98 protein-coding genes and 1 pseudogene (2 of these 99 running past the window's edge) are annotated in these 115,006 nt (G+C 70.7%); 44 read left to right on the top strand and 55 right to left on the bottom strand.

Annotated elements, in window-relative coordinates:
• Positions 1–1,916, top strand: partial view of an FtsX-like permease family protein gene (locus tag ABGB01_RS23760; RefSeq protein ID WP_347775740.1) — the 3' portion only. Its footprint begins 196 nt before the window's first position; the window shows 1,916 of its 2,112 coding nt (coding positions 197–2,112); its start codon lies beyond the left edge, outside the window; it ends in the stop codon at positions 1,914–1,916.
• 215 nt (positions 1,917–2,131) lie between these two features.
• Positions 2,132–4,309, top strand: a complete 2,178-nt coding sequence (locus ABGB01_RS23755; RefSeq protein ID WP_347775739.1) for a hypothetical protein — start codon at positions 2,132–2,134, stop codon at positions 4,307–4,309.
• Positions 4,310–4,717: 408 nt separating this feature from the next.
• Here ABGB01_RS23755 and ABGB01_RS23750 read toward each other — a convergent pair whose 3' ends face one another.
• The gene (locus tag ABGB01_RS23750) at positions 4,718–4,999 is read right to left on the bottom strand and encodes a hypothetical protein (protein WP_347775738.1); all 282 of its coding nucleotides are present in this window, start codon (positions 4,997–4,999) and stop codon (positions 4,718–4,720) included.
• A 61-nt stretch (positions 5,000–5,060) separates the two neighbouring features.
• Positions 5,061–6,233: an SGNH/GDSL hydrolase family protein gene (locus tag ABGB01_RS23745; RefSeq protein WP_347775737.1), complete on the bottom strand. Its 1,173-nt coding sequence runs from the start codon at positions 6,231–6,233 to the stop codon at positions 5,061–5,063.
• Between the two features lie 302 nt (positions 6,234–6,535).
• Here ABGB01_RS23745 and ABGB01_RS23740 point away from each other — a divergent pair, with 302 nt between their 5' ends.
• The 6 genes from ABGB01_RS23740 to ABGB01_RS23715 all read left to right on the top strand — a co-directional run bounded on the left by ABGB01_RS23740 (position 6,536) and on the right by ABGB01_RS23715 (position 14,488).
• On the top strand, positions 6,536–7,321 hold the full coding sequence (locus ABGB01_RS23740) for a GntR family transcriptional regulator (RefSeq protein WP_347775736.1): 786 nt from the start codon (positions 6,536–6,538) through the stop codon (positions 7,319–7,321).
• 131 nt (positions 7,322–7,452) lie between these two features.
• Positions 7,453–8,490 (top strand): ABC transporter substrate-binding protein, encoded by a 1,038-nt coding sequence (locus ABGB01_RS23735; protein WP_347775735.1) that lies wholly within the window; start codon positions 7,453–7,455, stop codon positions 8,488–8,490.
• Between the two features lie 86 nt (positions 8,491–8,576).
• Positions 8,577–10,217: an iron ABC transporter permease gene (locus ABGB01_RS23730; RefSeq protein WP_347775734.1), complete on the top strand. Its 1,641-nt coding sequence runs from the start codon at positions 8,577–8,579 to the stop codon at positions 10,215–10,217.
• Between the two features lie 20 nt (positions 10,218–10,237).
• Positions 10,238–11,377, top strand: coding sequence for an ABC transporter ATP-binding protein (locus ABGB01_RS23725; RefSeq protein WP_347775733.1), 1,140 nt, complete (start codon positions 10,238–10,240; stop codon positions 11,375–11,377).
• Between the two features lie 4 nt (positions 11,378–11,381).
• Entirely contained in the window at positions 11,382–12,188 is an 807-nt protein-coding gene (locus ABGB01_RS23720) for a phosphatase (protein ID WP_347775732.1), read from the top strand.
• 29 nt (positions 12,189–12,217) lie between these two features.
• Positions 12,218–14,488, top strand: coding sequence for a phosphodiester glycosidase family protein (locus ABGB01_RS23715; RefSeq protein ID WP_347775777.1), 2,271 nt, complete (start codon positions 12,218–12,220; stop codon positions 14,486–14,488).
• 188 nt (positions 14,489–14,676) lie between these two features.
• Here the strand turns inward: ABGB01_RS23715 and ABGB01_RS23710 are convergent, their stop codons facing one another.
• The 6 genes from ABGB01_RS23710 to ABGB01_RS23685 all read right to left on the bottom strand — a co-directional run bounded on the left by ABGB01_RS23710 (position 14,677) and on the right by ABGB01_RS23685 (position 19,901).
• The gene (locus tag ABGB01_RS23710; protein WP_347775731.1) at positions 14,677–15,372 is read right to left on the bottom strand and encodes an NAD(P)H-binding protein; all 696 of its coding nucleotides are present in this window, start codon (positions 15,370–15,372) and stop codon (positions 14,677–14,679) included.
• 146 nt (positions 15,373–15,518) lie between these two features.
• Complete coding sequence (locus ABGB01_RS23705; protein ID WP_347775776.1) at positions 15,519–16,442, bottom strand: RNA polymerase sigma-70 factor; 924 nt, start codon at positions 16,440–16,442, stop codon at positions 15,519–15,521.
• 276 nt (positions 16,443–16,718) lie between these two features.
• Complete coding sequence (locus ABGB01_RS23700) at positions 16,719–17,486, bottom strand: SDR family NAD(P)-dependent oxidoreductase (protein WP_347775730.1); 768 nt, start codon at positions 17,484–17,486, stop codon at positions 16,719–16,721.
• A 296-nt stretch (positions 17,487–17,782) separates the two neighbouring features.
• Positions 17,783–18,445 (bottom strand): hypothetical protein, encoded by a 663-nt coding sequence (locus ABGB01_RS23695; RefSeq protein ID WP_347775729.1) that lies wholly within the window; start codon positions 18,443–18,445, stop codon positions 17,783–17,785.
• 347 nt (positions 18,446–18,792) lie between these two features.
• Positions 18,793–19,632, bottom strand: a complete 840-nt coding sequence (locus ABGB01_RS23690) for an alpha/beta fold hydrolase (protein ID WP_347775728.1) — start codon at positions 19,630–19,632, stop codon at positions 18,793–18,795.
• Between the two features lie 26 nt (positions 19,633–19,658).
• Complete coding sequence (locus ABGB01_RS23685; protein ID WP_347775727.1) at positions 19,659–19,901, bottom strand: hypothetical protein; 243 nt, start codon at positions 19,899–19,901, stop codon at positions 19,659–19,661.
• A gap of 186 nt (positions 19,902–20,087) precedes the next feature.
• On the opposite strand from ABGB01_RS23685, the gene ABGB01_RS23680 reads away from it, so the two are divergent.
• Both ABGB01_RS23680 and ABGB01_RS23675 read left to right on the top strand, forming a co-directional pair.
• The gene (locus ABGB01_RS23680; protein WP_347775726.1) at positions 20,088–22,193 is read left to right on the top strand and encodes a molybdopterin-dependent oxidoreductase; all 2,106 of its coding nucleotides are present in this window, start codon (positions 20,088–20,090) and stop codon (positions 22,191–22,193) included.
• Entirely contained in the window at positions 22,190–22,792 is a 603-nt protein-coding gene (locus ABGB01_RS23675) for a TetR family transcriptional regulator (protein ID WP_347775725.1), read from the top strand. Before ABGB01_RS23680 ends, ABGB01_RS23675 begins: the two co-directional genes overlap by 4 nt.
• On the opposite strand, the gene ABGB01_RS23670 is transcribed toward ABGB01_RS23675, so the two are convergent.
• Positions 22,770–23,861 carry a kelch repeat-containing protein gene (locus ABGB01_RS23670; RefSeq protein WP_347775724.1) on the bottom strand — a complete coding sequence of 364 codons (1,092 nt, stop codon included), beginning with the start codon at positions 23,859–23,861 and terminating at the stop codon, positions 22,770–22,772. The two genes, ABGB01_RS23675 and ABGB01_RS23670, sit on opposite strands and share 23 nt — an antisense overlap.
• 559 nt (positions 23,862–24,420) lie before the next feature.
• On the opposite strand from ABGB01_RS23670, the gene ABGB01_RS23665 reads away from it, so the two are divergent.
• Positions 24,421–25,224, top strand: coding sequence for a helix-turn-helix transcriptional regulator (locus ABGB01_RS23665; RefSeq protein ID WP_347775723.1), 804 nt, complete (start codon positions 24,421–24,423; stop codon positions 25,222–25,224).
• A gap of 152 nt (positions 25,225–25,376) precedes the next feature.
• Here ABGB01_RS23665 and ABGB01_RS23660 read toward each other — a convergent pair whose 3' ends face one another.
• The 5 genes from ABGB01_RS23660 to ABGB01_RS23640 all read right to left on the bottom strand — a co-directional run bounded on the left by ABGB01_RS23660 (position 25,377) and on the right by ABGB01_RS23640 (position 30,508).
• The gene (locus ABGB01_RS23660) at positions 25,377–25,721 is read right to left on the bottom strand and encodes an HAD hydrolase-like protein (RefSeq protein ID WP_347775722.1); all 345 of its coding nucleotides are present in this window, start codon (positions 25,719–25,721) and stop codon (positions 25,377–25,379) included.
• 87 nt (positions 25,722–25,808) lie between these two features.
• Positions 25,809–26,159: a peptidase inhibitor family I36 protein gene (locus ABGB01_RS23655; RefSeq protein ID WP_347775775.1), complete on the bottom strand. Its 351-nt coding sequence runs from the start codon at positions 26,157–26,159 to the stop codon at positions 25,809–25,811.
• Between the two features lie 108 nt (positions 26,160–26,267).
• Positions 26,268–27,341, bottom strand: coding sequence for a helix-turn-helix domain-containing protein (locus tag ABGB01_RS23650; protein WP_347775721.1), 1,074 nt, complete (start codon positions 27,339–27,341; stop codon positions 26,268–26,270).
• Between the two features lie 541 nt (positions 27,342–27,882).
• Positions 27,883–29,211, bottom strand: coding sequence for a ricin-type beta-trefoil lectin domain protein (locus ABGB01_RS23645; protein WP_347775720.1), 1,329 nt, complete (start codon positions 29,209–29,211; stop codon positions 27,883–27,885).
• 556 nt (positions 29,212–29,767) lie between these two features.
• On the bottom strand, positions 29,768–30,508 hold the full coding sequence (locus tag ABGB01_RS23640; protein WP_347775719.1) for a FadR/GntR family transcriptional regulator: 741 nt from the start codon (positions 30,506–30,508) through the stop codon (positions 29,768–29,770).
• 379 nt (positions 30,509–30,887) lie between these two features.
• Between ABGB01_RS23640 and ABGB01_RS23635 the strand changes: the two genes are divergently transcribed.
• The 3 genes from ABGB01_RS23635 to ABGB01_RS23625 all read left to right on the top strand — a co-directional run bounded on the left by ABGB01_RS23635 (position 30,888) and on the right by ABGB01_RS23625 (position 37,936).
• Complete coding sequence (locus ABGB01_RS23635; protein WP_347775718.1) at positions 30,888–33,245, top strand: ricin-type beta-trefoil lectin domain protein; 2,358 nt, start codon at positions 30,888–30,890, stop codon at positions 33,243–33,245.
• 123 nt (positions 33,246–33,368) lie between these two features.
• Positions 33,369–36,188: a carbohydrate-binding protein gene (locus ABGB01_RS23630; protein ID WP_347775717.1), complete on the top strand. Its 2,820-nt coding sequence runs from the start codon at positions 33,369–33,371 to the stop codon at positions 36,186–36,188.
• A gap of 11 nt (positions 36,189–36,199) precedes the next feature.
• A complete protein-coding gene (locus ABGB01_RS23625) occupies positions 36,200–37,936 on the top strand; it encodes a ThuA domain-containing protein (RefSeq protein WP_347775716.1) in 1,737 nt (578 codons plus the stop codon).
• Positions 37,937–38,044: 108 nt separating this feature from the next.
• On the opposite strand, the gene ABGB01_RS23620 is transcribed toward ABGB01_RS23625, so the two are convergent.
• Positions 38,045–39,376, bottom strand: coding sequence for a nucleotide pyrophosphatase/phosphodiesterase family protein (locus ABGB01_RS23620; protein ID WP_347775715.1), 1,332 nt, complete (start codon positions 39,374–39,376; stop codon positions 38,045–38,047).
• 174 nt (positions 39,377–39,550) lie between these two features.
• Between ABGB01_RS23620 and ABGB01_RS23615 the strand changes: the two genes are divergently transcribed.
• Positions 39,551–40,741 carry a transposase gene (locus tag ABGB01_RS23615; RefSeq protein WP_347775714.1) on the top strand — a complete coding sequence of 397 codons (1,191 nt, stop codon included), beginning with the start codon at positions 39,551–39,553 and terminating at the stop codon, positions 40,739–40,741.
• Positions 40,742–40,773: 32 nt separating this feature from the next.
• Here ABGB01_RS23615 and eboE read toward each other — a convergent pair whose 3' ends face one another.
• Genes eboE through ABGB01_RS23585 form a run of 6 tightly spaced genes read right to left on the bottom strand, consistent with a single transcriptional unit; the run spans position 40,774 to position 46,027 of the window.
• Positions 40,774–41,889 carry a metabolite traffic protein EboE gene (eboE, locus tag ABGB01_RS23610; RefSeq protein WP_347775713.1) on the bottom strand — a complete coding sequence of 372 codons (1,116 nt, stop codon included), beginning with the start codon at positions 41,887–41,889 and terminating at the stop codon, positions 40,774–40,776.
• Between the two features lie 2 nt (positions 41,890–41,891).
• A complete protein-coding gene (locus ABGB01_RS23605; RefSeq protein ID WP_347775712.1) occupies positions 41,892–42,737 on the bottom strand; it encodes a TatD family hydrolase in 846 nt (281 codons plus the stop codon).
• Positions 42,738–43,244: an EboA domain-containing protein gene (locus ABGB01_RS23600; protein ID WP_347775711.1), complete on the bottom strand. Its 507-nt coding sequence runs from the start codon at positions 43,242–43,244 to the stop codon at positions 42,738–42,740.
• Positions 43,189–44,055, bottom strand: a complete 867-nt coding sequence (locus ABGB01_RS23595) for a sugar phosphate isomerase/epimerase family protein (RefSeq protein WP_347775710.1) — start codon at positions 44,053–44,055, stop codon at positions 43,189–43,191. Before ABGB01_RS23595 ends, ABGB01_RS23600 begins: the two co-directional genes overlap by 56 nt.
• Positions 44,052–44,897: an SCO3242 family prenyltransferase gene (locus ABGB01_RS23590; RefSeq protein WP_347775709.1), complete on the bottom strand. Its 846-nt coding sequence runs from the start codon at positions 44,895–44,897 to the stop codon at positions 44,052–44,054. Before ABGB01_RS23590 ends, ABGB01_RS23595 begins: the two co-directional genes overlap by 4 nt.
• A complete protein-coding gene (locus ABGB01_RS23585) occupies positions 44,894–46,027 on the bottom strand; it encodes an inositol-3-phosphate synthase (protein WP_347775708.1) in 1,134 nt (377 codons plus the stop codon). The genes ABGB01_RS23590 and ABGB01_RS23585 overlap by 4 nt, the downstream gene beginning before the upstream one ends.
• Positions 46,028–46,418: 391 nt before the next feature.
• Here ABGB01_RS23585 and ABGB01_RS23580 point away from each other — a divergent pair, with 391 nt between their 5' ends.
• The 6 genes from ABGB01_RS23580 (at position 46,419) to ABGB01_RS23555 (ending at position 55,599) form a co-directional block, all read left to right on the top strand.
• Entirely contained in the window at positions 46,419–47,858 is a 1,440-nt protein-coding gene (locus ABGB01_RS23580) for a sugar ABC transporter ATP-binding protein (protein WP_347775707.1), read from the top strand.
• A complete protein-coding gene (locus tag ABGB01_RS23575) occupies positions 47,859–48,860 on the top strand; it encodes an ABC transporter permease (protein WP_347775706.1) in 1,002 nt (333 codons plus the stop codon).
• On the top strand, positions 48,857–49,807 hold the full coding sequence (locus tag ABGB01_RS23570; RefSeq protein ID WP_347775705.1) for an ABC transporter permease: 951 nt from the start codon (positions 48,857–48,859) through the stop codon (positions 49,805–49,807). The genes ABGB01_RS23575 and ABGB01_RS23570 overlap by 4 nt, the downstream gene beginning before the upstream one ends.
• Positions 49,794–50,990, top strand: coding sequence for an ABC transporter substrate-binding protein (locus tag ABGB01_RS23565; protein ID WP_347775704.1), 1,197 nt, complete (start codon positions 49,794–49,796; stop codon positions 50,988–50,990). The genes ABGB01_RS23570 and ABGB01_RS23565 overlap by 14 nt, the downstream gene beginning before the upstream one ends.
• A 39-nt stretch (positions 50,991–51,029) precedes the next feature.
• Positions 51,030–51,863 carry a sugar phosphate isomerase/epimerase family protein gene (locus tag ABGB01_RS23560; RefSeq protein ID WP_347775703.1) on the top strand — a complete coding sequence of 278 codons (834 nt, stop codon included), beginning with the start codon at positions 51,030–51,032 and terminating at the stop codon, positions 51,861–51,863.
• A gap of 253 nt (positions 51,864–52,116) precedes the next feature.
• Positions 52,117–55,599, top strand: coding sequence for a lectin (locus ABGB01_RS23555; RefSeq protein WP_347775702.1), 3,483 nt, complete (start codon positions 52,117–52,119; stop codon positions 55,597–55,599).
• Positions 55,600–55,667: 68 nt separating this feature from the next.
• Here ABGB01_RS23555 and ABGB01_RS23550 read toward each other — a convergent pair whose 3' ends face one another.
• The 3 genes from ABGB01_RS23550 to ABGB01_RS23540 all read right to left on the bottom strand — a co-directional run bounded on the left by ABGB01_RS23550 (position 55,668) and on the right by ABGB01_RS23540 (position 57,744).
• A complete protein-coding gene (locus ABGB01_RS23550) occupies positions 55,668–56,168 on the bottom strand; it encodes a nitroreductase family deazaflavin-dependent oxidoreductase (RefSeq protein ID WP_347775701.1) in 501 nt (166 codons plus the stop codon).
• A gap of 79 nt (positions 56,169–56,247) precedes the next feature.
• Positions 56,248–57,075: an NmrA family NAD(P)-binding protein gene (locus tag ABGB01_RS23545; RefSeq protein ID WP_347775700.1), complete on the bottom strand. Its 828-nt coding sequence runs from the start codon at positions 57,073–57,075 to the stop codon at positions 56,248–56,250.
• A gap of 15 nt (positions 57,076–57,090) precedes the next feature.
• The gene (locus tag ABGB01_RS23540; protein ID WP_347775699.1) at positions 57,091–57,744 is read right to left on the bottom strand and encodes a hypothetical protein; all 654 of its coding nucleotides are present in this window, start codon (positions 57,742–57,744) and stop codon (positions 57,091–57,093) included.
• 66 nt (positions 57,745–57,810) lie between these two features.
• Here ABGB01_RS23540 and ABGB01_RS23535 point away from each other — a divergent pair, with 66 nt between their 5' ends.
• The 4 genes and pseudogenes from ABGB01_RS23535 to ABGB01_RS23520 all read left to right on the top strand — a co-directional run.
• Positions 57,811–58,533, top strand: a complete 723-nt coding sequence (locus ABGB01_RS23535) for a helix-turn-helix domain-containing protein (protein WP_347775698.1) — start codon at positions 57,811–57,813, stop codon at positions 58,531–58,533.
• A gap of 96 nt (positions 58,534–58,629) precedes the next feature.
• Positions 58,630–58,938: a hypothetical protein gene (locus tag ABGB01_RS23530; protein ID WP_347775697.1), complete on the top strand. Its 309-nt coding sequence runs from the start codon at positions 58,630–58,632 to the stop codon at positions 58,936–58,938.
• Entirely contained in the window at positions 58,836–59,192 is a 357-nt protein-coding gene (locus ABGB01_RS23525) for a transposase (RefSeq protein WP_347775696.1), read from the top strand. Before ABGB01_RS23530 ends, ABGB01_RS23525 begins: the two co-directional genes overlap by 103 nt.
• Positions 59,177–59,254 (top strand): annotated as a pseudogene (locus tag ABGB01_RS23520) (hypothetical protein); the annotation flags it as partial. The gene ABGB01_RS23525 and the pseudogene ABGB01_RS23520, both read left to right, overlap by 16 nt.
• 40 nt (positions 59,255–59,294) lie before the next feature.
• Here the strand turns inward: ABGB01_RS23520 and ABGB01_RS23515 are convergent.
• Both ABGB01_RS23515 and ABGB01_RS23510 read right to left on the bottom strand, forming a co-directional pair.
• On the bottom strand, positions 59,295–59,945 hold the full coding sequence (locus ABGB01_RS23515; protein WP_347775695.1) for a hypothetical protein: 651 nt from the start codon (positions 59,943–59,945) through the stop codon (positions 59,295–59,297).
• Positions 59,946–60,082: 137 nt separating this feature from the next.
• Positions 60,083–61,288, bottom strand: a complete 1,206-nt coding sequence (locus ABGB01_RS23510) for a M20/M25/M40 family metallo-hydrolase (protein WP_347775694.1) — start codon at positions 61,286–61,288, stop codon at positions 60,083–60,085.
• A gap of 246 nt (positions 61,289–61,534) precedes the next feature.
• On the opposite strand from ABGB01_RS23510, the gene ABGB01_RS23505 reads away from it, so the two are divergent.
• Genes ABGB01_RS23505 through ABGB01_RS23485 form a run of 5 tightly spaced genes read left to right on the top strand, consistent with a single transcriptional unit; the run spans position 61,535 to position 67,226 of the window.
• Entirely contained in the window at positions 61,535–62,281 is a 747-nt protein-coding gene (locus ABGB01_RS23505) for a GNAT family N-acetyltransferase (protein WP_347775693.1), read from the top strand.
• A complete protein-coding gene (locus ABGB01_RS23500; protein WP_347775692.1) occupies positions 62,278–62,946 on the top strand; it encodes an SIS domain-containing protein in 669 nt (222 codons plus the stop codon). The genes ABGB01_RS23505 and ABGB01_RS23500 overlap by 4 nt, the downstream gene beginning before the upstream one ends.
• 3 nt (positions 62,947–62,949) lie before the next feature.
• A complete protein-coding gene (gene menC / locus ABGB01_RS23495) occupies positions 62,950–64,116 on the top strand; it encodes an o-succinylbenzoate synthase (RefSeq protein ID WP_347775691.1) in 1,167 nt (388 codons plus the stop codon).
• Between the two features lie 22 nt (positions 64,117–64,138).
• Entirely contained in the window at positions 64,139–65,581 is a 1,443-nt protein-coding gene (locus tag ABGB01_RS23490; protein WP_347775690.1) for a Na+/H+ antiporter NhaC family protein, read from the top strand.
• A gap of 40 nt (positions 65,582–65,621) precedes the next feature.
• A complete protein-coding gene (locus tag ABGB01_RS23485; protein WP_347775689.1) occupies positions 65,622–67,226 on the top strand; it encodes an amidohydrolase family protein in 1,605 nt (534 codons plus the stop codon).
• Positions 67,227–67,308: 82 nt separating this feature from the next.
• Here the strand turns inward: ABGB01_RS23485 and ABGB01_RS23480 are convergent, their stop codons facing one another.
• From ABGB01_RS23480 to ABGB01_RS23450, 7 genes are all read right to left on the bottom strand, one after another.
• Positions 67,309–67,956 (bottom strand): hypothetical protein, encoded by a 648-nt coding sequence (locus ABGB01_RS23480; RefSeq protein ID WP_347775688.1) that lies wholly within the window; start codon positions 67,954–67,956, stop codon positions 67,309–67,311.
• 361 nt (positions 67,957–68,317) lie between these two features.
• Positions 68,318–71,050, bottom strand: a complete 2,733-nt coding sequence (locus ABGB01_RS23475; protein ID WP_347775687.1) for a PQQ-binding-like beta-propeller repeat protein — start codon at positions 71,048–71,050, stop codon at positions 68,318–68,320.
• Positions 71,008–71,859, bottom strand: coding sequence for a hypothetical protein (locus tag ABGB01_RS23470; protein WP_347775686.1), 852 nt, complete (start codon positions 71,857–71,859; stop codon positions 71,008–71,010). Before ABGB01_RS23470 ends, ABGB01_RS23475 begins: the two co-directional genes overlap by 43 nt.
• A 224-nt stretch (positions 71,860–72,083) precedes the next feature.
• Positions 72,084–72,779 (bottom strand): hypothetical protein, encoded by a 696-nt coding sequence (locus ABGB01_RS23465; RefSeq protein ID WP_347775685.1) that lies wholly within the window; start codon positions 72,777–72,779, stop codon positions 72,084–72,086.
• The gene (locus tag ABGB01_RS23460; protein ID WP_347775684.1) at positions 72,776–73,312 is read right to left on the bottom strand and encodes a hypothetical protein; all 537 of its coding nucleotides are present in this window, start codon (positions 73,310–73,312) and stop codon (positions 72,776–72,778) included. The genes ABGB01_RS23465 and ABGB01_RS23460 overlap by 4 nt, the downstream gene beginning before the upstream one ends.
• A gap of 1 nt (position 73,313) precedes the next feature.
• Positions 73,314–74,630, bottom strand: a complete 1,317-nt coding sequence (locus tag ABGB01_RS23455) for a hypothetical protein (protein WP_347775683.1) — start codon at positions 74,628–74,630, stop codon at positions 73,314–73,316.
• Between the two features lie 237 nt (positions 74,631–74,867).
• Positions 74,868–75,896, bottom strand: coding sequence for a helix-turn-helix domain-containing protein (locus tag ABGB01_RS23450; protein WP_347775682.1), 1,029 nt, complete (start codon positions 75,894–75,896; stop codon positions 74,868–74,870).
• A gap of 353 nt (positions 75,897–76,249) precedes the next feature.
• On the opposite strand from ABGB01_RS23450, the gene ABGB01_RS23445 reads away from it, so the two are divergent.
• Positions 76,250–77,266 carry an MBL fold metallo-hydrolase gene (locus ABGB01_RS23445; RefSeq protein ID WP_347775681.1) on the top strand — a complete coding sequence of 339 codons (1,017 nt, stop codon included), beginning with the start codon at positions 76,250–76,252 and terminating at the stop codon, positions 77,264–77,266.
• Between the two features lie 20 nt (positions 77,267–77,286).
• Here ABGB01_RS23445 and ABGB01_RS23440 read toward each other — a convergent pair whose 3' ends face one another.
• From ABGB01_RS23440 to ABGB01_RS23425, 4 genes are all read right to left on the bottom strand, one after another.
• A complete protein-coding gene (locus ABGB01_RS23440; protein ID WP_347775680.1) occupies positions 77,287–78,516 on the bottom strand; it encodes a serine hydrolase domain-containing protein in 1,230 nt (409 codons plus the stop codon).
• Positions 78,517–78,765: 249 nt separating this feature from the next.
• Positions 78,766–79,377 carry a DedA family protein gene (locus ABGB01_RS23435; RefSeq protein WP_347775679.1) on the bottom strand — a complete coding sequence of 204 codons (612 nt, stop codon included), beginning with the start codon at positions 79,375–79,377 and terminating at the stop codon, positions 78,766–78,768.
• 171 nt (positions 79,378–79,548) lie between these two features.
• The gene (locus ABGB01_RS23430; RefSeq protein ID WP_347775678.1) at positions 79,549–80,274 is read right to left on the bottom strand and encodes a sulfite exporter TauE/SafE family protein; all 726 of its coding nucleotides are present in this window, start codon (positions 80,272–80,274) and stop codon (positions 79,549–79,551) included.
• Between the two features lie 92 nt (positions 80,275–80,366).
• Complete coding sequence (locus ABGB01_RS23425) at positions 80,367–81,119, bottom strand: aldolase/citrate lyase family protein (RefSeq protein WP_347775677.1); 753 nt, start codon at positions 81,117–81,119, stop codon at positions 80,367–80,369.
• Positions 81,120–81,177: 58 nt separating this feature from the next.
• On the opposite strand from ABGB01_RS23425, the gene ABGB01_RS23420 reads away from it, so the two are divergent.
• Positions 81,178–81,858, top strand: coding sequence for a GntR family transcriptional regulator (locus ABGB01_RS23420; RefSeq protein WP_347775676.1), 681 nt, complete (start codon positions 81,178–81,180; stop codon positions 81,856–81,858).
• 29 nt (positions 81,859–81,887) lie between these two features.
• Here ABGB01_RS23420 and ABGB01_RS23415 read toward each other — a convergent pair whose 3' ends face one another.
• The 7 genes from ABGB01_RS23415 to ABGB01_RS23385 all read right to left on the bottom strand — a co-directional run bounded on the left by ABGB01_RS23415 (position 81,888) and on the right by ABGB01_RS23385 (position 88,992).
• Positions 81,888–83,552, bottom strand: coding sequence for an ABC transporter ATP-binding protein (locus ABGB01_RS23415; protein ID WP_347775675.1), 1,665 nt, complete (start codon positions 83,550–83,552; stop codon positions 81,888–81,890).
• Between the two features lie 40 nt (positions 83,553–83,592).
• The gene (locus ABGB01_RS23410) at positions 83,593–84,393 is read right to left on the bottom strand and encodes a creatininase family protein (RefSeq protein WP_347775674.1); all 801 of its coding nucleotides are present in this window, start codon (positions 84,391–84,393) and stop codon (positions 83,593–83,595) included.
• Positions 84,394–84,444: 51 nt separating this feature from the next.
• Positions 84,445–85,329 carry an ABC transporter permease gene (locus ABGB01_RS23405; RefSeq protein ID WP_347775673.1) on the bottom strand — a complete coding sequence of 295 codons (885 nt, stop codon included), beginning with the start codon at positions 85,327–85,329 and terminating at the stop codon, positions 84,445–84,447.
• Between the two features lie 2 nt (positions 85,330–85,331).
• Positions 85,332–86,276, bottom strand: coding sequence for an ABC transporter permease (locus ABGB01_RS23400; protein ID WP_347775672.1), 945 nt, complete (start codon positions 86,274–86,276; stop codon positions 85,332–85,334).
• The gene (locus tag ABGB01_RS23395; RefSeq protein WP_347775671.1) at positions 86,273–87,856 is read right to left on the bottom strand and encodes an ABC transporter substrate-binding protein; all 1,584 of its coding nucleotides are present in this window, start codon (positions 87,854–87,856) and stop codon (positions 86,273–86,275) included. Before ABGB01_RS23395 ends, ABGB01_RS23400 begins: the two co-directional genes overlap by 4 nt.
• A gap of 177 nt (positions 87,857–88,033) precedes the next feature.
• Positions 88,034–88,552 carry a nitroreductase/quinone reductase family protein gene (locus ABGB01_RS23390; RefSeq protein WP_347775670.1) on the bottom strand — a complete coding sequence of 173 codons (519 nt, stop codon included), beginning with the start codon at positions 88,550–88,552 and terminating at the stop codon, positions 88,034–88,036.
• A complete protein-coding gene (locus ABGB01_RS23385; RefSeq protein ID WP_347775669.1) occupies positions 88,549–88,992 on the bottom strand; it encodes a hypothetical protein in 444 nt (147 codons plus the stop codon). Before ABGB01_RS23385 ends, ABGB01_RS23390 begins: the two co-directional genes overlap by 4 nt.
• Positions 88,993–89,082: 90 nt before the next feature.
• On the opposite strand from ABGB01_RS23385, the gene ABGB01_RS23380 reads away from it, so the two are divergent.
• Positions 89,083–89,727: a TetR/AcrR family transcriptional regulator C-terminal domain-containing protein gene (locus tag ABGB01_RS23380; protein ID WP_347775668.1), complete on the top strand. Its 645-nt coding sequence runs from the start codon at positions 89,083–89,085 to the stop codon at positions 89,725–89,727.
• A 66-nt stretch (positions 89,728–89,793) separates the two neighbouring features.
• Entirely contained in the window at positions 89,794–92,079 is a 2,286-nt protein-coding gene (locus tag ABGB01_RS23375; RefSeq protein ID WP_347775667.1) for a polysaccharide lyase 8 family protein, read from the top strand.
• A gap of 63 nt (positions 92,080–92,142) precedes the next feature.
• On the opposite strand, the gene lanL is transcribed toward ABGB01_RS23375, so the two are convergent.
• On the bottom strand, positions 92,143–94,773 hold the full coding sequence (lanL, locus tag ABGB01_RS23370) for a class IV lanthionine synthetase LanL (RefSeq protein WP_347775666.1): 2,631 nt from the start codon (positions 94,771–94,773) through the stop codon (positions 92,143–92,145).
• 118 nt (positions 94,774–94,891) lie between these two features.
• On the bottom strand, positions 94,892–95,062 hold the full coding sequence (locus tag ABGB01_RS23365) for an SflA family class IV lanthipeptide (protein ID WP_165974944.1): 171 nt from the start codon (positions 95,060–95,062) through the stop codon (positions 94,892–94,894).
• A 288-nt stretch (positions 95,063–95,350) separates the two neighbouring features.
• Between ABGB01_RS23365 and ABGB01_RS23360 the strand changes: the two genes are divergently transcribed.
• Both ABGB01_RS23360 and ABGB01_RS23355 read left to right on the top strand, forming a co-directional pair.
• A complete protein-coding gene (locus ABGB01_RS23360; RefSeq protein WP_347775665.1) occupies positions 95,351–97,261 on the top strand; it encodes an ABC transporter ATP-binding protein in 1,911 nt (636 codons plus the stop codon).
• Entirely contained in the window at positions 97,258–98,106 is an 849-nt protein-coding gene (locus ABGB01_RS23355) for a MauE/DoxX family redox-associated membrane protein (RefSeq protein ID WP_347775664.1), read from the top strand. Before ABGB01_RS23360 ends, ABGB01_RS23355 begins: the two co-directional genes overlap by 4 nt.
• Positions 98,107–98,151: 45 nt before the next feature.
• Here the strand turns inward: ABGB01_RS23355 and ABGB01_RS23350 are convergent, their stop codons facing one another.
• Complete coding sequence (locus ABGB01_RS23350) at positions 98,152–98,910, bottom strand: class I SAM-dependent methyltransferase (protein ID WP_347775663.1); 759 nt, start codon at positions 98,908–98,910, stop codon at positions 98,152–98,154.
• A 185-nt stretch (positions 98,911–99,095) separates the two neighbouring features.
• Entirely contained in the window at positions 99,096–99,494 is a 399-nt protein-coding gene (locus ABGB01_RS23345; RefSeq protein WP_347775662.1) for a hypothetical protein, read from the bottom strand.
• 372 nt (positions 99,495–99,866) lie between these two features.
• Between ABGB01_RS23345 and ABGB01_RS23340 the strand changes: the two genes are divergently transcribed.
• Together ABGB01_RS23340 and ABGB01_RS23335 are read left to right on the top strand one after the other, a co-directional pair.
• The gene (locus ABGB01_RS23340; RefSeq protein ID WP_347775661.1) at positions 99,867–100,046 is read left to right on the top strand and encodes a hypothetical protein; all 180 of its coding nucleotides are present in this window, start codon (positions 99,867–99,869) and stop codon (positions 100,044–100,046) included.
• 138 nt (positions 100,047–100,184) lie between these two features.
• Positions 100,185–100,943 (top strand): BTAD domain-containing putative transcriptional regulator, encoded by a 759-nt coding sequence (locus ABGB01_RS23335; RefSeq protein ID WP_347775660.1) that lies wholly within the window; start codon positions 100,185–100,187, stop codon positions 100,941–100,943.
• An 18-nt stretch (positions 100,944–100,961) separates the two neighbouring features.
• Here ABGB01_RS23335 and ABGB01_RS23330 read toward each other — a convergent pair whose 3' ends face one another.
• Positions 100,962–101,483 (bottom strand): TlpA disulfide reductase family protein, encoded by a 522-nt coding sequence (locus ABGB01_RS23330; RefSeq protein ID WP_347775659.1) that lies wholly within the window; start codon positions 101,481–101,483, stop codon positions 100,962–100,964.
• Positions 101,483–101,998, bottom strand: coding sequence for a MauE/DoxX family redox-associated membrane protein (locus ABGB01_RS23325; protein ID WP_347775658.1), 516 nt, complete (start codon positions 101,996–101,998; stop codon positions 101,483–101,485). The genes ABGB01_RS23330 and ABGB01_RS23325 overlap by 1 nt, the downstream gene beginning before the upstream one ends.
• A gap of 204 nt (positions 101,999–102,202) precedes the next feature.
• Between ABGB01_RS23325 and ABGB01_RS23320 the strand changes: the two genes are divergently transcribed.
• Genes ABGB01_RS23320 through ABGB01_RS23305 form a run of 4 tightly spaced genes read left to right on the top strand, consistent with a single transcriptional unit; the run spans position 102,203 to position 108,123 of the window.
• A complete protein-coding gene (locus tag ABGB01_RS23320; protein ID WP_347775657.1) occupies positions 102,203–102,730 on the top strand; it encodes a PadR family transcriptional regulator in 528 nt (175 codons plus the stop codon).
• Entirely contained in the window at positions 102,727–103,437 is a 711-nt protein-coding gene (locus tag ABGB01_RS23315; protein WP_347775656.1) for an ABC transporter ATP-binding protein, read from the top strand. The genes ABGB01_RS23320 and ABGB01_RS23315 overlap by 4 nt, the downstream gene beginning before the upstream one ends.
• Positions 103,434–105,716 (top strand): FtsX-like permease family protein, encoded by a 2,283-nt coding sequence (locus ABGB01_RS23310; RefSeq protein WP_347775655.1) that lies wholly within the window; start codon positions 103,434–103,436, stop codon positions 105,714–105,716. Before ABGB01_RS23315 ends, ABGB01_RS23310 begins: the two co-directional genes overlap by 4 nt.
• Positions 105,717–105,771: 55 nt before the next feature.
• Positions 105,772–108,123, top strand: coding sequence for a penicillin acylase family protein (locus ABGB01_RS23305; RefSeq protein WP_347775654.1), 2,352 nt, complete (start codon positions 105,772–105,774; stop codon positions 108,121–108,123).
• A 21-nt stretch (positions 108,124–108,144) separates the two neighbouring features.
• On the opposite strand, the gene ABGB01_RS23300 is transcribed toward ABGB01_RS23305, so the two are convergent.
• Positions 108,145–108,339: a hypothetical protein gene (locus ABGB01_RS23300; RefSeq protein ID WP_347775653.1), complete on the bottom strand. Its 195-nt coding sequence runs from the start codon at positions 108,337–108,339 to the stop codon at positions 108,145–108,147.
• Here ABGB01_RS23300 and ABGB01_RS23295 point away from each other — a divergent pair.
• Both ABGB01_RS23295 and ABGB01_RS23290 read left to right on the top strand, forming a co-directional pair.
• On the top strand, positions 108,338–108,505 hold the full coding sequence (locus ABGB01_RS23295; protein ID WP_347775652.1) for a hypothetical protein: 168 nt from the start codon (positions 108,338–108,340) through the stop codon (positions 108,503–108,505). The genes ABGB01_RS23300 and ABGB01_RS23295 overlap by 2 nt on opposite strands.
• Positions 108,506–109,810 carry a cytochrome P450 gene (locus ABGB01_RS23290; protein WP_347775651.1) on the top strand — a complete coding sequence of 435 codons (1,305 nt, stop codon included), beginning with the start codon at positions 108,506–108,508 and terminating at the stop codon, positions 109,808–109,810.
• Between the two features lie 30 nt (positions 109,811–109,840).
• Here ABGB01_RS23290 and ABGB01_RS23285 read toward each other — a convergent pair whose 3' ends face one another.
• The 4 genes from ABGB01_RS23285 to ABGB01_RS23270 form a co-directional block, all read right to left on the bottom strand.
• Entirely contained in the window at positions 109,841–110,584 is a 744-nt protein-coding gene (locus ABGB01_RS23285) for a hypothetical protein (protein WP_347775650.1), read from the bottom strand.
• A gap of 90 nt (positions 110,585–110,674) precedes the next feature.
• Positions 110,675–112,243, bottom strand: coding sequence for a serine/threonine-protein kinase (locus ABGB01_RS23280; protein WP_347775649.1), 1,569 nt, complete (start codon positions 112,241–112,243; stop codon positions 110,675–110,677).
• Between the two features lie 3 nt (positions 112,244–112,246).
• A complete protein-coding gene (locus tag ABGB01_RS23275; RefSeq protein ID WP_347775648.1) occupies positions 112,247–113,827 on the bottom strand; it encodes a serine/threonine-protein kinase in 1,581 nt (526 codons plus the stop codon).
• A 7-nt stretch (positions 113,828–113,834) separates the two neighbouring features.
• Positions 113,835–115,006, bottom strand: the 3' portion of a protein-coding gene (locus ABGB01_RS23270) for a serine/threonine-protein kinase (protein ID WP_347775647.1). It continues 481 nt past the right edge of the window; the window shows 1,172 of its 1,653 coding nt (coding positions 482–1,653); the start codon falls outside the window, past its right edge — the gene reads right to left on this strand; it ends in the stop codon at positions 113,835–113,837.

The raw sequence follows: 115,006 nt of genomic DNA, 5'->3' as shown, positions 1-115,006 counted from the left end.
GCCGCATGGAAGTCGACGACGGGCCGAACGGCAGCCGCGTCCGGCACCCCCGCCTCGCCGAGGGCGTCGACGACTTCCGCGTCAGGGCGACGGACGAACTCGGCCCCGGCCTGCGCGCCGCCCTGCATCCGCCCGTCGCCACGGTCATCAGCCCCACCCTCAAGATCACCGATGGCAGCGTGCTGCGGACGTTCCAGCTCGCCTATGTGGCCCGCGACGGCGGGCCCGACGTGACCTGGATCGCGGGCGGCCCGCCCCGGCCCACCGCCTCCGCGACGGCGGCGGTTCCCTACGACGCGCCGCCGTGGCCGGTCCAGGTGGGCCTGTCGGAGGCGGACGCCGCCGCTCTCCAACTCCGTCCCGGCGCCCGCCTCCCGCTGGCGGACGACCAGGGGAATGTCAAGAAGGTCCAGGTCAGCGGCATCTTCCGGCCTCGGGACAGCCGCGATCCCGCCTGGCGGCTCCTCCCCTCGCTGCTGAGTCCCGTCGCCGGCGCGGGCGGCACGGGATTCACCCGGTTCGCCGGGCTGCTGTCCCGCGACTCGCTGCCCGACGCCCGGCTCGCCTTCGGACGGGACGAGTTGCGGCGTACCGTCTGGTTCACCCCCGACCCGGCCCGGCTCACCTGGGCCGTGGTCCCGTCGGTCGTCGCGAAGGTGGTCGCGCTCAAGGCGGCCTCCGGCTCCTCCGGCGCCCGGGACGGCTCGCTGAAGTGGGAGGCCCGGCTCGACGGGGTGTTGCGGACCGTGAGCTCCCAGGTCGACGCCGCGTCCGCGCAAGCGTCCGTCCTGCTCGTCGCCCTGCTCGCCGTCGCGGTCCTGGTCCTGCTGCTCGCCGCCGACCTGCTGGTGCACCGCCGCGCCCCCGCCCTGGCCGCCGCCCGGCAGAGAGGGATGTCGCTGCCGGTGACCGGCGGCGAGCTGCTGCTCGAATCCGCCGTGATGGCGCTGCTGGCCGCGGCGGCCGGGCTCGGCCTGGCCCGGGCCGTCGCGCCGGGGGTCTCCTGGGAGTGGATCGCGCCCGTGGTGGTCACCGCCGTCGCCGCCGGACCGGCGTTCGGGACGCTCACCGCCGCCCGCGCCACCCGGGATCGCCGTCTCCCGGCCAACCGGAGTGCGCGGCGGTGGGTGCGTAACACCGTACGACTGCGGCGGGCCGCTCTTGAGACCGGGGTGCTGGCGGCCGCCTCCGGCGCCATCGTCGCTCTGTACCAGCGTGGAATCGGTGGCGGGGTGCTGCCCGCGAGCGCGCCTGCCCTCTGCGCGCTCGCAGGCGCGCTCATGCTGGCGCGGGCGCTGCCCCTCGCGATGCGCTTCGTGCTCGAGCGGCTTCTGCGGTCGAGCCGGCCGCTGGCGGTGTTCGGGGCCGCGAGGGCGGCGGCGGCCTCGGCCCGGGTGCTACCGCTGCTGGTGCTCGTGACCTCCGTGACCTTGGCCTCGTACGCGCTCACCTTTGCTGCCGCTGTCGGCCACGGGACCGCGGATGGGCCGCTGGCCTCGGGACTGCTGCGGCTGGCGTGGGTCTCGGCTGTGACCCTGCCGGTTCTGGGCCTGCTGGGACTCGCTTTCGGCACGGCAGCCGGCGCGCCGGAGCGATGGCAGACCCTGACCCGGCTGCGCACCCTCGGGCTGCGGCCCCGGGAGGCTCGCTGGGTCGCCGCGGGAGAACTGCTGCCGCCGGTGGTGGTCGCCGCTGTGGGCGGTCCGCTGCTCGGGGTGGCGCTCGCCCGCCTGACGTTCGGCTCGCTCGCCCTGCGCCTGCTCACCGGCGCCGATCCGGCCCTGGCGTTGCCGTGGTGGGGGCTCGGCCTGGTGGCGGTCGTGTTCCTGGTGGCGGTCGCCGTCGTGGTGCCCGTCGAATCGGCGCTACGCCGCCGGCAACGGCTGAGCGAGGTCCTCCGCGCGGGCGGCAGCTGAGCCGGCCGATGCGCATACAGCAGGCGTAGCAGCACCACGAGCCCCGAGGACAGAACGCCAGGTCACATGCCAGGGAGCACTTTCGGCGCCGCACCGGCCGCGTTCCCCGCCAGTTGTTGACTTTTTACGGTCTGGCCCGTTATCTCCTTGTAGGCCGATATTGGCGCAGAAGAAGTAGTTCCGCTCATGACCGTAATTTCCCAGGAGTGCAACCCATGCGTGTCCTCTCCGTCCTGCTGTCCACTCTCTTAGCCGCCTCACCAGTCCAAGGAACCGTCACCGACTTCGGTGTCCAGTCGACCGCGCTCACCGTCTTCGAGGGGCACTTCGGCACCGGCCAGGACGGGCGACCGGCCGTTTTCAGCGTTCAGATGGGTACGCCAGGGGTCGTCGCCGAAGTCGATCCGGTGACCCGCGAGCTGAGGGACACCGTGGAGTTGCCCGGCTCGTCCGGCGGGTGGGGCATCACCCAGTCCGCCGACGGGACCGTCTATGCCGGGACCTACCCCAACGGCCACCTGTACTCCTTCAAGCCGGGACAGGAGCAGGCCACCGACCTGGGCCAGGTCGTGCCGGGGGAGTTGTACGCCTACGGGCTGCAGGTCGGCAAGGACGGCAAGGTCTACGGGGGGACGTATCCGGGGGCCAAGGCGTTCTCGTACACCCCGGGTGAAGGGTTCCGCGACCTCGGAGTGATGGTCGAGGGCCAGCAGTACACGCCGGACGTCGCGGTCGACACCGACCGGCAACTGCTGTGGGCGGCGGTCGGCTCGGCGGGGCATCTGATCCGGCTGGACCTGGCCACCGGGGAGAAGCGGGACATCTGGCCCGAGGCGCTGCGCGGCGACCCGAGCTATCCGTACGACCTGAACCTGGTGGCGGGCAAGCTGTTCGTCAAGCGCAGCAAGGGGCAGGCGCTCGTGCTCGATCCCGACTCGGGGGCGGTGCTGGCCGACGGGTTCGCGATGAACTCGCGCGGCACGACCAAGGTCGCCGAGGGCGGCTACGTCTACTTCACCTCGGGCGCCGAGCTGTGGCGCTACGACCTGGCCGCCGACCGGCCGGAAGCGGTGCCGGGGGTGGCCTCGGGCGGTGCAGGGGTGGGCTGGGGCTTCGTCGACGGCACGCTTTATGCCGCGATCGGCAACTACAACGGCGACGCGTTCTCCTACGATCCGCGCACCGGCGCGTCCCAGCGCTTCAAGCTGCCCTTCCCGTACCAGCCCATCGACATCAACAATGTCACTGCCGGGCCGGACGGCCGGATCTACACGAACCTCTACATCAACGGCAACGTCGCGGTCCTCGACCCGGCCACCGGCAAGGTGACCCAGCTCGGCCGGGCCGCGCAGACCGACGGGTGGTTCTGGAAGGACGGCAAGCTCTACCTGGGCACCTATCCCAACGGCGCGATCATGCACTACGACCCGGCCCAGCCGTTCGTCACGGGCACGAACCCGCGTGAGCTGTTCCGCCTGATCGGCGACGGCCAGAACCGGCCCGTGGCGTTCGCGGCCGCCGGGAGCAAGGTCTACATCGGCAGCACCCCCGACTACGGCCTCTGGGGCGGCGCGCTCACCGTCTATGACGAGGCTTCAGGCGAGCACACGGTACGGCGCGCCCCCGTCGCCGACCAGGGCGTCACCTCGCTGGCCGTACTCGGGAACACCCTGTGGGGCGGCACGTCGATCCATGGCGGCGGCGGCACCACGCCCAAGGCGACGGACGCCAAGGTGTTCACCTACGACCTGGCCTCGGGCGAGAAGCGATCGGAGCACACGCCGGTGCCCGGCGCGAAGTCGATCACCGCGCTGGTCAAGGGCTCCGACGGGCTGCTCTGGGGCCTCGCCGACGGCACGGTGTTCATCATGGACCCGGCCACGGCCCGCGTGGTCAAGCAGGTCAAGCTGCCCGCCGGATACACCGGCGTCTCGGACGAGCTGCACGTCAACCCCGACGAGCACGTCTACGCCTCCCTCGACGGGAAGGTGTTCCGCATCGACCCGCTGTCGAAGACGTTCACGACCGCCGTCGAGTCCGGCCTCTACCGGGGCGCGCAGGACGGCTCGGGCAACATCTGGTTCCGCAGCGGCACCAAGGACGCCCTCGGCTCCGTTCAGGGCGGCGCCCGCCTGCTCCGCTACACCCCTCCGGCGGACGCCTGCAAGGGCTCCGACCTGACCCCGATGGTCACCATCCAGGGCCGCGACACCGGGGTGGCCAACCGCTACCGCACCGACGGCTGCACGATCGAGGACCTCATCGAGGACGAGAAGTACACCGGGCCCCAGCTCATCGCCCACATCGCCAAGAAGTCCGCCGAACTGGTGGCCGCCCGCCTCATCACCAAGGAGGAAGCCGGCCGCATCGTCAGAGCCGCGGCCAAGCCCTGAACCGAGCCGCCCCGCTGCGTCCCCGTCTCGGGCCCGATCACCGATCCCGAGCGGGCACCTCCAGCGTTTGCCCGGCGTGTTCACCCGACCCCGTGCCCGCCCCCCTTGGCGGGCGGCGGGCAGGGGGTCGGCCCACCGAAGCAGCCCACAAGGCGTGGTGACGGTTGTCCATCCCGTCAAGGCTCGTGGTGAAACTGCGGACGACCGACGCCTCCAAGGTCGCCATCGAGTTCGGGTGCGAATTCGCGCTGGAGTCCGGCAAGTTGGTCGCGTGGCCTTCCTCACCAGCGCCGAGCAGCACGGGAGACGACCCGTGCTGCTGTCGCCGGAGCTGGAGGCCGGCGACCGGATGTGGGCCTACGGCCATCCCGACGGGCTGTTCCGGGCGGGTCAGCCCGCCACGTTCGTCTACGAGGGATCCTCCCGGCGCTCGCCCGGCTCCCGGCTGGAGCTTCCCAGGTTACGCGGGACCCCGGTGACAGGAGGCTTCAGCGGCAGTCCTGTGGTGAACCTTCGCACCGGCGCGATCTGCGGCATACTGTCCACCTCGCTCAGCGCCGACTTCCTGCTCCGGCAGGACACCGACGCGCTGGTCGTGGGCGGACCGGGTGCCGGGAAGTCCTGCCTGCTGCGCATGTTCGTGACCACCCGGTCGGCGACGGTCTTGATCTTGCGGCGGACGGTCGCCACCTCGGGCAGCGCCCCGGTCTCGGCGAGGGTGCGTTTGATGAGGCCGGCAAATGAGTCCGTCTCACTTGTTGTTCAGGATCGGGCGCAGGACCTTCTCGTACGCGTTGGCGTACGTGACCATGCCCAGGTCGCTCGGGTGCGATCCGTCGACCAGTTCCTCCGCCGGCGGGAGTTCGTCGGCCTTGAGGTACCAGAGGTGCTTGACGCCGGAGGTGCGCAGGTTCCTGTACGCCGTGTGGAGGGCGGCCGCGTTCTGGGCGTTGCGATCCCGGCGGAATTGGACGAACTGGCCGTCCCCGTACCGGCGGTCCTCGACGAGCAGGATGGGCGTGTCCGGGCGCGCCTCGCGCAGGATGCCTACGAAGGGTTCGGCGCGTTCGGAGATCTGCTGCGGATTCATGTTGGGGGAGCTGTCGACCACGTAGACCGACGCCTCGAGCTCGGTCATCAGCTCGGCGATCTCGGGCTCCATTCTCGCGTTGCCGGAGAATCCGAGGTTGATGGCGGGCATGTCGAAGCGGCGGCCCAGGAGCGCCGTGATGGACATGCCGGGCCGGGACGCCACGCCGCCCTGCATGATCGAGCTGCCGTAGAAGACGGCGGGTGCGGTGGTGCGCGGTGCGACCCCGACGAACGACGCGCCGGCCTCGACGCCGATCTGGAGATGTTGCGGGCCGTTGTACAGCGGTAGGTAGGCGGTGTAGAGGCGCTCTCCGGGGTCGACCGCGAGGCCCATCTGCTGGTCGATGGTCTGCGCCGTCGGGTGCGTGTTGGCCAGCCAGGCGTCCTGGCCGGCTTCGGTGCGCGCGTACAGGTCCACGCCGCTGTGGCCGATGGCCGGCATGTGGTACATCGCGGTGGTGGCCAGGTTGAGCCGGTAGCGGGCTCGGAAGATCGTGGAGTCGGACACGAACCGGGTCGAGAGCCCGGCGGAGTGCCGGCTCCGCACCCAGACCTCAGGGGTCACGACGGCTTCGGCCCTGGCCGGCAGCCGGTCGTAGAAGGCCGCCGTGTCGGACCAGCCCTTGCCCTCGACACCCCACTGGGACACGTCGTACCAGGCGATGTCGCCCTCGATGGTGGGCGTCACCTCGACGAACTCCGTGGGCCACGTCGCGGCCCGTTGCGGGGTGGCGTGGGCCGGGGTGGGTAACAGGCCGGGTATCGCGAGGGCGGCTCCGCCGGCGCCGGCGAGTCCGAGGAGGTGACGGCGATTGACCATGTGGTTTCCCATCGGTGCTCCCTTGTCGATCGATGTTTCTCAGGGCTCAGGCCGAACGGGGAAGGCGCTGCTCGAGGCAGGGTGGTCATGCGTCGGCCCTGATGCGACGATGATCGGACCCGGCCTGACGGTCGCGGCCAGCCGTGGGACGGAGGAGTGGCGGCGCGTCGGCGCTCCGCCATGGTTCACCGGGAGGTCATGATTACTCGGTGACTTTATGAGCTGGTATACAAGTCGTCAATACCAATTCGTGGCCATGGCGTAAAATACGGGAGAAGCGCGGGTGCCGCCGTGAAGGGCTGGAGGGGGTGGACGTGAGCGACGCAGACGCTCGTCGCGGACGCAAGCACAACATGGTCCGGGAGCGGATCATGAGCCTGCTCGAGGACCTCAACGTGGGTGATCCGATCCCGCCGGAGCGGGTGCTGGAAGAGGACTGCGGGGTCTCCAGGCTCACGGTGCGGCGCGCCGTCGACGACCTGGTCAGGGATGGTCACCTCATCCGCAGGCAGGGCAGCGGGACCTACGTCGCGCGGCCCACGATCATGCAGTCGCCGGCGGCGTCGTCGTTCTCGATGGGTCTGCGCCGGCGGGGGATCACGCCGTCGACCCGCGTCGTCGGGGTGGAGCGCTCGGATGCGGGCGTCCGCCTGAGCTGGCGGCTCCAGATCGCGCCCTCCGACGCGATCGTGACCGTACGACGACTGCGACTGGCCGACGGCGATCCGATCGCGATCGCCACCACGACGTTGCCGGACGCCCTGGTCCCGGGCCTGCCTGCCGAAGAACTGGAGGAGAAGTCCCTCTACCGGCTGCTCTCCGATCAGTACGGGCTGAAGGTGGCCTCGGGGACGCAGACCATCGAACCGACGGTGCTCAGCCCGGAGGAGTCCGCGGTGCTCGATGCGCCGCCCTACTCTCCCGCGTTCCTGTTCCGGACCGCGACCCGCACGTCGGACGGCGTTCCCATCGAGTTCACCCGGACGTTGTTCAGGGGCGACCGGTACATGATCACATCGGAGCTGGACCTGACGGCCACCCCGGAAGAGGACCTCGGGCACCCCCGCGGGGTGACGCACACCGCGACGTCCCTGGGGTGACGACCGCCCTCCGGCGCCTGCAATTGGTGTACAAGAGGTATTGACATCAAAGGCCTCAGATATCACCATTTCGTGCATCGTGACCTTGCGCTCCTCTCTCTGCGGGCGTATCGATCCGAAGGCGGTCACTCATGCGCACACCCCTGTTACGCGTCGCCGCAGGCGCGCTCTCTCTCGCACTCCTCATGCTCGGGCCGGCGGCCTGCGGATCCGGCGGCGACGATGACGCCGCGTCCGCGTCCGGCGGCTCGGTGACGTGGTACACGCCGATGCCCGAGGAACCCGCTCGACGGCTGGCCGAGGCGTACGAGGCCGAATCGGGGATCGAGGTCGAGGTGCTGCGGCAGAGCGCCGGCGAACTCCTGGCGAGGCTGAAGGCCGAGGCCGGCCGTCCGGCGGCCGACGTGATCGGCCTGGCCAGCGGAGATGCCGGCCCGCTGGCCAAAGAGAAGCTGATCCGGTCCTACAAGTCCACTGTCGCGGGCGTCGACCAGCGGTTCGTCGATCCGGCCGGCTACTGGCACGCCAACGAGCTGATCCTGATGACCGTCGGCGTCAACGCCGACCGGTGGAAGGAGGAGACCGGCGGAGCCCCGCTCCCGAAGACGTGGGACGAACTGCTCCGCCCGGACCTGAAGGGCCAGCTCGTCATGCCGAACCCGACGCTGTCCGGGACCGGATACACGTTCGTGGCGACGCAGTTCTTCCGCCACGGGAACGACGCGGCCGCGTGGAAATTCCTCGACTCCTTCCACGAACTGGTCGGCCAGTACACCGACAGCGGGGGAGCGCCGTCACAACTGGTCGCCACCGGCGAGTACGCGGCCGGCGTGTCCTTCGCCCATGACCTGCTCAACGTGCGCGGGGCCGGGTTCCCCATCGAACTCGTCTACCCCAAGCCCACCGGCGTCGTCATCTCCGGCAACGCGCTCGTCGAGGGGTCGCCGAACCCCCAGGGAGCCGAGAAGTTCATCCAGTGGCTCCAGGGCAGGAAGGCGTCCCAGATGATCGTCGACCTGGTCCACTCGTATCCCGTGCGGAACGACGTCGACCTCCCCGAAGGCGCGCGAGGTCTCGCCGACCTCGACCTCGTGGACTACGATCCGGTGCGCGCCGGCGAGATGCGCGACGCGGTGTCGCGGGAGTTCGCCAAGCGGTACGGGGTCTGATCGCCGTGCCCTCGACGACCCGACGGACCGGCTCCGCAGTCCCGGAACCGCGCCCGCGGACGGAGCGGGAGCCGGGCTCCGGGCACGTGACCCGTCCGGACTGGCAGCGGCGCAGCCGCAGGCGTCTCCTGGCTGACCGGATCACGGTCGGCACCCTCGCGGTCTACGTCGGCGGCCTGCTCGTCCTCCTCGTCCTGGTGCCGACGATGGCCATGTTGTTCGAGCCCGACGGCGAGGCCTGGCGCAGGCTCGCCGAGCCGCGCGTGGCGCAGGCGGCGAAGAACACCGTCGTCATCGGCGTGGCCTCGACGCTGAGCGCCACCGTGGTCGGCTTCCTGTTCGCCTACGCCCTCAGCCGGCCCGACCTCAGGGGCCGGGCCGTGCTGCGGGTGATGGCCCTCCTCCCGCTGATCTCACCGCCGTTCGTCGTCGGTCTCGCGGTGTTGCTGCTGTTCGGGCGGCGGGGTCTGATCACGCACGAGCTGCTGGGGCTGGACGTCAGCCTCCTGGGCCTCGGCGGTCTCTGGCTCGTCCAGACGCTGGCCTTCTTCCCCATGGCCACGCTGACGCTGCTGCCGACGCTGAAGAACATCGGCTCCACCCTGGAGTGGGCCGGCCGGGACCTCGGCTGGACATGGTTCCAGACCTTCCGCCGGGTCACGCTGCCCCTGGCGTTCCCCACGATCCTGAACGCGCTGCTCCTCGTCGGCATGTTCGTCATCACCGACTTCGGCAACCCCGTCCTCATCGGCGCCGGATACCAGGTTCTCTCGGTCGAAGCCTACGTGCAGGCCGTGGGCAGGCAGGACTTCGGCATGGCGGCGGTGCTGTGCGTGCTGCTGTTCGTGCCGACGCTGATCCTCTTCCTGATCCAGCGCCGGGTCCTGTCGCGGCGCTCCGCGGTGACCGTGTCCGGGAAGACCGGGAGCCTGCCTCCGGCGCCGCTCCCCCCGATGGTGCGGCGCGGGCTCCTCACCGTCCTGGGCATGGTCAGCGCCCTGATGATCCTCATCTACGGGAGCATCCTGGCCGGCTCGTTCACCCGGGCGTGGGGCGCGGACTGGAGCCTCACGCTGGACCACTGGCGGACGGCTCTCCTGCGCGGGGACGACATCCGCAACTCGGCGCTGTTCTCCGCCACGGCGGCGATCATCACGACGATCAGCACCCTGGTCGCCGCCTACGTCGTGCACCGCACGAAGGTCGTCGGCCGTGGCGTGATGGACGGGCTCGCGGTGCTGCCGTCGGCGATCCCCGGGACGATGATCGGCATCTCGTGGCTGCTCACGTTCAACGAGGCGCCGCTCGCTCTGACCGGAACCGCGCTGATCCTGGTGCTGGTCATGGCGGTCCGGGCCCTCCCGGTCGGCTACCGGACCGCCGTGACCACGATCAACCAGATCAGCCCGTCGATCGACGAGGCCGCCACCGACCTCGGTGCCTCGCGGGCCCGGGTCATCGTCCAGATCATGTTCCCCCTGCTGGGTGGCGCGTTCACCACGTCGCTCGTGTTCGGGTTCCTCCACGCGATCAACACGCTGAGTGCCGTGATCTTCCTGACGTCGCCGGGAATCGGCCTGGGCGCCCCCACCATCGTCAACCTCGCCGAGTTCGGCCAGTGGGGCGCCGCGACCGGCGTCGCGGCCGGCCTGATGGTGGTCAGCTTCGCCGGACTCGCCGTCGCGAAGCTCGCCCTCGGCTCCCGGCTGCGGCTCTACGACCTGTGACACCTGCTGATGGAGATTCCATGATCGAACTGAAGGCCCTGTGCAAGTCGTTCGACGGGGTGCCGGCCGTCCGTGACCTCGACCTCGTCGTCGGCCGCGGCGAGTTCCTCTGCCTCCTCGGCTCCAGCGGGTGTGGCAAGAGCACCACGCTGCGGATGATCGCCGGCTTCGTCCAGCCCGACAGCGGGACCGTGCTCATCGACGGCGTCGACGTGTCCGGCTTCGGCCCGGATGCGCGGCCGACGTCCATGGTGTTCCAGGACTACGCGATCTTTCCGCACCTCACCGTCGCGGAGAACATCGAGTTCGGGTTGAAGGCCCAGAAACTCGCCAGGGACGAGCGGGCACGTCGCACCGAGGAGGCGCTCGAACTGGTCGGCCTCACGGGTTTGGGCGGCCGGCGACCGAACGAGCTCTCCGGTGGGCAGCAACAGCGCGTCGCCGTCGCCCGGTCGCTGGCGATCCGGCCGTCGGTGCTCCTCATGGACGAGCCGCTGTCCAACCTCGACGCGAAGACCCGCATCCAGTTGCGCACCCAGCTCCGCGAGATCCAGCGCGACACCGCGACGACGATCGTCTACGTCACCCACGATCAGGAGGAGGCGCTGGCCCTCGGCGACCGGATCGCCGTCATGAGGGACGGCTCACTCGAACAGCTCGGCAGCGGTCACGAGATCTATCTGGCCCCGTCCAACGGATACGTCGCCGACTTCGTCGGCATCACGAACTGGCTGGTGGGGGAGTTCGCCGGCGAGTCGACTGAGTCGTGGGAGGTCACCGTCGCCGGAGCGGCACTCCCGGCGACGCCCGCGAGCGCGTCGCCCCCCGTCTCCCGCGGCTCGCTCGTCGACGTGTCGGTACGCCCTGAGGACGTGTCCCTCACCGAGGAGGGCGGGGACCGGTCCGCCCCCGCCGAACGAGCGCTCCGCGGCGTCGTCCGCGACGTCCAGTTCCTCGGCCCGGTCGTCCGCACCTATGTCGACGTCGACGGCTCGGTCGTGATCGTGCATTCGGCTCAGGGCGGCTGGTCCCCCGGAGCGACCGTCCGGCTGACCATCGGGGACGGCGCTGCGCGGGCGTTCCCCCGGACCGAGGGGGCCTGGCGCCCACCGGCGGCTGCCGCCCGGCCCGAGAGCGCCGTCGCGACCGCGGCGAGCTGACGGCATGCGCACCGCACACGGAGAGGCGGACCTGCGCGAGTTGCTCGTCGAGCGGAGCCTGTCCGGCAACATCCGGACCACCCGCCGGCAGTCGCTGGCGTACGCCCTCAAGATGCTCGCAGGAGATCCCGACAACACCTTCGGGCTGCAGGACTGGCGTACGGCGACCGTCGACGAGGTCGTGGCCGCCGTCGACGCCGGCATCGGCGACCGCATCACGCACGGCGATCCGCACCTGGGGTACATCGCGCCGGAGAACACGCTGGCCGGCATCCGGGCCCACGCTGACGCCCTGGCTCCTTTCCTGCGCGACGGCGGCGGCGCGGTGCTGCTGGCGACCGGGCACCCGACCGGGCTGCTGGACCACTACGCCGAGCTGGCGCGCGCTCTGCGGATCGCGGGCAACCGGATCGTACGCGTTCTCGACGACCACCGTCTCGACCTCGCCGTCGGCGTCCACTCCGCCGGTGAGTCGGGGATCCGGTTCTTCGGCGGAGCCGGGTGCGCCTTCCAGGACGAGGCGATCCTCCACACCCACCGGCCCGAGTACATGGAAGCCATGATCGCCGCGGCGGCCGATGACGGTGTACGGATCGATCTCGTCATCGCCGACCACGGCATGGCCGGCGCGGCGATCGCCGCAGGCCTGAACACGCTGTCGATAGCCGACGCCAACGACATCGCCCTGTTCCTGGCGCGGTCCCGGGGACGGCACGACCCCGTACTGCCGATCGAGGACAACTTCACGCCCGCCGAGTTCGCCCCGGTGACCGAGTTCATGCTCCGGCGCGCAGCCGGCATTGCTGTTTGAGGAGGATGGTTATGTCTCGTCACGGTTTGATGCGATGGAGAGTCCCCTCCGCCCTGTTATCGGCGGCTCTCGCCCTTGTCCTGACGGGCCCGGCGTACGCGCGGACGGAGGCGCCCGCCGTCGCGGCCACGCTCGACTCGCCGCGGACCACCGGCCGCGCCGAGACGTACCGCGAGACCAGGCCGGTCGCTCCGGGGGTCGAGCTGAGCACGGTCGAACTGCACGGGCCGGACGGTGCCACCGGAGAGACGGGCTGGCTGCAGACGTACCAGATGTCCGTGGACCTGACGTCCGGCGTGCAGATCGGCCGGCTGTTTCCCGGTCAGGTCGCCGCGCGACGTCCGCTCCTCGACATGGCGCGGGAAGCGGGCGCCGTCGCCGCGGTGAACGCGGACTACTTCGACATCTCCGGATCCGGCGCGCCGTGGGGTGTGGCCATCCAGGACGGCGAGCTCCTGCAGTCGCCCCTGCCCAACACGAAGGCGACGCTGACGGACCAGACCGCGGTGATGTTCTCCGGGGACCAGGTGGGCGCCATCGGTGAGATCGTCTTCGAGGGGACCATCGAGCTGCCCGGTGGCCGGACCGTCCCCTTGGACGCGCTGAACAAGGCGGAACTGCTCAAGGACCAGATCGGGATGTTCACCCCGGTATGGGGCACGTACTGCCGCTGCCATCCGGTCAAGGGCGTCGAGCGGACCATCGAGGTGGTCGTACGCGACGGCGTCGTGGCCGAGGTGGCCGACGTCCCCCGAGAGGGCGCGATCGCCGACGACACGTTCGTGCTGGTGGGCCGGGAGGCCGGTGCGGAGGCGCTGTCCTCGTTGCGGGCCGGCGACCCGGTCTCCGTCGACTACGACGTACGCGCTCCTGGCGACATGAAGGTCAAGGCGGCCATGAGCGGCCGTCAGCTCCTCGTCGCGGACGGCGAGCCGCTCGAACTTCCGGCGGCGAACAACACGCCGGAGCCGCGCACCGCCGTCGGCTTCTCCGCGGACGGGACCAAGATGTGGCTGGTCGCGGTGGACGGCCGCCGGCCCGAGTTCTCCCGTGGCATCGGGCTGAACGAGCTGGCGCGGATGATGGTCGACCTGGGCGCGCACAGCGCGCTGAACCTGGACGGCGGGGGCTCGACGACGCTCGTCGCGCGCGACCCCGGCCAGGAGGACGCCGAACTCGTCAACCGGCCGTCCGACGCCGCGGGCACCCGTCCTGTGCCCACCGGGCTGGCCATGTTCCTTCCCGAGGGCAGCGGTAGGACCACGGGCTTCTGGGTGAGCACGGCGACGGAACGCGACCGGTTCCCGGGTCCGGATCCGGCCGCGTCATGGCGTACCGAGCGGGTCTTCCCCGGGCTGACCCGCGCGCTGAGGGCGGACGCGTTCGACGAGACGTACGGTCCCGCCGATCCGCCCGGCAAGGCCAAGCCACAGTGGCGGGTCGCGGACAACAGGATCGGCCGGGTGGACCGCGACGGTGTGTTCCGCGCGCTGTCGCCGGGTGAGACGACCGTGACGGCCAAGCGGGGCAAGGCCACGGGGGACATCGAGCTGACCGTGCTGGGTGAGCTGGCCCGGCTGGAGACCGGCTCCGGCCGGCTCAACCTCCTCGAAAAGGGTGCCAAGGGGACCTTCGAGGTCAACGGCTCGGACTCGGCCGGGTACGCGGCCCCCATCGATCCCGCCGACGTCACCCTCACCTATGACGACGCCGCGCTGGACGTGACCGCGGACGGCACCGGAGCGTTCACCGTCACCGCCCGTGCCGACGACGGCGAGCACGTCGTCACGGTGTCCGCCGGCGGCGTGACGACCGAGCTGATCGTGGGCATCGGGACGTCCCAGGGCGTGGTGGACACATTCGATGACACGTCGAACTGGGACTTCTGGAGCCTGCGCGCGACCGGAAGCGTCTCATCCACCCCGGACGGCCACGACGGCAACGCGCTGAAGCTGGACTACGACTTCACCCAGAGCACCGAGACGCGCGGCGTCGGCATCTGGCCGGCCGCCAACCTCCTTCCGGTGGCCGGCGAACCGACGGCGTTCAAGCTCTGGGTGAAAGCGGAAGGACACGTCCACCGGACGCGCCTGGAGGTCGTCGACCGCAACGGGACCTTGCACACGATCGAGCCCGCCTTCATCACCGAACCGGGCTGGCAGCAGGTCACCTATGACGTGCCGGACACCATGGCCTATCCGGTGAGCCTGCGCCGGATCTTCTTCAACGAACTCGATCCGGACGCCGGCTACGTCGGCACCCTGGTCCTGGACGAACTGACCGCCGTGGTCGCGAGCTGATTCCGAGCCACGACCAAGGAGGCGTCGCCGATCCCGCACGGTACCGGCGACGCCTCCTTGGCCGTCCCGGATGTTCGTGACATCGATCTGTGTGAAGTCCCGTTGCCCTGACGTGTCGCGATTCGGAAGGGGTTCCACGCTCCTTCTCGATCGCATGGAGTGCGCGCCGGAACGCCGAGAGGGCCGGCTCAGGTCCTGGCGAGCGCTTCGCGGCGGATCCACTGGACCAAGGTGGGGTTGTCGGCGGTGGTGATGACGCTGACGGTGGTGCGGACATGGCGGTCGTCGTCCAGCAGAGCCAGGATGCCGGCGGCCAGGTCCACGCGGGCGGTGAACCTGCCGTCGGCGTGGCCCTCGACAAGGGTGTAGTCGGTGACCGACGGCAGGTGGTAGAGCCCGCTCGGGCGCACGATCGTCCAGTCCAGATCGCTGGCCCGGACCAGCGTTTCCATCCGCCGCATATCGTCGTACAGCGTCTTGCCCAGCACCCGCGTCACGTAGGGCAGAAGTACCCGGTTGAACAGGAACCCGCCATCGGAATAGGGGCGCGGGTCGACCCCGCTTGAACTGACCACGGCAAGGCGACGCACCCGATGCCGTTTCATCGCGGCGATGATGTTGGCCACTCCGCGTGAGTAGGTGTTGATCGGCTCCTTGCCGGCGGGCACGCCGAGCGTCGACAGCACCGCATCCCGATCGGCCACGGCTGCGTCGACGGCCTCCGGATCGAGCACGTCGGCACCGACCACCTCCAGCCGATCATGGTGCAGCGGAAACGAGTCCGGCTGCCGGGTGACTGCGGCGACCTGGTGTCCGGCGGCGAGTGCCTGGCCGGTGAGCAGGCGGCCGGTGAGACCATTGGCTCCGAAGACGGTGGTACGCATGACACGGTCCTTTCCTGGTGATACGCCGCTGGCGAACGGCCCGGGACGCTGTGCGTAGCGGGCCAAGGGCCTGCGCCCACGCCGGCAGCTCGTCGACCAGCCTGTGCACCTGCGCCACAGGGCCGCAGCGCAGTCGGCTCTTGCGGTCAGTCCGATCCCCGGCGAGCCTGCTGCGTTTCGCGCAGGACTGCCCAGCCATCCGCCACGGGGCCCACATGCCCGAGCTTGTCGGGGTTGCTCACCGTGCGGATCGCCTGGATCTGCCCGTCGAGGATGTCGAGCGTCCAGGTGTTGATGACCTTGCCGTCGCTGTCGCGGAAGATCGCGCCTGGCTGGCCGTTCACCTGGCGTGGTTCCACGATGCCGCCGATCCTGGCGAACGGGGGGAGCAGGGCGGCGAGCAGCCGGGCCACGTGGTCGGCGCCGAAGAAGCCTCCGGCCCACTGCGGGCCCTTGCTGCCGCTGTCGGCGACCATCTGCACGTCGGCGGCGAGCAGCTCTCGCAGCCCGTCGAGGTCTCCTTCGGTCAAGGCGTCGAAGAACCGCATCGCCAGTGCCTCGCGTTCGCGCCGGTCGGCTTCGAACCGGGGCCGGCCCTCGTTCATGTGGCGGCGGGCCCGCACCACCAGCTGACGGCAGGCCGCCTCCGAGCGGCCCACCGCCGAGGCGATCTCGCCGAAGCCGAACCCGAACACCTCCCGGAGCACGAACACCGCGCGTTCCAGCGGGGACAGGCGTTCCAGCAACACCAGGGCCGCCATCGACACCGAGTCGGCCAGCTCGGCCGAGCGCTCGGGGTCCTGGTAGGGGTCGGTCAGCAGCGGCTCGGGGAACCATGGCCCGACATATTCTTCGCGCCGGACGCGGGCCGAGCGCAGCACGTTGATCGAGATGCGGGTGACCACGGCGGACAGGAACGCCTTGGCCGAGATGGGTTGTGCGGAGGAGACCTCCCAGCGCAGCCAGGTCTCCTGGACGGCGTCCTCGGCCTCGGTCACGCTGCCCAAAATCCGGTAGGCGATCGAGAACAGCAGCGGGCGCAGCTCCTCGAACTCCTCGGCCCCGGTCACGCCGGCTCTTTTGTGCAGCCCTGCCGCCAGGGGGTAGCGCAGCTGCCGGCCGAGCTCCCGCTCGGCTTCATCCTTGGCGAACCCGCGTCTCCCGGTCATCACCACCGCCTGATCCCCGGCCGGCAGCCGGGCCGGCCGCACCGGGACCCGTGTCGGCCGCTTCGCCCCCGCGCACGCTGCCACACGGCGGTGGGCCGACGTCGCTGTTCTCGCATGTTGTTCCTCATCTCCTGCTGTTCAGCGGGGTTGCTCTCGTGTCGTGGTCCGCTACCGCCGTCACCAGGGCAGCGGGCCGTCCGCGCTGAAAAACCCGGCGGTCTGCCCGTCGGCGCCCAGCGTGGCCACGCGCACCACGACCGCGGCGCCCTGCGCGGGGGTGAGAAACCCAGTGTGGTTGTTGGCGTCCGTGCCGACGAAGCCGGGGGCGGCGGCGTTGACGAGAATGCCGTCCTTGCGCAGTTCGTTGGCGTACTGCACGGTCAGCGCGTTCAGCGCGCTCTTGGAGGGCGTGTACGCGGCCGACGGCAGCAGTGCCGCGAAAGGGCCATCCGGGTCACTGGTCATGGTCAGCGACCCGGCGTGACTGCTGACGTTGACGATGCGCGGCGCCGGAGACCGCCGCAGCAGCGGCAGCATGGCGTTGGTCACCGAGATCACCCCGAAGACGTTGGTCTCGAACACCGCCCGGACCATGCCCAGGTCCACGGAGCTTGGGATCTGATCGGTGGCGTCCTCGGGCGAAACCTGCCCGGAGCCGGTGATGCCGGCGTTGTTGATCAGCACGTCGAGGTGACCGAAGCGCTCCTCAATCCACCTCGCGGCCTCCTGGACGGTGGCCGGGTCGGTGACATCCAAGGCGACCGCGTACGCGTCACCGTCCGCCGCGCGCAGCGCCGCGGCAGCCTCCTCGCCGCACCGCGGGTCTCTGGCGCCGACCAGGACCGTCATACCCAGCGCGGCGAACTGCTCGGCGACCGCACGGCCGATCCCCTTGTTCGCCCCGGTGACCAGCGCGATCCTCTGGGGTGTGGTCTGCTCGCTCATGATCGGCTCCTTGCCATGGGCGGGTGCGTTCTTCTCGAACCTGTCCTCACAACCCGAGACAAGGCAGCCCCGCTGGCTGTGACATGGGAGGAAGAACAATCGGGAGAACTTCGCCGCGAAGAGGACAGGGCCGTTAAGTTGTCAGCCTTCGCCAGGCCCAGCCGCGGCCGCCGCCGGACGCTCGCCAACCACACTGCTCCGGCGTCCGCGTTCACCCACGTGACCGGCAGCGGCGCGCGCCTTCCCCACGGAACCGGGGTCGGTCACATCGAGAACGACACCGGCTGAGCCGGGCCCTAAGGGGCCGGCGGCTGTCGTCTTACCGTCTGATCAGGGCGCCGACATTGAGTACGAAGCCGGAGTCCGGGCCGGCTTGGTGCACGACGCCGTTCATGATCGACGCTTGTTGCTTCCCATCGCCCGCCACCTGCCAGAAGCCCATGGTGATGGTCTTGCCGGAGCCAGGGATCGGCCGGAGCGTACTTCCACTGGCCGGCGAATCGCTTCGCCACCTTGGCCGGCGGCTCCTCCTTGGCCTTCGTACGGGCCCCTCGCTTCAGGACGAAGTCGAACTCGCCGCGCCGATTGTGGCTCACGCCAACGATGGTCTCCCTTTCGTGCCGGCCCGAGACCGTCACCGACCAGTTGGTGATGGTATAGCCGGATTTGATCACTTGGTTCTCACAGGACTGGCCGGGCGGATCGAGCTGGAGAGAGTCCCGCCGGGCCGTGAACCGCCACGTGCAGCCCCGGTCCGTTCGCCCCACAACCTTTCCGCCGGGTTCCTTCGAGAACACGATCCGGCCGATCTGCGGGATCTGCCAGGTCGAGCCGGGCGGAGCCAGCGGATTGGCGCTGTCACAGCCCGGTCGTGTGTCCGGGCACGTGAGTTGCGCGATGTTCCTCATGGTGTCGCGGTCCGGCTGGTCGTAGTTCCACGTGCCCAGGTACTTGTCCACCGGTCGTGTACGAACGCCACAAGGTCTGCTTGTGGAAGGCACGGGTGGGCGGCTCGGCCGCTGACGCGGGGGAGGTGGTGATCATCAGGCCCAGCACTGGTGTAGCAACACATGGACGGTCCGTCTGGCTCCACTCATCAGCGCGGTCTCCTCCTTGATCTTTGCTCCTTGGTCCTGCCTGACGTGCCGCCGGCCGCTCGCGGACATCGGCCTTCACCACCGCCGCCTGAGCTTCGCACCGAAGACGTGCTCCTGCGTGCGAGCCCCTCCTAAGAGCCGCCGAACCTAGTGGAATGTGACGGACATCTCAGCTGCGATCGTATTCCGATGAGCGGCGAGGGCGACGTTCAGTGGCCGAGCGGGATGATGACGTCGGCCAGCTCGCCGGGCATGGAGAGGAATGGCGAGTGGGAGGCGTCGAGCGTGACGACGGAGGTCGGGTTGTCCGGAAACGCCGCGTCGGCCTCGGAAATGAACTTCGCCTGCACGCCTGGCCGGATGGCCATGTCCCGCGTGCAGACGATGTACGTGCGCTGAACCGATCCCCAGCCGTCGTGAGTCAGGGTGGTGGTACCCAGCATGATGCCGATCGGGCCGTCGGGCGTCAGCAGGCCGGTGGCGGCGTCGGCGAGGACCGGGTCCACGTCACCGTAGAACGCCTCGTGAAGCCGCTGCCGGTAGGCCGCGTCGTCCGTGGCGAAGTCGAGTCGCAGCGCGCCTGTCCGGGCCGGGTCGCCCTGCAACAACGGCGCGACCATGTCATCGGCGGCCTCCGGAAGCTGCGTGTACGCCGCCGCAGGCACGCCTGATGCCGGCATGTACGCGGACAGGTACACCGCGTGCGCGACCAGTTCGGGTGTCTGCTGGGCCGTTCGCGTCAGTACCGGACCGGCCGCGCTGTGGGCGACCACCGTGACCGGCTCACCACCGCCGATCCGCTTGATCTGCGAAGTCAGCAACTCGGCCGCATCGTCGAGACTCACGTCCGCCACGGGCGAAACCTCGGTGCTGACCGCCTCGCGGTCGTACGGCTGCGCGGTGAACCACCGAGGACGGCGGGCATACAGCCCGTGCCCCGCCATGTCCACCGCAACGGCCAGGCGCCCGGCGGCCGCCACATGGGGGACGACTTCGCTCCAGCACCAGGAGCCGTGCCAGAAACCGTGAACTAACACCAGCGTGGACATGAATGCTCCCTGGGACGACGCATGTGTCAAGGCTCATGGGCGGCCTCGTGATTCATACTGCATGCATCGTGCGGGCCATGGAAGATCGGCGTCGCGGCCGGGTCCGTCCGGCTCGTACGGTTTGCGGCGTGGGCGGTGAGGGCGCCGGACGCGCAGATGATGCCGAGTCCGAACAGCGTGTACCGGGCCGCGTCGAGCGTCGAGTCGCCGCCCAGGTTGATCAGCATCCCGGCCACTGCTGTGCCGAACGCGATCGCCAGGCTCGTCATGGTGGCGATCCCGGCCGCGGCCCGTCCGCCCTGGTCGGACCGCTCGCCGGGCTGACCGTTCTGGGCGCGTGCGCCGCCTGCTCCTGGCGCACGCTGACGTCCATGCGCGAGCCGGGAAACGAAGGAAGCCGCAGGTGACCGAGGTGAATGCTACGCCTGTAGCGAGAGGGTGCTACAAATGTAGCCATGACGGACGCGATCACCCGGCCCGGTCGGTGCACCCTGTGCGAGGCGATGTGCGCTCTGCGTGTCACCATGTCCGGCGATCAGGTCCTCGACATCCGCGGCGACGAGGACGATCCGCTGTCGGCCGGGCATGTCTGCCCCAAGGCGATCGCCCTGGCCGACCTCCAGGACGACCCCGACCGGCTGCGCTCGCCGCTGCGGCGTACCGCGGACGGCTGGCGGGACATCTCCTGGGAGGAGGCGTTCGACCTGGTCGCGGGGGAACTCGCGCGGATCCGGCGGCGGCACGGCGCCGACGCGGTCGCGATCTATCTCGGCAACCCCGTCACCCACAGCCTGGGGGCCATGACGCATGCCCCGGCGTTCGCGAGCCTGCTCGGGACGCGGAACCGGTTCTCCGCGAGCTCGGTTGACCAGCTGCCCCACCAGGTGGTGGCCCGGCTGCTGTACGGCAACCAGTGGTTGCTCCCGGTCCCCGACATCGACCGCACCTCGTACTTCCTGGTCTTCGGCGCGAATCCGGCCGTCTCCAACGGCAGCCTGATGACGGCGCCGGGCATGGGACGCAGGATCCGGGCGCTGCTGGCGCGGGGCGGCAGAATGGTGCTGTTCGATCCGCGCAGGACCGAGACCGCCAGGCTCGGCGGTGAGCACCACTTCGTCCGGCCGGGCACCGATGCCGCCCTGATCCTCGGCATGGTACGCGCCATCCTGGACGAAGGGCCGACCAGGCCCGCCGCGTACGTGGACGGGCTCGACGAGGTCCGCGACGTCCTTGAGCCCTTCACACCCGATCGGGTCGAGGCCGTCACCGGCGTGGAACCAGGCACGGTGCGGCGGGTGGCGGGGGAGTTCGCCGCCGCGCCCGCCGCCGCCTGCTACGGCAGGATGGGCGTGTCCACGCAGCGGTTCGGCACGCTGTGCCAGTGGGGCATCCAGCTTCTCAACATCGTCACCGGCAACCTCGACCGGCCCGGCGGCACGATGTTCACCCGGCCCGCCGTTGACCCCGTCAGGACCAGACAGATCGACCCGGGACACCAGGGCAGGTGGCGCAGCCGGGTACGCGGCCTGCCCGAGTTCGGCGGCGAGCTGCCCGTCGCGGCGCTCGCGGAGGAGATCCGCACGCCCGGGACCGGGCAGGTGCGCGGCCTGGTCACCGTGGCGGGTAATCCCGTGCTGTCCACGCCCGCCGGGCCCGCCCTGGACGAGGCGCTGGCCGGACTGGACTTCATGGTGTCCGTCGACTTCTACGTCAACGAGACGACGCGGCACGCCGACGTGATCCTCCCGCCCACGGGCCCGCTCGAACGCGACCACTACGACCTGGTCTTCCACCTGCTCGCCGTCCGCAACACCGCCCGCTACGTGCCCGCCGTCCTCCCCAAGCCGCCCGGCGCCCGCCACGACTGGGAGATCCTCCGCGAACTGGGGCGCAGGTACGGCCGGCTGGCGCGGCCCGGCGCGTGGCGTTCTGCTGTCATGCTGAGGATGCGGCCGGAACGCGTCGTGGACCTGGGCCTTCGCACCGGCCCGTACCATCTGTCGCTGGCCCGGCTGCGGCGCCTGCCCCAGGGAGCGGACCTCGGCGAGCTACGACCCTGCCTGCCCCGGCGCCTCCAGACCCCGCGCCGGCGGGTACGCGCCGCCCCCTCGGTCCTGCTGGCGGCGGCCGCGAACGCGGTACCGGAGCTGCTGCGACCGCCCGAGCCCGGCACCCTGCTCCTGATCGGGCGCAGGCACCTGCGGAGCAACAACTCGTGGATGCACAACTCCGGCCGCCTGATGAAGGGCACGCCACGCCACCACCTGCTGATGAACCCCGACGACATGGCGGCGCGCGGGCTGGGCGAGGGCGACCTCGTGAGCGTGCGCTCACGTGCGGGCGCGCTGACGGTCGAGGCGAGCGCGAGCGACGACGTCATGCCCGGCACGGTGAGCCTGCCGCACGGGTACGGCCACAACCTGCCCGGGGTCCGGTTGTCGCTCGCCCGCCAGGTGCGCGGCTCCAGCGTCAACGCTCTCACCGATCCTGCCTGCCTCGACCAGGTCAGCGGTACGGCCGTGCTCAACGGGGTGCCGGTCACCGTGGAGCGGTTCCGGTGAGGACGCGCAGGCAGCGAGTGGTGGACGCCGCCCTCGAGGTGATCGCCGAGCAGGGCCTGCGAGGTCTGACGCATCGTGCCGTCGACGCGCGGGCCGGACTGCCGCCCGGGAGCGCGAGCAGCTGCTTCCGTACGCGGCGGGCGCTGCTCGAAGGGGTGCTGGAGCGCATGCTGGAGCTGGACGAGATGGCGCTCGTCCAGCTCCCGGCCGACGCGTGGAGCAGCAGGGCCCAGGCCACGGCCACGATGGTCGGCCTGCTCGAGCACTGGCTGGGCCCGGCCAGGACGCGGACCCGCGCCAGGATGCAGCTGTACCTCGACGCCGGGGACGGCGCTCTGCTGCGCGCGGAACTCGACGCGGCCGGCGAGCGGTTCGTCCGGATGGCCGCGGACGGCATGCAGGCGGTGGGCGTGCCGGATGCCGGACGTGCGGCGCGCATGCTGGTGGCGCAGCTCGACGGCGTGCTCTTCGACGCCCTGGCCCGCCCTCGCCCCGAAAAGGACGGCGACGCCTGGCTGAGGCATGCCGCCGACACCATCATGCGCGGTGTCACGATGGCAGGATCGTGCTCGTCTCCTACGAGGCCGCCTGACGCCTGACGGCCGCCGGCCGGTAGGCGTCGTTGACGTCCACGGGGGCCGCGCCGCCCGCGGTGCCGCCGCCGGGGATGTAGATCGTGCCGGCCACCGCGACGGCGGCGGTCCCGTGCCGGGGGACCGCCATCGGCGCCAGGCGCACCCAGCGGTCGCGCGCCGTGTCGTACGCCTCGGCCTCGGCGAAGACCATGTTCGGGTTCGTCCCGTCGTGCCATCCCTCGCCGCCGAACGTGTAGATCTTGCCGCCCACGGCCGCGGCGGCGATCCCGCCCCGGGCCGTCGGCATCGGCGCCCGCTCCGACCAGCGTCGCGAGCGCAGGTCGAGCGCGTACACGGTGTCGCGCACGTTGACCTGTCCCCGGTCGCGGCCGCCGAGCACGTAGAAGGTGCCGCCGACGATGGTGCCGCCGACGTGGTCGCGCGCCTGCGGCAGGCTCGGCAGCCTCTCCCACCGGCCGGTCACGACGTCGTACGACGACACGAGGTCCACCGTGTCCTGCAGGCCGCCGGGGCCGGGCGTCAGCGTGCGCATGCCGCCCGCGAGATAGATCTTCGTCCCGCGTACGCCCATCGCGGCGCTCCCCCGCTCCATGCCGGCGGGCATCGGCGGCAACGGCGTCCACCGGTCGGTACGCGGGTCGTACACGAAGCTGTCACGCAGGGCCTGCCACGACGCGCCGCCGGACAGCCCGCCGAGCACGTAGATCCGGCCATCGACCGTCGCCACGTTGGGATGGTTCATCACGACGGGCAGCGGGGCCGCCTCCGACCAGGTGTCGCGCCGGGTGTCGTAGACCTCCACCCGCCCGGTGGTGACGACGCCGCCGGCCGGGTCGGGGACGATGCCGCCGAGGACGTAGACCCGGTGGCCGAGCGCGGCGACGCTGTGCTCTTGTCGGGGCCCGCCGCCGATCGCCGCCCGCGACTGCCACCCCTTCCCGTAGGTGGGATCGGCCGCCGCAGGCGTCGCGCCCGGTGTCGTGGGTGTCGGGTGGTCGGGGTGCGCGTGCGCGGGCAGGCTGGGGCTCGCCGCCAGGACCGCGCCGAGGAGTAGGGCGATACGGCGTCTCATGTTTCTCCTTGCCTTCGTTGGTACGGGGTCTTCGGTGGTCCAGGGAGTAAAGGGGTGCGGCCGCCGTCGCGGCACGAGCACGAGCTTGCCGGTGACCGCCCCGCCCGCGATGACCTCGTGCGCCTTGGCGGCCTCCGCCAGCGACAGCACCTGGGTGCACGGTGAGCCGCCCTTCCACGACAAGTGCCGTCAGCCGGGGGAGGCCGGGAGCGGATCTCGGCGATCTCGAGCACGCCGGGCCCGCCGAGGGCGCGCTGGGTGATGACACGCATGAAGAGATCTCCTGGGGTGGGTAGCGGGTTCCCGTCCACCGGCCCGTGGAGGCGGGTACCGTCCACGCTCGCCCGGAGCCCGCCCGCCGGCCAGGGCTGAGTTCACCCAGGGGTTGTCATCCCCTGGCTACGACCGGCTGCCAGGGGTCACGATGGAGAGGTGAACCTCCGCGATCTCGCCGCGTTCCTGAAGACTCGCCGCGCCCGCGTCCGGCCGGCCGACGTCGGCCTGCCCGACGGCCCCCGGCGCCGGGTGCCCGGGCTGCGCCGGGAGGAGGTCGCGCCGGGTGCCCGGGCTGCGCCGGGAGGAGGTCGCGCAGCTCGCGGGCTTGTCGGCGGACTACTACACCGAGCTGGAGCGCGGGCGCGGCGCCCAGCCGTCGGCACAGACGCTGGCCGCGCTCGCCCGCGCGCTGCGGCTGGAGGGCGACGAGCGCGACCACCTGTTCCATCTCGCGGGCCGGCCTGTCCCGGCGGCGCACGGCCCGACCGCGCACGTCCAGCCAGCCATGCTGGCCATGCTGGACCGGCTGGCCACGACGCCCGCGATGATCATCACTGACCTGCACGAGACCCTGGTACAGAACGACCTGGCAGCCGCGCTGATCGGCCGGCACCCGATGAGGCGCGGCCCGGAGGCCAGCTACGCCTACCGCTGGTTCACCGACCCCGCCGCCCGCGCGCTCTACCCGCCGGACGAGCACCCGCACCATTCCCGGGTCTTCGTGTCCGACCTGCGGGCGGTCGCCGCCCGGCGCGGCCGCGACGCCCACGTGGCACGGATGGTGGCCGCGCTGCGGCGGCGCAGCGCCGAGTTCGCCGCCCTGTGGGACGCCCATGACGTGGCGCTGCGCCGGGCCGACCACAAGCGCCTGGTCCACCCGGCGCTGGGGATCATCGAGGTGGACTGCCACAGCCTGTTCAGCGAGGACGGCCGCCAGCGCCTGCTGTGGTTCACCGCGCCGCCCGGCAGCCAGGGTGCGGCCCAGCTGGAGTTGCTGTCCGTCATAGGCACCCAGGACATGAGCCTCGACGCGACGGAAGCGAACCGCAGCGGTCCTGATGTGGGCGTGGACACGCCGACCGGATGATCGGCGGCCGCGTCGCCGGCGGGCCGTGCGCCTACGGCGCCTGGTCGCCCGGGAGACGCGCTCGGCTCCGTCGCCGGACGATCAAGGACTGCGCCTGCTGAATCGCGGGTCACGAAAAGCGCGGCGAGACGGCACTCGACCAGGGGGTGAGGTCAGCCGCCGACCACCTCGACTGCCGCGGCAACAAGATCATCGACCACGGAGCAGGCAGGAGTGTCGCCCCAGGCTTGCTCCGCGGCCCGCCCGTCGCCGGTGCGCACCAGAATCGGCCGAACGCCGGCGGCTCGTGCGGCCGCGGTGTCCGATAACCGGTCGCCGATCAGATAGCTCTTGGACAGGTCGAGGTTCAGCTCGGCGGCCGCGCGTCTGATCATGGCCGGGCTGGGCTTGGGTGCGTCACCCACGTTGTACCGATCGGAAATCGCGTGTTCCCCGGCTACCGGACTGCTGTAGATCGCATCGACGGTGACGCCTTCGTCGGCCAACAGCTCAGACATTCGATCATGCACCTCGTCCAGGGTTCCCGGCTCCGCGTAGCCGTTTCCGGCCCCGGCCGCCCGTCCGCAGAGTCCTCCTCAACCCGATCAGAGTCCTCCCAGACCCGAGCCGTCGAAACCGAGGTTGCGTATGCCTTTTCCTGGCGCCAAGATCATGTTCGCCCCTGAGCACCAGTACCCGCCGCCTGCGGCTCCATCGGCGAAGTTCCAGATCCGGGCGTACCGGATCCCGTTCGCGTTGTTGAAAATGGAGTTGGTATGCCCGACCTTCACGCACTGTCCTGAGGGAACTGGCGCCGTCCACCACATCGAGCCCTTGTAGTCGCGTGCGGACCAGCCACAGACATAACCCGTGGGGCAACCTGAGGGTGCTGCGTCGGCAGCGCCGGCTGCGGTGACGTCTGCTCCGATGAGGGCCGTGGACAGTACGCCGATCATGGCCACGCTGGTCCACCTGGGCATGGTGAGTCTCATCTGTCTTCTCCGTTCCGCTGTTGGCCTGTCCGATCGGCCTTGGACCCCCGGACGGACGCGATCCTTCTGGCGTCAACGGTGTCGAGCGCTCGTGATCACGTCATGGGATGACCTCTCAACTGAGGATGCAAGGCGGAGGCCGGGCTCGTCTTGCGGGTCAGCGCACACTTGTATCGACTGCGTGCACTGCTGGCGGAACTGGCGCGGCGACCAGCCGTAGGCGTTGCGGAAGGCCTGGCTGAAATGCGCGGGATTGACGAAACCCCATCGGGCGGCGATCGAGCTGATCGGGTGGGCGGCCAGGCGGGGGTCGGCCAGGTCGCGCTGGCACCGCTGCAACCGGCGTGCACGGATCCAGCCGGCGACGGTGTGTCCTTCGGTGCGGAACAGCTTGTGCAGATAGCGAAGAGAGATGTGGTGTGCCGCGGCGATCACGTCCGGGGCCAGGTGCGCCTCGCCGAGGTTCTGCTCGATGAAGGCGTGGATTCCGGCCAGCAGCGCACGCTTCCTGGTGTGCGGTGGCACCGCGCTGCGGGCGTCCAGCGCGCCGGCCAGCGCCGCGGTCAGCACGTCGAGCGTGAGGGCCGACAGCCGGGCGGTGTCGGAGGGTGTCAGTTCATGCATGTGCCGAGCCAACTGCAGCATGAAGTGCGAGGACAGGGCGCCGATCCCCTGGGCGCCCGAGATGGGGACCATGGTCAGGCGTCGCAGGTCCCGAGGGGGCAACGGCAACAACGAGCGCGGGAAATAGAGGACCAGCATCTGCGTCGCCGCGATGTCCGGCGCCATCTCGGCCTGGTAGGGGCGGGAGGTGTCATACAGGACCAGGTCCCCGGCCCGGAAGACGGACTCCCGATCGCCTTGTGGCGTCATCACACCGTGACCGCGCACGATGCAGGCGATTTTGTACATCTCTGGGTCCATCTGGCGGATGTGCTTGGGGGTGCGACGTAACGTGTAGGGCGTTGTGGTCGCCAGGGCCGTCTGGACCGGGCCCAGCGCGCTGCTACTGATCGACGCCTGGAATCGGCTCTCCAGGTGAGGTGCGCAGCGCGCCTCGTAGGGCACCCAGGTCTTGGAGCTCACCGCACGCCAGAAGGCGAACCCCTCGTCCGCCGGAACCTCGGCAGTGCTGACCACGTCCATGACGCCTCCTCCGTGTCGGCAGCCGTCCGTCACGGCCCATCCTCGGCGGTCGGCCTCATGTCGTCGTCGTCCGCTCGGCGTGGATGCCTGTAGCCCTGTCGGAGTACAGGGGGCGCACTGCCCGGGATCGCCGTACACACGTGCGGTGTCGCCTGCCCGTTGAGTTGAGGCATTGATGTGCCCGTGACCTGCGGTGCCTCAGAAGAACTGGCAGACGCAGAGGATGCTTCCCGCGCACCAGCGCCGGACCCGGACAGCCGGGCTCAGGTCATGGGCACGAACTCGGGTGGATGTGGTGGGCACGAGCGAACCACCTACAACGAACGTTCGCGCCCTCCAGCACGCGCATGAAGGCACGTGACCATTCAGGCAGGTCCGGCCAGCCGCGACAGGAGACCATCGCGCCGTCCACCACGTCGGGGGCGTCCACGAAGGTCGCACCGGCCATCCACGTGCATTTTCATGTACATAGGGCGGAAATGGCAACCGCCGCCGGAAGCCTCGCCCGCGTGCGGCGATGGCGCGTGGCCGTCACGGGTTGTCAGGCGCGGGTCCACTTCTGGTTGGCGCCCCCGTGGCAGCTCCAGATCTGCAGCCTGGTGCCGTTGGCGGTGCCGGCGCCGCTGACGTCGAGGCACTTGTTCGCGCCGACGGCGGTGATGCTGCCGTCGGCGTTGAGACGCCACTTCTGGTTGTTCTGGCCGTTGCAGTCCCAGATGATCACCGCGGTGCCGTCCGCCGTGCCCGCCCCGTTCACGTCCAGGCACTTGCCGCCGTAGACGCGCAGCTCACCCGCACTGGTGGAGGTCCACTGCTGGTTGGCCTGCCCGTTGCAGTCCCAGATCTGCGCCGGAGCGCCGTTGGCCTGCGAGGCGCCGTCGACGTCCAGGCACCGGCCCGACCCCGCACCCCGCAGCGCGCTCGTGTCCGGCGGATTCGGATCGCCGCCTCCCAGCTGCGTGAAGAAATCCCAGACCACTGGTCTGGTCCAGGAATTCTCGCCGGGTTCGAAGTCGCCAGGCCTCCCATCCACGGGGCCGGGGGTGTGGCCCGCGTCGAACGCCGCCCACGCGACCGGATACCCCGTCCGGCATCCCGAGTAGTAGGTGACGATGTGCGTCAGGCTGCCCTGTGCGGGCTCCGGCGGGTTCTGGGGCGTGCAACCGTTGTTCCTGACGAACCTGTCACGTAGCGACCGGCCCGCGGAGATGTTGAGCACCGGATCCCTGAGGCCGTGCAGTCCGATGTACGCGACGGGCTCCGTGCCGCCGCTGCACCCGCTGAGCTGCGCGCCGGCGTAAACCGCCACCGCGCGGAAGACCGTCGCCCGGGCGCATGCGAGCGCGTAGCTCATGCCGCCGCCGTAGCTGAAGCCCAGGGCGAAGCGTTGTGAGGTGTCCACACAGAGGTCGGCCTCGATCTTCCGGATCATGTCGTCGACGAAGGTGACGTCCTCACCGCCCGAGTTGGCCCAGCCGTTGTTCAGGCCCTGGGGCGCGACGAAGATCGCGGTGTTGTTCGACAACGCTCTGAGCCCGTAGTAGGACCACGGATAGCCACTGGTTCCGCCCGAGTCGACGTCGTTGGCGGTGCCGCCGTTCCAGTGGAATCCAAAGATCAGTCGGTAGGGGGTTGTGTTGTTGTAGTTGTCTGGAATTCTGAGGATGAAGTTGCGATTCTTACCGCTCGTGGTAATCGGATGAGTGCCGCTGCTGAGCGTCGGGGTTCTGCCGCATCCCGCGGTGGGTTCGAGAGCGCTCTGTTTCGCGGCCGACGGGGTCGCGCTGTCGCCCAGCGCCGTCTGCCCTGTGGGAACGACGAGCAGTGCCGCCGATGCGATAGCTGTGAAGAGGAACCTGAGCCTCGACATCACGCACATTCCTTTGCTGTTCTCGTGGTGACACACGTGAAGGGGAAGTTACTGCCGTCACCTTGAGGGCGTCGGTGGCCGGAGTTTCTGCTCTCTTATGCGGTGACACCGAACCGACCTGGCGCGCGCCATTTTCTGCCGATCGGGAACCGCCGACACCGGCGCGCATTCGACGATGGGTCGAACTTCGTGATGTTAGCGTTAACTCAACGCCGCAGTAATCGGTTCTCCTGTTCTTTCGGGCGGCTGAGGGGGATGGCGTAGAGGAGCAAATATGGCCGTGACAAGACCTGTCAAGGGCCGGCACGCTCGACGTTGCGGGCTCTCGCCCGAGAGGTCCCGTTCGCTCCTCCGCCTGACCAGGACAAGCGGGCGCGTCCACCGCTGATCTGTCGCGATGAAACTTTCAGATCGTTCCGAGTGCCCGGGGGTGAGCCGGCCGGCGGGCTGAAGCTCGCCACGCAGGCCCCACGCCCGCCAGTGGCGTGGTCGCTGCCTGGTCGCCTCGGCTCGCCTGGTCACGTCCCGAAGGCCGAGCCGGCTGGAGGCGGCCGGATCAGTGGGACGAGAAGAAGAGGCGCTGCTGGATCTCCCTACGGTAGTCGTCGAGGGTGTTGTCGATGTGCGTGGCCGCGGACTGGGCAGCAGCTTCGGGATCGCCGGCGCGGATGGCCTGGTAGATGGCGTCGTGCTCCTCGACGGCCTTGGCGGCGTGCCCGCCCACCGAGCCGCGCAGGCCGATGAGGCTCGACTGCGCCTGCAGCCTGCGGGCCTCCCGCACGGCGACCTGGAGGAACATGTTGTGCGAGGCAGTAGCGATGGCGGTGTGAAAGGCGTCGTCGCCCTCGTTGAACAGGTCCTCGCGTCCGGTCTCGAAGCCGTGGCGGCACAGGCCTGCCCCTTCTTCGATGGCCCTCAGCTCGGCCGGGGTGGCGCGGCGGGCGGCCAGCCGGCTGGTCTCCATCTCCTGCGCGCGGCGAAACTCGAACAGCATGTAGACGTGGTCGAGGTCGGTCGGGAGGAAGAAGGACCCCCAGCGCCCGGTGCCCAACATCCCCTCGTCGTCGGACACGTACAGGCCGCGGCCCTTCTGGGCGCGTACCCGGCCGAGCGCGGAGAGAATCTTCACCGCCTCGCGCACAACGGTGCGGCTGGTGCCCAGTTGCCGGGCCAGCTCGTTCTCGGTCGGCATGCGGTCGCCAGGACGCAGACCGAGCTCGACGATCAATTCCAGCACCTGCTCGGCGGCTACCTCGTAACCCGGCCGGTATCCGCTCTCGCGAGGGGTGTCGGTCACCGTACTTCCTCCTTGCCATTCCCTGCAAAAGTATGACTGATGAGCCGGTCCTTTCCGCCACATGTGTTGTCCGATGAGTACGACACATATGAACGGTTCATCGAGGGTTGCCGGCGCGGACGTGCGCCTTCACAGATGTTGCTGCTGGTGAAGGCATAGATCAGCTCACCATGGCCATGCCCTCGCCGCGTGAACCGCGAAATAGGCAGGCTTAAGGGCTTGACGGGCATCCCTGCTCCGAAGGTAATTAGGAGCGAGGCCGGCGGTCCCCATCCGCTCCACCCCGCAAAAGGCGTCACCTGTCTGAGGATCAGGGTGTGACCTGGCCATACGCCTACCCCCCGAAGGAACGACTGTGCCCTTACCTCCACCCGTCACGATGCTGAGACCGATCCTGATCGGCATCGTCACCGCCGCGCTGGCCGCGGCGTCCGCCCTCGTCGCCTCCGCCACCCCGGCCCTCGCGGCCACCACGACCCTGTACGCGTCGCCCGCCGGCACCGGCTCCGCCTGCACCTCCACCCAGCCGTGCTCGCTGCCCGCGGCGCAGACGGCGGTGCGTTCGCTGAACGCCGGGATGTCCGGTGACATCGTCGTGGAGCTGGCGGGCGGGGTGTATCGGCTGTCCGCGCCGCTCCGGCTGACCGCCGCCGACTCCGGGAACAACGGCTACTCCGTCAGATGGCAGGCCGCGGCGGGTGCCGTCCCGGTCGTCAGCGGAGCCAGGGCGGTCACCGGCTGGACCGTGGCGGACTCGGGAAAGAACATCTGGCGCGCCAACGTCGGCGCCGGGATCGACACCCGGCAGCTGTACGTCGACGGCGCTCTCGCCACCCGGGCGCGCACCGCCGTCAACCGGTCCGACTTCACCGCGAGCAGCACCGGGATGAGGTTCACCAGTAGCGCGCTGAGCTATCTGAACAACCTCGCCAACCAGGGCCGGGTCGAGATGGAGAGCGTCGGCTCGTTCACCGACCGGTACGCGCCGGTGCGGAGCATCAGCGGAAACCTCATCACGATGCGGCAGCCCGCCTGGAACAACAACAACTTCGGGTACGACACCTTCACCAGCCCGCACCGGGCGGGGCCGCTCCACCTGGTCAACGCCTACGAGTTCCTCGACTCGCCGGGGGAGTGGTACCTCGACCCGGCGACCGGCGCCCTGTCCTACATACCGCTCGCCGGGCAGAACATGGGCAACCTCAGCGTGGAACTGCCGGTGCTCCAGTCGCTGGTGCACGTCGGGGGAACCTACGACGCGCCCGCGCACCACATCACGTTCAGCGGGGTCACCTTCACCGGTACGAGCTGGCTCGGCCCCAGCGGCGACCAGGGCTACGTGGACCAGCAGACCGGCGCCTACATCGCCGGCGACTGGAGCTGGCCCGCCTTCGCCTCCTGCCACCAGGGCTGCCGGCAGTTCGAGGCGACCCGGCCGAACTGGTACCAGATGCCGGCCGCCGTGCAGGTCTCCGCGGCGAACACCGTCACCTTCACCGACTCGCGCTTCGTCAACCTGGGACAGACGGCCATCGGCATCGGCAACGACGCCAACGCGCACGCCAGCGGTGTCGGCCTGGGCGCCGCCGACATCACGGTCACCCGGTCGGAGATCGCCCGTAGCTCGGCAGGCGGCATCGTGGTCGGCGGCGTGCGCGCCGACGCGCACCACCCGAGTGACCAGCGGATGGTCAACCGGAACATCACCGTCAGCGACAACCGCATCCACGACCTCGGCCTGGACCACCGGGGCGTCGTCTCGGTCCTGACCACGTACGTCACCGGCACCGACGTGTCCCACAACGAGGTCTACAACATGCCGTACACCGGCATGTCGATCGGGTACGGCTGGGGCGCCAACGAGCCGGGCGGCAGCACCCACTACGCCGACCGCGGCCTGTACGACTTCCAGCCGCGCTACACCACGGCCACCACCGCCTCCGGCAACCGGCTCGTCGGCAACTACGTGCACGACGTCATGCAGCAGATGACCGACGGCGGCTGCATCTACACGCTGTCATGGAACCCGGGCGCGGTGATCAGCGACAACCACTGCCTGCGCACCAACGGCTGGTTCGGCATCTACTTCGACGAGGGCTCCAGGCACTACACCGTCAGGAACAACGTGCTGTCGAACACCGGCACCTGGGCCACCGCCAACTACTGGTACGGCGAGAACATGGGCGACTTCACCGTCACCGGCAACTGGTCGACCAACGGCAGCACCAACGTCACCAACGGCGACCGCGGCAACGTGGTGAACAACAACGTCACCGTCACCAACGGCGCCTGGCCGGCCGGAGCCCAGGCCGTGATCGCGTCCGCCGGGCCCCAGGGCCAGACTCCGGGGAACACGAGTGCGTTCAAGGGTGTGGGGTCGGGCCGGTGCCTGGACGTCGACGGCGCCTCGCAGGCCAACGGCGCTCCGGCGCAGATCTGGGACTGCAACGGGCAGGCCAACCAGCAGTGGACCTCCACCAGTGCGGGTGAGCTGCGCGTCTACGGAGGCAAATGCCTGGACGTGAACGGGGCGGGCACGGCGGACGGCACCGCGGTGATCATCTGGGACTGCAACGGCCAGAACAACCAGAAGTGGCGCATCAACGCCGACGGCAGCATCACCGCCGTCGGGGCGAACAAGTGCCTCGACGTCAGCGGCGCCGGCACCGCCAACGGCACCAGGCTGCACATCTGGAGCTGCCACGGGGGCGCCAACCAGAAGTGGACCCGCGCCTGACACCGTTCGCCCGACGACGAGCCTCGTCTCCCGACGTGGCCGGAGGCGGCACTCCTCCGGCCACGGAGCTGAATCCCGGGCGCCCTGCCCTGACTGGTCTTCCTGCTGCAGGAGGGAACACTCATGCCCCGACGTCCGTGGCTCACCTTGCTGACCACGATGGCGCTCATCACTCCCGGAGCACTCGTGCTCAACGCCTCCCCCGCGAACGCCCTCGACATCCCGGCGTCCGACTACCAGCAGGTGTCTCTCGCGTCGGGTGGCGCGGAACTGGGTGAGGCGATGTCGCTGGCCGTGATGCCGAACCGGTCGGTGGTGCACACGGCGCGCGACGGCACGGTACGTGTCACCGATGCCGGCGGCACCACGAAGGTGGCCGGCAGGCTCAACGTCTACACCCACGACGAGGAAGGCCTCCAGGGAGTCGCGGTCGACCCCGGCTTCGCGTCGAACCGGCACCTCTGGCTCTACTACTCCCCGCGGCTGAGCACGCCGAACGGCGATGCGCCGAGCACCGGCACGCAGGCCCAGTTCGACCAGTGGAAGGGCGAGCTGTACCTGTCGCGCTTCACCCTCAAGGCGGACGACACGCTCGACATGACCAGCGAGAAGGTGGTCCTCCGGGTCCAGAACGACCGCGGCCAGTGTTGTCACGTGGGCGGGGACATCGACTTCGACGCCGCCGGCAACCTGTATCTGACCACCGGCGACGACACCAACCCGTTCGAGTCGAGCGGCTACTCCCCGCTGGACGAGCGGACCAACCGCAACCCGCAGTTCGACGCCCAGCGCTCGTCCGCCAACACCAACGACCTGCGTGGCAAGCTCCTGCGCATCAAACCGCAGCCCGACGGCAGCTACACGATCCCCAGCGGCAACATGTTCCCGCCGGGGACGGCGAGGACCCGGCCAGAGATCTACGCGATGGGCTTCCGCAACCCGTTCCGGATGAGCGTGGACCAGGCGACCGGCATCGTCTACCTCGGCGACTACGGGCCGGACGCGGGTGTGACCAGCTCCAACCGCGGGCCGAGCGGGCAGGTGGAGTTCGATCGCATCACCGGTCCCGGCAACTACGGATGGCCGTACTGCACGGGCACGAACACCACCAGCGAGACCTACAACGAATGGAACTTCGCCACCAACAGCACCGGTCCCAAGTACGACTGCGCGGGCGGCCCCGCCAACAACTCCTTCCGTAACACCGGCCTGGCCACGCTGCCTGCGGCGAAGCCGGCGTGGATCCGGTACGCGGGGGACGCAGGAAGCCCGCCGGAGTTCGGCTCCGGGTCGGAGTCGCCGATGGGCGGCCCCGTCTATCGCTACGACCCCGGCCTGAACTCGGCCGTCAAGTTCCCCCAGTCGCTCGACGGGCGCTACTTCGCCGGTGAGTACGGCCGGCGCTGGATCAAGGCGATCGAGGTCGAGCAGGACGGCGGGTACGGGGAGATCTCGGCGTTCCCCTGGTCGGGGACGCAGGTGATGGACATGGCCTTCGGACCCGACGGGGCCTTGTACGTTCTCGACTACGGCACCGGGAACAACAACCAGGCGCTCTATCGCATCGAGTACATCGGCAGCGCCGACCGCAACCCGATCGCCAAGGCGTCCGCCGACAAGACGTCCGGACCGGCGCCGCTCACGGTGGCCTTCTCCTCGGCGGGCAGCTCGGATCCGGAGGGCGGCGCGCTGACGTACGCGTGGAACTTCGGCGACGGCACCACCTCCACGGCGGCGAACCCGAGCAAGACCTACACCACGAACGGCACCTACACGGTGACGCTCACGGTCCGGGATCCGCAGGGTCTCACCGGCACGGCGAGCGTGATCGTGACCGTCGGCAACACCGCGCCGACGGTCAGCCTCACCACCCCTGCCGGCGGGCAGCTGTTCTCCTTCGGTGACACCGTGCCCTTCCAGGTCACCGTCAGCGACCCGGAGGACGGCACGATCGACTGCGACGGGGTCACCGTCGCCTACTTCCTCGGCCACGACAGCCACCGCCACCAGATCACCTCCGAGACCGGCTGCTCGGGCTCCATCGCGGTGCCGGTCGACGGCGAGCACGACGCCGCGGCCAACATCTATGGCGTCTTCGAGGCCTCCTACACCGACGGGGGCGGTCTGACCTCCACCAGCGCCCGTACGCTCCAGCCGCGGCACCGGCAGGCAGAGCACTTCGGCGCCCAGCAGGGCATCCAGACGGCCGACCACGCCACCGCGGAAGGCGGCAAGACGGTCGGCTTCACCGATGACGGCGACTGGATCTCCTTCCAGCCGTACAACCTGGGGAACGCGACGAGGATCACGGCCCGGGTGTCCTCGGCCGGCGCGGGCGGCAGGATCGAGGTGCGGGCGGGCTCGGCGACGGGCACGCTGCTGGGAACGGCGAACGTGGCGAGCACCGGCGGCTGGGACACCTTCACCGACGTCTCGGCGAACCTCAGCGGCGCGCCGGCCGGCACGACGACGTTGTATCTGGTCTTCCGCGGTCCGACCGGACAGGGTTACCTGTTCGACGTGGACGCCTTCACCTTCGACACCGGCACCCCACCCTCGGGGAGCACGAGCGCGTTCAAGGGTGTCGGGTCGGACCGGTGCCTGGACGTCAACGGCGCCTCGCAGGCCAACGGCGCTCCGGCGCAGATCTGGGACTGCAACGGGCAGGCCAACCAGCAGTGGACCTCCACCAGTGCGGGTGAGCTGCGCGTCTACGGAGGCAAGTGCCTGGACGTGAACGCGGCGGGCACGGCGGACGGCACCGCGGTGATCATCTGGGACTGCAACGGCCAGAACAACCAGAAGTGGCGCATCAACGCCGACGGCAGCATCACCGCCGTCGGGGCGAACAAGTGCCTCGACGTCAACGGCACCGCCAACGGCACCAAGGCGCGCATCTGGACCTGCACCGGAGGAACCAACCAGCGCTGGACCCGCCTCTGAAAGGGACAACCATGCTGCGACATCTGACCCCAGCCGCACCCGGGGGCGGCCGCAAGACCTCTGCACTGCGGCGCCTGTCGATGACAGTGGCGGCGATCATCGCCGCCGCGACGATGGTCCCCGCCATCCCCGCCCAGGCCGCCGCCTTCAAGGTGCTGGTGTTCTCCAAGACGGCCGGGTTCCGGCACGACGCGATCCCCACCGGCATCCAGGCCATCCGCGACCTGGGGGCCGCCAACGACTTCGCCGTCGACGCGACCGAGGACTCGGGCGCCTTCAGCGCGGCCAACCTGGCCCAGTACCAGGCGGTGGTGTTCCTCAACACGACCGGTGACGTGCTGAACGACACCCAGCAGGCCGCCTTCCAGACGTACGTGGACGGTGGAGGCGGCTACGTCGGGGTGCATTCGGCCGCGGACACCGAGTACGACTGGCCGTACTACGGGCAGCTGATGGGGGCCTGGTTCAACAACCACCCGGCGATCCAGCAGGCCACCGTGCGGAACGAGGACCGGGCGCACGCCGCGACCGCTCACCTCGGGACGACCTGGTCACGCACCGACGAGTGGTACAACTACCGCTCCAACCCGCGCCCGAACGTCCGGGTGCTGCAGAGCCTGGACGAGGGCAGCTACAGCGGCGGCGGCATGGGCGATCACCCGATCACCTGGTGCCGCCCGCAGTCCTCAGGCCGCTCCTTCTACACCGGCCTGGGGCACACCCAGGAGTCGTACGCCGATCCGAACTTCCGCACGCTGCTGCTCGGCGGCATCCGGTACGCGGCCAAGGCCGTCAACGCGGACTGCCGCCCGGAGACCGGGTACACGACGTTGTACAACGGCTCGACGACGGGCTGGTCGCAGGCAGGGCCGGGGTCGTTCGCCAACAGTGACGCCACGCTGACCTCCCAGGGCGGCATGGGGATGTTGTGGTACTCCTCCAAGGAGTTCCGCTCCTACTCCCTCAAGCTCGACTGGAAGATGACCGGCGACTCCAACTCCGGCGTGATCGTCGGGTTCCCGGCCACCGGTGACCCCAACGCGGCGCTCGACACCGGATACGAGGTGCAGATCGACGCAACCGACACCACGGACAAGACAACCGGGGCGATCTACGGGTTCAAGGCCGCCGACCTCGCCGCCCGCGACGCGGCGCTGAACCCGCCGGGGGAGTGGAACACCTATGAGCTGCTGGTGGAGGGTGAGCGGCTGCAGGTGTTCCTGAACGGCAGCAGAATCAACGATTTCACCAACACAGATCCGGTCCGATCGCTCCAGCAGGGCCACATCGGCATCCAGAACCACGGGTCCGGCGACGTGGTGTCCTTCCGCAACATCCGCATCAAGGAACTGGCCGGCACACCGGGCGGCACGAGCGCGCTGCGGGGTGCGGGCTCGGGCCGGTGCCTGGACGTCAGCGGCGCCTCGCAGGCCAACGGGGCGCAGGCGCAGATCTGGGACTGCCACGGGCAGGCCAACCAGCAGTGGACCTCCACCAGCGCGGGTGAGCTACGGGTCTACGGCGGCAAGTGCCTGGACGTGAACGGGGCCGGGACGGCGAACGGCACCGCGGTGATCATCTGGGACTGCAACGGCCAGAACAACCAGAAGTGGCGGCTCAACGCCGACGGCAGCATCACCGCGGTCGGGGCGAACAAGTGCCTGGACGTCAGCGGCACCGCCAACGGCACCAGGGCGCGCATCTGGACCTGTACCGGAGGCGCCAACCAGCGCTGGACCCGCGTCTGAGGCTCCCGGTCACACCTCGCGCGGCCCCCCGGTCGGGGCCGCGCGAGCCACGGGGCTCAGCGACCGCCGCCATCCCCTGCCACCGCCGGTCGCGGTGCCGGTGCGCGTTCAGCGGCCTGTCCGAGCCAGGGAGGCCAGGAGCCCCTTGACCTCGGTCGCCTCGTACGAGTCACGGTCGAAGGGAGCGATGATCAGCGGTCCGTCGTCGGGGAGATCCGGCAGCCGGCCGTGACTGCCCCGCACCGGCGCCGGGTCGAGCGGCACCACCCGCATCGTGTACCGGAAGCCCAGTTTCTTCCTGGCGAGCGCCGCCGCCGCGCGCAGCTTGACGAACGGATCGCGCGGGTCCATGAACAACTCCGCGGGGTCGTAGCCGGGTTTGCGGTGGATGTCCACGAGCCTGGCGAAATCCGGGGCGCGGTCGTCGGAGAGCCAGTAGTAATAGGTGAACCAGGCGTCGGGCTCCGCCACCGCGACGAGCTCGCCGGCGCGTTCGTGGTCGAGCCCGTACTTCGCCTTCCCCGCCTGGTCGAGCACCTCGTCCACGCCGGCCAGTTCGGCGATGACGGCGCGGGTGCGGTCGAGGTCGCCGGGGTCGCGCACGTACACGTGGGCCACCTGGTGGTCGGCGACGGCGAAGGCCCGGGACGTCCACGGGTCGAGGTACTCCATCCCGGCCTGGACGTAGACCTCCAGGAGACCAGCGGTGCGCAGCGCCCGGTTGACGTCCACCGGGCGTGACACCGGGGTGATGCCGTATTCGGAGAGCACGACCACCTCGGCGTCCTCGGCCAGGAGCGGAGCCAGCGCGGCGTCGACGGCGCGGGCGGCCGCGATCGCCTCGGGACCGGCGGGACCGTACCGCTGAAGGTCGTAGTCGAGGTGCGGCACGTAGACCAGCAGCAGATCCGGCCGTTCGCGGGCCAGGATGCGGCGGGCCGCGGCGATGATCCATTCGGACGAGGCGATCCCCGCGTTGGGTCCCCAGTAGGTGAACAGGGGGAACGGCCCCAGCGCGGCCTCGAGGTCGTTGTGGAGTGAGGGCGGGCGGGTGTAGCAGTCGGGCGACTTGCGGCCGTCGGCGTGGTAGACGGGACGCGGGGTGACGAGCAGGTCGGTCGGCGCGCCCATCGCGTACCACCAGCAGACGTTGGCGGTGCGCAGGCCGGTCGCGGCGGTCCACAACTGGTCGCCCTGGATGAGCGCGTTGTGCTGGCGCCACAGCAGCACCTCGCCGAGATCCCGGAAGTACCACCCGTTCCCCACGATGCCGTGGTCGCGGGGCATCGAACCGGTCAGCAGGGTGGCCTGCATCGAGCAGGTGACGGCGGGCAACACGGGCCGCAGCGCGGCCGCCGAGCCCACTTTCGCCACGTTCGGCATGTGCGCGAGCAGGCGCGGGGTGAGCCCGACAACATTGATCACGATCAGCGGTGCCATCAGAGTCTCCTGAGGGGACCGTCGTCTTGGGGCGACGGGTGTATCGGACGCGGGAGGGCCGTCAAGGCCCGAGCGTGCCCTGACCTGTCAGGTCTGCGCATCACGGATGTCCTTCCCGGTTTTGTCGGCGCCAGCCGATATCGTGGCGGTGTCGTTACCGAACGTGATGGGGGGATGGGTGTGCGCAGGTCGTTCAGATTCCTGCTGCGCCCCACCGCCCGGCAGGCGGCGGCGCTGGCGGCGTGCCTGGAAGACCACCGCACGCTGTACAACGCCGCCTTGGAGCACCGCCGTACCGCCTACGCCAGGGCGGGCGTGAGCGTCCGCTACGGCCAGCAGTCGGCCGAGCTGAAACACATCCGCGCCGACGACCCGGAAGGGCAGGCGCGCTGGTCGTTCTCCTCCCAGCAGGCCACCCTGCGACGGCTCGACAAGGCGTTCGCCGCGTTCTTCAAGCGGGTCCGCGAGGGTCGCGCGCCGGGTTTCCCGCGTTTCAAAGGGCGCGGCCGGTTCGACACCGTCGAATGGCCCAGGGACGGCGACGGCTGCCGGTGGGACTCCCAGCCCGAGCACCCGACCGCCACCTACGTGCGGCTCCAGGGTGTCGGGCATGTCCGCGTCCACCGGCACCGGCCGGTCAAGGGGCGGGTGAAGACGATCGCGGTGAAGCGGGAGGGCTCCCGCTGGTTCGTGGTGCTGTCGTGCGACGACGTGCCCGCCGAGCCGCTGCCCGCCACCGGCGCGGTCGCGGGGATCGACATGGGCGTGGCGTCGCTCGTCACCACCTCCGACGGACAGCATCTGAGCAACCCCCGCCCCCTGGCCGCCACCGCCGGCCGTCTGGCCGACGCCCAGCGAGACCTCGCCCGCAAGGAACGGGGTTCCACGCGGCGGCGTAAGGCGGTGGCCCGCGTGGCCGCGCTGCATGCCAAGGTGCGCAGGCAACGTCTGGATGGCGCGCATAAGGCCGCGCTCGGCCTGGTCCGCGCCTATGACGTGATCGTGCACGAGGACCTGCGGATCGCGAACATGACCCGCTCGGCGTCCGGCACGACTGAAGCTCCCGGCCGCAACGTCGCCGCCACGTCCGGCCTGAACCGGTCGATCCTGGACGCGGGCTGGGGGGTGTTCCTGACGGTCCTCGCGCACAAGGCTGAAAGCGCCGGTCGCAAGCTGATCGCGGTGAACCCCGCCGGCACCTCCCGCACCTGCGCCCGCTGCGGGCACAGCGCACGGGAGAACCGCCTCACCCAAGCCGACTTCGCCTGCACGGCGTGCGGCCATACCGCGCACGCCGACGTCAACGCGGCGATCAACATCATGAGGGCAGGGCTTGCCCTTCGCCAGGCTGCGCAAGCGGCTTAGCGAGAAGCCGCTCCCTTCAGGGAGCGGAGGAGTCACCACGTCTCCTTCAGCCCGAGGGCGGCCAGTTGCGCCCGCATCCAGTGGAGCTCGGCGGCGATGCCGTGCGCGATGTCGGAAGGCGCGCCGGGAAGCACGTTCCACGTGTAGGTCTCCACCTCGACGTGCCTGGTCAGCGGACGCTCCCCGCCGAGAAGCGCCCCCAGCAGGTCCCGCAGGTAGGGGGCGCTGGTGGCGAGCGGAGGGGGCGGCGCGTCGTGCAGCGGGACGTGGAAGTGCACACGCCAGCTCTCGTCCGCGGGCAGGCCACCGGCCAGGGCCTCGCCCAGGTCGTCGGCGTATCCGGTGGCGGAGCGCGTCTGGTGGAGGAAACGGGCCTCGTCGAACGCGGCCAGGGCCCGCTGCGCCCCCGGCGGCGCCACCAAGGCGCACGACGCCTGGAGCTTCACGATCGGCAACCCGCCGGCGGCGCCCGCGTCAGGCTCCTCGAAACCCACGGCCATGTGGCAGGCGTCCAGACAGAGGCCGAGGTGGTCGTGGTCCACGTCACCCAGCAAGGCGCTCGCCTGGGGCGTCGTCTCGACGATGCAGCCGGGCTCCGGCTCGAAGCCCAGCCGGATCACCTTGCCGGTACGGCCGGCCAGCGCGCGCAGGCCCGCGGCGACCGCGTCGAGATTGGCCATCACCGCCGCCGCCTTCTCTCTCGTCCACCCGGTCCGCCAGGCGAGAGGAAGGGTCGAGATCGTGCCCTCGGTGACGTCGTCCGGCAGCAGCGAGGCGAGGATCTCGGCGAGCCCGAGCGTGTAGCGCAGCCGCTCCGCGTCGGACCAGTCAGGAGTGTAGACGCGGTACTTCACGATCTCGTCGTGGAAGCCGCGGTAGGGGAACCCGTTGAGGGTCACGACCTCCAGCCCGAGCGCGGTCAGCCGCGCGCGCAGCGCCGCGAGTTCTTCGGGCCGGGCGGTGAGGTCCGCGGCGGCGTGCTGGGACAGCCACAGCCCGAGCCCGAGCCGTTCGACGCCGAGCAGGCGCCTGACCCGCGCCGCGACGCCGGACAGCTGACCGTGAATGCCGGGGAGATCCTCGGCGGCGTGGACATTGGTGCAGTAGGAAAGATGCACCGTCGAGCCGTCCGCATGGCGCAGCCGCATGGTCAGCCCCGCTTGATCGTGTTGCCGGCGTAGTCAGCGCCGGCTTCCGAGCCGGTCCTGAGGTCGAGCCGGCCGCTCTGCCCGTAGAAGGTGACCGGATTGCGCCACAGCACCCGATCCACGTCGTCCTCGCCGAAGCCGGCCGCGAGCATGACGTCGGCCACCTCGCGCGTCTTGAGCGGATCGCTCCGCCCCCAGTCGGCGGCCGAGTTCACCAGCATCCTGTCCGTGCCGTACTGCTTGAGCAGGGCCACCATCCGGTCCGGGTCCATCTTGGTGTCCGGGTAGATGGAGAACCCCATCCAGCAGCCCGACTCCGCGACCATGCCGACGGTCATCTCGTTGAGGTGGTCGATGAGCACCCGCACGGGGGGTATCCCGGCCGCCCGCACCACGTCGAGCGTCCGGCGGGTGCCCCCGGCCTTGTCCCGATGCGGAGTGTGCACGAGTACCGGAAGGTCGTTCTCCTGTGCCAGGGCGAGCTGGGCCTCGAACGCCCGTTCCTCCTCTGCCGTCATCGAGTCGTAGCCGACCTCGCCGACCGCGACGACGGAGTCCTTCAGCAGGTATCGCGGCAACTCGGCCAGCACCGCCGCGCACCGCGGATCGTTCGCCTCCTTCGGGTTGAGCGCGAGCGCGCAGTGGTGGTGGATGCCGTGCTGCGCGGCGCGATAGGGCTCCCAGCCGAGCAGCGCGTCGAAGTAGTCGAGGAAGCTGCCCACATTGGTACGGGGCTGCCCCAGCCAGAAGGCGGGTTCGACGACGGCCCGGACCCCCGCGGCGTGCATGCGCTGGTAGTCGTCGGTGGTCCGGGAGGTCATGTGGACGTGGGGGTCGAAGATGCGCATTCAGATCCTCTCCAGGACGTCGCGCGGGACGGGCCGGCCGGCCGCCTGCAACTCCGCCGCGTAGTCCGACAACATCCGGGCCAGTTCGGCGTCGAAGCGGCGGTCCAGCTCGGCCACCGCCACCAGGGGGATCGACATGAAGACGCACTTGAGCACCCCTTGCCGGAAGGAGTGGTCGCCCAGCCACGCCGAGCCGTACGGGCCGAGGGCCGCGGCGACCAGCCGCGCGTCATTGCTGCGAAGCGCGTCCTCCACCAGCGCGACCGCCGTGCCTTCCAGGTCGAGCTCGTGCAGGACGGTCAGGATCGCCAGCCGCTCACCGCTGTCGCCCGCCTCGTACAAGCTCCGGACCAGCGCGTGGTGGCCGTGCAGCGCGCCGAGGAGCGCGCGCCGGGCGCCCGGGCCGCCCCGCCGTTCGGCCTGCGGGAAGAGCCGGTGGATCGCCTGCGGGTCAGCCTCGACCTGCCGGACGGCCTGTGCCAGCCACTCCTGTGCCGGCTCCTTCATGTGCCCTCCTCAAGAAGTCGATCGATCGGCGGGCGACCTGCGGGGCCGCATGGCTGTGCCGGGCCAGTTCCACGGCCACCAAACCCGAGTAGCCGTGCAGAGCGGCGAGCACCGGTACGAAGTCGATCTCACCCTCGCCGAATTCCAGGTGCTCGTGGACTCCCCGGCGCATGTCCTCGATCTGCACGTGCACGGTGTACGGCAGCGCCCGCCGGACACAGGTGTCCAGGTCCTCCCGCTCCACGCAGTGACAGTGCCCGATGTCGAGGGTGAGACCGAACCGGGTGTGGGCGCCGAGCATCGCGCGCAGCCGCTCGAAGCCGTCCAGGTCGGCGACGAGCATCCCGGGTTCGGGTTCGAACCCCAGCGTGACGCCCACCTGATCGGCCTCGTCGAGCAGCCGTGCGCACTGGCGGGCCAGCCGCGTGTACGCCTCCGCCTCCGGCATGCCGTCGGGCCGTACGCCGCTCCACAGATGCACCACGGGAGCGCCCAGGTCGGCGGCGACGCGCATCGCCGTGATGAGGAACTCCACTCTGCGCTCGGCGTCGTCGCTGATGAGGGTCGGATGGTGTTTGCGCATGGGATCGAGGGTGTAGCGCCCGCCCGTCTCGACGACGGCACCGAGGCCGAGGCGATCGAGGATCCCGGCGATCCTGGACACCTCCGCGGCCAGCCCGGGGGAGTGGGGGTCGAGATGACCGTGGTCGAGCGTGATGGCCGCACCTGTGTACCCCAGATCGGCCAGGACCGCGAGCGCCTCGGGAAGCCGGTGCCCGGCGAAGCCGTTGGTGCAGTAGGCCCACCTCACGATGTCGCCAGCCGGGACGAGAGCCACCTTCCCACGGGGAGCGAACACAGCAGCGCGCCCGCCATCGCGAACCGGCCGCCACCGGCGACCGCCGCCGCCTGGAGCGGGATCAGGCCGAGGATGCTCAGGCGGACGGCCTGCCGTACGTTCTCGGGGTCGGGAAGGGTCCGTAACCCGGCCTGGACCGGAAGGGTGGAGGCGAGATAGCCGGCGATGAGGACGCCCGCTCCGGTCCGGGCGGTGGCTCCGTTGCGCGCGCAGGAGGCGGCCGCGAGCCCGGCCGCCACGGTGCTGGCCACGAGCGCGCGCTCGGCGGTCCCGCGGGTCGCCCCCGTCACCTCGGCGCGGCCGAGGACGCTGATCCCGTAGGTGTGCGCGCCTATCGCCAGCGCCGCCGGCACCGCGGACCTCGCCTGCTCGCCCGCGCCCAGAAGCACGTCGAGCACGCGGCAGGCCGCCATCGCCGCCGGTCCCGCCACCGTCCGTTTGAGGCGCAGGTCGTAGGCCCACACCGCGCCGGCCAGCAGGCCGGCGACGGTGAGACCGCGACGGCCGCCGGCGAGGGCGGCGGTGGACAGGCCCGCGCCGGTCAGGGCGGCCGCGAGCCCGAGCGCGGCGCCCGGGCGGACCCGGCCCGACGGGATCGGGCGCTCAGGACGCTCGACGGCGTCCACGTCACGGTCCGCCCAGTCGTTGAGCGCCATTCCCGACCAGTACATGAGCACCGACGCCAGGGCCAGGCCGGGTGCCGGACGCCGCCCCGCGGCGGCGGCCCCCGCCATGGTGTCCCCCGGCACCGACAGTGCGGCAGGTGCGCGGACCAGCTCGAGCAGCGCCCTCATGACAGCTCCTCGGCGAAGGCGCGCAGCCTGGCGTACTGGGCGGCCAGGGCGTGCTCGTCCGTCCCCAGCGGGCTCTTGAAGAAGTATCCGAGCTCGGGCAGGACGCCGTGCCGCCCCTTCTCGTGCGCGCGGGCGACCAGCCGGGCCAGGTCCAGGATGAGCGGAGCGGCCAGCGCCGAATCGCAGCCCTGCCAGGTGAACTGCAACGTCATCCGGACGCCGAGAAAGCCCTCGAAGCTCACGTGGTCCCAGGCGGTCTTCCACTCTCCGAGATCCGGGACGTAGTCGATGTGCGTCTCACCCTCCACGGGTCCTCCCAGGACCTGTGCGACGACCTGGTCCTTGGAGAGCCGCTTGCTGGACCTGGCGGCCGGATCGGCGAGTGTCGCCCCGTCGCCGCCGCCGAGCAGGTTGAGCCCGGACCAGGAGCGGACACGCAGCGCCCGGTCAGCGAACATGGGCGCCAGGGCGCTCTTGACCAGGGTCTCCCCGGTCTTGCCGTCGCGTCCCGCGTACGGCACGCGCCGCTGGGCGGCGAGTTCCGCCAGGGCGGGCAGGGTCGGCCCGGTGGAGGGGGTGAACTCCACATAGCCGCACCCCGCGTGGAACGCCGCATAGGCATACAGCGAGCTCGGCGGCAGGACGTCGTCCCCTACGGCGAGCCGTTCCTCGAGGTCGGCCAGCCTTTCGAACTCCGGGCGTGAATCCACAGGGGGCTCGGTCGACGACACGTTGACGACCACCACCCGGGCCAGCCCGTGCCGGGCGCGAAAGCCGGTGATGTCGTCGATCAGCCGGGTCGCGGCCCGGCCGCCGTCACCGGGGACGTAGCCCGGCCGGATCTCGGCGTCGGCGGCGTCCAGATCGCATGCGAGCAACCCCGGGAAGTCCGGTGATATGACCTCTGCTCTGCCCAGCTGCTCGGCGCGCTTGCGTAAGGAGGTCTCGGCGACGTCATGGCCGCCGAAGATCAGGTCGGTCAGCGGAACCAGCCGCCCGGGGAAGCCGGCGGACTCGCTCACGCATCCACGGGGGGACGCCGCTCCCGCCTTGATGGCCGCGGCGCCCACGATGGCAGTGGTCGCCACGGATCCTCGTGCCCCGATAAGCCACACACCGAGCTTGTCCATGAAAGCTCCATCGTGTCGGGACTACCCCGCATGCGAAGGCATCCAGTAGGTAAGTCTCCGCGATGGTAAAAGCTATTTTTGTCGATGGTCAAGCATAAGTAGGCTTATCACTGTCCTATCATCCGCCGCCTACGGCCATCGTCGCCGGTCCGCCGCGTCGGGCGCGCTCAACACCCGCTCTCTTATGGGGATGCCGCCTGTCGCGGCCCCCTCATTATGTCGCGCCGGTGGCCAACTTTTGCTTGACCATCGACATAAGCCCGCTTAGCATCCCGCAACATGACGGATATGGGCCTGAAACCTGCCGATGGCCCCCGAGCAGGGACGGCGCCCACTCCTCGCTGGCTGCCGAGCACGCCCGGGGGTCACCGGGGACGGGGAGGCTGACCGGATGCTGACCATGCGCGGCATCGGCAAGAGCTTCCTGGGCGTGCGGGTGCTGTCCGGGGTGGACCTCGATGTGACGGCCGGCGAGGTCCACGCCGTCGTCGGCGAGAACGGCGCGGGCAAATCCACCCTGATGAAGATCATCTGCGGGGTTCACGCGCCGGACGAGGGCACGATCGAGATCGACGGCCGGCCCGTCGCCTTCGGCCATCCGCTTGAGGCGCTGCGCTCCGGCATCGCGATCATCCACCAGGAGTTCAACCTGCTGCCCGAGCGCACCGTCGCTGAGAACGTGTTCCTCGGGCGCGAGCCCGTCAGGCGCGGCCTGGTCGACCGCGCCGCCATGGAGGAGGCGACCGCGCGGCTCCTCGACGAGCTGGGCGAGGATCCCTTCGGCCCTCGCGACGCCGTCAAGCGCCTGCCGGTGGCCCAGCAGCAGATCGTCGAGATCGTCAAGGCGTTGTCGGTGAACGCGCGGCTCGTCGTCATGGACGAGCCCAGCGCGGCGCTCGCCGAGCACGAGGTCGCGTTGCTCCACCGGCTGATCGGGCGGTTGAGGGAACGCGGCGTCGCCGTCGTGTACATCTCCCACCGATTACGCGAGGTGTTCGATCTCGCCGACCGGGTCACCGTGCTCAAGGACGGCTCGCGCGTCACCACGCTCCCGATCGGCGAGGTGACCCCGGACGAGTTGATCCGCCTGATGGTGGGCCGTGACCTCGGCACCTACTTCCCGCCCCGCTCGGCGGGCGCCGGCGAGGTACGGCTCAGCCTGCGCGCAGCCGGCAACCACAAGCTCCACGACATAGACCTGGAACTGCGTGCCGGGGAGATCGTCGGCATCGCGGGCCTGCAGGGATCCGGCAGATCGGAGCTCGCCAAAGCGATCTTCGGCGCGGAGCCGTTCACCACGGGGGAGATGATCCCGTCGCGCCCGCGCTCGGTCCGGGAAGGCGTGGCCATGGGCATCGGGCTCGTGACCGAGGACCGCAAGGCCGAAGGGCTCGCCTTGCGCCAGTCCGTGCGCGACAACGTCCTGCTCGTCGCCCGCGCGGTGGGCCGCGGGAACCGCGACGGCGTCCGCGACCTGCTCGAACGGGTACGCCTATCGCCTGCGCGTCAGGAACAGGAGGTCCGCTACCTGTCCGGCGGCAACCAGCAGAAGGTCGTGCTCGTCAAATGGATGACGATGGCGCCGCGGGTGCTGCTGTTCGACGAGCCGACCCGGGGAGTCGACGTCGGGGCCAAGGCCGCGATCCACGACCAGATGCGCGAACTGGCGAACGACGGCATGGCCATCATGATGATCTCTTCCGAACTGCCCGAGCTCATCGGCATGAGCGATCGCGTGCTCGTCCTGCGCGACGGCCGCATCGCGGGCGCGCTGCCGGCCGGGGCCTCGGAAGAGGCCATCATGCGCCTGGCCGCAGGAGAGGTGGCGTGAATGCACCTGCTCACGCGCGCCCGCCGCAGCCAGGCGCACGGTGGCCTGGCGGCGCACCTGCGCGAACCCACGAAGGTGGTGTTCCTCGCGCTGCTCGGCCTGGTGGCGGTCGGTTGGGCCCTCGTCGCGCTGGACGGCGGTCAGTTCCTCACCATGGAAAGCGTCGTCGGGATCCAGCAGCGTTCCGCGGCACTCGGCATCGTGGCGATCGGGCAGACGCTGGCGATCCTGGCCGGGTCGCTCGACCTGTCCGTGGCGTACCTGATCAGCCTGGCCTCGCTGGTCGCGGCGGAGATCATGGCGGGCCAGGACGGCAACATCGGGCCGGCGGTCGCCGCGGTGCTGATCATCAGCTCCCTGGTCGGGCTGGTCAACGGGCTGGTCATCACCAGGCTCCAGGTCCACGCCTTCATCGCCACACTCGGCGTCGCTCTGATCATCAAGGGCATCGTCGACCACCTGTACGACGGCCCGGCGGGCAGGGTGCCCGAGTCGTTCCAGCTCCTCGGGTACTCCCGCGTCGGGCCGATACCCGTCTCCGCCATGCTGTGGGCGGGCGTGGCCGTCGTGGCCTGGTTCCTGCTGAGCAGGACCCGGCTGGGATACCGGATCTACGCGGTGGGCGGCAACGAGGAGGTCGCCCGGCTGTCCGGGATCCGTACGGCCCGCGTCATCGTGATCACTCACGTGCTCTGCTCGGTCTGCGCCGGCATCGCGGGTCTGCTGCTGGCCGCCAGACTCGGGGCGGGGGCGCCCACGGTGGGCACCGATGGCGGCTATGACCTGGAGTCCATCGCCGCGGTCGTGCTCGGCGGGACCGCGCTGGCCGGAGGCAAGGGCGGGGTCGCGGGAACCGTGGGCGGGGTCCTGCTGCTGGCCGTCCTGGACACCGTCTTCAACCAGCTCGAGGTCAACTCCTTCGTCAAGGACGTGGTCCGCGGCGTGGTCATCGTCATCGCGGTGGCCGTCTACGCCCGGCGCGGAACGAGGCGGTCGGCATGAAGCGGGCCTTACCCATCCTCGCGGTCCTCGTGGTGCTGCTGACCGCGATCGCGGTCGCCAATCCCTACTTCCTGGAGCCCGCCGGGTTCCTGGCGTTCCTCAAACGGGCCGCGCCGCTGGTGATCCTCGCCGCGGGACAATATTTCGTCATCGTCTCCGGTGAGTTCGACCTGTCGGTCGGCTCGCTGGTGACGGCCGAGGTGGTGATCGCCGCGCGGCTCATCGACGGCGACGAGTCCGCCACCTGGCCGGTCCTCGCCCTGCTGATCGTCGTCGGGCTGCTCGTCGGGCTGGTCAACGGCGTGGGCACCACCAAGCTGCGGGTGCCGTCGTTCATCGTGACGCTCGGCATGCTGCTCATCCTCAGCGGGGCGGTCTTCCTCTGGACCGGTGGCGCGCCACGTGGCGCGCTGTCGGAGGGCTTCCGGGTGTTCGGCCGCGGCGCCCTCGGGCCGCTGCCGTGGTCGGTGCTGATCCTGCTGGCCGTGGGCGGCGCGGCGATCTGGCTCATGCGCGCCGATTTCGGCAGGACCCTCATGGCCACCGGTGACAACGAGCGTGCCGCCGCACTGTCCGGGGTCCGGGTCGACCGGGTCAAGATCCTCGCCTTCATGCTCTCCGGTCTGTCCGCGGCCGTCGCGGCGATCCTGCTCGGCGGCTTCGCCGGGGTCTCGGCGCAGGTGGGCCAGGGACTGGAGTTCTCCGCCATCACCGCGGTCGTCCTCGGCGGCGTGGTGCTCGGCGGCGGCCGCGGCTCCGCGCTGGCCGCCATGGCCGGGGCCGTCACGCTGGAGGCGCTGTTCACCCTGCTCAACCTGTACGGAATCTCGGGGGCGCTGGAGTTCACCGTCCAGGGCGTCATCATCATCGCCGCGGTCGCGGCGGGAGCCATCCGACTTCCCTGGAAGTCCACCCTCCGAAGAGGAGACGCACATGCCGCGCCTTGAGGCCGTAATCGCCGTGTCAGCCGCGCTCGTCCTCGCCGGCTGTACCACCGACAAGCCGACGGCCACCACCCGACCCGCGCCACCCGCCACGAGCGCTCAGGGTTCAGGAACTGGAGCGCAGTCGAAGTTCTTCGTGCAGGCGGACTTCGACGCCCAGCTGGCCATGCGTTCCCGGACGCCGCAGGGCCCCGCTGCCAAGCCCTGGGAGCAGGCCATCGACCCGAAGATGATCGACACGGCACAGTACAAGAAGGACGGGCCGTACCACCTGTGCTTCTCCAACGCAGCGGTCAACAACCCCTGGCGCCAGGTCGGGTGGAAGACGATGCAGGCCGAGGTGGGCCTGCACAAGGAGATCGAGGAGTTCACCGCGCTGGACGCCGAGGGCAAGGACGACAAGCAGATCTCCGACATCGCCGAGCTGCAGGCCAAGGGCTGCGACGCGCTGATCGTCTCGCCGAACACCACGGCGACGCTCACCCCCGCCGTGACGGCCGCCTGCGCGAAGGTGCCCGTCATCGTGTTCGACCGGGGCGTGGAGACGGACTGCCCGGTGACGTTCATCAAGCCCATCGGCGGCTACGCCTTCGGCGCCGACGCCGCCGAGTTCCTGGCCGAGAAGGTGCCGGCGGGCGGGAAGGTGCTGGCGCTGCGCATCCTGCCCGGCGTCGACGTCCTGGAGACCCGCTGGTCGGCGGCGAAGGTGGTCTTCGACAAGAGCCGCCTCGAGGTGGTGGGGGTGGAGTTCACCGACGGTGACGCCGCCAGGACCAAGAGCATCGTCAGCGACTACATCCAGCGGCACGGCAAGATCGACGGCGTCTGGATGGACGCCGGTGCCACGGCGGTGGCCGCGATCGAGGCGTTCGAGGACGCCGGCCTGCCGGTGCCGCCGATCAACGGCGAGGACCAGCAGGACTTCCTGCAGAAGTGGAAGGACGCCGACCTCACCGCCGTCGCACCCACGTACCCGACCTACCAGTGGCGCACCCCGATCATCGCCGCTTTGAAGATCCTCAAGGGCGAGGAGGTGCCCGAGATGTGGAACCTGCCGCAGCCGAAGGTGACCAGCGAGAACCTGTCGGCCTACCTCAAGCCCCACATGCCGCCGCTGCACTACGCGCTGTGCGGTTGTGAGGACCTGCCCGGCTTCCCCGAGGTCTGGGGCGGGAAGAAGAGCTGACCGGCTCCTTTCCGCGAACCGACGACGAGGAGGTACGCCATGTTCTCCATCGGAGTGAACACCTGGGTCTGGGTCTCCCCGCTGACCGACGACGACCTGGCGCGGCTCGCGCCCCGCATCGCCCGGTGGGGTTTCGACGTCATCGAGCTGCCCGTCGAGCGACCCGGCGACTGGAACCCGGACAAGGCCGCGGCGGTGCTGGCCGAGCACGGGCTGGCCGCGTCCGTGGTGCTGGTCATGCCGCCGGGGCGCGAGCTCGTGGCCGCCTCCCCGGAGACCGTCCGCGACACCCAGGACTATCTGCGGCACTGCGTCGACGTGGCGGTGACCGTCGGCTCCCCGGTGATCGGGGGGCCGGCGTACGCCTCGGTCGGCCGTACGTGGCGGCTCTCGCCGGACGAACGCCGGAGGGTCTACGCGGAGTTGCGCGAGCATCTGCGGCCCGTCCTGGACCATGCGGCCGAGCGCGGGGTGAAACTCGCGGTCGAGCCGCTCAACCGGTATGAGACCAGCCTCCTCAACACCGTCGAGCAGGCGCTCGACGCGTTGCCCGAGGACTGCCACCTGGCACTCGACGTCTACCACATGAACATCGAGGAGAAGGATCCCGCCCAGGCGGTGCGGGTCGCGGCGGATCGCATCGCGCACGTGCAGGTGTGCGGCACCGATCGCGGCACGCCGGGGGCCGACCGTTTCGACTGGCCGGGCTTCGCCCAGGCCCTGCGCGACGCCGGCTATCAAGGGCCGCTCGTCATCGAGTCGTTCACCGCGCACAACCGGACCATCGCCACCGCGGCCTCCATCTGGCGGCCCCTCGCGGAGAGCCAGGACGCGCTGGCCGTGGACGGCCTCGCCTACCTACGCGCCCTCTGACACCGATCTGAAAGTTTCATACTCATCTCGCCGAGCAGAGGGCGTCGAGACGGCTTCGGCATCATTGTCACTGCCTTTCACCTGTCAATTCTCGCGATCGCGGCTGAAGCGCTGACTCGGTAGGTAGAAAAGATGCGGTTCGATGCCCTAAATAAGCATGCTTAAGGGTACGTTTGCGAGCCGAGACGACGCATGTCCTCCCTCGTCGCCCTCCGACTCGGACCGTTGCCGGCACCCTCTCAGGAGATCCTTCATGCGAAGATCACGCCTGTTCACCGCCCTGGTCGCAGCCTTATCGGGGCTCGTGATGTCCTTGTCCCCGCACGTGGCGCACGCGGCCGAACCTCAGTTCAGGGTGCTGCTGTTCACCGAGACGGCGAGCGGCGCCTTCCGGCATGACTCCATCCCCGCGGGTGTCGCGATGTTCGAGCAGCTGGCGATCGAGCACGACTTCCAGCTCGATCACAGCGAGGACTCCGCCGTCTTCACGACCGCGACGCTGAACACCTACGACGCGGTGATCATGTTCCAGACCAGCGGCATGGTGTGGGACAACGACGCCCAGCGTCAGGCCTTCCAGGCCTACGTGCGCAGTGGCCACGGCGTCGTCGCGATCCACAACGCCACCGACATGAACATCGAGTCGCAGTTTCCCTGGTGGGACCAGGTCGTCCTGGCCGGCGCCCACATGACCGCTCATTCGGCGATCCTGCAGGGCACCGCCAAGGTGGCCGACAAGGCCCACCCCTCCACGGAGGGGCTGCCGGACCGGTGGGTGCGCCCGGAGGAGTGGTACAACTTCGACAAGAACATGCGGGGCTCGGTGCACGTCCTGGTGACCGCGGACGAGACCACCTATGACGCGGGGCCGAACGCGATGGGCGCCGACCACCCGATCTCCTGGTGCCACAACCCGGAGGGCGGCCGGGTGTGGGCCACCGCGATGGGCCACCAGACGTCCTCCTATGCTGAGTCGCTCTTCCAGCAGCACCTGCTGGGCGGGGTGAAGTGGGCGGCGGGCGCGGCGCCGGGCGACTGCGGCGGCACAGTCGCGGACCGGTACCAGAAGGTGACCCTCGACGGCGCCCCGGACCAGCCGATGGAACTCGACGTGGCCGCCGACGGCAGGGTCTTCTACATCTCGCGCTCCGGCAAGGTCAACCTGATCCCCACCGACGGCGGGGGCACGCGCGTCATCGGCACCCTGTCGGTGTACGACGGCGGCGAGGACGGCGGCATCGGGCTGGCGCTGGATCCGGACTTCACCACCAACGGCTGGATCTACGTCAACTACTCGCCGTCCAACGGCGACGAGGTCAACCGGGTATCGAGGTTCACCTTCGACGGCACCAGCCTCGACCTGTCGAGTGAGAAGAAGTTGATCGAGGTTCCGGCGTACCGCTACGTCGACGAGCCCGGCCACACCGGCGGCTACCTCGCGTTCGGTCCGGGCGGGAACCTGTACATCGGCCCGGGCGACGACACCAATCCGAACGGGTCCAGCGGCTACGCCCCGATCGACGAGCGGCAGGGCCGGGAACATTACGACGCCCAGCGGTCCTCGGCCAACACCAATGACCTGCGCGGCAAGATCCTGCGTATCCACCCCGAATCCGATGGCACCTACACGATTCCGTCCGGCAACCTGTTCGCGCCCGGCACCGCCAAGACGCGGCCGGAGATCTACGCGATGGGCTTCCGCAACCCGTTCCGCTTCTCGGTCGACCAGGTGACGGGGTGGATCTCGCTGGGTGACTATGGCCCAGACGCCGGTGCGGCGAACCCCAACCGCGGTCCCGAGGGCACCGTCGAGTGGAACCTGGTCAAGGAGCCTGGCTTCTACGGCTGGCCGTACTGCGTCGGCGACAACATCCCGTTCAACGACTACAACTTCGCCACCAACACCTCCGGCGCGAAGTTCAACTGCTCGGCGCCGGTCAACGACTCGCCCAACAACACCGGCCTGACCGATCTGCCCGCGGCCAAGCCCGCGACCGTGTGGTACGACTACCACGCCTCGGCCGAGTTCCCCGAGATCGACTGCTGCGGCGGCGCCGCCCCGATGGGCGGCCCCTTCTACCGCTACGACGACGCCAGCGACTCCGACCGCAAGTTCCCCGAGTATTTCGACGGCACGCCGTTCCTCTACGAATGGAGCCGCAACTTCGTCAAGGAACTCCCGCTGGACTCCTCGGGCAACCTTCTCAAGATCAACCCCCTGGCGGCACAGCTGGCCCCGCATGCGCCGATCGACATGAAGTTCGGTCCGGACGGCGCCCTGTACATGGCCGACTGGGGCAACGGCTTCGGCCACGCGAACACCGACGACAGCGTCTACCGGATCGACTACGTGGCCGGGAACCGCGCGCCCCTGGCCAAGGCGAGCGCCAATCCCGACTCGGGCACGGCGCCGCTGACGGTGGCGTTCTCCTCGGCCGGCTCGTCCGACCCCGACGGCGACGCGATCACCTACGCGTGGGAATTCGGCGACGGCGCGACCTCCGCCGGCGCCAACCCCTCCCACACCTACACCACCAACGGCACCTACACGGCCAAGCTGACCGTACGGGACTCCGGCGGGAAGACCGGCAGCGTCACGTTACCCATCGTCGTCGGCAACACCCGCCCCGAGGTGGCCTTCTCGGCCCCACCCGACGGCGGGTTCATCGACTTCGGCGACGAGGTGGACTACGCGGTGAACGTCACCGACGCCGAGGACGGCGCCGCCGACTGCACCAAGGTCAACGTGATCACAGCACTCGGCCATGACCAGCACGCCCACGACACCGGCCAGTACACCGGTTGCTCCGGGACGGTCACGACCACCGCCTCCGGCCATGACGAGGCCTCCAACGTCTACTACGTCCTGTCCGCCGACTACACCGACAGCGGCGGCCTGAAGGGCTCCGCCGGCATCACCCTGCAGCCGAAACACAAGCAGGCCGAGCACTTCACCGGTTCGTCCGGAATCCGCGTCATCGACGAGTCCGGAGCCGAAGGCGGCAGGCGCATCGGCGACATCTCCAACAATGACTGGATCTCCTTCAGCCCGGTCAACCTGTCGGGGATCGACACGGTGTCCTTCCGCGTCTCGGCACCGTCCAACACCGGGGCGTCCATCGAACTGCACGCCGACTCGCCGACCGGGCCCCTCCTCGCCTCCAGCCCTGTACCGGCGACCGGGGGATGGAACACCTACGTGTCGCTGCCCGCGGTGCAGGTCACCGACCCCGGTGGGACCCGCGACGTCCACGTCGTGTTCAAGGCGCCGTCAGCGAACTCGTTCGACGTGGACTCCATCACCTTCAACGGCAGGGGAGTCGGGCACGGTGACGGCTCGTCCCCCGGCGGCACGAGCGCGCTGCGGGGCGCGGGGTCGAACCGCTGCCTGGACGTCGACGGCGCCTCGCAGGCCAACGGCGCACAGGCGCAGATCTGGGACTGCAACGGGCAGCCCAACCAGCAGTGGACCTCGACCAGCGCCGGTGAGCTGCGGGTTTATGGCGGCAAGTGCCTGGACGTGAACGGGGCCGGGACGGCGGACGGCACCGCGGTGATCATCTGGGACTGCAACGGCCAGGACAACCAGAAGTGGCGCATCAACGCCGACGGCAGCATCACCGCGGTCGGGGCGAACAAGTGCCTCGACGTCAGCGGCGCCGGCACTGCCAACGGCACCACAGTGCACATCTGGTCATGTAACGGCGCGAACAACCAGAAGTGGACCCGCGTCTGATCCCCATGTGACGCCCGCCCCCTGGAGCCGGCCCGCCTTCGCCGGCCGGCTCCAGCGTCCTTGCGCGATCAAGCGGCCTGTGACATCGCTGACCAGGGGTCGCCGTCGAGCGGGGTGAGCTCGAACACCGGGTGGCGGCCGGCCTCGGCGATGAAGTCCTCCACCGGAGAGTCCCTGGTGGCCTGGAAATACGGTCGGGCGAGGGCCGAGAAGCCCACATAGCGCTTCAGGACGGGTCCGGCCTCCATGGGTGCGAGTTCCCGGATGGTGTAGGCGCGTGTGGTGAACCGGCGGCGCAAGATCACCTTTCCGGCGGCGCGAGCGTTGAGCACCCAGGAAACCGCCCCATAGGGGGCGACCAACCAGCGCCTGCCCTCGTGTGCGACGAGTGCCACCGGCTGGGTGCGCAGGCGGCCGCTCTTGCGGCCCCGGGTGGTCAGGAGATAGCCACGGGGGATCAGGCCCGCGCGGATGAGCACACCGACGATCGTGTTGCCCGCCCGGACGATCCGGCCCGCAGGGTACGGTTTTGTCGGCCCGGCGGCCCTGCCGGAGTGGCTGGCGGCCATGTCATGCACCTTTCATCGGTCGTGTCATGGGGGCGGCTTACAGAGCGGCCATCGGCATCGTCGTCTGCTCGCTTCGGCTTCACCGGAAGCGATCAGCGTGTCTGCCGGCCCACTCGGCATACGTGTTCGGCGGGCCGCCGGTGGCCTGGTGTACCCCCGGGAGGATCGGGGCGGTCGTGCCGGAGGCGGCGGCCAGAACGCCGATCATGGCATCCGCGACCGCGGGTGGATGGTGGGCGACGAGGGCTGTACGGAGTTCCTGCGGAGACAGCTCGGTGAAGCGGAGGGGCCGCCCGAGAACCTCGCCGAGGATCTCAACCCGTTCGACGGTGGTCAGGGGTTCCGGCCCGGACAGTTCATACGTGTGGCCCGCGCGGTCGTCGTCCAGCAACGCGGCGGCGACAACCGCGGCGATGTCGTGTTCGTCGACCGGTGCCAGCGAGGCGTCAGGGAAGGCGTTGTACACCGTGTCCCCGGCACGGATCGAGGGCGCCCATGACAGGTCGTTGGCCATGAACGCGGTCGGCCGGACGAACGTGCAGAGCATGCCGGAGGCGCGTACGGCGTCCTCATTGGCTCGATGCTGCTGCTCGATCAGGCTGGGCCCGCCGGGGAGCGTCGCCGAGGACAGCAGGACGATCCGGCGTACGCCGGCCTTGCGCGCGAGCGCCAGCAGGTCGGCGATGGGCCATCCGGGCACGGGGAACAGGTAGGCCACATCCACACCCTCGAACGCCGGCTCGACGGACGCCGCCACCCGGAGATCGCCGAGCATGGCCACGGCGCCGCCGGGCAGCTGAACCTCGTCGGGACGTCTGGTGAGCGCCCGCACGGTGGCGCCTGCCGCGGTCAGTTCGTGAACGACCCGGCCGCCTATCCGGCCGGTGGCCCCGGTTACAAGTATCACGTTCTTGTTCCTTCCTCAGATGTTCAGCAGAGCGATGCTGTAGGCGACGATCCAGGAGGCCCAGCCGAGCCAGCCGAGCAGGCCGGTCACCGCGATACGGTTGGTGCCGTCGGCGTTGTACGGGGCGGCCGTGGAGGAGACGAACAGCAGGGCCACGCTGATCCAGCCCAGCCACGCGTGCCAGGCGGGGATGAACGCGAGGCCCACTCCGGCGGCGGTGAAGCCGAGCACCGCGATGGCCAGGAAGACCTGGTTGAACCCGAACAGGACGTTGCCGAACGCCCACAGTCCGGCCACCGAGCCGCGGTGATGCCGGGCGGCCGCGGCCGCCCCGAACCGCAGCGATTCGACCACCATGAAGGTGGCGTTCTGCATGAGGACGCCCGCGAAGCCGACCAGGGCCCAGGCGTTGCCGGCGGTCTGGTCGCCTCGCCAGAGCGCCGCGAGCAGCCCGGCAGCGAACACGGTGGTGAACAGCCAGGAGGCCGGGACGAAGACCGAGGGCGCGTTGATCCGCTTGCCGACGCCGGCCAGCGCGTCGGTGACCGCGTCCAAGGATTGGCCGGAGGTGGGCTGCGGGAGTCCGGCGCGGACGTAGATGACGTTGATGATGATCGCGAGCAGGACGAATCCGATGCCTGCGACACCCGCCAGACTGGTGGTGGTCACGGTGACCACCAGTTGAGTTGACGAAGCATATATTGAATATAAGTCACGGAAAGACGGGGTGCAATCATGGAGAACGAGACAGGGCGGCGCCGCTACAACTCGCTGCGCCGCGTGGCGCAGGCGAAGCAGACGCGGGCGGAGATCGCCGATGCCGCGCGCCGGCTGTTCCTGTCCCAGGGATGGGCGGCGACCACCGTGCGCGACGTCGCCCGGGAGGCGGGGGTCGCCGTTCCGACCGTGTACGCGGCGTACGAGAACAAGGCAGGGCTGGTCTGGGCGCTGGCCGACGCCGCGGACCTGGCCGCGGACGTGCCCCAGATGATCGACGAGCTGGAGGCCACCACCGACCCCCGGCGGCACCTGGCCGCGATGGCCGCCTACGACCGGCGTCTTTTCGAGCGCGCGGGCGATCTCATTGTTCTGATACGTGACGCGGGCCGTACCGAGCCCGATTTCGCGGACTTCTATTTGCGAGGTCGGCGACAGGTCGGCGAGTACCGCACCCAGGTGTTCTCCTCCTGGCCGGACGGCACGCTCCGCCCCGGACTGGACGTCCCCACCGCCATCGACATCTACGCCGCCCTGTGCAACATCGACGTCTACACCACCCTCCGCATCGAACGCTCGTGGTCGCCCGACCGGATCGAGTGCTGGTGGGGTGAGGCGTTGGCCCGCGAACTGCTGAGCCGTTCGACCGGCGGCCCATCAGAGTCTCCCGAGGGGACCGTCGCCTTGAGGCGACGGGTGGATCGGGAGCGGGAGGGCCGTCAAGGCCCGAGCGTGCCCTGACCTGTCGGGTCCGCGCATCACGGATGTTCTTCCTGGTTTGTCGGCGCCAGCCGGTATCGTGGCGGTGTCGTTACCGAGCGTGATGGGAGGTGGGGTGTGCGCAGGTCGTTCCGGTTCCTGCTGCGCCCCACGGCCCGGCAGGCGGCGCTGGCGGCGTGTGTGGAGGACCACCGGCAGCTCTACAACGCTGCCTTGGAGCACCGCCGCGTCGCCTATGCCAGGCCGGGGGTGAGCGTCCGGTACGGCGAGCAGTCGGCCGAGCTGAAACACATCCGTGCCGATGACGCGGACGGGCAGGGGCGTTGGTCGTTCTCCTCCCAGCAGGCCACCCTGCGACGGCTCGACAAGGCGTTCACCGCGTTCTTCGACCGCGTCAAGGCCGGACGCACGCCGGGCAGCATCTGAGCAACCCCCGTCACCTGGCCGCGTCCGCCGGCCGTCTGGCGGACGCGCAGCGGGCTCTGGCCCGCAAGAAGCGGGGTTCCAAGCGGCGGCGTAAGGCGGTGGCCCGCGTGGCCACGCTGCATGCCAAGGTGCGCAGGCAACGTCTGGACGGCGCGCACAAGGCCGCGCTCGCCCTGGCCCGCGCCTATGACGTGATCGTGCACGAGGACCTGCGGATTGTACGGCGTGCGGGCATGCAGCGCACGCCGACGTGAATGCGGCGGTCAACATCTTGAGGGCAGGGCTTGCCCTTCGCCAGGCTGCGCAAGCGGCTTAGCGAGAAACCGCTCCCTTCAGGAAGCGGAGGAGTCACGAGGTCAGATGCTCAGCAGGGCGATGCTGTAGGCAACGATCCAGGCCCCCCACCCGAACGCGGCGATCAAGCCGGCCAGCGCGAAGCGGCTGGCGCCGCCGATGGTGTACGGAGTCAGCGAGGAGAAGACGATCATCAGTCCGGCGGTCAGATATCCCAGCCAGGTGTGCCAGGCGGGGATGATCCCGAGGCTCGTTCCGGCGACGGTGAAGCCCAGTATCGCAGTGGCCAGGAAGATCTGGTTGAAGCAGATCAGCGCATCGGTCAGCCTCCACAGGCCCATCACCGAGCCGCGGTCATGGACGGCGGCCGAGGTCATCCCGAACCTGAGCGCCTCCGCCGCGGTGAAGACGACGTTCTGCATCAGGACGCCCGCGAAGCCGACCAGGGCCCATGCATCCGTCTCCATGTCGCCGCGCCACAACGTCGACAGCAGTCCGGTGGCGAAGGTCGTGGTGAACACCCAGGCGAAGGGCACGACCACGGAGAGCCTCTTGAGGCGGCCGCCGATCGTGGCGAGGGAGTCGATGATCGCCTCCATTGACCGACCCGCGGCGGGCGCCGGGAGGCCGACACGGATGTAGGCGAAGTTGAGGACGATCAGCAGCAGAACAAACCCGACACCGCTCGTGGCCGCCAAGGTAGTGATGGCCATCGCCACCTCCTATTGATTTTACGTCTCCTCTATTGAATATCACATAGGTAAGGTCGGCGGGCACCGCGGGATCGGCTCGCCGGCGCCAGATCGCTGACCGCGCCGGTCGGAATGTTGCATGCGTGCCGGGGAGGCGGTCAGAGCTCGGCGAGGATTCCGGCGACCAAGGCCGCGCGCTCGGGCAGAGCGGACAGCACGATCCGCTCGTGCAGCGCGTGCGCGCCCGCCCCGATGGGGCCGAATCCGTCGAGTGTGGGCAGGCCCAGCGAGCCGGCCGTGTTCGTGTCGGCGGCCCCCGCGGCGGGTTCGGCGGTGATGTCCTGGCCCAGCCGCTGCCCTGCCGTGCGTACGGCGACGCTGAAGGGGTCGTCGGCGCCGTCGAACGCCCAGGTGGGCCTGCTGGACAGGATCTCCGTCCGGACCCGGGCCCCGTCGCGCACCGGCGCGAGGGCGGTCAGCTCGGCGAGCACCACGCTTTCCACGGCGGCGTCGGCGAAGCGCAGTCCGATGTCGGCCGAGGCGCGTTCGGGCACCACGTTGGTCTTGCCGTCGCCCGACAGCGCGCCGACGTTGCACAGGACTCCTTGGGAATGCCTGCCGACGACCTCGCGCACCCTGACGAGCTGGTCGACCAGTTCGTCGATCGCCGAGATCCCCTTCTCGGGGTCGAGCGCGGCGTGCGCCGCGCGCCCGTGCACGCTCAGCCGCAGCCGGGTACTGCCGCGTCGCCCGCGCTTGAGCGCGCCGCCGGGGTGCGGGGACTCGAAGCCGAGTGCGGCGAACGCGCCCTCCGCGCGTTCCCTGATCAGGGTGTTGGACGTGGGGGAGCCGATCTCCTCGTCGGCCACCACGACCACCCGTACCGGCCGGTGCCGGACGCCGGTGCGCGCGGCCACTTCCAGGGCCGTCTCCATGACCACCAAACCGCTTTTCATGTCGAAGACGCCGGGCCCGTGCGCGAGGGTGCCGTGCTCGGCCGACTCCGTCACCTGCCATGGCATCGGCCCTGCCAGATGGCCTTTCGGCCACACCGTGTCGTGGTGGCCGATGAACAGCAGCGGAGCCTCGTCCGCTCGTCCGGGGGAGCCGGGGAAGTCTGCCGTGACGTGGTCGCCGGTAGGCTCGGCGACCCGGCGGGCGACGCCGCCGAGCTCGCTGTAGCGGGCCACCAGCAGGTCGGCGAGCGCGTTGAGCGCCTCGGCGTCGCCGGTGGGGGTCTCGTGCTCCACGTAGCGGCGCACCCGTTCTGCCATCTCCGCCGCGCGCGCCCGGGCTGCCTCACGAAGCCCGGTGGCCGGGGGTCTCGCCGTACCGTCGTCGTGGGGGGATCCGACGCTGATCATCTGCTGTCCTCGGGGTTGGAGGGCAGGCGGCCCAGCGCGGGCCGCCCTTGCGTTGCAGAGCATGATACGTGACGTATATCCGTCACCATGGCCCGGCTACGGCGCGGTTTCAGCGTCTATTTTGCGATTATTCGCAGTTCAGCATGCATTGACAGCGTTGACGGAGTCTTGATACCTACTCTAGGTGCGACTTTAAGGTACGAATCCCCGCCATCACCCCGTTCGTTGCAGGAGCACCCCGTCCTCATGACGTCAACCACAACGCCCGTGGTCAGGACCCTCACCACCCCGGACGAGCTCGGTCAGGCGACCACGCTCTACCGGGACGTGTTCGGCTACACCGACCTGCGCCAGGGCGCCAGCCCGCGACTGCTCACCGCCCTGCGCGACAACGGCGGCTCCGTCGTCGGCGCGCGTGACGGCGACCGCGTCATCGCCTTCGCCTTCGGCTTCCAGGCCACGGACGGGACCAGCTCCTACCACTACTCCCAGGCGGCCGTGGTCCACCCCAGCCACCAGGGTTGCGGCCTGGGCCGGGCGCTCAAGTCGGCCCAGCGCGAGGTCGCGCTGGGCTGGGGCGTCACCCGGATGCGCTGGACCTACGACCCCCTGATCGCGCGTAACGCGCACTTCAACCTGGACGTGCTGGGCGCGGTCGCACGCTGGTTCCACGGCGGCTTCTACGACGACGACTCCGACCGCCTCCTCGTCGACTGGGATCTCGGCATCGCTCCGGGATCCCGCGCACCCGCCCAGGATCCCCCCACTGACCTGGGCGACTGGGCCCGACCGGTCTCTGACGGCGACCGGATCTGGTTGCCGATCCCGTCCGACTTCACCGCCCTCGCCAAGCGAGACCCGCTCCACGCGGCACGGGTGCGCACCGATCTGGCAGCCGTCCTCGGACCGCTGATGGATGACGGGTGGGCGGCCGTGTCCTGCTTGCCGTACACCCCCCAGACCGCCCTTTACCGCTTGGAGCGTGCCCTGTGACGACAGGCGACCTCGAACTCGCCCACGCCGAGAACCGGAGGCTGAGCAGCCCCGGCGAGCGCTTCGGCGCCCGGTTGCAACGCCGCTCGTCGGCCGAGGCGTTACAGCAGAAGGTCATCGAGCAGGAGACCCGCAATCTCGGCGAAGCTCTGGAGCGGATCATCGCCGACGGATCCGCGACCCGGGCCGCCGCCGCCGTGGTGGCCGCGCGGCGGCGCTTCGTCACCGGGTACGGCAAGTCGTTCGCCTACGCCTCGCTGCTGGCCACCGACCTGTCCGCCGGACTCTCCCATGTGACCCTCGTCGACGGCGCCGTGGTGCGGGTCCTCGACGTGCTCAGCGAGGTGAGCCAGAACGACGTGCTGGTCGCGGTGTCGCTGCGCCGATACCGCCGCGAGACGGTCGTCGTCGCCCGGCATTTCGCCGAGGCCGGCGGCGCGGTGGTGGCCATCACCGACGACGCGCGGGCGCCACTGGCCTCCATCGCGGCCGAAACCATCGTCGTACGGACCGACAGCGCCTCCTACGCCGACTCTCCCACGGCGGTCGCCGCGGTCGTGCACCTGCTGACCACCCTGGCCACCGCCAGTTCGAAGGGCGCCCGGCGCAGGCTCGCGGAACGCGACCGGCTCAGCCACGCCCTCGGCAACTATCTGGAGGACTGAACCATGCGCATCGTCGAAGCGTCGCTGCACCTCGTGCGGCTGCCGCTGGTGCACGCGTTCCAGACCAGCTCCCATCGCAAGACCCATCTGGACCACATCCTGGTGCGGCTGGTGGAGGAGTCGGGAGCCGAGGGGTGGGGCGAGATCGCCTCTCCGTCCGACCCCTTCTACTGCCCGGAGACCACCGAGACCTGCTGGCACATCGCCGAACGCTACCTGCTGCCCTCGGTCGTCGACGCCGTCTGGGAGCACCCGGCGGAGTTGCCCCGGCTGTGGCGCAAGGTACGCGGCAACCGCTTCGCGATCGCGGGCGTCGACGCCGCCGGCTGGGCTCTGTGGTCGGGGATCCGCGGCGTCTCGCTGGCCAAGGCACTGGGCGGGACCCGCGGCGAGGTCGTGGCGGGGGTGTCGCTGGGCATCGAGCCCACCTACGACGCACTCCTCGACCAGGTACGCCGCCAGGTCGACGCCGGTTACCCGAGGGTCAAGCTGAAGATCGCCCCCGGCTGGGACGCCGAGCCGGTGCGGCTGGTCCGCGAGGCCTTCCCGGATCTGGCGGTCCACGTCGACGCCAATGGTGCCTACGGCGAGACGGCGGAGGAACTCGCCGTGCTCCGCGGCCTGGACGACTTCGGGCTGCTGATGATCGAGCAGCCGTTCGCGCCGCGCAACCTGGTCGCCCACGCAGCCTTGCAGCGCAGCGTGCGGACGCCGGTGTGCCTCGACGAGTCCGTCGACACCATCGACGACCTGCGCACGGCGCTCGCGCTGGGAGCCGGCCGGGTGCTCAACATCAAGGTGTCGCGGATGGGCGGGCTCACGGCCGCCGTGGCGGCCCACGATCTCGCCAGGGAGCACGGCGTGGACGTGTGGTGCGGCGGCATGCACGAGTTCGGCATCGGCCGCGCAGCCAACGTGGCCCTCTCCAGCCTCCCGGGATTCACCCTGCCCTCCGACGTGTCGGCCTCGGCCAAGTACTACGCCCGCGACGTCGTCGAGCCGGAGGTCGTCGCCGACCAGGGCGTCGTCCGGGTGCCGGACGGGCCGGGACTGGGTCACACCGTCGACGTCGCCTTCATCGGCGAGAACCGGCTGAAGGAAACCACGATCACCGCCCCGGCCAGGTCCTCCCGTCGCGCCTCGCCACCCGCGGCGGGATCAGCTGCCTGAACCCCGCGCAGAGAGAAAGCACATGAGCACCTCCTCCGGCACCTCCCCCAAGAACGACGCCAACGCCTATGCCGTCGAAACCTCCCCCAGGCGTCGCAGGCTGACCAACATCATCGCCGTGATCGGCCTGGTCGCCTCGGTCTGCGCCGGTTTCCTCGGCAACGGCCCGACCCTCTGGGGCCTGCTGCCGATCGCGCTGTACGCACTGCTGTCCCTGCTCGGCATGGACATCGTGATCGCCACGGTCATCGCCCTGCTGTCGGGGGTGCTGGTCGCCCAGATGCCGCCGCTCGACATCGGCGCGCTGCTCGGAGACTCCCTGGCCGACCAGGTGACGATGATCGGACTGATCATCATGCTGGGGTCCGGCGTCGGCGAGATCCTGAAGGTCACCGGCGTGGCCGGGACCATCGTGCGCGGGGTCATGCGCGTGGTGGGCGAGAAGAGCCGCTCCGCCGTGATCCTGGGCGTCATGGTGGCCTCGTTGCTGCTGGTGGCCAGCCTGGGCACGCTGGCCGGCGCGCTCGCCATCGCGGCTCCCATCCTGCTGCCGATCACCGCGAGAATGGGCTTCACCCGGTCGGCGACCGCGTCGATGATGTTCATCGGCGGCTGCGCCGGGCTGACCATCGCGCCCTTCGCGGGGTCCAACGTGGCCATCATGGACGCGGCCGGAATCGGCTACCTCGGTTACCTGAGCTATGGAGCCGCACCGCTTGCGGCGCTCTCGCTGATCATGGGGCTCATCGTGGTCCCGTGGATGCAGCGCAGGACCGAGCGCGCCGACGACTTCCACAGCGAGGCCGAGGTCGGCGCGGCGACCCACGCGGACGTGCCGAACGCGGGCACGGGCCGGGCCACGGCCGCCTTCCTGATCGTGCTGCTCGCGAGCGTCGTCTACGCGACGGTCACCACGGCGGGGACGGCGTTCCCGCTGCTCGCCCTGCCGGTGCTGGGCGTCGTCACGGGCCTGGCGAGCGGCCTCGGCCCCAAGGAGATCATCGAGCATCTCTACCGGGGCGCGTCCCGGCTGATCAGCATCTTCCTGCTCTTCTGGCTGCTGGCGGGGCTGTTCATCACGATCGACAAGCTCGCTCCCTTCAAGGTGATCCTGGACATGTACGGCGAGAGCCTGGCGGGCAGTTCTCCCTTCGTGTTCACGATCCTCATCGCGCTGCTCGGCTGGGTCGGCGTGCCGGGGGCGACGGCGGCCCAGGTGGTGCTGCTCGACAAGGTCTTCGGCGATCTGGCCGCCCACATCGGCGTCGGCGTCGGCGCGTGGACGATCGTGCTGCTGTTCGCCTCCAAGGCCGACACCTACGGGCCCTTCCCCAACGGCAACATGGTCGGCGCGATGGGACTGGCCCGCTCCTCGAACCTGCCGAACATGATGATCACAGGGTGGGCGGTGCTGGTTCCGTCCTGCCTGATGTACACGGCCATCCTGCTCTTCCTGTCCCCATGAGACCGGGGCACGGCCTGCCGGACGTCGCGACACCTGGAGGATGAGCACAGTGACGGAGCACGACACCGTTGTCCGTGGCGGCACGCTGATCGACGGCACCGGCGCCCCCGGCTACCGGGCGGATCTCGGCCTCGACGGCGGGCGGATCACCCGGATCGCCCGCCCCGCCGGCGGCGACCCGCCAAGGGGCCGCACCACCGTCGACGCGTCAGGTCTGGCGGTCACGCCGGGCTTCATCGACCTGCACTCGCACGCCGACTTCAGCGTCGAAGGCTGGCCCCAGGCCACCACCCAGCTCCACCAGGGAGTGACCACCCTGGTGACGGGGAACTGCGGGTGGTCGCCGTTTCCGCAGGATCCGGCGGGCCTGCTGCGCGAGTGGAGCGACTTCCTCGCTCCCGAGACCGGGTGGGACTTCACCGACACCGGGGGATTCGCGGCCACGGTGTCCGGCGCGCGGCCCGCCGTCAACCTGGCGTTGCAGGTCGGGCACGCGGCACTGCGGGTCGCCGCGATGGACGGAGCCGAACGGCCCCCCGAGCCCGCCGAGCTCGACGCGATGCGCACGCTGCTCCGCGCGGCGGCGGCCCAGGGCGCCTACGGCTTCTCCACCGGCCTGATCTACGCCCCGGGTTCCTTCGCCACCGAGGAGGAGGTACGCGCGCTGGTGGCCGAAGCGGCGGCGGCGGGCCTGCTGTACTCGACGCACATGCGCAACGAGTCGGGGGCGCTGTTGCCCGCCGTACGCGAGGCGCTGGGCGCGGCGGAGGCCGCCGGCGGCCGGCTGGAGATCTCTCACCTCAAGGCGATGGGACCGGAGAACCACGGCTCCGTCGTCACCGCGCTCGCCGAACTGGACCGGGCACGGGAGCGCGGCGTGGACGCCGCGGCCGACGTGTACCCGTACACCGCCTCCAGCACCACCCTGACCTCGCGGCTGCCTCTGTGGAGCATGGACGGCGGGCCTCCCGCGCTGCTGCACAGGCTGGCCGGCCCCGCCGATCGCGAACGGGTGGCCGAGGGCCTGAGATCCCGCTTCGGCCGCGACGTCGACCCCGAGGGCGTCGTCCTCGCCGAGCTGGGGGACGGGCCCTACAGCGGTGCCGTCGGCGACAGCATCGCCGAGATCGGGCGGCGTGAGGGCACCGATCCGGCGGAGGCCGCGCTTCGGGTTCTCGCGGCACACCGCGCCTCGGTGAAGATCGTCAACCACGCGATGAGCGAGGAGGACGTCGTCACGGTGCTGCGTCACCCGATGGTGTCGGTCGCCAGCGACGGCTGGGTGTTGCGGCCGCAGGGCGCGGGGCTGCCGCACCCGCGCAGCTTCGGCACCTACCCGCGGGTGCTGGGACGGTACGTTCGCGAACTCGGCGTGCTCGACCTGCCCGAGGCCGTACGCAAGATGACCGGGCTACCGGCCCGGCGGCTGGGAATGGCCGACCGCGGCCGCCTCGCCGAGGGAGCGGTGGCCGACATCGCCGTCTTCGACCCCGAGACCGTCGCCGACCGCTCGACCTATACGGATCCCTGGCAGTTGTCCACCGGCTTCGCCGCCGTCCTGGTGGCAGGCGTCGCCGTACTCGCCGACGGCTCGCCCACTGGCGCGCGGCCGGGCACGGTGCTGCGCCGGCCTCGCCCCCGATGACCACCTCGGAGCCGCACCGGCCACCGCACCGGCCACCGCACCGGCCGAGCCTCCGCTCCGGCAGCGGGCGGAACAGCCGACGTCACTGAAGCTCGGGCAGCCTGTAGCGCCAGTACATCCCTTGCTGGGTCGACACCGTGTAGGGCGTCTGCACCGCATTCGGATAACCGTACGTTGTGGCGATCTCCTTGCCCCGCGTCCTGTTCCGGGAGGCTTCGGGGGTGTCGTAGACGCTCTCGACGCTGATGGAGACCTTGCTCTCAACTTCAACAGCCTTGTCGAGGAGGTCACGGTGGAAAATCTGGAGGCGGGCCTTGCAGCCTGTGCATGGCCCGATGTTGCTGATGAGGATGACCTGGATGCTCTGTTTGGCTACGGCGAGTCCTTGCTCGGCGACCCATTCGTAGGCGTCGAGCAGAGTGGCGACCTCGCTGTCCTTCTGCGAGAGCTTGGCCTCGTCCACGCTGATCTCCGGGGGACGGGCGGCGCCGTCTGCCGCGGCGAGGGTGTAGTAGCCCTGACCGGATTGGGGTGGCGCGACCGGGGTCAAGTAGCAGCTGTCGGTGTCGCCCTCGGAAGGGATGTCATCGTCGACGATCACCATGATGCGGGAGTACAGGCCGGGTTCCCCTACCTGATGGTCCTTCGCGGCGCGTTCGTGGATCATGCCCAGTTCCCGCACGATCGCCGGGGTTCGCGCGTCAGGGTTCTGGGCGTGGGTGTGGGACATCGTCGTCCTCTTTCGCCGGGGATTCCACCTTCTCACCGGGGGAGAGGGAATCAAGGGGTGCCGGTGTCCGGCTCCGGCCAGTGCGTGATCGTGGATCTTCAGCGCGGTCGCAACCGCTGGGCCCACGCCGGTTCGCTTGAAGCACGGCAAGGTGTGCCGGCGATCCCTCACATGGTCGTGGATCGCGCGCAACCACGGCTCACGAGCCGCCGGTAACCGTGCCAGCGTGCGGAGAAGCACGTCCAGGTCAGGCAGAGAGGCGCCGCACCCGGTGCATGCGAAAACGACCAAGCGTCACTCCCACGCCTTGACCATGCGATCGTGGGTCATGCCAGACCTGTCCGCTTTGCACAAGAGGGCCTCAAGAAGCACCGGTCACCGTGGGCCGGGCGTAGAGGTTCCCGTTGGAGCTGCCGATGTAGACGAAGCCGTCAGCCACGACAGGGACGGTCGCGGCGGTGCCCCCCGTCCGGAACCTCGATCGCACCGTGCCGGTGGCGGGGTCGAGGGCATAGAGCGTTCCCTCGCGGTCGGAGACGTGGACGGTTCCGGCCGCCGCCACCGGGCCGGCGTCGCGGCCACCGGGCAGCGGGAGACGCCAGCGCATCGTGCCCGAGGCGGTGTCGAGCGCGTACAACGTGCGGTCGGGACCGGCGGTGAACACGAGCCCGTCCGACACGGCGGCACTCCACCTGAACAGGGGCTGGTCGCCCTTGGCCGGGAAGTCCCACAGGCGGGCGCCGGTGGCGGCGTCCAGCGCGTGCGTGGTGCCCTCGTCGTCGCCCACGTAGACGGTCCTGCCGGCCACCATGGGGCGGGAGGAAACGGCGCCGTTGATCCGGGTCCTCCACCGGACCTCGCCCGAGACGGCGTCCAGGGCGTTCACGTCGCCGTTGCCGCCCGTGGCGTAGACGGTCGCGCCGGCCCGGAGCAGGAGGACGCGGTCGTGTTCCGCGCCGAGCCGGTGGCGCCGCCGCTGGGCTCCGGTGGCGGGGTCCAGGGCGTATACCATGCCGTGGTCGCTGCCGGTGAGGACGACGTCGCCGACCAGCACGGGCTCGGGAGCGAGCATGTCGCCCGCCGGCTCGAAGCTCCACAGCCGCCGGCCGGAGGCGGCGTCGAGCGCGACGAGTTCGGCCTTCAGGGACCAGGTGGGGTGCCTGCTCCACAGGTAGAGGCGGCCCGCCGCGACCACCGGGTCGCCGACTACGATGATCTTCCGGCTCCACCTCGGGCGGCCGGTGGCGGCGTCCAGCGCCACCATCCTGCCGGTGCTGCCGGCCGCGTACACGGTGCCGTGCGCCACCACGTGGTCGTCCACCACGGGACTGCCCATCCGATAGCGCCACCGCACCGCGCCCGTGGCGGCGTCCAGCGCGGACACCGTGCCGTCGCGGCTGGTGGCGTAGACGACGCCGCCGGTCACCACCGGCGCGGTACGCACGGCCGCGTCGGTCGGGAAACTCCACCCGCGTTCGCGCACGGCGGCGGGAGCCCGCGCACCCGGCTCGTACCGGGCGAGCAGCCGGTCGCGCAGCAGCGGCGAGATGAGCCGCACCGCCTGCCGCGACGACGAGGTCAGCCGGACGATGACGGGGCCCACGTTGATGATCGTCGCGCCGTAGGAGCCGTTCGTCTCGTGCACGGTGGAGGACAGGAAGCCCGGCGCCTCGGTGGTGGGGTCGATGTCGCCGAACTCCTTGATGGCGGCGGTCTCGGCGGCGTACAGCCTGCGCGCGCTCGCATGCGACGACGACACCCATTCCACGGACAGCGTGACGACTGCGCCGTCGTCACGCGGCGGTATCCAGTCGCATCTCGCCGCGCCGTCCGTCGCGGGTGCCGCGCGGTAGCCGTCCGCGAAGACCGCCAGGTCGCGGCCGGTCAGCAGGCCGCAGGCGTCCGGCCAGGCGGTCTTCGGGCGGGCGGTCCCATAGACCAGCCCGTACGCGCTCAGCCGCTCGTCCCCGGGGACATGGCTGAGCACGAAGGCCAGGTCCTGGCTCGCCCCGGCGAGGGAAACGAGGTGAGCGGGCAGGTCGACGGGCAGCCCGGCGAGCCGTCCGGTGCCGGGGTCCACGGAGATCAGGTAGGCGGGCAGCGGCCAGGTGGAGTCCTGCAGGGTACGGCCCTGGTCGTTCGCCACGGTGAAGGAGCCGGCGTACAGGGGCGGGTTCCAGCGGTCCGGCTCCGTGACCTTGGCGGCTTGCGAGCCGGTGGACAGCAGACGGCCGTCGGGCCCGAAGAAGAAGTCGTCCTCACCTGCCCTGGCGCGCGCGTACCCTTCGGCGTTGGCCGTGAGCCCGATCGGCGGGCCCCCGCCCTTGGGGGAGGCCGTCGACGGCAACAGGCGCGTCCACCCCTGCCGCAGGGTGCGCGGATCCATCGAGGCCAGCCGCAGTTCGTCGCCCTGGCAGTAGCTGAGCAGGTGCACCGATCGGGCCGTCGCGGCGCCGGTCAGCCGGCAGCTGCGCGGGTAGGTCACTCTGGCCGTGGTCGTTCCGGTCCGCGCATCGAGGGCCTGGATGTCGAGGGGTTCGTCCGGCCGCTCGAACACCACGATGCCGCGCTCGGTCGCCATGATCCGCGGGCCGTGGTAGAAGCCGGTGTCGCCGAGCCGGGGCTGACGGCGGTCGGTGATGATCGTGCGCCGCCACAGCGGCGCGCCCGTGGCCAGGTCGTGGCCGTACAGGGTCTGGCGGGCGCCGTCCGGTTCTCCTCTGGCGACGGTGAGCGTGCCGCCCGCGATCCAGACGCCGGTGACGGGCGCGGGCCGGGCCGGGTCGGCGGGGATGGTGCGCTGGAGCGCGCCCGTGCGCGGGTCGTGCACGCGCACGGTGCCCTGGCGCGTCGCCACGGCGACCGCCCGGTCGGACACGGCGTGGCCCGGCGCCCCCAGGAACTCGGCGCCGTTCTCGGCGTCCGCGGGCACCGACCACAACGCACGCCATTCGACGGGTACGCGGGCGAGCGTGGTGTCCACGGCCGCGGCCGGGCAGGCCGCCAGGATGACCACGAGCAGGAGCGCGGCGGACCGGTACCGGCGCGGGGTCAGCACTTCCCGGCCTTGGCGAGCTTCCGTTCGATCGCGCACGCGCCGCTCCTGGAGATCGGCTGCCAGCCGCCGAGCGGGGAGGTCGTGTAGTAGGCGTGGTAGTCGCTGGAGGTGCCGGTCACCCGGAACGGGGTCCTGTCCGGCCCCTGCACCGTCACCTGCTCGGTCCGGTCCCCCGCGAGCACGGTGATGAGCAGGTCGAAGGCGTAGTAGGCGGCCTTGCCCGTGACCGTCAGGGAAAGCGTGACCCGTTCGTCCCGTTTGAGGTCGATCTGCTTCTTTCTGAAGTACGAGATGTCCGGATCTTCGGGAGAGGTGAAGCGGGGTGCGGGTGCGTCGAGGTCGGCGGAGAGCTCGACGGTGGCGGCCTCTCCGGCGGGGCTGTAGACGAACAGCGCGCCGTCCGAGACGGGCTTGCGGTCGAGGACACGTGGCCGGATGTCGACGATGCGCAGGCTGCTGCGGTTGCCGACGAGGACGACGGTGAGGTCGGCGGTCTCCAGCGGGGCCCGGTCGTGGCGCGCCATGACCGCGTCACGTCGCGAGCCGGACGCGCTGCCCAGCAGGACCGCCCGGTCCGCCGGGTCGGTCACCGCTTCCCGCAGAGCGGTGTCCTGCGCGGCGTGGTCGACGGCCACGTGGCCGACCTTGATCGGGGGCTCGCCGCTGATGCCGTCGACGGCGTCGGAGCCGCTCGCGTTGTACCAGGCGGAGAACACGACCCCGACGGCCGCGACGATCACGGCACTGACGATTCCCGCCAGCCACGTCCGCATGGCCTTCCACCCTCCGGCCTCCTTGGCCGGGGTGGCGGATGCGGCACGCCTCTTCTGGCGCACTTTGGCCATGGGGCGCCCCTTCGTCGGCGGTGTGCGGCAGCTGATTTATAGCTGATGGGGTGGCCGCCTGGCCGCGCCGTTGACGAATTCGGTCTGGGGTTTGCCCCATGGCCCACGGCGCGGCCCGCCCATCCCGCACAGGCCGCCGCCGGTCAGGTCTCCCGGGTAAGGAACTGGTGGAGGCTCCGGCAGGCCCGTGCGGCCGGGACGCGTCGTCGTCCAGGGCGCTCGGCTCAGGATTCGGGAGTGATGCGCAGGGCGTGCGGGGACAGGCTCGCCTGCAGCCGGAGGCCGCCGATGATCGTGGCCCGCTCGCTGGCGGCGTTCTTCTCGGCCCAGCTCCGCGCGCGCTTGCGCAACTTCGGCTGCGGAACGAGGGCCGCGTCGGCCATCGTGGCGAAGACCGTGGTGCAGGCGTCTTCGTAAGTGCCGAGATGGCAGGTGGCCTTCACCACCCTGATCTTGTCGGCGGCGTCGTACTCGATGTCCACGTACCTGCGCCCGTCGTCGCCCGGCGGCTGGCACCGCATGTGCTGCTTGGCCATGCTCCATGTGTCCGGGTTGCCGGGTTTGTTGGCGCACGTCCAGGAGTTGGCCTTCTTCATCCAGTCGTCGACGATCAAGGACAGGGTCACGCCGGGCAGGTACTGGTCGCCGACATCGGGGAAGTCGTCGGTGAAAGCCGGTGCGGTGGTGCTGCCCCGCGCTTCGGTGGTGAGCATGCCCACGGCGCCTCCCAGCACACCGCCCAGGACGAGCGCCGCGATCACGACGCCGGCCAGCGGCAGGAAGAGAGCCTTCCGCCGCGGCGGCGAAGGCGCGGGCGACGGGGCGTGCTGGAAAGGAAAGGGCGGCGGGGGCTGGACCGGGCGCCAGCCCGTGCCGTCCCACCAGAACCTGCCGTCGGGGGAACGCCGGCCCATGGTCATGTGGGGATCCTGATGTCGAGTCGGACGTGGGCCTTCTCCGACGTCCGCAACACGTACGTGTAGTCGAGGATCGTGGCCTGGGTGTCCTTGCCGGCTTCCGTCTGCGAGGTCAGCCAGTTACGGATCTCGGCCGTGGCCGCCGGGTCGTCCCGGTAGGGGAGGACGGCGAACCAGGTCAGGTAGGCAAGACCGGCCTTGGTGAGCGGATCGTCATCGGCGTGGAAGACCCGGGGGGAGAGGCGGTGGACACCCCCGTCCGAGGATTCCACCCACGCCTCGAAGTGGACCGAGCCCACCACCATCTCGCACATCCAGGAGCCACGCGACTTGTCCTCGCAGGTGTGCCCGCGGCTCCGCAACGCGTCTCGCAGCGCGGACGCCTCGAGCCCTGGGATGCAGTCACGCGAGCCGCAGGACTGTGTCACCTGGCCGGCGCGCAGGTCACGGGCGTACAGGTACGCGCCGGCGCCGGCCGCGAGGAAGGCGGCCAGACCGGCCGCGAGGATCAGGATCCAGCGGGAGCGCGTGCCCACCTCACCCACCGTTCCGCACGAATGCGGTCCACCGGCCGCGGAACGCCGACGCGGACAACCCGAGCACGTCCCTGGCCATCCCGTCGAAGATCGGCAGGTCGAAGAAGGAGGCGCCGGTGCTGGGTCGCTCGATCACCCGCGCGTACAGCTCCACCGCCGCCTCCCGGCCCTTGAGCCGTTCGGCCAGGCTGAACACCGACGAGCCGAGCTCATAGTTGAAGTGGATGTCCTGGCCGTAGAAGTCCTTGTTCGAGGGCGGCGCGCCGCGGAACTTCCCGGCCCGGACCCCGGCCGCCACACCCGCCCGGACCTGCGCGGCCCTCGCCTGGTTGCCGATGGTCTCCGTGTACCGGGCGAAACCTTCGACGGCCCAGGTCGGCGGTCCCAGCTCGCCGATGTCGGTCATCGTGGCCCGCGCGGTGACCGCGTGCGCCAATTCGTGACGGATGGTGCTCGCCGGGTCGGCGCCCTGGTGGTTGCGCAGGTTCACCACGATCCGGGAGGCCGCGTACTCGCCCTGGTAGAGCTGGCCGTTCTTGCCGACGCCCCGCTCCCGGAGCTGGAAGCCCAGGATGTCCGGGTTGAAGGTGTCGGCGGAGCCCAGGCCGAACCACTGCCGGTAGTTCGCGGCGTCGCGTGTGAAGAACAGGACGTGTCCCGGGTACGTGAGCCGGTCGCCCCACAGGCGTTCGAGCATGCGCAGTTCCCGTTCGGCGGCGGCCGCGTACCGGCCCAGGTCGCCGGCGCTGCGGTCGCCCGCCAGCCACACCTTCTCGCCCACCTGGACGACCTTCAGCGCGTCGGTGTGCCACGGCGCCTCGGCCGGCGGTGCGCTGCCGCTCGGGTTCTCCCTGGTCACGCGGGTGATGTCGGTGACCACGTCGTCCTTCATCCGGTAGACGAACGACTCGGCGGGCGCGATGTCGCCCGGCCCGGCGTCCGCGGTCAGCTTCAGCACCCGGATGACCGGCTTGAACTGGCTCTCCCCGCCGGACATGCGCTGCTCGATCGTCGGTCCGGTGAGGTGGCGGACGTCGTCGAGCTCGAACTGGCGCAGATTCGCGAAGACCAGCTTCTCGTACCGCATCAGCTTGTCGTTGGAGGTGTCCAGACCGGCCAGGTACGCACCTTCGTCGCGGTCCTTCAACGCTTTGGCCCGGCGCTCCAGGAACGGTCGCAGACGCTGCATGCCCGAACCGCCGGCATCGTAGTCCTCGCTCTCGATGAGCGGCCCGCGCTGCCCGCCGCACCCGGCGACCAGCAGCCCTCCGGCCAGCAGCACGGCACGTCTCGACCACGCCGCGTTCGTCTCCGGCATCCTTCCCCCACGATTCACGGCCGGCCCTCGTCCGCGACCCGCCCCTCACGAAAGGCAGCGACCGCGAGGCGGCGTGACGAAGTGAAAGACGGACACCGACGTGCGGACAGACGGCCCCCTCGACGACTGTGCGGGAAGAGACTCTAGTGAGGGAGCCGCATGACGGTCATTGACCGTCAGCGCATGAACATTGGCACCCAGCGCAAGCCGCGGCCGGCGGTCCGGCCCTCCGCGTGCTCACGCGCCGCCGTCCCCCTCACGCGGCACGGCCGGGTGAGAGAAAGCGTCTGCCGGTTGATGCCGCGTCCTGAGAGATCTCCGGTATTCGCCAGGGGGGATGCCGTACGCCCTCTTGAAGGCGCGGTTGAAGGCGGCGGCGTCCTGGAAGCCCCAGCGCCCCGCGATCTCCGCGACGCGACGCAGGTCGTGGCGGGGGTCGGCCAGGTCCGCGCGACAGCGCTCCAGCCGCTGCCGGCGGATGTACTCGCTGACGGTCTGCCGCTCCTCCTGGAAGACGTGGTGCAGGTGGCGTACGGAGATGTTGTGGGCGGCGGCGATCGCCGGCGGAGCCAGCGCCGGCTCTCCGAGGTGCCGCCGGATGAACATCTTGATCTCCCGCGCGAGCGCCTGGCGGCGAGTCGCCTCCGGGACCATGCGCGTCGCGTCGGCCAGCCCCGCCAGGAAGACGGTGGCAAGTTCGCTCGCCACCTTCCCCAGCGAGGTGTCCTCGGCGGAGCCCAATGTCCCACCCTCCCGGATCAGACCGCGAAGGAACTGGGCGAGCAGCGCTCCGGACCCGTGGGCCGACGACACCGGCCGGCCCACGTGCCGGCGTAACCGCTGCTCGGGCACGGGCAGCGCCTGGCGCGGCAACTGCAGCGAGATGATGCCGGACAGGCCGCCGTCTCGGCAGAGCACCCCGCTGTCGTACGGCCGGGAGGTGTCCATCAGCATCAGGTCGCCGACCGCCAGATCGGCCGTGGAGCCTGCTTGCTCCAGCCACATCGTCCCGGTGCACACGAGCGCCACCCACCACTGATCCGGGTCCGACTGGCGGATCATCCTCGAGGTGCGGAGCGTGCGCAGGTCGGGGTACCTCGGCGCCGACACGGTGATCTCGCCCAGCTGCAGCAGTCTCAGTGCGGCCGGGAAGTCGGCTTCGTGCTCGCTGCTGATCCGCGTGGGCATCAGGTGTTGCCCGACGAGAGCGCACCATCCCTCGAAACGGTCGGCAGGAGGCAGGTGCGAGCTGCGCCACTCGAACACATCGCTCCTCGAGGTTTCCGCGATGCCGCAGGCCGTCGTGGTCGACTCATGGCAGGGGGAGAGCATGTGACCGGCAGCCGATGCGCGTGCTCATCCGCCGTGAGATCGTACACGAACGTGCAATCGGGCGGCCTTTGTCCGACAGTCGCGGAACGCGCCCCGGCCCGGACAGAGCGCCGGCCCAGGCATGATCGGTGCCCAACCAGCTTCGATATCTGCTTCCTTATCGGTCGTCGAGCCAGATCAATATTGGACACGGGAAAATGTGTTCTGGTTCGCTGTGCGGGCATCGACGTCCATTGACGCCGTGGTCGCGTCCAGGTCTTCCGGCCCGTGAAAGCAGGTGTCCGCCCATGTCCCTCGGGCAGTCCAGCCCGTCTCGCCGTGCGTTGCTGGCCGCCGCGGCCCTCCTGCCGCTGGCAGGAGGCGAGGCCGAAGCATCGGCCGCCGCCCCCAAGAGCGCGCAGGACTACTACGACCGCGCGGCCAGGCTGGCCGGCGACGACCCCGTGCTGCGGGCCCTCGTCAAAGCACTCGCGCCGGGCCTTGCGATGCCGCCCGTGAAGCCCCTCAAGCCGCTGAGGATCTTCGACGACGTCGCGGTGGTGGGGACCACCTTCGTCCAGGCCACGGCACTGCTCACCTCCCGGGGCGTCATTCTCATCGACGCGATGGGATCGCCGGACGACGCCAAGGACATCATCATTCCGGGACTGCGCTCCGTAGGGGTGGATCCATCACACATCAAGTACGTGGTGGCCGCCCACGGCCACAACGATCACTTCGGTGGTGCCCGGTTCCTCGCCGACCGGTACGGCGCCCGGGTCATGATGAGCCGAGCCGACTGGGACCTCATCGCCGCCGACCGTCCGGCCCATGCGCCCAAGCGCGACCTGGAGATCTCCGACGGTCAGAGGCTGACCCTCGGCGACACCACGATCGTGTTCCACCACACGCCCGGGCACACGCCGGGCACCGTCTCGCCCGTCTTCCCGGTGCGCTGGAAGGGAAGGCGGCACACCGCGATGTTGTGGGGCGGGACCAACCCGCCCGCCACGATCACGGCCAAGCGCACCTACCTCTCCTCCGTGCGCAGCTTCACCTCCACGATGAGGCGGGCAGGAGTGGATGTCGAGCTGAACAACCACGGGGGCGCCGACCACGGCCTGGCGCGCATCGAGGAGTTGCGCGCCGGGTCCCCATCCGGGCGGAACCCGTTCGTCATCGGTCGTTCCAGGACGCAGCGCTTCATGAAGATCATGGAGACCATGCTGCGTGGCCGCATCGTCCAGGACCGGGAGGCGGGCACCGGCGCGCCCTCAGCCGGCGGGGCCGCCTCGCCCGGGCGATCGCCGCGCGCCTGCTGCTGACGGGCGGCCCGGCCCTGGCTTCAGTCGTCGAGGGCCTGGTAGAGCGTGGTCCAGAAGTCGTGCATGAGCCGCATCGGATCCGGGACCGATGCCCCCACCTGGGTGAGCAGGATGCCGGTGAGCTGGTTGGCCGGGTCGGCGTAGCTGGAGGTGCCGCTTCCGCCGTCCCAGCCGTACTGGCCGATGGGCGCGTAGTCGCCGCGGTAGGTGCGCACCGCCATCCCGAGGCCCCAGCCGCCGTGCTGGCCCTGGCCGTGCGAGATGTGGACGTTGTCGACGGCCATGGCGTGGCGGGCGGCCTGCTGCTCGGGCGTGAGCCGGTTGGTGGTCATCAGCTCCACGGCGGGCCGGGACAGGATCCGCTCACTTCCGTGCATGCCGCCGTTCAGCAACATCCGGAAATAGGCGTGGTAGTCGTCGACGGTGGAGACCAGCCCGCCGCCGCCCGACGGGAACGCCGGAGGCCGGCTCCAGCGCCCGCCCCTGGCCTCGTCCCACACGGTGAACTCGCCGGTCCGCGGGTCGGGGGCGTACAGGGGCGGCAGCCGGTCGATCTTGTCGGCGGGCACGTGGAAGCCGGTGTCGGCCATGCCCAGCGGTTCGAAGACGCGTTCGTGCAGGAAGGTCTCGAACGACTGTCCGGTGACCCTGGCCACCAGCACGCCGAGCAGGTCGTTGCCGATGTGGTACTGCCAGCGCTCGCCGGGCTGGTGCATCAGCGGAAGCTCGCCCAGGCGGCGCATCCACTCGTCCGGCTCGGGCATCGGCTCCGGCAGGTTGGGCGTGAGTCCCCGCGCGAAGACCGCGTTCATGATCGGCGTGCCCAGCGACGTCATGTCCATGCCGAGCCCGAACGTGGACGTCAGCACGTCGCGTACGGTGATCGGCCGTCGCGCCGGCACGGTGTCGTCGAGCGGGCCGTCGAACCGCTTCAGCACCTGCCGGTCGGCGAGTTCGGGCAGCCACTCCTGCACCGGGTGGTCGAGCCGCAGCCTGCACTCGTCGACCAGGATCATCGCCGCCGCGACTGAGACCGGCTTGGACGTGGACGCCATCCGGAAGATCGTGTCGCGGCGCATCGGCGGGCCGCCGTCATGGCGCATCGTGCCGAGCGCTTCGACATGCGTCTCGTCGCCCCGGCCGACGAGGGCGACGAGTCCGGGGATCTTCCCGGACTCGACATGCCCTGTCAGCACGTCGTGCAGCCTGCGCAGTCCTGTCCTGGTGAAGCCGTTGCCGCCATTTTTCATGATCATTATCCCTGCCTGCGTACGAGTCCCGTCCCCGCGTGGTGCTCATGGGCTTGCGTGAGCGACGCGCGAGGGCCGGAGTGAGTCCGGCGTGGCCCAGTTCGCAGCCCGCAGGCCGTGATCGCTGGACCCTTCATGGCTTCCACCATCGCCGGCCGTGCTGATGGCGGGCCGTCACCGCCCTGATGCGGCCCTGACACGACAGCCGGTGGCGAGCACGGGCTGGTCTCCGCGGGCCGGCCCGGGGCCTCAGCCGGACTCGTCGTCCCCGTGGCCTGCCGCCGCCCGGCGCCGGCGCCGCAGCAAGGTCACGGCCGCGACGATCAGCGCCAGGGCCGCGAGCAGCAGCCACGAGAAACGTCCCAGGAGCTCCTCCAGGCGGGCGGCCGACGCTCCGGCGAACGCGCCCAGCCCGACGTACACCGCCGACCACAACAAGGAACCCGCGAGCGAGGCCGGGAGGAACCGGCCGTAGGGCACGTGCGCGGCCCCGGCGGCTGCGGGCGTGAGCGTGCGTACGATCGGAACCAGCCGGGTGACGAACACCGCGGCCGCGCCGTGGCGGTGCAGCGCGGCGGTCGCGCGGTCCCAGTGGCGCACGCCGAGCCGTCGCACCACCCGGGTGCCGCGCATGCGACCGGCGTACCGGTGCCCGAGCCAGTAGCCGACGTGGTCGCCGGCGGTGACCCCCAGCGCCACGATCAGCAGCATGGCGGCGAACCGTACGGGGGTGGTCGCGGCGACGCCCAGCAGCAGCACGCCCGTCTCGCCGGGGACGACAGAGCCGACCCCCAACCCCGACTCGGCGAACGCCATGACTCCGGCCACCAACCCGAGCAGGGGGAAGGGAAGATCGCTCACTGCCGCAACGCCTTCAGCGATCCACTCCACCCAGTGCCCCCCGTACTCCGACCGCTGCTTTCCCCGGCTGACCCTACTGTCTGTGCACCATGCGGCGTCTTGATCAAGGGCGGCGCGCGTCGACCGGGCCATCAAGGCGGACGCTACGCGCGGCTCGGCGATCACATGTGCTCAGGCCAGGGCGGCCTGGATCAGGGCCGTGCACGCGCTGGCGACCAGCACCGCCAGGACGATCCTTCTGAAGCGCTGCGGGTCCGTCCGCGCGAAGATCCGGTCTCCCAGCCACCAGCCCACGGCCATGCCGGGGAGGCCGACGGCGGTCAGGAGCAGGCTGTCCGCGGTCAACCGGCCGACGGCGATGAACCCCAGGACCGCCAGCGCGTCTCCCGCGCAGAACGTCGCCTGGAGTGTCGCGCGGAACTCGCGGGGTTCCAGCTTCATCGCCTGGAACGCCGCGACCACGGGAGGGCCGTTCATGCCGGTCGAGGTCAGCAGCGCTCCGCTGACGAAGCCCGCGGCCGCCGCGGGACCGGCTCCGCGGCGGAGGGTCACCCCGCGGCCGAGGAGGAGGGTGAACGCCAGGACGACGCAGGCGATGAGCACCGACAGCGAGCGTGCGCTCAGCGCCGTGATCGCGAGCAGGCCGAGCGGCATGCCCACGAGCCCCGCCCCGGTCACCAGAACCGCGGTCCGTCCCTCGACGTGACGCCTCTGATGGACGGCGATGGCGAGCGCGAGCAGGCCTCCAAGGGCCGTCACCACCGTGACGGCGGTCTGGGGCCCGACCAGGAGGGTCAGGAGCGGCACGGCGACGAGGGCGAAACCGAAGCCGCTCAGCGCCTGGGCGAAGGCCGCCAGCGCCGCGATCACCACGACTCCGGCGACGAGTGTTGTCATCACTCACGTTCCCTTCGGTCTGTGCCATCGGCTCCGGTCGTGGCCGCGAGCCTCGCGTTCCGGCGGGCGGAGGCCCATGCGCACGGCTCCTGTCAAGAGTGGTCGGTGGCGAGCGCGTTCGTCTCGTCGAGTGCCGCGCCGAAGCCGGCCATGAGGGCGCCGTGCTCCATCGTGAGGACGAGCTGGTCGGCTCCGTTCTCGAGCGCGAACGCCTTCTCGGAGGTGGACCAGGCGGGCAGCACCCAGGGCTTGCCGGCGGCGCGGGCCGCGTCCGCCACGATCCTGAGATCGGCGAAGTCGTCCTCGGAGCGGGTGTAGGCGCCTCGCCCGCGGCGCATGGACAGGTCGCTGGGGCCGACGAAGACCCCGTCGACCGTGGGGAGCGCGAGGATGTCGCCGATCTCCTCGATGGCGCCGGCGTCCTCGATCATCGGGTACACGCGGGTCCCGCGGTCCTGCCGCGCGATCCAGTCGTCGTCGTGGCCGCCGTACCGTGCGGTCCTGCCGCCGGCGAAGCTCCTGTCACCCAGCGGGGGGAACTTCCCGAACGCGCAGACGGCGGCCGCGTGCGCGGCGTTCTCGATGTGGGGCACGACGACGGCGGTGGCGCCGAAGTCGAGAGCCTGCTGGATCGGCCCCCTCTCCGGCCCCAGCACCTTCGCCAGCACCTCGAGGTTCAGCCCTCGGAGGAACGGGATGAAACGGTCCAGGTCGGCGAGGTCGAACGTGCCGTGTTCGATGTCGAGGACCACGGCGCCGTAGCCCAGGCCGGCGACGATCTCGGCCGCGGCGGAACCGGGACCGGACAGCCAAGCGGCGTACCTTCGGTCCTGCTCGTACGTCATGGAGTCTCCTTCGACAGATTTGGTATACGCTGTGTATACACATGGACGAGGGGGTGGCATGGATCAGTCACTCGGCAACGGCCGGGCGATGACAGCCGGCGAGCGTGCCTACCAATGGACGCGGGAGGCGATCCTCAGCGGGCGGATCCCCGAGGGGGCGTTCCTCGAGGAGAAGCTCGTCTGTGACGAGGCCGGAGTGTCACGGACCCCCGTACGCGAGGCGTTCCACCGTCTGGCCGCGGAGAAGTTCATCGACCTGCTGCCCCGGCGAGGCGCCCAGGTGCGGCGCGTGACGGCCGGAGAGCTCTTCGAGACCTACGAGATGCGGCTGCTGCTCGAGCTCCACGGCTTCAAGATCCTCTGTGACAAGAGCATCGACATCCCGGCCGGGCTGTCCGAGCATCTCGACCGGATGGAGGACTCCGAACGGGTGGCACGGGTCCGCGCCGGCGACCGGGACGCCATCGCCGAGCACGCGAAGATGGACTTCTTCTTCCACTACTCCTTCGTGCGGGCGACCGGCAACAGCATCCTGATCGACCTCTACGCGAGCCTGCAGCCGCGGCACCAGCGGATCGCGGTCAGCGCCGTGTCCCTGCGCCCCAAGCGCCTGGAAGTCATCGCCCCGGAGCACCGCACCCTGCTGAAAGCGCTGACCGATCACGACTACGACGCCGCCGAGCGGACCCTGCGCCATCACCTGCGCCCCGACGAGACGGTCGTCTCCCACCTGAGGTGACCGGCGCGGCCTCCGGAGCACCGTCCCCGTCACTTCGCCATCTCCCGCCAGAGCCTGCGGCGCTCGGCCTGCTCGACGGGATCGGGCACCGGCGCCGCCGCGATCAGCCTCTTGGTGTACTCCGTGCGCGGATCGCGCAGCACGTCACGGGCGGGGCCGCTCTCCACCAGCCGCCCGTGCTGCAGGACGGCGACGTCGTGGGAGAGCAGCTCGACGACGCCGAGGTCGTGGCTGATGAACAGGCAGGAGAAGCCGAGCCTGTCCTGCAGGTCCTGGAACAGCCGCAGGACGGTGGCCTGGACCGAGACGTCGAGCGCCGACGTCGGCTCGTCGGCGATGAGCAGCTCCGGATCGAGCGCCAGCGCGCGGGCGATGCCGACGCGCTGCCGCTGGCCGCCTGACAGCTCGTGGGGGAACCTGTCGGCCCAGCTCGTGGGCAGTTCGACCTGGTCGAGGAGGTTCAGCACCCGCTTGCGGATGGCCTGGCGATCCGCGTAGCGATTCACGATCATGGGGGCCGCGATCGAGTCTCCGATCGACAACCTCGGGTTCAGCGACGACCCCGGGTCCTGGAAGACCATCGAGTATTTTCTGCGCAAGCCGCGCAGCTGCTTGGGCCTGAGGCTCGTCACGTCCTGTCCGCAGATCTCGATGGAGCCGGCCGACGCCCGCACCAGGCCGACCATCGCCCGGCCGATCGTGGACTTGCCCGAACCGGACTCGCCCACGAGGCCGAGCACCCTGCCCTTCCCGATGGCGAAGCTGACTCCGTGGACGGCCTTGAAGCCCTTGCGGCCCAGCCGCCCCGGATACTCGACCTCCAGATCGGCGACCCGGAGGGTCGTGTCCCCGGCTGCGCCGGCCGTGGCCGCCTCCGCGTGCTCTCCGGCCTCCTGCCGCGGCACCGCGGCGAGCAGCTTCCTGGTGTACTCGTGCCGCGGGTCGGAGAAGAGCCGGGTGACCGGCGCCTCCTCGACGACCTCCCCCTGCCTCATGACCACCACCCGATCGGCGAGATCGGCGACGACGCCCATGTCGTGGGTGATGATGACGACCGCTGAGCCGAGGTCCTCCCGCAGGCGGCGGAGCAGCTCGAGGATCTCCGCCTGGACCGTGACGTCGAGAGCCGTGGTCGGCTCGTCGGCGATGATCACCTCCGGCGAACCGGAGATGGCCATGGCGATCATGGCGCGCTGGCGCTGGCCACCGGAGAGCTGGTGCGGGTAGCTGTCGATCCGGCGCTCCGGCTCCGGGATCCCGACCTTCATCAGCAACTCCAGCGTCCGCGCGCGGGCCTCGGCCGCCGGCACGGGCTCGTGACACTGGATCGCCTCGATGATCTGCTCTCCGATGGTGTAGACGGGGTTGAGCGCCGTCATCGGCTCCTGGAAGATCATCGCGATCCTCCTGCCCCTGATGGCGCGCAGAGCGTCTTCACCGAGGTCGAGCATCTCGGTGTCGCCGAAACGGATGCTGCCGCGGCGACGCGAGTTCGGCGCCAGCAGCCCGAGTACGGACATCGAGCTCACGGACTTGCCGGAGCCGGACTCCCCGACCAGCGCCACCACCTCGCCCTTGGCAACCGAGAAGCTGACGTCCCTCACGGCCGGTGTCCACTCGCCGGCGATCCGGAAGTCCACGGAGAGCCGCTTGACCTCAAGGATCGGGTCGGAAGGAATCGTGCCGGTTGTCATGGCCTCTCCTCAGGTGCTCGTGCGGGGGAAGGTCGGTGAGCTACTTCGCCGACGCGGTGTTCTTGTCGTACTCCCGGATGTAGGCCGAGCAGAAACCGATCACGCGCTCGATCCAGATCTCGCCGGTCTTCGCGCTGCCCAGGCTCACGTCGCCGGTGCATCCCGTCGAGCTGACCTCGGAGAAGTCCCAGAAGACGGTGCCGCGGACGTCGTAACCGGGGATCGCCGCCTCCGTGTAGCTCGTCGGGGTCCAGCCGCTGGAGGACTCCAGGCCCCCCGCCACGGCGAGGTCGCCCTGCACCTGGCCGGGGAACATCGCGAGCATCGCGGAGTGCTCGGGCTCCGCCCCGTGGCCGTACGCCTTGGCCGGGTCGTCGTACACGTCGCGCATGAGCGCGTAACCCAGCTGCCACGGATACAGGTGCCCGATCAGGACCCCGAAGTCGCGCCGGGCGTCGAGGCCGGCGCCCGTGACCGGCCCGACGTTCCCGCCGTTGTTGTCGACGATGATGATGCGCCTGAAGCCGGACTTGACCAGCGCCTCGATGATCTCGTAGGTGACGTTGCGCAGCGTGGCCTGGCTCAGCGAGAGGTTGCCGTGGTAGCCGCGGAACGTGCCGGAGTGTCCGTAGTTGAGGGCCGGCGCGACATAGCAGCCGTTCTCCTTCGCCAGCTTGTCCGCGACCCACTCGGCCACGATGGAGTCCTCATGGATCGGCAGGTGCGGCCCGTGCTGTTCGACGGCTCCGATGGGCAGAAGGATGATCGGATCCTGCTCCGCCAACTCCTTGACCTGGGTCCAGGAGAGCTCGCCGAGCCTGTGCGTGGCGGGAAGGGCCATGGTGATGGGGTTCCTTTCTGAGATGCCGTCGTCGCCGTGGAGAAACGGTGGTCAGGTGCGGTGACGCGGGTCGAGGAGGTCGCGCATGCCGTCCCCGAACACGTTGAGCGCGAGGACGACGAGAATGATGAGCACCGACGGGTAGATCAGGAGGGTCGGCTGGACCTCGAGGAAGTCACGTCCCGCGCCGACCATGGTGCCGAGGGACGGAAGCGGCGGCTGCGCCCCGAGGCCGAGGAAGCTCAGGCCCGCCTCCATCTGGATGGCGAAGCTCACCGAGAGGCTGAGCTGGACGATGATCGGCGCGGCCACGTTCGGCAGGATCGTCTTGACGAGGATGTCGGCCGGTTTCGTCCCCATGATCTCCGAGGCCTCGACGTACTCCATGGTCCTGATCGAGAGCACCTGGCTGTAGACGATCCGGGTGAACCTCGGGATGTAGAGCACGCCGATGACGAGGACGACGTTGACCAGCGCCGGCCCCAGGATCGCCACCACCGCGATCGCCAGCACGATCGGAGGGAAGCTGAGCAGCACGTCGATGCCGCGCATGATGATCGTCGACACCCACCGGCCCACGTAACCGGCCACCAGGCCCAGCGCGACCCCGATGACCGCCGCCACCAGCACCGCCGACAGGGCCACGCCGAGGGAGGTACGCAGTCCGATCAGCAGGCGGGACAGGACGTCGCGGCCGAAGTCGTCGATGCCCAGCGGCCCGCCGGAGGTCAGCGGCTTGCCGACGATGTCGCGGTAGTCGTAGGGGGCGATGACCGGCGCGAACAAGGCGACGACGGCGACCAGCAGGAGGAACGCGCCCGCGATGGACGTTCTGCGGTTCGACGCCATCCGCTTGAGGAAGGGTTTCCTGCCGGCGCCTTCGGCCAACGGTGCGCCAGGCAGGGCCTGCGCCAGTGACTCCGGAGCAGTTGCCACGATCAGTTGTCCTCCGCTCGAGGATCGAGAGCTCTGACCACCAGGTCTCCGACGAGGTTGACCAGGATGACGATGGTCGCCGCGGCGAGGACCACGGCCTGGATGACGGGATAGTCGCGCTGCCCCACGGCGTTCATGAGCAGGGAGCTCATTCCCGGCCACCCGAAGATGGTCTCGACCAGGACCGTGCTTCCGATGAGCGTCGTCAGCTCGACGGTCGTCATGGAGACCACGGGAACCATGGCGGTCCGCAGCGCGTGACGTTTGATGACGCGCTTCTCGACGAGCCCTTTGGCCCGTGCCGTACGGACATAGTCCGCGTTGAGCGTCTCGAGCATCGCCGCTCTGGTCATCCGGGTGACCACGGCGCAGGAGGCCGCCGCCAGCGTGACCACGGGAAGGACGAGGATCTGCAGGTGCGCGATGGGATCCTCCAGAGGCGAGGCGAAGCGGCGAGGCGGCAGGACCGGGATGAGGACCGCGAACACCAGCAGGAGCAGGGTTCCGACGACGAAGACGGGAAGGGAGATCCCGAAGATCGACCCTGCGACGAGTGCGTGGTCCGCCGGCTTGTCGGCCCGGGTCGCGGCGATGCGGCCGAGCACGATGCCGGCCACCAGGGAGACGGCCAGGGCGAGCAGGACCAGCTCGAGGGAGTTGCCGATCCGGGAGGGGAGGTCCTGCATCACCGCACGGCCGCTGATGAGGGAGGTGCCGAGGTCTCCCTGGAGGAGCCGCCCCCAGAATCCGAAGAACTGTCCCAGGAAGGGCTCGTCGAGGTGCATCGCGGCCCGGGTCAGCGCCACCTGCTCCTCCGTGGCGGCGTCCCCCAGGGCGGCCCTGGCGGGATCGCCGGGGATGAGCCGGGCCAGGAAGAACACGATGCTTCCGACGAAGAGCAACTGGACGATCGCCTGGGTGAATCGTCTGACAAGGAAACGCCTCACGCTGTCTTCTCCATCCAGGTCCGGCGGAGAGCCGTGGCGGTCCACGCGCCCTTCGGCGGATGCTCGTAGCCCCTGACGTAGTGGTAGTGGGCCTCGCCCTGCTCGCGGCGGACGGTGTAGGTCATCGGGACCAGCTCCAGCGCCCGTTTCTCGGCCTCGAGGTAGATCTCGTTCCGCAGGGCCTGGTCGGTCGTCCTCCTTCCCTGGTCGAGCAGGTCGTCGATCCTGTCGTCCTGGAAGTCGAGGTTCTTGGCGAAGGTGCCGGTGCCGCCGATGAAGTCGCGCAGCGACGCGGGATCGCCGAACTTCGGCGCCGTCCCCCACGAGTGGACCGGGAACGACTTGGCGGAAACGCTGGCCCGGAAGGTCAGCCACTCCTGCTGGGTGAGGTTCACGTTCATCCCGGCCGCGCGCAGGCCCGGCAACATCGCCTGTGCCGGCCGGGCGATGACCGAGTACGAGCTGGTGGTGACCACCGGCAGCGTCAGCCCTTCCTGACCCGCCTGCTTGAGCAGGTATTTCGCCTGCTCGGGGTCGTACGGCATGGAGCCGTCGAGCTGGCGTGCGTAGGGGGCGAAGATCTCGGGCATGAGGGCCCCGTCCATGGGCCGCCCGTTCCCGAGCAGCGCGGTGTCGAGGACCGACGGCCTGTTGATCGACATGGCGACCGCCCTGCGGACGCGCACGTCGTCGAACGGCCGCCGGCTGGTGACGAACCCGACGAAGCCGAAGCCGAACGTCTTGTCGGAGGCGAACCGCAACCGCGGATTGCCGGTGATGACCCCGACATGGGTGGCCGGGACATAGTCGATCATGTCGACGGTGGCGGTGCGGAGCGCCGTCACGCGCGCGTAGTCGTCGCTCATCGGCTGGAACACGATGCCGTTGAGGTACGGCAGTTCGGGCTCGAAGTAGTCGTCGAACCGGACGTAGGTGGTGCTGACGCCGGGGATGCGCTCGACGAACCGGAACGGCCCGGTGCCCATCACCTGGGTCTTGGTGTTCGCGCCCGACTCGATCCACTTCCTGGACACGATGTTGGAGGTCGGCGCCGCGAGGGCGAACGGGAAGGCCACGTCGGGCTGCTTGAAGCCGAAGACCACGGTGGTGGCGTCGACGGCCTCGACGGAGGCGACCTGATCGAGGAGCGGCCCCGACGTCGCCGCGGTGTCCTTGTCCATCATGCGGCGGAACGAGAAGACCACGTCCTCGGTCGTCAGGGCGGACCCGTCGTGGAATCTCACGCCCGGACGGAGCTTGACCTTGTACGTCCGCTCGTCGGTCCAGCCGAACTCGGTCGCGAGATCGGCGATGATCTCGCCGGCGCCGTCGTACTGGACCAGGCCGTTGTAGGAGAGCTGCCGCAGATAGTCGGACGCGCTGCCCGTGGAGACGTGCGGATCCAGGTTGGCCGGATCGGTGGACAGGCCGAAGTGAAGAGCTCCGCCGCGGTTCGGGCCACCGGGGTTGGGCCTGATGGCCTCCATGGACTCCGGCAGGGTCACCGGGTTGCCACAGGCCGCCAGAGTCGTGGTCCCCAACGCCGCGGCACCTCCCGCGAGGAAGCTTCGCCTGCTCATCATCGCCATGACATCTCTCCAGGTCGCCGGGCCTGACACTGAGCCGTCTTGGTAGGAATCCAGCACGTATGGCGCATGTATACACGGCGTTCACACGAAGGGTCAACGGCTATCCGAAAACCCGTCCGCACGTCGGCCCGGAACCCCCGGGGGTTCCGGGCCGGTGGGCCGCGCGGCTCACCCGCCGTCCGCGTCCTCGGTGATGCGGAAGGCGGGATGGCGAGGGGCGATCTGGCGGAACCGCTCCAGCGGCGCCGCCGGCACGAGACCCAGATGCGGTCGCGCGCCGGGCGCGATGACGAGGTAACGGCGCAGGATCTCGGCGCGGTGCTCGGGCGGGACCTCGACCAGCCTGACCGGGATCTCGCGCCCCCGGCGGCAGAGTACGGCCCGGCCGCCCGCGGCGTGGACGTTGCGCACCCAGTTCGCCTCCGGCCCGAGCATGGACACGAGGAACTCGGCGCCCTGGTGCTCGGCGATCGCGACGGGGACCTGGGTGAGGTTGCCGCTGTGGCGTCCGGCCACCTTGAGCACGGCGCCCTGGCGGGGCGCCGACCACCCGAACCGGTACGCCAGCACGTCGATCCGGTTGACGAGCCGCATGAACGTGTTGGGCCGTCCGCCCCGGTACGTCCAGCGCTTGAGCGCCGCGACCCCGCGTAGGACGGGCCGGAGCTTGCTCGGCCTCGTGGTCATGCCGCCCTTCTCCACAGCAGGACGACCGCTGCGAGACCGGGGAGCAACGGGAGGAACTGCAGCCAGCCCAGCAGCGGCGCGAGACCGACCTGACCGTTGATGTCCTGAGTGGTCACGCCCGCTACCGCGACGCAGAGCGCGATCGCGAACATGCCGGACGCCGGCCAGCGGGCCCAGCCTCTGCCGCCGCGAACCGCCCAGACGGTGCCGAGCCAGCCGAGGAGCCCCAGCGCTCCTACGACGGAGAGGATCACCGTGTACGCGGTGACGGCGGCGTCGACCTCTGCCGGCCCGTAGGCCGGGTAACCCGCGTGGATGTGGCCGGCCAGGCCGGCCCGGTCGATGAACACGAAGAGGGTGGCGAGCACCGTGAGGGCGGCGCCGCCGTACATCAGGGGGAGAGCCGCCTGCCTGGCCGGTTTCGTTGCGGACGCTGTCATGGTTCGAGTCCTTCCGGATTCTTACAACGTATGTTTGTCGTCCACCACTATACTTACGACGTAAGAATCCGTGCTGTGAGAAGGGCCACCATGTCCCCAAAGCGCACCCGAGGCCAGAACGCCGGGCTGACCCGCCAGGCCATCCTTCAGGCGGCTCTGGCGCTGGCCGACCGCGAAGGGCTGAAGGCGCTGTCGATGCGACGCATCGGTCAGGAGCTCGGGGTCGAGGCCATGTCCCTCTACCAGCACGTCGCCGGCAAGGACGCCCTGCTGGACGGCCTGGTCGAACAGCTCTTCACGCAGGCCGCGCCGCCGCTGGCCAAGGCCGCCTCATGGCAGGAGGGCCTGCGCGCATACGGCCACACGTTGCTGCGCGTCCTGCTCGCGCACCCGAACGTCATCCCCCTGGTGGTCGGCCGGCCCGCGATCACCCCGCAGAACCTGCACCTCATGGAGGACGCGCTCCACATGCTGCGGGCCACCGGGCTGCCGCTGGAACGGGCCCTGGACATGTTGTACGCCGTGACCGGTTTCGTCGTCGGCCACGTCGCCATCCTGACCGCCGGCGGGAGTGACCGGCACGCGCCGGGCAACCGGCTGCGGGCGATACCCGATCCGGATCTGCGGGAGACCCCGCTCCTCGCCGAGGCCACCCGAGCCCGGCGTTCCTCCGGACCGGACCCCCGCTTCGGGTTCGCGCTCGAAGCCATGCTGCGGGGCTTCGAGACAGAGTGACCCGTCCGCGGGGCATATATGATCGACCTTTTGGTTTGGTATTTGCCCGATTGTCGGAAGGCCTCTATGTCCCACCCCCTCAGCCGGCGGTCCGCCCTGCTGGGCGCCGCGGGCGTGGCCGGCCTCACGCTCTGGGAGGAGCCGGCCGAGGCGGCCGGCGGCGCCGCGTTCGACGCCGCGCGCGAGCGGTGGGTGAGCCTGCTGGCCGGCAGGGCGTACGACCCCGCCTATGCCGACAAGACGCGTGCGGTCGAGGGCTCGGCCCACGCGGTGCTGCGCAAGCTGAAACCCGCCCCCGGCCGCCCGAGCCTCTGGCCCGACCTGCCGCTGGACGACCCCAGGACGGGCAACTTCAACCGCGCCTACAACCGCATGCGCACCCTGGCGCTGGGCTGGGCCACGCCGGGCACCGCCATGCACCGGGACAGGCAGGTCGCCGAGACCGCGGTCAGGGCGCTGGACTTCCTGTACGAGCACGCCTACCACGAGAAGCTCGACCCGCAGGGCAGCAACTGGTTCTGGTGGGAGATCGGCGTGCCCCGCTCGCTCACCGACACCTGCGCCCTGCTGTACGACGGCCTGCCCAAGGACCGTCTCAAGCGCTGGCTTCGCCCGTTGCGCCGCTGGTGCCCCGACCCGGAGCGCCGCGTCAGCCATCCCGGCGTGGCCGAGACCGGCGCCAACCGGGCGAGCAAGGCCATGGCGGTGGCGATGCGGGGATTACTCACCCACGACGCACGGCTCGTCAAGCGGGCCAAGCACGCGGTCTCCGACCTGCTGCGGACGACCAGGGGCCCGGGCGACGGCTTCTATCGTGACGGGTCGTTCATCCAGCACGACGTGTACCCCTACACCGGCAGCTACGGTGTGGACTACCTGGAGAGCGTGGCCAGGCTGATCGCCATGCTCGCGCACTCGCCCTGGGAGATCTCCGACACCGGGAAGGTCTACGACATCGTGGATCGCTCGTTCGTGCCGTTCGTCTTCGACGGGCTGATGATGGACTGCGTACGCGGCCGGGCCATCTCGCGCCAGGGCCACCGCGACTACCACGCGGGGCAGAAGACCGTGGAGGCCGTCCTCACCCTGCTGGACGCGGCGCCCGAGCGCCATGCCCGGCGCTGGCAACCGATGGTGAAGGGCTGGCTCACCCGCAACCAGGCCATCCCCTACGACACGCTCGCGCCGCTGGCGAGCATCGCGAAGGCCAGGGCCCTGCTGGAGGACCGGTCGGTGCCGGTCGGCCCGCGTACGACGGGCACGTACGTCTTCGCCGACATGGACCGGGTCGTGCACCGCCGTCCCACCTGGGCCTTCGCGATCGCGATGAGCTCTGAGCGCATCGGCGCGGCCGAGGCCATGAACCGGGAGAACCTGCACGGCTGGTACACCGGCGACGGCATGACCTACCTCTACACCGGCGACCTCACGCACTGGAACGACGATCTGTGGCCCACGATCGACCCGTACCGGCTGCCGGGCACGACGGTGGACACCCGCAGGCGTGGCGATCTCCGGCACGGCAGGCGCCGCCTGCCGCCCACTCCGTGGGCCGGCGGCGTGGCGCTCGACGGGTTCGGCGTGGCGGCCATGAAGCTGGTCGCCGGCGGTTCCTCGTTACGGGCCAAGAAGGCGTGGTTCCTGCTCGACGACGCGGTGATCGCGCTCGGCGCCGGGATCACCGCCTCTGACGACCGCCGCGTCGAGACCGTCGTGGACAACCGCAACACCCATGACCGGCATCCGCGGTTGTGCCGGGGCGACGGCTGGGTTCACCTGTGCGGTGTGGCCGGCTACGCGCTGCTCGACGGCGCCGACGCGAAGGTGATCCGCGAGAAGCGCACCGGCCGCTGGCGCGACATCGACAAGGGCGCCACCACGGGAGGCGACAAGACCCGCGTCACCAGGCACTACACGACGATCCTCGTCGACCACGGCGTCGATCCGCGCAAGGCGCGCTACGCCTATGCCGTGCTGCCCGGCGCCTCCGTCGCGCAGACCGCGGCCTACGGCCGGCAGGTCGAGATCCTCGCCAACTCGGGAGGGGTGCAGGCCATCTCCCGCGACGGCCTGCTCGCCGCCGTCTTCTGGCGCGCCGGGACCGTGGAGACCGCGGACGGGCCGCTCGCCGCCGACGGCCCGTGCACGCTGCTGATCCGCCGCGACGAAGAGAACGTACGGCTCGCGGTCTCCGACCCGTCCAGGACCGCCGACGAGGTGAAGATCACGCTGCCCTGGCCGGTGAAGTCGGTCAGGACCGGTGACCGCGGCGTGCGTAAGGCCAAGAAGTCGGTCAAGGTGGAGCTCGACGGCCGCCGCGGGCACGCCCGCACCGCGGTGGTACGCGTCTGAACCCCCGGAGGTGACCGGCCCCGGCGATCGTGCGGCCGCTCACCTCGCAGGGGCGGGCCAGGCTCAGGTCGCCGCGTGCTCCGCCCGGTCGGATCCGGGCAGCCGCCAGCCCGCCGTCCAGAGGCGCGCCCCCGACCGGCGGTCGAGGCGGCGCAGGAACGACAGGACGCCCGCGGTGCCGGTGCTCCAGGTGTAGGCCGCCTTGTCGAGGTCGTTGCCGGGGAAGACCGGCTGCGCCGGCTCGCCGCCGGCCCGTACCAGCATCAGCTCGGCGATCTTCTCGGCGTGGCGCCAGTAGCCGTCATCGCCCGTGAGCATCGCCAGGTCGATCAGCGCCTCCCCGGTGCCCGCCAGGCCGCAACACTGGGAGACCACCCAGGCCTGCGGGGCGACGACCAGGCACGCCCGGGCGCCCCGCTCGGCCAGGTCGAGGTAACGATCCTCGCCGTACGCGCGGGCCGCCCGGGCCAGCGTGCCGGCGATGCCCGACATGCCCTGGCACCAGGAGGCCCCCATCGCCCGGGCGTCCGGGCCGTGCAGCTCGGCGATCAGCGCCTCGGCCTGTCCGGCCAGCGCCGCCAGCCGCTCCCGCGCCGCCTCGCCCGCCGCCGGGTCGCCCGTGGCCTCGTGGTAGGAGAGCAGGAAGTCCGCGCAGCCCGCGTCGCCGTGGGCGTACGCCGCGTCGACGGACACGCCGGATCCGGGCTGGGCGGGCGCCACGGCGTCCTCCGAGCGCGTGACCTGACCCGTGATCAGCAGCCGGGCGCACTCGGCGGCGATCCGCAGGTGCCGCGCGTCGCCGGGTTCGATGGCGGCCAGCGCCAGGTGGCCGGAGCCGATGCCCGCCACGCCGTGCGCCTGGTCGGCACGTTGCGGGCCGTCGATGGTGACGGGGTCCGGCGCCCCCAGCTCCGGCGCGGCGGTCAGGCGGGCCGCGGTCAGGAACAGGGCGGTGCCGGTGCGGCCGAAGTACAACGAGGGCGGGAGCTTGGCGGGCGGCATCACGCGGGACGTCCACCGGGCCAGGTCGGCGGCCACGGCCCTGGACTCCGGGTGGTGCAGCAGCTCCATGCCGACCCCGGCGCAGCCGCCGTAGACGTTGGTCACCGGCGGGCTCTCCCGGCGGGCGTCCTCGGGCCCGGCCATCAGCTGCTCGGCGAAGGCCGCGCACTCGCGTACGGTGTGGTCGAGCGCCTTGGACAGGAGCTCCCCGGTGAGCGAGGGCGTGGCGGGCAGTTTCCACCGTCCGGCGGGCGGCCGCCCGCCGCCGGCCGGGGCGTGGACCGACCTGATCGCGGCGGCGGCCGCGGCGCGGTCGGCGGGGTCGAGGCTCAGCAGGCCGGGCAGCAGGCCGAGCACGCCCGTCGTGACGTCCGGGAACATTCCCGCCAGGCACATGAGCGTGCGCTCGACGTTACGGACCGGGTCCGGGCCGATCATGATCGGGTTCATCCCGGTGGCCGCGAAGAACAGGGTGGCGCCCAGGGAGAAGTAGTCGTCGGCGGGCACGGACTCCCGGTCGGTGTGCTGGTCGGGGACGCTGTAGCCGCGGCTCCACCCGGGCAGCTGCAGCGCGTCGTACCTGCTGTTGCCGAAGTCGATGAGGGTGCAGCGGCCGTCCTCGCCGAGCACGACGTTCTTGGGCGACAGGTCGCGGATGACGACGCCGCGCGCGTGCACCGCGTCGATCACCTCCAGCAGCCGGACGGCGAGCGCGCCGAGGTCGCGCTCTTCGCTCGCGGGATCCTCGCTGAACAGGCCGTTCTCCGCCACGAACCGGTTGAGGTCGAGGCTGCCCGCGTCGGTCATGACGAGGAACTCGTCCTCGCCGTGCCGGAAGTGGTCGATCGGCTCCGGTACGCCCGCCACGCCCTTGAGCGCTTGGAGGACGCGCAGCTCGTTGCGGAGGTACATCCGCAGGTCCCAGCCCTCGACGTTCTCCCCGACGTACGCGCGGGCCTCCTTGACCACGACCCGCCGGCCGGCGGCGTCGGCGGCGCGGTAGACGTTGCCGCGCGGGCCGCGCACCACGCCGGACGTCACGCGGTAACGGCCGCCGATGACCTTGCCGGTCGTTTCCGCGGGTTCTTCCGGTGACGCGGGTTCGGCGTTCGACGGGGCGGCCTCCTCCGCGGGGCGGAACGGGTCGGCGGCCCAGGGCGGGCAGGTGAACTCGGGGCCGGCGGCACCCGGCAGGTGCTCGCCGTCCGGCCCGGTCACGATCAGTTCGAAGTCGCCGTTCTCGTCCACGCGGTACTGCGGGGCGAACGGGGCGTACCTGTAGTACACGGGAGCGCCGGGACGGACCTGCCGGTCGCTGACGATGCGCGGGGCCGGCAGCCCGGACAGGGCGTCGGCGAGGGCGTGGCCCAGCTCGACCACCGCGTCCTGATCCGGATAGATCGTCATGGCCTTGCCCACGGCTCCCGGGTCGACGTCGCCGGTGTTGAGCTCCATGAGCCTGCGGGAGGAGCGGGCGACCTTGAAGGCGTAGCCGGTGCCCGCCAGGATCGGCAACGCGCGGTCGAGGGTGTCGGCGAGCGTGCCGGGACGTGCGGAGACGTGGATTTTCCAGCCCTGTAAGGGAACGTCGTGGTGAGGGTCGTGGACGCTGATCCACGTGTCGTCCTCATATATTTCCCTACCGTTTGACTCGGCAAATTGGGTAAGGCGGTCGACCACATTACTGTCCACAGTCATCCCCTGAAACGGAGTACGTCGGCCTCACATGAGAAAAGGCCATCAGAACCGCGCCGATGGCCTTTCTCCAGCGCTTCACGTCACCACGCGTCACCGCGTGCGATCAGGCGCTTCACACAATGGACGGGCAGCACGGGAAGCTGCTGCACACCGTGCGCTTGCAGGTGTTGACGCAGGCCTGAGGGCCGTGGAGCAGCTTGTTCAGCTCGCCTTCGAAGTCGACGGCGAGATCTTCGTACTCCAGGACACCAGCGTCGCGGGGCTCCAGGGCGAGGACCGACATGAGGGCTCCTTCCTTGGCCGCCTATGGGCGGCCGACGTGGGGATCCGAGCCTCGGGAGTGCGCCGGTGGGCGCCTTTCCCGTGCCCTGCTCACGAGCGGAAATCGTGGGTACCTTCCCGCACCGCGAGCAAACGGATGCATTATGTGCATATATCCAGAAGCCTGTCCAGAGGGTGACCGTAACGCCCGCAATCCGTTTACATGCACCTTTACACCAGGAGTTCGATCTTCTAGATTGGCGTGCGTGATGGGGGGATCTCCGGTGTGCCTGTCGAACGGCGCCCTCGCGTGAGGCTCTGGCGGCGCAAACGCAGGACGAGCGTCCCGGATGACCGGTCGGGGCTCATGGTCGCGTACTGGGAGAGCCACGACGAGCACCTGCTGACCGCCACCCTCGGCACGGTCGCCCGCAAGCTGCCGTCCCTGGTGGCCGCCGCGCTGCGGTTGGCGTGGCAGGCCAGCCCTCGCGACACGGCCGTGGCCCTGCTGGGCAACCTGGCCGCCGGCTTCTTCACCGTCTTCGGCCTGGTGACCACATCCGACGTGCTGGCCTCGCTGTTCGCCGCCGGTCCCACACCCGATCGGGTACGCGCGGCGCTGCCCTCGCTGCTGCTCGTGGCCGCCGCCACAGGGTTACGCGGCGCGCTGCTGGCCGGCGCCGGATGGGCGCAGGCCCGGCTCAAACCGCTGGTCGAACGGCTGGCCGAGACCCGCCTGTTCGAGCTGACCACCCGGGTGGAGCTGGCCGCGTTCGACGACCACGACTTCCACAACGCGATGCGGCGGGCCCGCGACAGCGGCGTGCCCGACACCGCCACCGTGGTGGAGACGACGATCGCCGTGCTCACCGGCGCGGTCGGCGTGCTGGCCTCGGCCGTGGCGCTCGGCCTGCTGCACCCGATCCTCATGCCGTTGCTGCTGGTGGCGGCCGTGCCGGCGGGATGGGCCGCGGTGCGCATGGCGCGCCTCGGCTACCAGGCGTTCTACCGGCTGTCCACCGCGCGGCGGCGCAAGTTCATGTTGTCGGACCTGATGGCCGAGCGGCAGCCCGCCGCCGAGGTGCGGGCGTTCACGCTCAGGGACTTCCTGCTCGGCCAGTACGCCAAGGTGGCCGCCTTGGAGCAGGACGTCCAGCTCGACGTGGCGCGGCGGCGGACCGTGATCAAAGCGGGCGGTGACCTGCTGACCGGCGTGGCCACGGCCGGCGTGTACGTCGTGCTCGGCGTGCTGCTGGCCGTCGGCGTCATCCCGCTGTCGGTGGCCGGCGCGGCGGTGCTGGCGATCAGGACCGGCCAGGCGTCGCTCACCGCCCTCATCCAGACCATGAACCGGCTCTACGAGGCCGGCCTCTACTTCGGCGACTACCTCGCCTTCTGCGAGCTGGCCCGGGAGCGGATCCCCGCGCCGCCCGCCACGCCCGCACCCTCCGCGGAGCCGGCGCCGTTCCACCTGCTGACGGCCGAGAACGTCACGTTCACCTACCCCGGCGCCGACCGGCCCGCACTGTCGGGCGTCAGCGTGACGGTCGGCCGGGGCGAGGTCATCGCCCTGGTCGGCGAGAACGGCTCGGGCAAGACGACCCTGGCCAAGCTGCTGGCCGGGCTCTACCACCCGCAGGAGGGGACGATCAGCTGGGACGGCGTGGACCTCGCCGCGTTCGACGGCGACGCGCTGCGGCGGCGGATCTCCGTGATCGCCCAGGATCACACGCGCTGGCCGCTCACCGTCCGCGAGAACATCGTCATGGGACGCCCCCTGGAGGAGGAGCGGCTGGCCGCCGCCACCGCCGCGGCAGGCGCCGACGAGGTGGTGTCGCGGTTGCCCGACGGCTACGACGCGCTGCTCGACCGCCGGTTCCGGGGCGGCCACGACCTCTCGGGCGGCCAGTGGCAGCGCATCGCCGTGGCACGCGGCTTCTACCGCGACGCCGCGCTGGTCATCTTCGACGAGCCGACCTCGGCCCTGGACGCCCGTGCCGAACACGCCCTGTTCGAGCGCATCCGCGGCCACGCCGACGACCGCACCATCGTGCTCATCACCCACCGGCTGGCCAGCGTCCGCTACGCCGACCGCATCTACGTGCTCGACGGCGGCGCGATCGCCGAGCACGGCACGCACGCCGAGCTGATGGAGCGCGCCGGCCTCTACGCAGGCCTGTACGAGCTGCAGGCCTCGGCCTACCACCAGACGGTGCCGTGATCGTCGCCGAGTCGGCCTACCTCGCCGTGACCGCCGCGCTGCTGTTCGCGGCGCTGGGCAAGCTGCGCGACGTGCCCGGCTTCGCCCGGTCGGTGGCCGGCTACCAGGTGCTGCCGGACGGGCTGGCCGGGCCCGCCGCGGCGGGCGTGCTCGCGGCCGAGCTGGCCGCCGCCGGGCTGCTGCTCGTGCCGGGCGGTCGGCGGTGGGGCGCTGTGATGGCGGGCCTGCTGTTCGCGGCGTTCCTGGCGGCCATGGCCTCCGTCACGCGGCGCGGGATGGCCGTGGACTGCGGGTGCTTCGGCGGCCGTGACCTCGTCGGGGCCGGCACGCTGCTGCGTACGGGCCTGCTCCTGGCCCTCGCGGTGACGGCGGCCCTGGCGGGGCCGGTCGCGTTCGCGCCCGTCCAGCTTCCCGTGGCGGCGGCCCTGCTCGGGCTGGCCGTCCTGCCCGCGCGGCTGCTGCGGGTGAACAAAACCGCGTCCGGACCGCGCCCCGGCGCCCGCTTCGCGCTGGCCGGCGCGCCGGAGCCGGACGGCGACCGGGTGATGTACGCGCTGGTCTCGCCGGCGTGCGGGTTGTGCGAGGCGATGTTGCCGGAGTTCGCCGCGACGGCCGCCCGCCTGGAGGTCGTGCTGGTCAGCGCGGTGGACGGACACGGTGGCGACGGGCTGCCCATGGTCGTGGACCCGGACGTCTTCGACCGCAACGACATCCCGTGGCCGCCGTACGTCGTGGTGACCGACCGCGCCCGCACCGTCCTGGGGGCCGGCGGCGCGGCCACGCCCGCCCAGCTGGAGCAGATCCTGCACAACGCCGAAGCGGGCGCTCCCCGCCGCGAGCGTTGAGGTACTCGCCGGCGGAAAGGCACGGTACAGGCGGTGCCGGCACGTTCAGGGCCGTTCCAGCGTGAGCAGTGGCTCGGGGAACTCGGGCGCCGGTGCGCCGGGGTCCGCGGCGACGGCCTCCTCCAGGCGGCGGAAGCCGGCCTCCAGCTCGTCGGGAGTGAGCTGAGCGAAGAACGACAGGGTACGCAGGCGCAGCCGTTCGAGCATGTCGCCGCGGGTGCCCGCGGACGGCTCGGTCACCGTGCCGAAGCCGGCGACGCGCCAGCCGTCCGACGTGAACATGGCGATGACCTCGTGCAGCGGCTGGAACAGCGAGGCGTCCGCCTCGTAGCCGCGAGGGAAGTGCTCCAGCCACCACGGCCTCGGATGGTGGTCGCGGAAATTCGCGCGCAGCAGCAGCCGGCCGCCGGGCCTGAGCACCCTGGCCAGCTCCCGGACCGCCGCCGGCTTGTCCTGGACGTGGTGCCAGGACAAGAACATGAGAGCGTAGTCGGCGCTGCCGGACGGCACCGGCATGTCCTCGGCGGAGCCCGCCAGATACCGCACATCGGGATGCGGGGCGTGCGCCTGCGCCGTCTCGCGCATGCGGACCGACGGCTCGACCCCGGTGACCGGCCCGAACGCTGTCGCCAGCGCGGGGGTGAACCTGCCGGTCCCCGAGCCGACGTCCAGCCCCGCCAGCGGACGCCGCTCGGGCAGCACCGCTGCGAAGGCGCTGATCCAGGTCCGCAGCTGCCGCTCGTTGAGCGCGCGGCCGCGCGCGTAGTCCTGGTGCTGCTCCGCGTCGTAGTCGATCCGCCTCATCGCAGCTCCCGCACGCCAGTCGGACTCCCCGAACCGTCAGCCCGATATATCGAGTTGATACATCGTCACGATAGGCAGGGCCGCGTCATGCCGCAAGACCGGAATGTCGGACGGGCGTACCCGAAGCATCGACAAAACGTGGTGGCGGCCCCGGCCGCCACGCCGCCACCACCGCCCTCATCGTGTCACGTGTGGTCCTTGCTCTTGTTCCAGTCGCACTTCGGGTAGCTCGAGCCGTGGACGGATCGGAAGTTGGCCACGGACATCCACCCGTACGTCCTGGTGCCCTTGACCCGCCCGTAGACCCAGAGATTGCCGTAGGAGTTCTTCGTCCAGCAGTGGAAGTAGAGCACCTGACCCTTGTGCATCCGCCTGACGTTGCAGGTGCGCGTGACCGGCTTTCTCTTGAGGTTGTACGACCCCTTCATGACGCCCCAGCCGTCGTCCAGGTTCGGGCCGCTGGCCGAGACCGTTATGCACGGTATCGATGTCGCGGCCTGGGCGGCCGGGGCGCTCACCAACGCCAGGCCCGCGATCGCGCCGGCGGTCGCGAGCACTGCCGTGGATGTGCTGAGGTAACGCATACGGTTCCCTTCTCCGCTGACTCGTCCCTCGTGAAAGGGGGACATCCCGGAGAAGTGTGGGACTCCTCGTGTTGAGGATCTGTTGAAGATCTGTTGCATCCGGACGACGGTCAGATCCGGGGCCCTCCCGGCCGCCCGCGGAGACCGGCGGTCGGGCACCACCACGCACGTAGAGCCCGGGGCTGTCGACCACGCCGCCCTCGTGCAGCAGCAGGCCCTTCGCGTCGATCACGGGCACGTCGAGGCTAGCGGCACGCGATCGGCGGGCTAGGGCCATGGGTGAGCCTTGACGTCGTGTCATCTCCGCCCGCTGCGCACACGCGACCAGCGGGCGGAGGAAGCAAGGCAATCCCTACATCGAAGGAATGGCTCATGACGTCTGTCCTTGGAAAGCTCAGCGACCGGCTGCTGGCGATGGTCGTCCCGCAGGAGAGCGCCGCGGCCGTGGAGTGCTACTACATCTACAAGTGCATATACCCCATCAGGCTCCGCGCCCGCTGCTGTGACGGAAGCTGCGGCAAGTACGAGATCATCAGCGAAAACGGCTGCTGACGGCCGACCTCGAACGTGCCCGCCCGTCCCGCCACGACGCCCGGTCGAGCTGAGGCCGTCCGAACGTGACGGGCAGGCATGCCCGCGACATACCTGGAACATACCGCCATCGACCAGGATTCCGGTCGGAGGTGGGGGATGTTCACATTGCTGGGACGTCTGGCGGTAACGGATGGCGGCGGCCGGGCGATCACGGTCCGGGCCGCCAAACAGCAGGCGGTGCTCGCCGTACTCATCCTGCGTCCGGGCGAGGTGGTCACCCTCGACCGGCTGATGGCCGAGCTCTGGCAGCACGAGCCGCCCGCCACGGCGAAGGCGAGCGTGCAGACGTACGTGTACCGCCTGCGGCGCACGCTGTCCCCGCTCGCCGCCGACGGCGTGGATCTGGCCACCGTCGGAAACGGCTACACCTTGATCGTCCCAGACCGGGCGGTCGACGTCAGGGTGTTCGAGGCGGCCGTCGCCGAAGGGTCGGACGCCCTGACGGAAGGCGAGGCGGGAGCCGCGGTCAAGCTGCTGCGGGAGGCTCTGGCGCTCTGGCGCGGCCCCGTGGTGCCGGAGATCGACGTCGAGCTCGTCCGCTGCGAGCGCCGCCGCCTGGAGGAGCTCCATCTGACCGCGCGCGAGTTGTGCGCGGAGGCCGAACTGCGGCTCGGCCACCACAACCGCGTCATCCCGGAGCTGGAACGGCTCGTCGAGGCCCATCCTTTCCGCGAGGCCTCGTGGGCGATGTTGTTGCGGGCGCTGGCCGGCCGTGGCCGCCGTGCCGAGGCGCTGGCCGCCTACCGCCGGCTACGCGACATCCTCGGCTCCGAGCTCGGCATCGAGCCGGCCGACGCGCTGCGCCGCCAGCACCAGGAGATCCTGCAGGGTGACGGCGTCCTCGTCATGGAGTAGGCCGGGTCCGGCCACCGGTCACGAGCCCACCGTGGTGGGGATGATGTGATCGCTGTCGGCCACCGCGCCGTCCGCGTCGAGCAGGAAGACGGTCGGGTAGCCGGCGACCTTGAACGCCGACTGCACCGGGCCCTGGGGCTCCTCGGTGACGACGCTCGCCACCTGCGCGAGGTGTTCGACGTACGGCGCCGCGTCCTCGTCGGAGCCGGCGGCGACCACGGCGAGCACCGCGTCCGGCGTCCGCCGTGCGGCCTCGACGAAGTGGGGCAGCAGGTCCTTGCACGGCTTGCAGCCCGGCGAGAAGAAGCCCACCATGGCGGGGCCGCCGAGCAGTTCCCCCGAGATCGGCTCGCCGTTCGTGGTCGTGGCCGCGAAGTCCGGGATCCTGTCACCCCGCGCGAGCCCTCCCGTCGTCATCGGCTCAGGGAAGTCCTGCCGGCCGCTCTGCTCACGGAGCCGGCGGATCACGCCTACGGTCAGCAGCAGATTCACCATGCACAGCAGACCGACCAGCACGACCGCGGCGACCAGATAAGGCATCACACACTCCCCGACGTTTCCATGAACAGCCCAGCGATGTCGTCGAAGGCGATCAGCACGATCGCCCCCGCCAGCCCGGCCGGCACCGCCACCGCCAGTCCGGCGGCGGCCGGCGATCCGCCGGAGTGGATCAGGCCCGCGCCGCCCAGCGCCACCACGAGCAGCAGCAGGGCGTTACGGACCAGGTGCACCCGCCCGAGAGGGGTCGCGGAGAGGCCGAAGCAGCGGCACGGCGCGCGTACGCCCTTCCGGATCGACATGATGATCACCAGCGTGAATCCGGCGAGCAGGATCGTGCTCAGGACAAGCCCCGCCTGGGGGATCGGCATGAGGACCGCCGCCACCGCCTCGCCGGCCGCCACCGCACCGGCGGCCGGGAGGCGGAATCCCTCCGGCAGCATCGTCAAGGACGCCGCGAACGACCGCACGGCCGCACCGCTGCGCAGCTTGGTGAACGCGGAGACCGCGAAGACGACCCCGAGCAGGACTTGGCATGCGACGAGCAAGAGATCCACGACAGGACATGGTGTCCGGTTCGTCTAGCGCGTCTCTAGCGCGCCGCTGGCGTCGAGCCCGGCAGCGTCGCCCGAGCCGTCTGGATCGGCGGGCCGAGGTGTGCGGCGGTTCTCAGGAGAGGAACGCCTGACGCCCGGTCGTCATGACCGTATGCGCCACGCCCTTATACTCCGCGGATATACCTCCAGTGTATAGTCGCCGTCATGACAGTCCCCTTGGCGCTGCTGGGCCTCCTGGACCGCGAGCCCAGCTACGGCTACGACCTGAAGCGCGACTACGACACCTACTTCGGCAGGGGGAAGCCGCTCCCTTTCGGGCAGGTCTATTCGACGCTCGCCCGCCTGGCCAGGGACGGCAAGGTCACGGCCGGCCAGAGCGAGCGCGGCGACGGCCCCGACCGCAAGCGTTACGCCATCACCCCGGAAGGCAGGCACGAGGTGGGGGCGTGGCTGGCCGAGCCGGTGGCGGCGGAGCCGTACCTGCAGACGGTGTTGTTCACGAAGGTGGTGCTGGCGCTGATGCTGGGCCACGACGCGCAGCGCTTCCTGGACCTCCAGCGCGCCACGCACATGCGGCGCATGCGCGAGCTGTCGGAGGTCAAACGGGGCGGCGCTCTCGTGGACGCCCTGCTGGCCGATCACGGCATGTTCCATCTGGAGGCCGACCTGCGCTGGATCGACGTGACCGCGGCCCGGCTGGGCGCGCTGGCGGAAACGGTCCGGCCCGCATGACCGTTGACGCCCTTCCCGTGCCGGGCCCGCTGCTGGAGGCCCGTTCCATCGACCGTTCGTACGGCCGGACGCCGGCGTTGCGCGAGGCGAGCCTGTTCGTGGCGGCGGGTGAGATTCTGGCGATCATGGGCCCGAGCGGTTCCGGCAAGTCCACGCTGCTGCACTGCCTGGCCGGGATCTTCAGCCCCGACAAGGGCGAGGTCTGGTTCGACGGGCGGCGGCTGGACACCCTGAGCGACGCCAGGCGGTCCGAGCTGCGCCGCACCGCGTTCGGCTTCGTCTTCCAGTTCGGCCGGCTGGTGCCGGAGCTCACGGTGGCCGACAACGTCGCCCTCCCGCTGCTGCTCGGCAAGGTCGGGCGCAGGCAGGCCTACCAGCGGGCGGACGGCTGGCTGCGGCGGCTGGAGCTGGACGAGCTGGGCGGCCGGCGTACGGGCGAGCTGTCCGGAGGGCAGGCGCAGCGCGTGGCGATCGCCAGGGCGCTGGTGACACGGCCCAAGGTGATCTTCGCGGACGAGCCCACCGGCGCGCTCGACTCGCTCACCGGAGAAAGGGTCATGGAGCTGCTCGTCGGCCTGGCCCGTCAGGAGGGCACGACCGTGGTCGTGGTGACCCACGACGCCCGCGTCGCCGCCTGCACCGACCGGGAGGTCGTGGTGCGCGACGGCAGGATCACCGATCCCTACGCCGGCGAGGCCGTGCGATGACCTTGTGGCTGGGCCTGCGGCTGTCGTTGCGCGGCGGCCGGGAGGCGGCCGTCCGGCTGGTGCTCGTCACCGCCGCCGTCGCGATGGGGGTGACGGTGCTGCTGTCCACGGTGTCGCTGTTCAACGCCTTCCAGGTGACCGCGGGCCGGCCCTGCTGGGAGTGCACGACCGGCTCCGCGCCGGGTGGCTGGGCGCTGGGCGCCACCCCGGGCGCCGTGTTGTGGAACCACCGCCAGGACTCCTACGCGGGCCGCCCGATCAAGCGTCTCGACGTCGCCGTGCTCCACGCGGGAACACCCGCGCCGAGGCTTCCCGGCATCCCTGCGCTGCCCGGAGCGGGGCGGCTCTACGTCTCGCCGGCGCTCGCCGCGTTGATGGAGACCGTGCCACGGGAGCGACTCGCCGACCGCTTCCCGGGCACCCGTACGGGGCTGATCGGGCGGGCGGCGCTGTCCGGCCCCGACGACCTGGTCGTCGTCGTGGGCCGGACCCCCGACGAGCTTGCCGCCATGGCCGGCACCGTGGCCGTCGACGCCGTCGCCACCACCCCGGCCGCCGACGACACCACGGCGCTGTACGAGCACGGCTTCGGCATCGCCGCCGTCGGCCTGATCGTTCCGCTGCTCGTCCTCATCGGCACGGCCACGCGCCTGGCCGCCGCCCGCCGCGAGGCGCGCTTCGCGGCGATCAGGCTGGCGGGCGCCACCGCGCGCCAGATCAACACGATCGCGTCGGTCGACGCGGCGCTCGGCGCGCTCCTGGGCGCGCTCGCCGGCATCGCGGTCTTTCAGGCGGTGCGTCCCGCCCTGGCCGGCGTCGCCATCACCGGCTCCCGCTTCTTCCCCGACGTGGTCGCGCCCACCGCGCTCCAGTACGCCGCCGTGGTCGCGGGCGTGCCGCTCGCCGCCGCCGGCGCCGCCCTGTGGTCGCTGCGCCGGGTGCGGATCACGCCGCTCGGCGTGGCAGGCAAGGTACGGGCCTCCGCTCCGGGATGGTGGCGGATCGTCCCGCTCGTGGCGGGGCTGGGACTGTTCGCGGGCCCGGTGTTCGCGGACGGCAGGGAACCGGACGCGGTGCTCGTCGACGTCGGCCTGGCGCTGATCATGGTCGGTCTCGTGGTGGCCGGACCCTGGCTGACGATGCTGGCCGCGCGGCTGGTCGCCAGGGTCACGCCCGGCGCGGCGACGCTGCTGGCCGCCCAGCGGCTGGCGGCCGACCCCAAGGGCGCCTTCAGGTCGGTGAACGGCATCGTGCTTGCGGTCTTCATCGGCACGGCCGTCGCCGGCATCGTCCCCGCCGTCGTCTCGGGCCAGCGGGCCGCGGGCGGCGGCACGCTGAACACCGTCATGCGGGCGTCGTTCGGCTACGCCGAGGTCGCCCCGGGCCTGCCCCTGCCGCCTGACACGGCATCCGAGCTGCTCGCCGAGATCCGCGCCCGTCCCGGCGTCACCGTCCTGCCGATCCACCGCAGGGCCGACACGCCGCCCTGGCCCGGCGGCCCCCCGCCGTGCGACCCGGGCCCCGGCTGCCGGCCCGACTTCCTTCTCGCTCACGTGGTCGACTGCGACGCCCTGGCCCGATTCCCCGCGCTCGGCCGGTGCGTCCCGGGCATCCGCGCGGTGGCGGCCGACTTCAACCGGCTGCTGACCGGCGACAACATGCTCTCCGTCGACCGCAACCTGCCGCTCGTCGACCCGGCCAACACGGCCGCGCCCGCCGCCTCGGCCGGCCTGCCCCTGGCGGCGGTGCTGATCAGCGCCGACGACCCGGCCGTCCTCGAAGAGATCCGTACGCTGCTCACCCCGTACGTCGCCCGCGCCGGCAGCGCCGAGACGCCGCTGACGTTCGCCGAGGTCGCCCAGGCCCGCGCCGTGCTCCTCGACCAGGCCGAACGCGTGGCGCTGGCCATCGTCGCGCTGACCCTGCTGGTGGCGGGCTGCGGCCTGCTGGTGGCGGTCACCGGCGGCGTGGTGGAGCGCAGGCAGCCGTTCACGCTGCTGCGGCTGTGCGGCACGCCCACGCGGACGTTGTCGAGGGTGGTGCTGCTGGAGACGGCCGTCCCCATGGTGCTGGCGGCCCTGGTGGCGGCGGCCGCCGGCTTCGGCGTGGCCGAGCCGTTGATCGACCAGCTGGCCATCAAGAGCGCGCCGCCGGCGTTGCCGGGCCCCGCCTACTTCCTGACCCTCGGCGGCGGGCTGCTGGCCGCCATGGCGGTGATCACCGCCGGCCTGCCGCTGCTCAAGCGCGTGACCGCCCCCGACAATGCCCGCTTCGAATAGGGCCCGCATCGACCAGGGCCCGCTCTGAACAGGCCCGCTTGGAACAGGACTGCCGATGACCATGACCCTCCTCCGGCGGATGGCCGCAGCGCTCGTAGCGGCACTGGCCGGCGCCCTCCTCGTCGCGGCGCCGGGGAGCGGCGTCGCCCCGGCGCGAGCCGCCGAAGGCCGCTACGCCGCCGACATCAGGCGCACCGAGTACGGCATCCCGCACATCTCCGCGAAGAACCACGGCGGCCTCGGCTACGGCTACGGCTACGCGTTCGCGCAGGACAACCTGTGCGTCATGGCCTCGTGGGCGCTCACCCTGCGCGGCGAGCGGTCGCGCCACTTCGGCGCCGAGGCGATGTCGGACGACGTCACCGACCCGATCTCCAACCTGGCCAGCGACGTGTACTACAAGAGCGTCGAGGCGTCGGGCGCGCTGCGCCGGGTGCTCGCCCGCCCCGCGCCCCACGGCCCAAGCACCGCACTGCGCGCGCTCGTGGACGGCTACGTCGCCGGGTTCAACCGCTATCTGAGCGAAACGGGCGTGGCCAGGCTGCCCGACCCGGCCTGCCGGGGCAAGGCGTGGGTCGGCCCCATCACCGCCACGGACGTCTGGATGAACCTGCTCGACCTCGGCCGCCTGGGAGGCAGCTCCCAGTTCAAGGAGGCCATCGCCGCCTCCGGGCAGGCGGAGGAGAAACGTCCCTCGAAGAGGGTGACCGCCCCCGGCAGCAACGCCTACGCCATCGGGCGCGAAGCCACCCGCGGCGGCCACGGCATGCTGCTGGCCGACCCCCACTTCCCGTGGAACGGCAGCCGCCGCTTCTACCAGGTCCACCTGACCATCCCGGGCGTGCTCGACGTGGCGGGCGGCAGTCTCTACGGCACCCCCATGGTCCAGATCGGCCACAACGCGAGCATGGCCTGGACGCACACCGTCTCCCACGCCCAGCGCTTCACCCTCTACCAGCTCGAGCTGGCGCCGGGGCAGCGCACCACGTACCTGGTGGACGGCAGGCCGGAGCCGATGGGCCGGCAGGAGGTCACGGTCACCGTCCGGGACGCCCAGGGCGCGGTCAAGCCCGTCACCACCACCCTGTACACCTCCCGGTACGGCCCGGTGCTGGCGAACGGCTGGACGGAGGAGACGGCGGTCGCCCTGGCCGACGCCAACGCCGTCAACCTGCGCTTCGCCGACGAGTGGCTGGCCATGAGCGCCGCCCCCGACGTGATCGCCCTGCGGCGCGCGCAGGAGACGTACCAGGGCATGCCCTTCGTCTACACGCTCGCCACGGACGTCGGCGGCCAGGCGTACTTCGCCGACGCCTCGGTCGTCCCGCACGTCACCGACGAGCAGGCGGAGCGCTGCCGCGCCAAGGACGACCCCGAGCCGCTCATCCTGGACGGCTCCACGTCGGACTGCCTGTGGGGCGAGGACGCGGACGCGATCGAGCCGGGCATCTTCGGCCCGGCCGCCCAGCCCCGGCTGGTCCGCGCCGACTACGTGGCGAACGCCAACGCCAGTCCCTGGCTGACCAATCCCGAGGCCCCGCTCACGGACTATCCGCACATCTACGGCAACGTCCGTACGATGCGGGACCTGCGGACCCGGGTCGGCCTCGACATGATCGCGCAGCGGCTGTCGGGCGACGACGGGCTCGGCGCGCCCGGCTTCACCCTGGAGACCCTCCAGAAGGCGGCCACCGGCAAGCGCAACCTGAGCGCCGAACTGCTCCGCCGCGATCTGCGCACGTTGTGCCGGGCCGAGCCCGTGATGACGGCGAGCGACGGCGAGAAGGTCGACGTCCGCCGGGCCTGCGCCACGCTGGCGGCCTGGGACGGGCGGGCCCGCCTCGGCAGCCGGGGCGCGATCCTGTGGCGGGAGTTCTTCATGGGTCTCAACGGCCCGCAGAAGCGGCCCGACGGGTCGATCGCCCCGCCGAGGAGCTGGTGGAAGGTGCCGTTCGACGCCGAGCACCCGCTCACCACGCCGCGCGGGCTCGACATCACCGTTCCGGTGGTGCGGACCGCGCTGGCCGACGCGGTGCGGTTCTTCACGGCCAACGACGTCCCGCTGACGCTCACGCCGGGGCAGGCCCAGCGGTACGGCGCCGTCGCGGTGCCGGGATGCACCGAGGGGGAGGGCTGCTTCGACCGGATCCGTACCGGCGGCCCGCTCGGGAAGGACGGCCGCTACCCGGAGGTCAACGCCGGCTCCAGCTTCATGATGGCCGTGGAGCTGACCCCGGAGGGGCCGCGCACCCGTACCGTGCTGACGTACTCGTTGTCGGCCAACGCGGCCTCGCCGCACCACGCCGACCAGACCGAGCTGTTCTCGCGCGGCCAGTGGGTGAGCGAACGGTTCACCGAGGCCGAGATCCAGGCGAGCCCGCAGTTGGTGACGACGTCGCTGCGCTAGCGGGCGCGGGCGTCGCGGCGCTCACTCCGCTCGTTCGCCGGGGGACTCGACCGTGGCGGGCAGACGCGCCGCCCGCTTCTTGCTGGTCTGGACGTCGACGTCGGCGGCCTCCCGGACGTCCCAGAAGTTGTACTTGAAGGCCCGATGGACCTCCGGGTCCGTGATGCGGAGCATGGTCTCGTCGTTCTCGCGCAGCGATGAGGGATTGAGATTCATGCTGCCGGTGAAGACCACCTTCTGGTTGATTGATCTCGCATCCGGAGAAGGTCACGGCCGTGATCGGATCGGCGATCTGCTCCGTGAAGGGGGACTGACCCCGATACCGCGTGTTCTTGCACGACGAGCATTGATGCGCGCCGTGCATCTTTGTAGGGTCTTCTGAGTGACCTCGACCGAGAACAAGGACGTGCTGATGGCCGAAGACAGCTTGACCGAGGAGTCTCCGAGCGTGAACCCCACGGAGATGCGGCGGATCCTGCCGGCGGAGCTGGTGGAGCGTGGGCGTTGCCCGTTCGATCCGCCGCCGGGCCTGCGAGGCGAGAGCGCGGTCCGGCCGCTGGACCTGCTGAACGGCGCACGGGCGTGGCTGGTGACGGGGTTCGAGGAGGCCCGTACGGTGCTGTCGGACGCGCGTTTCAGCGCCGACAAGGTGCGCCACCGGGACGCGACGTCGCTGCAGCCGCACGAGGTGTCCGAGATGGAGGCGCAGCCGCGCAAGCCGGAGGTGGCGGAGCGGCAGGACGGGCTCTTCGTCTTCATGGACCCGCCGGAGCACACCCGGTTGCGCCGGCTACTGACGGGCCAGTTCACGGTGCGGCGGATGCGGGAGCTGGAGTCGCGGGTGAGGGAGATCGCGGTCGAGCACATCGAGGCGATGAAGGCGGCGGGCACGCGGGCCGATCTGGTGCCGGCGTTCGCGCTGCCGCTGCCGTCGCTGGTCATCTGCGAGTTGCTGGGCGTGGACTACGCCGACCGCGAGCTGTTCCAGAAGCGTATGTCGATCGGGCTGAACGCGAACGCGACCCCGGAGGAGCAGGCCGTCGCGCGCGCCGAGCTCTACGCGTTCATGCAGCGGCTGGTGGCGGGCAAACGCGCGAACCCCGCCGATGACCTGCTGTCCGGGCTCGTCCACGACGCCGACCCGCCCCTGACGGACGCGCAACTGGTCGACGTCGCGCTCATCCTGCTCAACGCGGGCCACGAGACCACGGCGAACATGCTGGGTCTGGGCATGTTCGCGCTGCTGGAGCACCCCGACCAGCTCGCGGCGCTGCGTGCCGACCCCGGCCTGATCGACAACACGGTGGAGGAACTGCTGCGGTTCCTGTCGATCATCCAGCTCGGGGTCAGCCGGGTCACCACGGAGCCGGTGACGCTGGGCGGCGTGGACCTCCCGGCCGGCGCGACCGTCGTGATCGCCACGCCCGAGGTCAACCGTGACCCGCGGCACTGGTCCGATCCCGACGCGCTCGACGTGCACCGCTCGCGCGCCCCGCACCTGGCCTTCGGCCATGGGATCCACCAGTGCCTGGGTCAGCAGCTGGCCCGGGTCGAGATGCGGACAGGGCTGGGCGAGCTGATCTCCCGCCTGCCGGATCTGCGCCTCGCGGTCCCGGCCGACCAGGTGCCGGTCCGCAACGAGATGCTCATCTTCGGCGTGCACGCGCTGCCGGTCACCTGGTCCTGAGAACCGGCCCGGGGCACCGCCCCGGGCCCCTCACCCCCCGCCGCTGCCGAGCTTCTGCGCGACCGCGCGGGCCGTCTCCAGCGCGCCCGCGGTCAGCCTGCCCTCGGCGTCCTCGGTGACGGAGCGGCCGTACTCGACCTCCACCACCGCGTTGCTCACCCGGACCCCCACGACCGCCTTCGTGGGCCCCCTGTCGCTGCCCTCCAGCGTGTACGCGGTGACATAGGAATCGTCCCCGACCGCCGGCTCGGCCTTGGTGTAGCCCCGGGGGATGAGCGACGCCTCGTGCCGGCGGGCGACGAACTGCTCGTGCGCCTGCGTCACCCCGTCGGGGAACACCTTGGTGTACACCTTCAGCCTGAAGGTCATGTTGGTGGGAAGCCCGGCCCCGTACGAGGGCAGGGTCGTCCACTCGCACTCCTCCTTGTAGATCTTCTGCTGCTTGGGGAAGATCACCAGCTTGGTCAGCAGTTCCTCGCCGAGGAGCTCGCACGGGTCGACGTCGCCGGAGAACTTCGCCTCACCGGTCGGGGGCGGCTCGCTCGTCGGGGGCTGCGTGCTGGGCGGCTGTGTGCTGGGCGGCGCGGACGAGGGCTTCGTCCGCGCCGCGACGGGTTCGCTCGGCGGCGCGGGCGGCGGCTCCTGCCTCGTCAGCAGGAAGGCGACCGTGAACACCATCAGCACGAGCACCGCCATGGCCCCGCCGAGGAGGCCGGGCGTGACCCGGACGCCGCCGGGCCGGGGGGAGCGGGGCGGGGTGGGTACCTCGTTCATGTGGTTCCGTGGCGCGGGGCTCCGGTCGTCCGCGGAGCCCGGGGAACGCCACTCCTCCTCTCGGGGACTTCTGGGTGGACGCCGCGCGCATCAGCCGGTCTCCGCCGACGGGACATCCCTGAGCGCGTCCACGATCGCGCGGGCCACCTTGACCGCTCGGTCCTGGTGCTCGGGTTTCAGCTCGGCACTGTCGGCGGCGGCCGAGTCGATCTCGACGACGAGGTTGCTGACGCGTACCCACACGATGCTGTGGGCCTGCGGGAACGCGGTCGACCACCAGTTCTGGGCGAAGGCCCCGTCTCCGAGGCCTTCGAGCTCGCGCACGGCCTGGTAGGTGCTGCCCTGCGCGCTGCCCTTCTTGGAGTCCTGCGCACGCTTCCTGCTGGTCAGGATCTTCCGCGCCGTCGCCACCTGCGGCGAGTGCGTGATCTGGATGTCGACGACGTCCTTGAACATGCCGACCGCCCAGCCGCACTTGGTGGTGTCGAGGCCGCCCGCACGCCTGCGTACCCCTGGCATGATCTTCTCGGCCTCCTGGTCGCTCACCAGCCGGCAGGCCTCGGGCGCCGCGGCGAAGCGACCGTCCCCCTTCGGCGCGGGCGCGGGCGTGGTCGCCGGGGTGGAAGCCGGCGGACGCGGGGTGGAGACCGGCGGGTGCGAGGAGGACGGGGCCTGGGCGATCGGCGTGTTCCTCGGGGGCTCGGTGGTGGCGGACGTGTTGACCAGGACCACCGCCGTGATGGCGACGGCGGTGGCGGCGGCCAGGCCGCCGAGCACGACGGGAAGCCTGCTCTTCCTGGAGGCGACCGGCACCGTGGTCGCCGTCATCACCGAGCGGCGCGCCGGCAGGGGAGCGGCGATCGGCTGGAGTGCCGCTCTTACCTGCTGCGGGTGGGGGCGCGCGGCCGGGTTCTTGTCCAGCATCGCCGCCAGCAGCCCGCCGAACGGCCCCGCGCTGACCGGTGGCGGCGGAGGCTGGGTGAGCACCGCCGCGACGATCGCCATGGGGGAGTCGCGGTGGAAAGGGCTGCGCCCCTCCACCGCCGTGTACAGGGTGGCGGCCAGCGACCAGAGATCGGAGGCCGGCCCCGCGGGCTCGCCGCGCAGGCGTTCCGGCGCGACGTACCCCGGTGAGCCGGCCGCCCCCGGCCGCTCGGCCGCCGCGGTCGCGCTCGGGGTGTCGTCGATGTGCGCGGCGATGCCGAAGTCGGTGAGGACGGCCTCGCCGGAGTCGGTCATCATCACGTTGCCCGGCTTCACGTCCCGGTGCAGGATCCCGCGCCGGTGCGCCGCCTCCAGCGCGTCGAGCACCCGCAGCCCGATGGACGCGACCTGGCCGGGCGGCAGCCTGCCGCTCTCCCGCAGCAGGTCGGCCAGCGACCGGCCGGGGAGCAGGTCCATGACGATCCACGGTTGTCCCTGCTCGGCGAGGACGTCGTGCACGGTGATGATCGCCGGATGGTTCAGTGACGCCGCCGCGCGGGCCTCGCGCAGCGTGTCCGTGAGCGCTCTGTCCCTCCTGGCCGGGTCGGCGGGCAGGCGCACCTCCTTGACCGCGACCTCGCGGCCCAGCACGGTGTCGCGGGCCCGCCACACCGTGCCCGCGCCGCCCGCGCCCAGGGGAGCGAGCAGCTGGTATCGCCTGGCGATCACGTGCATGGGTCAGGCCTTGGCGTCGAGGTTCTGGACGAGGTGCTTGATCGCCTTCTCCGTCTTCTCGCGCAACCCCGGCTCCTTCTCGACGTTGCGCGTGAAGCGGATCTCACCCACGATGTTGCTGGTCCTGAACACCGAGTAGACCGAGGACTTCTTGGTGCTGAACGTGGTCTCGCTCTTCTCCCAGCCGACGGCCCCGTCGCCGGCGCCGGGGATCTCGAAGACCTCGCCCTGCTCGCCGCCGCTGCCGCCGCGTCCGGCCTCCGACTCGGCCTTGGCCCTGGCGCCCTGCACGTGTTCCTCGGCCAGCTTGGTCTCGTAACCGTCGCCCTGCTGCGGATAGAGGAAGAGCGTGAGGTTGAGCGAGAGGCTCTTGTCGTCGCGCGGCTTGCTCCACGTGCATTTGACGGTGGGCTCCACGCTGCTGGTCATGTACTTGCCCACGACCTCGGTGGCCTGGTCTCTGGTGAGCAGCTGGCAGGGCCGGGGGATCGCGGTGAACTTGCCGGGCGTGCGCGCGACGGGCGTGCCCGTGGCGGTCGGCGTGGGCGCCGCCGTCGTCGGGCCTGTCGCTGTGGTAGGTCCTGTGGGCGGTGTCGTGGGGGCCCCGGTGCTCACCAGGGTGGTGGGCGGGGCGGCGGGCGGGGTGCTGGTCAGGATGAGCGCGACCGCCGTCACGAAGAAGGCGAGCACGGCCGCGGCGGACCCGTACACCGGGAGTTCGGGCAGCACCCAGGACACCTGGTGCGAGCCCGCGGGCATAGTGGCGGCGGTGCCGCCGGTGAAGGGCTGCAGGGCCGCCCTCAGCGCCACCGTGTCCGGGCGCCGTGCGGGCTCCTTCTCCAGCAGCCGCATGAGCACGGGCCCCAGCGCGCCCGCCCGCTGGGGTGGCCTGGGCGGCTCGGTCATCACCGCGCCGTGCGTGGCCATGGCGGTCGGACGCGCGAACGGCGGCACGCCCTCGACGGCGGTGTAGATCGTCGCCCCGAGCGACCAGAGGTCGGCGGCGGGCCCGGCGGCCCGGCCGGGCTCCTCGGTGAGCGCCTCGGGAGCGGTGTACCCCGGTGTCCCCATCGGCGCGCCGCCCTGTTGCCCGCCGGCTCTGGTGGCGATGCCGAAGTCGGACAGCAGGATGCGGCCGTCGTCGGCGAGCAGCACGTTGCCCGGCTTGACGTCGCGGTGCAGCAGCCCGCGCGTGTGCGCGGCGGCCAGCGCGGACAGCACGAACAGCCCGATCGAGGAGGCCCACTGAGGTGAGAGCGGCCCGCCCGACTTCACGACCTCGTCGAGGGAGCGGCCCTTGACGAGCTCCATGACGATCCACGGCTCGGCCCCCTCCACGACCACGTCGTGGATCGCGACCACGGCGGGATGCCTGACCTGGACCGCGACGCGCGCCTCGTGCAGGGTGCGCTCGCGCAGCCGTGCGTGGTCGTCAGGGGACAGGTTCGCGGGCAGGTGCACCTGCTTGACCGCCACCTCGCGCCCGATCACCGTGTCGTGGGCGCGCCATACGACACCCATCCCGCCCCTGCCGATCTGCGCGATCAACTGGTAGCGCCCGCCCACGAGTCGTGGCTGGTTCACCGCATCATCACCCCTGGCGTCCTAGCGCCGCCGCGACCCATCGGGCGGCGTCACGCGCGCCCTTGCGCATGGCCTCGTTGTCGCCGATCTTTTTCACATCGACGTATCTGATCTGCATCACGACGTTGCTCATACGGAAGATCACGTCGTGCCGTTCCACCTGGCCCTTGTTGCTGATGAGCTCGTAACTGAACGCCTCGTCACCGATGCCGTTGACTTCCGTGTACGCCTTGCTCTCCTGGATGACGGCGTTCTCCATGCCGATGTCAGGCCACTTCCACGTGATCTTCGAGCCGGACTCGGCGCCGTTGAGCATGTTGACGAACTTCTCCGATGCCTCGTCCACGCTGCGTCCCCAGGCGCTCTCCAGCGTGACCGGCTTCGCCGGGACGACGGCGACGCCGTTGCCGTGCGCCGTCCACGCGCAGCCTTCGCCCTCGCTCGTGCCCTTGGGGGAGGCCTTCGGGACCAGCGAGCGCACCTGGGTGGGGGTCAGAAGGGCGCACACGTCCACGGGCCCGCCGAACCTCGCGGCCGTCGCCGTGGCGGAGGGTGTCGCCGCAGGAGTCTGAACGGGGGCGGAGGTGGCGGCAAGCGTGCCGGTGGTCGCGGTGGTCGCGGTGGGCTGCGGGGTGGCCGGCGCCGATCGCGGCAGGAGCGCGACGGTGGCCGCCACGGCCGCCACGGCCGCGACCAGGCCGGCGCCGACGAGGACCGGCCCGCGCCTGCCGTCCCTGCGCGGTACGGTCAGGGGCCCAGATGAGGGCCCAGATGGGGACGCGGATGGAGGCGCGGACAGGGATGCGGTCATGGGCCCTGACGGCGGGGCGGCGCCCTGCCCGCCTTCCGTCACCTGCCGCAGCAGGTGGGCTGCCAGCCGCGCATCGGGGCGCTGGTACGGCTCGCGCGCCAGCAGGTGCATGAGCACCGGGCCGAGCCGTCCGGCACGCTGGGGAGGCCGGGGCGGCCGGGTCAGCGCGTCGCGCAGCACCGCCATGGGTGAGGTGCCGGTGTAGGGGGCCTGGCCCTCGACCGCGGAGTAGAGGGTGGCGCCCAGGGACCACAGGTCGGAGGCCGGGCCGCCGCGCTCGCCGCGCAGCCGCTCCGGGGCGATGTAGCCGGGGGAGCCGACGAGCAGGCCCGACTCGGTGATCGTGGCCTGGTCCTCCAGCCGGGCGA

The organism is Nonomuraea sp. B5E05 (assembly GCF_039880665.1).
GTDB lineage: Bacteria > Actinomycetota > Actinomycetes > Streptosporangiales > Streptosporangiaceae > Nonomuraea.
This window is presented reverse-complemented; position numbering and strand designations above follow the sequence as displayed.

What these genes read in the sequence shown, in the direction of transcription:
- ABGB01_RS23755 (WP_347775739.1), top strand. Translation starts at nt 2,132, where the DNA reads ATGCGTGTCCTCTCCGTCCTGCTGTCCACTCTCTTAGCCGCCTCACCA.
- ABGB01_RS23745 (WP_347775737.1), bottom strand. Translation starts at nt 6,233, where the DNA reads ATGGGAAACCACATGGTCAATCGCCGTCACCTCCTCGGACTCGCCGGC.
- ABGB01_RS23735 (WP_347775735.1), top strand. Translation starts at nt 7,453, where the DNA reads ATGCGCACACCCCTGTTACGCGTCGCCGCAGGCGCGCTCTCTCTCGCA.
- ABGB01_RS23725 (WP_347775733.1), top strand. Translation starts at nt 10,238, where the DNA reads ATGATCGAACTGAAGGCCCTGTGCAAGTCGTTCGACGGGGTGCCGGCC.
- ABGB01_RS23720 (WP_347775732.1), top strand. Translation starts at nt 11,382, where the DNA reads ATGCGCACCGCACACGGAGAGGCGGACCTGCGCGAGTTGCTCGTCGAG.
- ABGB01_RS23715 (WP_347775777.1), top strand. Translation starts at nt 12,218, where the DNA reads ATGCGATGGAGAGTCCCCTCCGCCCTGTTATCGGCGGCTCTCGCCCTT.
- ABGB01_RS23710 (WP_347775731.1), bottom strand. Translation starts at nt 15,372, where the DNA reads ATGCGTACCACCGTCTTCGGAGCCAATGGTCTCACCGGCCGCCTGCTC.
- ABGB01_RS23700 (WP_347775730.1), bottom strand. Translation starts at nt 17,486, where the DNA reads ATGAGCGAGCAGACCACACCCCAGAGGATCGCGCTGGTCACCGGGGCG.
- ABGB01_RS23690 (WP_347775728.1), bottom strand. Translation starts at nt 19,632, where the DNA reads ATGTCCACGCTGGTGTTAGTTCACGGTTTCTGGCACGGCTCCTGGTGC.
- ABGB01_RS23685 (WP_347775727.1), bottom strand. Translation starts at nt 19,901, where the DNA reads ATGACGAGCCTGGCGATCGCGTTCGGCACAGCAGTGGCCGGGATGCTG.
- ABGB01_RS23680 (WP_347775726.1), top strand. Translation starts at nt 20,088, where the DNA reads ATGACGGACGCGATCACCCGGCCCGGTCGGTGCACCCTGTGCGAGGCG.
- ABGB01_RS23670 (WP_347775724.1), bottom strand. Translation starts at nt 23,861, where the DNA reads ATGAGACGCCGTATCGCCCTACTCCTCGGCGCGGTCCTGGCGGCGAGC.
- ABGB01_RS23660 (WP_347775722.1), bottom strand. Translation starts at nt 25,721, where the DNA reads ATGTCTGAGCTGTTGGCCGACGAAGGCGTCACCGTCGATGCGATCTAC.
- ABGB01_RS23655 (WP_347775775.1), bottom strand. Translation starts at nt 26,159, where the DNA reads ATGATCGGCGTACTGTCCACGGCCCTCATCGGAGCAGACGTCACCGCA.
- ABGB01_RS23650 (WP_347775721.1), bottom strand. Translation starts at nt 27,341, where the DNA reads ATGGACGTGGTCAGCACTGCCGAGGTTCCGGCGGACGAGGGGTTCGCC.
- ABGB01_RS23645 (WP_347775720.1), bottom strand. Translation starts at nt 29,211, where the DNA reads ATGTCGAGGCTCAGGTTCCTCTTCACAGCTATCGCATCGGCGGCACTG.
- ABGB01_RS23635 (WP_347775718.1), top strand. Translation starts at nt 30,888, where the DNA reads ATGCTGAGACCGATCCTGATCGGCATCGTCACCGCCGCGCTGGCCGCG.
- ABGB01_RS23630 (WP_347775717.1), top strand. Translation starts at nt 33,369, where the DNA reads ATGCCCCGACGTCCGTGGCTCACCTTGCTGACCACGATGGCGCTCATC.
- ABGB01_RS23625 (WP_347775716.1), top strand. Translation starts at nt 36,200, where the DNA reads ATGCTGCGACATCTGACCCCAGCCGCACCCGGGGGCGGCCGCAAGACC.
- ABGB01_RS23620 (WP_347775715.1), bottom strand. Translation starts at nt 39,376, where the DNA reads ATGGCACCGCTGATCGTGATCAATGTTGTCGGGCTCACCCCGCGCCTG.
- ABGB01_RS23615 (WP_347775714.1), top strand. Translation starts at nt 39,551, where the DNA reads ATGGGTGTGCGCAGGTCGTTCAGATTCCTGCTGCGCCCCACCGCCCGG.
- eboE (WP_347775713.1), bottom strand. Translation starts at nt 41,889, where the DNA reads ATGCGGCTGCGCCATGCGGACGGCTCGACGGTGCATCTTTCCTACTGC.
- ABGB01_RS23605 (WP_347775712.1), bottom strand. Translation starts at nt 42,737, where the DNA reads ATGCGCATCTTCGACCCCCACGTCCACATGACCTCCCGGACCACCGAC.
- ABGB01_RS23600 (WP_347775711.1), bottom strand. Translation starts at nt 43,244, where the DNA reads ATGAAGGAGCCGGCACAGGAGTGGCTGGCACAGGCCGTCCGGCAGGTC.
- ABGB01_RS23590 (WP_347775709.1), bottom strand. Translation starts at nt 44,897, where the DNA reads ATGAGGGCGCTGCTCGAGCTGGTCCGCGCACCTGCCGCACTGTCGGTG.
- ABGB01_RS23585 (WP_347775708.1), bottom strand. Translation starts at nt 46,027, where the DNA reads ATGGACAAGCTCGGTGTGTGGCTTATCGGGGCACGAGGATCCGTGGCG.
- ABGB01_RS23580 (WP_347775707.1), top strand. Translation starts at nt 46,419, where the DNA reads ATGCTGACCATGCGCGGCATCGGCAAGAGCTTCCTGGGCGTGCGGGTG.
- ABGB01_RS23575 (WP_347775706.1), top strand. Translation starts at nt 47,859, where the DNA reads ATGCACCTGCTCACGCGCGCCCGCCGCAGCCAGGCGCACGGTGGCCTG.
- ABGB01_RS23570 (WP_347775705.1), top strand. Translation starts at nt 48,857, where the DNA reads ATGAAGCGGGCCTTACCCATCCTCGCGGTCCTCGTGGTGCTGCTGACC.
- ABGB01_RS23565 (WP_347775704.1), top strand. Translation starts at nt 49,794, where the DNA reads ATGCCGCGCCTTGAGGCCGTAATCGCCGTGTCAGCCGCGCTCGTCCTC.
- ABGB01_RS23560 (WP_347775703.1), top strand. Translation starts at nt 51,030, where the DNA reads ATGTTCTCCATCGGAGTGAACACCTGGGTCTGGGTCTCCCCGCTGACC.
- ABGB01_RS23555 (WP_347775702.1), top strand. Translation starts at nt 52,117, where the DNA reads ATGCGAAGATCACGCCTGTTCACCGCCCTGGTCGCAGCCTTATCGGGG.
- ABGB01_RS23550 (WP_347775701.1), bottom strand. Translation starts at nt 56,168, where the DNA reads ATGGCCGCCAGCCACTCCGGCAGGGCCGCCGGGCCGACAAAACCGTAC.
- ABGB01_RS23535 (WP_347775698.1), top strand. Translation starts at nt 57,811, where the DNA reads ATGGAGAACGAGACAGGGCGGCGCCGCTACAACTCGCTGCGCCGCGTG.
- ABGB01_RS23515 (WP_347775695.1), bottom strand. Translation starts at nt 59,945, where the DNA reads ATGGCCATCACTACCTTGGCGGCCACGAGCGGTGTCGGGTTTGTTCTG.
- ABGB01_RS23510 (WP_347775694.1), bottom strand. Translation starts at nt 61,288, where the DNA reads ATGATCAGCGTCGGATCCCCCCACGACGACGGTACGGCGAGACCCCCG.
- ABGB01_RS23505 (WP_347775693.1), top strand. Translation starts at nt 61,535, where the DNA reads ATGACGTCAACCACAACGCCCGTGGTCAGGACCCTCACCACCCCGGAC.
- menC (WP_347775691.1), top strand. Translation starts at nt 62,950, where the DNA reads ATGCGCATCGTCGAAGCGTCGCTGCACCTCGTGCGGCTGCCGCTGGTG.
- ABGB01_RS23490 (WP_347775690.1), top strand. Translation starts at nt 64,139, where the DNA reads ATGAGCACCTCCTCCGGCACCTCCCCCAAGAACGACGCCAACGCCTAT.
- ABGB01_RS23485 (WP_347775689.1), top strand. Translation starts at nt 65,622, where the DNA reads ATGAGCACAGTGACGGAGCACGACACCGTTGTCCGTGGCGGCACGCTG.
- ABGB01_RS23480 (WP_347775688.1), bottom strand. Translation starts at nt 67,956, where the DNA reads ATGTCCCACACCCACGCCCAGAACCCTGACGCGCGAACCCCGGCGATC.
- ABGB01_RS23470 (WP_347775686.1), bottom strand. Translation starts at nt 71,859, where the DNA reads ATGGCCAAAGTGCGCCAGAAGAGGCGTGCCGCATCCGCCACCCCGGCC.
- ABGB01_RS23465 (WP_347775685.1), bottom strand. Translation starts at nt 72,779, where the DNA reads ATGACCATGGGCCGGCGTTCCCCCGACGGCAGGTTCTGGTGGGACGGC.
- ABGB01_RS23455 (WP_347775683.1), bottom strand. Translation starts at nt 74,630, where the DNA reads ATGCCGGAGACGAACGCGGCGTGGTCGAGACGTGCCGTGCTGCTGGCC.
- ABGB01_RS23445 (WP_347775681.1), top strand. Translation starts at nt 76,250, where the DNA reads ATGTCCCTCGGGCAGTCCAGCCCGTCTCGCCGTGCGTTGCTGGCCGCC.
- ABGB01_RS23440 (WP_347775680.1), bottom strand. Translation starts at nt 78,516, where the DNA reads ATGAAAAATGGCGGCAACGGCTTCACCAGGACAGGACTGCGCAGGCTG.
- ABGB01_RS23430 (WP_347775678.1), bottom strand. Translation starts at nt 80,274, where the DNA reads ATGACAACACTCGTCGCCGGAGTCGTGGTGATCGCGGCGCTGGCGGCC.
- ABGB01_RS23425 (WP_347775677.1), bottom strand. Translation starts at nt 81,119, where the DNA reads ATGACGTACGAGCAGGACCGAAGGTACGCCGCTTGGCTGTCCGGTCCC.
- ABGB01_RS23420 (WP_347775676.1), top strand. Translation starts at nt 81,178, where the DNA reads ATGGATCAGTCACTCGGCAACGGCCGGGCGATGACAGCCGGCGAGCGT.
- ABGB01_RS23415 (WP_347775675.1), bottom strand. Translation starts at nt 83,552, where the DNA reads ATGACAACCGGCACGATTCCTTCCGACCCGATCCTTGAGGTCAAGCGG.
- ABGB01_RS23410 (WP_347775674.1), bottom strand. Translation starts at nt 84,393, where the DNA reads ATGGCCCTTCCCGCCACGCACAGGCTCGGCGAGCTCTCCTGGACCCAG.
- ABGB01_RS23395 (WP_347775671.1), bottom strand. Translation starts at nt 87,856, where the DNA reads ATGAGCAGGCGAAGCTTCCTCGCGGGAGGTGCCGCGGCGTTGGGGACC.
- ABGB01_RS23390 (WP_347775670.1), bottom strand. Translation starts at nt 88,552, where the DNA reads ATGACCACGAGGCCGAGCAAGCTCCGGCCCGTCCTACGCGGGGTCGCG.
- ABGB01_RS23385 (WP_347775669.1), bottom strand. Translation starts at nt 88,992, where the DNA reads ATGACAGCGTCCGCAACGAAACCGGCCAGGCAGGCGGCTCTCCCCCTG.
- ABGB01_RS23380 (WP_347775668.1), top strand. Translation starts at nt 89,083, where the DNA reads ATGTCCCCAAAGCGCACCCGAGGCCAGAACGCCGGGCTGACCCGCCAG.
- ABGB01_RS23375 (WP_347775667.1), top strand. Translation starts at nt 89,794, where the DNA reads ATGTCCCACCCCCTCAGCCGGCGGTCCGCCCTGCTGGGCGCCGCGGGC.
- ABGB01_RS23365 (WP_165974944.1), bottom strand. Translation starts at nt 95,062, where the DNA reads ATGTCGGTCCTCGCCCTGGAGCCCCGCGACGCTGGTGTCCTGGAGTAC.
- ABGB01_RS23350 (WP_347775663.1), bottom strand. Translation starts at nt 98,910, where the DNA reads ATGAGGCGGATCGACTACGACGCGGAGCAGCACCAGGACTACGCGCGC.
- ABGB01_RS23345 (WP_347775662.1), bottom strand. Translation starts at nt 99,494, where the DNA reads ATGCGTTACCTCAGCACATCCACGGCAGTGCTCGCGACCGCCGGCGCG.
- ABGB01_RS23340 (WP_347775661.1), top strand. Translation starts at nt 99,867, where the DNA reads ATGACGTCTGTCCTTGGAAAGCTCAGCGACCGGCTGCTGGCGATGGTC.
- ABGB01_RS23335 (WP_347775660.1), top strand. Translation starts at nt 100,185, where the DNA reads ATGTTCACATTGCTGGGACGTCTGGCGGTAACGGATGGCGGCGGCCGG.
- ABGB01_RS23330 (WP_347775659.1), bottom strand. Translation starts at nt 101,483, where the DNA reads ATGCCTTATCTGGTCGCCGCGGTCGTGCTGGTCGGTCTGCTGTGCATG.
- ABGB01_RS23320 (WP_347775657.1), top strand. Translation starts at nt 102,203, where the DNA reads ATGACAGTCCCCTTGGCGCTGCTGGGCCTCCTGGACCGCGAGCCCAGC.
- ABGB01_RS23315 (WP_347775656.1), top strand. Translation starts at nt 102,727, where the DNA reads ATGACCGTTGACGCCCTTCCCGTGCCGGGCCCGCTGCTGGAGGCCCGT.
- ABGB01_RS23310 (WP_347775655.1), top strand. Translation starts at nt 103,434, where the DNA reads ATGACCTTGTGGCTGGGCCTGCGGCTGTCGTTGCGCGGCGGCCGGGAG.
- ABGB01_RS23305 (WP_347775654.1), top strand. Translation starts at nt 105,772, where the DNA reads ATGACCATGACCCTCCTCCGGCGGATGGCCGCAGCGCTCGTAGCGGCA.
- ABGB01_RS23295 (WP_347775652.1), top strand. Translation starts at nt 108,338, where the DNA reads ATGCTGCCGGTGAAGACCACCTTCTGGTTGATTGATCTCGCATCCGGA.
- ABGB01_RS23300 (WP_347775653.1), bottom strand. Translation starts at nt 108,339, where the DNA reads ATGAATCTCAATCCCTCATCGCTGCGCGAGAACGACGAGACCATGCTC.
- ABGB01_RS23285 (WP_347775650.1), bottom strand. Translation starts at nt 110,584, where the DNA reads ATGAACGAGGTACCCACCCCGCCCCGCTCCCCCCGGCCCGGCGGCGTC.
- ABGB01_RS23280 (WP_347775649.1), bottom strand. Translation starts at nt 112,243, where the DNA reads ATGCACGTGATCGCCAGGCGATACCAGCTGCTCGCTCCCCTGGGCGCG.